At 49.8% G+C, this 115,343-nt stretch carries 96 protein-coding genes, 2 tRNA genes, 2 rRNA genes and 9 pseudogenes (1 of these 109 cut by a window edge); 69 read left to right on the forward strand and 40 right to left on the reverse strand.

Going from position 1 to position 115,343, the window contains the following annotated elements; genetic code table 11:
- Positions 1 to 26: 26 nt before the first annotated feature.
- The 4 genes from BLS62_RS05690 to BLS62_RS05705 all read left to right on the forward strand — a co-directional run bounded on the left by BLS62_RS05690 (position 27) and on the right by BLS62_RS05705 (position 3,867).
- Positions 27 to 102, forward strand: a tRNA-Ala gene (locus BLS62_RS05690).
- 495 nt (positions 103 to 597) lie between these two features.
- Positions 598 to 3,327: ribosomal RNA gene (locus tag BLS62_RS05695) — 23S ribosomal RNA — on the forward strand.
- Positions 3,328 to 3,601: 274 nt separating this feature from the next.
- Positions 3,602 to 3,716 (forward strand): 5S ribosomal RNA (rrf, locus tag BLS62_RS05700).
- A 74-nt stretch (positions 3,717 to 3,790) separates the two neighbouring features.
- Positions 3,791 to 3,867 (forward strand) — tRNA-Met (locus tag BLS62_RS05705).
- Positions 3,868 to 4,325: 458 nt separating this feature from the next.
- Here BLS62_RS05705 and istB read toward each other — a convergent pair.
- Together istB and istA are read right to left on the reverse strand one after the other, a co-directional pair.
- A complete protein-coding gene (gene istB / locus BLS62_RS05710) occupies positions 4,326 to 5,153 on the reverse strand; it encodes an IS21-like element helper ATPase IstB (RefSeq protein ID WP_093175407.1) in 828 nt (275 codons plus the stop codon).
- Entirely contained in the window at positions 5,150 to 6,403 is a 1,254-nt protein-coding gene (gene istA / locus BLS62_RS05715) for an IS21 family transposase (protein WP_093176930.1), read from the reverse strand. Before istA ends, istB begins: the two co-directional genes overlap by 4 nt.
- Positions 6,404 to 6,929: 526 nt before the next feature.
- Here istA and BLS62_RS05725 point away from each other — a divergent pair.
- From BLS62_RS05725 to BLS62_RS05735, 3 genes are read left to right on the forward strand one after another with little or no spacing between them, the layout of a single operon-like run.
- Complete coding sequence (locus tag BLS62_RS05725) at positions 6,930 to 8,771, forward strand: ATP-dependent nuclease (protein WP_093178049.1); 1,842 nt, start codon at positions 6,930 to 6,932, stop codon at positions 8,769 to 8,771.
- On the forward strand, positions 8,761 to 10,089 hold the full coding sequence (locus tag BLS62_RS05730; protein ID WP_093178052.1) for an ATP-binding domain-containing protein: 1,329 nt from the start codon (positions 8,761 to 8,763) through the stop codon (positions 10,087 to 10,089). Before BLS62_RS05725 ends, BLS62_RS05730 begins: the two co-directional genes overlap by 11 nt.
- A gap of 10 nt (positions 10,090 to 10,099) precedes the next feature.
- A complete protein-coding gene (locus BLS62_RS05735) occupies positions 10,100 to 10,684 on the forward strand; it encodes a super-infection exclusion protein B (protein WP_093178055.1) in 585 nt (194 codons plus the stop codon).
- A gap of 428 nt (positions 10,685 to 11,112) precedes the next feature.
- On the opposite strand, the gene BLS62_RS05740 is transcribed toward BLS62_RS05735, so the two are convergent.
- Both BLS62_RS05740 and BLS62_RS05745 read right to left on the reverse strand, forming a co-directional pair.
- A complete protein-coding gene (locus BLS62_RS05740) occupies positions 11,113 to 11,619 on the reverse strand; it encodes a hypothetical protein (RefSeq protein WP_093178057.1) in 507 nt (168 codons plus the stop codon).
- A gap of 2 nt (positions 11,620 to 11,621) precedes the next feature.
- Entirely contained in the window at positions 11,622 to 12,056 is a 435-nt protein-coding gene (locus BLS62_RS05745) for a peptidoglycan recognition protein family protein (RefSeq protein WP_093178060.1), read from the reverse strand.
- Positions 12,057 to 12,247: 191 nt separating this feature from the next.
- Here BLS62_RS05745 and BLS62_RS05750 point away from each other — a divergent pair, with 191 nt between their 5' ends.
- On the forward strand, positions 12,248 to 13,507 hold the full coding sequence (locus tag BLS62_RS05750) for an IS256 family transposase (protein WP_093175281.1): 1,260 nt from the start codon (positions 12,248 to 12,250) through the stop codon (positions 13,505 to 13,507).
- Positions 13,508 to 13,513: 6 nt separating this feature from the next.
- Here the strand turns inward: BLS62_RS05750 and BLS62_RS30470 are convergent.
- Together BLS62_RS30470 and BLS62_RS05760 are read right to left on the reverse strand one after the other, a co-directional pair.
- Positions 13,514 to 13,792, reverse strand: a pseudogene (locus tag BLS62_RS30470) (integrase core domain-containing protein); the annotation flags it as partial.
- A 783-nt stretch (positions 13,793 to 14,575) separates the two neighbouring features.
- Positions 14,576 to 15,571 (reverse strand): alpha/beta hydrolase, encoded by a 996-nt coding sequence (locus BLS62_RS05760; protein ID WP_093178066.1) that lies wholly within the window; start codon positions 15,569 to 15,571, stop codon positions 14,576 to 14,578.
- Between the two features lie 307 nt (positions 15,572 to 15,878).
- On the opposite strand from BLS62_RS05760, the gene BLS62_RS05765 reads away from it, so the two are divergent.
- A complete protein-coding gene (locus BLS62_RS05765; protein WP_093178068.1) occupies positions 15,879 to 16,538 on the forward strand; it encodes an IS5 family transposase in 660 nt (219 codons plus the stop codon).
- A gap of 324 nt (positions 16,539 to 16,862) precedes the next feature.
- On the opposite strand, the gene BLS62_RS05770 is transcribed toward BLS62_RS05765, so the two are convergent.
- The 3 genes from BLS62_RS05770 to BLS62_RS05780 form a co-directional block, all read right to left on the reverse strand.
- The gene (locus BLS62_RS05770; protein ID WP_093178071.1) at positions 16,863 to 18,038 is read right to left on the reverse strand and encodes a YgeY family selenium metabolism-linked hydrolase; all 1,176 of its coding nucleotides are present in this window, start codon (positions 18,036 to 18,038) and stop codon (positions 16,863 to 16,865) included.
- Positions 18,039 to 18,056: 18 nt separating this feature from the next.
- Positions 18,057 to 19,277: a diaminopropionate ammonia-lyase gene (locus BLS62_RS05775; protein WP_093178073.1), complete on the reverse strand. Its 1,221-nt coding sequence runs from the start codon at positions 19,275 to 19,277 to the stop codon at positions 18,057 to 18,059.
- An 85-nt stretch (positions 19,278 to 19,362) separates the two neighbouring features.
- Positions 19,363 to 20,781, reverse strand: a complete 1,419-nt coding sequence (locus BLS62_RS05780) for a YfcC family protein (protein ID WP_200798477.1) — start codon at positions 20,779 to 20,781, stop codon at positions 19,363 to 19,365.
- Between the two features lie 493 nt (positions 20,782 to 21,274).
- Between BLS62_RS05780 and BLS62_RS32800 the strand changes: the two are divergent.
- From BLS62_RS32800 to BLS62_RS05805, 6 genes and pseudogenes are all read left to right on the forward strand, one after another.
- Positions 21,275 to 21,352 (forward strand): annotated as a pseudogene (locus BLS62_RS32800) (winged helix-turn-helix transcriptional regulator); the annotation flags it as partial.
- A 24-nt stretch (positions 21,353 to 21,376) separates the two neighbouring features.
- Positions 21,377 to 21,673 carry an Lrp/AsnC family transcriptional regulator gene (locus BLS62_RS32805; RefSeq protein ID WP_348271872.1) on the forward strand — a complete coding sequence of 99 codons (297 nt, stop codon included), beginning with the start codon at positions 21,377 to 21,379 and terminating at the stop codon, positions 21,671 to 21,673.
- 89 nt (positions 21,674 to 21,762) lie between these two features.
- Complete coding sequence (locus tag BLS62_RS05790; protein WP_093178078.1) at positions 21,763 to 22,410, forward strand: IS5 family transposase; 648 nt, start codon at positions 21,763 to 21,765, stop codon at positions 22,408 to 22,410.
- 54 nt (positions 22,411 to 22,464) lie between these two features.
- Positions 22,465 to 23,816 (forward strand): IS3 family transposase gene (locus BLS62_RS05795; RefSeq protein ID WP_093178081.1). Its coding sequence is split into 2 segments (ribosomal slippage): positions 22,465 to 22,801 and positions 22,801 to 23,816, totalling 1,353 coding nucleotides; the frame shifts between segments, so codons are not numbered across the junction.
- A 61-nt stretch (positions 23,817 to 23,877) separates the two neighbouring features.
- Positions 23,878 to 24,378, forward strand: a complete 501-nt coding sequence (locus tag BLS62_RS05800; protein ID WP_244283532.1) for an aldehyde dehydrogenase family protein — start codon at positions 23,878 to 23,880, stop codon at positions 24,376 to 24,378.
- Positions 24,378 to 26,077: pseudogene (locus BLS62_RS05805) on the forward strand (dihydroxy-acid dehydratase). The gene BLS62_RS05800 and the pseudogene BLS62_RS05805 overlap by 1 nt, the downstream one beginning before the upstream one ends.
- Positions 26,078 to 26,125: 48 nt before the next feature.
- Here the strand turns inward: BLS62_RS05805 and BLS62_RS05810 are convergent.
- Together BLS62_RS05810 and BLS62_RS05815 are read right to left on the reverse strand one after the other, a co-directional pair.
- The gene (locus BLS62_RS05810) at positions 26,126 to 28,057 is read right to left on the reverse strand and encodes a DUF5054 domain-containing protein (RefSeq protein ID WP_093178084.1); all 1,932 of its coding nucleotides are present in this window, start codon (positions 28,055 to 28,057) and stop codon (positions 26,126 to 26,128) included.
- Between the two features lie 14 nt (positions 28,058 to 28,071).
- Complete coding sequence (locus BLS62_RS05815; RefSeq protein ID WP_093178087.1) at positions 28,072 to 29,130, reverse strand: LacI family DNA-binding transcriptional regulator; 1,059 nt, start codon at positions 29,128 to 29,130, stop codon at positions 28,072 to 28,074.
- Positions 29,131 to 29,403: 273 nt separating this feature from the next.
- Here BLS62_RS05815 and BLS62_RS05820 point away from each other — a divergent pair, with 273 nt between their 5' ends.
- From BLS62_RS05820 to BLS62_RS30720, 8 genes are all read left to right on the forward strand, one after another.
- On the forward strand, positions 29,404 to 30,759 hold the full coding sequence (locus tag BLS62_RS05820; protein ID WP_093178089.1) for an extracellular solute-binding protein: 1,356 nt from the start codon (positions 29,404 to 29,406) through the stop codon (positions 30,757 to 30,759).
- A 100-nt stretch (positions 30,760 to 30,859) separates the two neighbouring features.
- The gene (locus BLS62_RS05825; RefSeq protein WP_093178091.1) at positions 30,860 to 31,771 is read left to right on the forward strand and encodes a carbohydrate ABC transporter permease; all 912 of its coding nucleotides are present in this window, start codon (positions 30,860 to 30,862) and stop codon (positions 31,769 to 31,771) included.
- A complete protein-coding gene (locus BLS62_RS05830) occupies positions 31,768 to 32,598 on the forward strand; it encodes a carbohydrate ABC transporter permease (RefSeq protein ID WP_093178093.1) in 831 nt (276 codons plus the stop codon). The genes BLS62_RS05825 and BLS62_RS05830 overlap by 4 nt, the downstream gene beginning before the upstream one ends.
- 14 nt (positions 32,599 to 32,612) lie before the next feature.
- A complete protein-coding gene (locus BLS62_RS05835) occupies positions 32,613 to 33,713 on the forward strand; it encodes an ABC transporter ATP-binding protein (RefSeq protein ID WP_093178096.1) in 1,101 nt (366 codons plus the stop codon).
- Positions 33,706 to 35,130 (forward strand): CehA/McbA family metallohydrolase, encoded by a 1,425-nt coding sequence (locus tag BLS62_RS05840; protein WP_093178099.1) that lies wholly within the window; start codon positions 33,706 to 33,708, stop codon positions 35,128 to 35,130. Before BLS62_RS05835 ends, BLS62_RS05840 begins: the two co-directional genes overlap by 8 nt.
- A gap of 11 nt (positions 35,131 to 35,141) precedes the next feature.
- Entirely contained in the window at positions 35,142 to 35,999 is an 858-nt protein-coding gene (locus BLS62_RS05845; protein ID WP_093178101.1) for a sugar phosphate isomerase/epimerase family protein, read from the forward strand.
- Positions 36,000 to 36,008: 9 nt separating this feature from the next.
- Positions 36,009 to 37,064 carry a Gfo/Idh/MocA family protein gene (locus tag BLS62_RS05850; protein WP_093178103.1) on the forward strand — a complete coding sequence of 352 codons (1,056 nt, stop codon included), beginning with the start codon at positions 36,009 to 36,011 and terminating at the stop codon, positions 37,062 to 37,064.
- A 662-nt stretch (positions 37,065 to 37,726) separates the two neighbouring features.
- The gene (locus tag BLS62_RS30720; RefSeq protein WP_143521525.1) at positions 37,727 to 37,969 is read left to right on the forward strand and encodes a hypothetical protein; all 243 of its coding nucleotides are present in this window, start codon (positions 37,727 to 37,729) and stop codon (positions 37,967 to 37,969) included.
- Positions 37,970 to 38,520: 551 nt separating this feature from the next.
- On the opposite strand, the gene BLS62_RS05855 is transcribed toward BLS62_RS30720, so the two are convergent.
- Positions 38,521 to 38,784 (reverse strand): hypothetical protein, encoded by a 264-nt coding sequence (locus BLS62_RS05855; RefSeq protein ID WP_093178106.1) that lies wholly within the window; start codon positions 38,782 to 38,784, stop codon positions 38,521 to 38,523.
- A gap of 547 nt (positions 38,785 to 39,331) precedes the next feature.
- Between BLS62_RS05855 and BLS62_RS05860 the strand changes: the two genes are divergently transcribed.
- Positions 39,332 to 42,928 carry an AAA domain-containing protein gene (locus BLS62_RS05860; protein ID WP_143521526.1) on the forward strand — a complete coding sequence of 1,199 codons (3,597 nt, stop codon included), beginning with the start codon at positions 39,332 to 39,334 and terminating at the stop codon, positions 42,926 to 42,928.
- Here the strand turns inward: BLS62_RS05860 and BLS62_RS05865 are convergent.
- The 4 genes from BLS62_RS05865 to BLS62_RS05880 all read right to left on the reverse strand — a co-directional run bounded on the left by BLS62_RS05865 (position 42,925) and on the right by BLS62_RS05880 (position 44,616).
- Positions 42,925 to 43,332, reverse strand: coding sequence for a DUF6362 family protein (locus BLS62_RS05865; protein WP_093178110.1), 408 nt, complete (start codon positions 43,330 to 43,332; stop codon positions 42,925 to 42,927). The genes BLS62_RS05860 and BLS62_RS05865 overlap by 4 nt on opposite strands.
- Positions 43,322 to 43,837, reverse strand: coding sequence for a hypothetical protein (locus BLS62_RS05870; RefSeq protein WP_093178112.1), 516 nt, complete (start codon positions 43,835 to 43,837; stop codon positions 43,322 to 43,324). The genes BLS62_RS05865 and BLS62_RS05870 overlap by 11 nt, the downstream gene beginning before the upstream one ends.
- A gap of 105 nt (positions 43,838 to 43,942) precedes the next feature.
- A complete protein-coding gene (locus tag BLS62_RS05875) occupies positions 43,943 to 44,371 on the reverse strand; it encodes a helix-turn-helix domain-containing protein (protein WP_093178115.1) in 429 nt (142 codons plus the stop codon).
- Positions 44,368 to 44,616 (reverse strand): helix-turn-helix domain-containing protein, encoded by a 249-nt coding sequence (locus tag BLS62_RS05880; protein ID WP_093178117.1) that lies wholly within the window; start codon positions 44,614 to 44,616, stop codon positions 44,368 to 44,370. Before BLS62_RS05880 ends, BLS62_RS05875 begins: the two co-directional genes overlap by 4 nt.
- 557 nt (positions 44,617 to 45,173) lie before the next feature.
- Between BLS62_RS05880 and BLS62_RS05885 the strand changes: the two genes are divergently transcribed.
- Positions 45,174 to 45,779 (forward strand): hypothetical protein, encoded by a 606-nt coding sequence (locus tag BLS62_RS05885; RefSeq protein ID WP_093178119.1) that lies wholly within the window; start codon positions 45,174 to 45,176, stop codon positions 45,777 to 45,779.
- Positions 45,780 to 46,237: 458 nt separating this feature from the next.
- On the opposite strand, the gene BLS62_RS05895 is transcribed toward BLS62_RS05885, so the two are convergent.
- From BLS62_RS05895 to BLS62_RS05920, 6 genes are all read right to left on the reverse strand, one after another.
- Positions 46,238 to 47,857, reverse strand: a complete 1,620-nt coding sequence (locus tag BLS62_RS05895; RefSeq protein ID WP_093178121.1) for an IS66 family transposase — start codon at positions 47,855 to 47,857, stop codon at positions 46,238 to 46,240.
- A 63-nt stretch (positions 47,858 to 47,920) separates the two neighbouring features.
- Positions 47,921 to 48,079 (reverse strand): IS66 family insertion sequence element accessory protein TnpB, encoded by a 159-nt coding sequence (gene tnpB / locus BLS62_RS05900; protein WP_143521606.1) that lies wholly within the window; start codon positions 48,077 to 48,079, stop codon positions 47,921 to 47,923.
- Between the two features lie 67 nt (positions 48,080 to 48,146).
- On the reverse strand, positions 48,147 to 49,664 hold the full coding sequence (ltrA, locus tag BLS62_RS05905) for a group II intron reverse transcriptase/maturase (protein WP_348271852.1): 1,518 nt from the start codon (positions 49,662 to 49,664) through the stop codon (positions 48,147 to 48,149).
- Between the two features lie 614 nt (positions 49,665 to 50,278).
- The gene (tnpB, locus tag BLS62_RS05910) at positions 50,279 to 50,542 is read right to left on the reverse strand and encodes an IS66 family insertion sequence element accessory protein TnpB (RefSeq protein ID WP_093175362.1); all 264 of its coding nucleotides are present in this window, start codon (positions 50,540 to 50,542) and stop codon (positions 50,279 to 50,281) included.
- Positions 50,539 to 50,877, reverse strand: a complete 339-nt coding sequence (locus tag BLS62_RS05915; protein ID WP_093178124.1) for a transposase — start codon at positions 50,875 to 50,877, stop codon at positions 50,539 to 50,541. The genes tnpB (BLS62_RS05910) and BLS62_RS05915 overlap by 4 nt, the downstream gene beginning before the upstream one ends.
- Before the next feature lie 42 nt (positions 50,878 to 50,919).
- Positions 50,920 to 51,780 (reverse strand): tyrosine-type recombinase/integrase, encoded by an 861-nt coding sequence (locus BLS62_RS05920; protein ID WP_159436505.1) that lies wholly within the window; start codon positions 51,778 to 51,780, stop codon positions 50,920 to 50,922.
- A 469-nt stretch (positions 51,781 to 52,249) separates the two neighbouring features.
- Between BLS62_RS05920 and BLS62_RS05925 the strand changes: the two genes are divergently transcribed.
- From BLS62_RS05925 to BLS62_RS05945, 4 genes and pseudogenes are all read left to right on the forward strand, one after another.
- Positions 52,250 to 53,392, forward strand: a complete 1,143-nt coding sequence (locus tag BLS62_RS05925) for an ABC transporter substrate-binding protein (protein WP_093178129.1) — start codon at positions 52,250 to 52,252, stop codon at positions 53,390 to 53,392.
- 51 nt (positions 53,393 to 53,443) lie between these two features.
- Positions 53,444 to 54,505 carry a FecCD family ABC transporter permease gene (locus BLS62_RS05930; RefSeq protein WP_093178132.1) on the forward strand — a complete coding sequence of 354 codons (1,062 nt, stop codon included), beginning with the start codon at positions 53,444 to 53,446 and terminating at the stop codon, positions 54,503 to 54,505.
- Positions 54,502 to 55,275 carry an ABC transporter ATP-binding protein gene (locus BLS62_RS05935; RefSeq protein WP_093178135.1) on the forward strand — a complete coding sequence of 258 codons (774 nt, stop codon included), beginning with the start codon at positions 54,502 to 54,504 and terminating at the stop codon, positions 55,273 to 55,275. The genes BLS62_RS05930 and BLS62_RS05935 overlap by 4 nt, the downstream gene beginning before the upstream one ends.
- A gap of 1,023 nt (positions 55,276 to 56,298) precedes the next feature.
- A pseudogene (locus BLS62_RS05945) lies at positions 56,299 to 57,323 on the forward strand (IS3 family transposase); the annotation flags it as partial.
- Here the strand turns inward: BLS62_RS05945 and BLS62_RS05950 are convergent.
- From BLS62_RS05950 to BLS62_RS05970, 5 genes are all read right to left on the reverse strand, one after another.
- Entirely contained in the window at positions 57,266 to 57,883 is a 618-nt protein-coding gene (locus tag BLS62_RS05950) for an Arm DNA-binding domain-containing protein (RefSeq protein WP_244283623.1), read from the reverse strand. The pseudogene BLS62_RS05945 and the gene BLS62_RS05950 overlap by 58 nt on opposite strands.
- Before the next feature lie 435 nt (positions 57,884 to 58,318).
- Positions 58,319 to 59,458 carry a mandelate racemase/muconate lactonizing enzyme family protein gene (locus tag BLS62_RS05955; protein ID WP_093178143.1) on the reverse strand — a complete coding sequence of 380 codons (1,140 nt, stop codon included), beginning with the start codon at positions 59,456 to 59,458 and terminating at the stop codon, positions 58,319 to 58,321.
- A 68-nt stretch (positions 59,459 to 59,526) separates the two neighbouring features.
- Positions 59,527 to 60,561, reverse strand: coding sequence for a DctP family TRAP transporter solute-binding subunit (locus BLS62_RS05960; protein ID WP_093178145.1), 1,035 nt, complete (start codon positions 60,559 to 60,561; stop codon positions 59,527 to 59,529).
- Between the two features lie 121 nt (positions 60,562 to 60,682).
- A complete protein-coding gene (locus BLS62_RS05965) occupies positions 60,683 to 61,882 on the reverse strand; it encodes a TRAP transporter large permease (protein WP_208990699.1) in 1,200 nt (399 codons plus the stop codon).
- On the reverse strand, positions 61,879 to 62,412 hold the full coding sequence (locus BLS62_RS05970; RefSeq protein WP_093178148.1) for a TRAP transporter small permease: 534 nt from the start codon (positions 62,410 to 62,412) through the stop codon (positions 61,879 to 61,881). The genes BLS62_RS05965 and BLS62_RS05970 overlap by 4 nt, the downstream gene beginning before the upstream one ends.
- A gap of 302 nt (positions 62,413 to 62,714) precedes the next feature.
- Here BLS62_RS05970 and BLS62_RS05975 point away from each other — a divergent pair, with 302 nt between their 5' ends.
- The 5 genes and pseudogenes from BLS62_RS05975 to BLS62_RS32125 all read left to right on the forward strand — a co-directional run.
- Entirely contained in the window at positions 62,715 to 63,395 is a 681-nt protein-coding gene (locus BLS62_RS05975) for a FadR/GntR family transcriptional regulator (protein WP_159436506.1), read from the forward strand.
- A 16-nt stretch (positions 63,396 to 63,411) separates the two neighbouring features.
- On the forward strand, positions 63,412 to 63,801 hold the full coding sequence (locus BLS62_RS05980) for a RidA family protein (RefSeq protein WP_093178153.1): 390 nt from the start codon (positions 63,412 to 63,414) through the stop codon (positions 63,799 to 63,801).
- Between the two features lie 45 nt (positions 63,802 to 63,846).
- A complete protein-coding gene (locus BLS62_RS05985; protein WP_093178155.1) occupies positions 63,847 to 64,614 on the forward strand; it encodes a creatininase family protein in 768 nt (255 codons plus the stop codon).
- 239 nt (positions 64,615 to 64,853) lie between these two features.
- Positions 64,854 to 66,058 (forward strand): annotated as a pseudogene (locus BLS62_RS05990) (IS3 family transposase).
- Positions 66,059 to 66,095: 37 nt separating this feature from the next.
- A pseudogene (locus BLS62_RS32125) lies at positions 66,096 to 66,489 on the forward strand (integrase core domain-containing protein); the annotation flags it as partial.
- Between the two features lie 221 nt (positions 66,490 to 66,710).
- Here BLS62_RS32125 and BLS62_RS06005 read toward each other — a convergent pair.
- Genes BLS62_RS06005 through BLS62_RS06020 form a run of 4 tightly spaced genes read right to left on the reverse strand, consistent with a single transcriptional unit; the run spans position 66,711 to position 70,623 of the window.
- On the reverse strand, positions 66,711 to 67,667 hold the full coding sequence (locus BLS62_RS06005) for a 3-hydroxyacyl-CoA dehydrogenase family protein (RefSeq protein WP_208990700.1): 957 nt from the start codon (positions 67,665 to 67,667) through the stop codon (positions 66,711 to 66,713).
- A complete protein-coding gene (locus tag BLS62_RS06010; protein ID WP_208990701.1) occupies positions 67,660 to 68,613 on the reverse strand; it encodes an MBL fold metallo-hydrolase in 954 nt (317 codons plus the stop codon). The genes BLS62_RS06005 and BLS62_RS06010 overlap by 8 nt, the downstream gene beginning before the upstream one ends.
- A 25-nt stretch (positions 68,614 to 68,638) precedes the next feature.
- Entirely contained in the window at positions 68,639 to 69,430 is a 792-nt protein-coding gene (locus BLS62_RS06015; RefSeq protein WP_093178160.1) for an enoyl-CoA hydratase/isomerase family protein, read from the reverse strand.
- Positions 69,431 to 69,432: 2 nt separating this feature from the next.
- Positions 69,433 to 70,623, reverse strand: a complete 1,191-nt coding sequence (locus BLS62_RS06020; RefSeq protein WP_093178163.1) for a CaiB/BaiF CoA transferase family protein — start codon at positions 70,621 to 70,623, stop codon at positions 69,433 to 69,435.
- A gap of 351 nt (positions 70,624 to 70,974) precedes the next feature.
- Here BLS62_RS06020 and BLS62_RS06025 point away from each other — a divergent pair, with 351 nt between their 5' ends.
- The 8 genes from BLS62_RS06025 to BLS62_RS06055 all read left to right on the forward strand — a co-directional run bounded on the left by BLS62_RS06025 (position 70,975) and on the right by BLS62_RS06055 (position 78,264).
- Complete coding sequence (locus tag BLS62_RS06025) at positions 70,975 to 71,979, forward strand: LacI family DNA-binding transcriptional regulator (protein WP_093178166.1); 1,005 nt, start codon at positions 70,975 to 70,977, stop codon at positions 71,977 to 71,979.
- Between the two features lie 53 nt (positions 71,980 to 72,032).
- On the forward strand, positions 72,033 to 72,839 hold the full coding sequence (locus BLS62_RS06030) for a C4-dicarboxylate TRAP transporter substrate-binding protein (RefSeq protein ID WP_208990702.1): 807 nt from the start codon (positions 72,033 to 72,035) through the stop codon (positions 72,837 to 72,839).
- 75 nt (positions 72,840 to 72,914) lie between these two features.
- The gene (locus BLS62_RS31630; RefSeq protein ID WP_208990703.1) at positions 72,915 to 73,124 is read left to right on the forward strand and encodes a hypothetical protein; all 210 of its coding nucleotides are present in this window, start codon (positions 72,915 to 72,917) and stop codon (positions 73,122 to 73,124) included.
- A 192-nt stretch (positions 73,125 to 73,316) separates the two neighbouring features.
- A complete protein-coding gene (locus BLS62_RS06035; RefSeq protein WP_208990704.1) occupies positions 73,317 to 73,700 on the forward strand; it encodes a TRAP transporter small permease in 384 nt (127 codons plus the stop codon).
- Between the two features lie 70 nt (positions 73,701 to 73,770).
- The gene (locus tag BLS62_RS06040; protein WP_093178169.1) at positions 73,771 to 75,093 is read left to right on the forward strand and encodes a TRAP transporter large permease; all 1,323 of its coding nucleotides are present in this window, start codon (positions 73,771 to 73,773) and stop codon (positions 75,091 to 75,093) included.
- Positions 75,094 to 75,275: 182 nt separating this feature from the next.
- Positions 75,276 to 76,409: an extracellular solute-binding protein gene (locus BLS62_RS06045; RefSeq protein ID WP_093178171.1), complete on the forward strand. Its 1,134-nt coding sequence runs from the start codon at positions 75,276 to 75,278 to the stop codon at positions 76,407 to 76,409.
- Between the two features lie 25 nt (positions 76,410 to 76,434).
- On the forward strand, positions 76,435 to 77,193 hold the full coding sequence (locus BLS62_RS06050) for an SDR family NAD(P)-dependent oxidoreductase (protein ID WP_093178173.1): 759 nt from the start codon (positions 76,435 to 76,437) through the stop codon (positions 77,191 to 77,193).
- A gap of 21 nt (positions 77,194 to 77,214) precedes the next feature.
- On the forward strand, positions 77,215 to 78,264 hold the full coding sequence (locus tag BLS62_RS06055) for an L-idonate 5-dehydrogenase (protein WP_093178176.1): 1,050 nt from the start codon (positions 77,215 to 77,217) through the stop codon (positions 78,262 to 78,264).
- A gap of 253 nt (positions 78,265 to 78,517) precedes the next feature.
- Here BLS62_RS06055 and BLS62_RS32130 read toward each other — a convergent pair.
- The 3 genes and pseudogenes from BLS62_RS32130 to BLS62_RS06070 form a co-directional block, all read right to left on the reverse strand.
- Positions 78,518 to 78,755 (reverse strand): annotated as a pseudogene (locus BLS62_RS32130) (integrase core domain-containing protein); the annotation flags it as partial.
- 59 nt (positions 78,756 to 78,814) lie between these two features.
- A pseudogene (locus BLS62_RS06065) lies at positions 78,815 to 79,444 on the reverse strand (integrase core domain-containing protein).
- 24 nt (positions 79,445 to 79,468) lie between these two features.
- Positions 79,469 to 80,377: a LysR family transcriptional regulator gene (locus BLS62_RS06070; protein ID WP_093178181.1), complete on the reverse strand. Its 909-nt coding sequence runs from the start codon at positions 80,375 to 80,377 to the stop codon at positions 79,469 to 79,471.
- A gap of 86 nt (positions 80,378 to 80,463) precedes the next feature.
- Between BLS62_RS06070 and BLS62_RS06075 the strand changes: the two genes are divergently transcribed.
- The 13 genes from BLS62_RS06075 (at position 80,464) to BLS62_RS06140 (ending at position 93,797) form a co-directional block, all read left to right on the forward strand.
- Positions 80,464 to 81,981, forward strand: coding sequence for a sulfatase (locus BLS62_RS06075; RefSeq protein WP_093178184.1), 1,518 nt, complete (start codon positions 80,464 to 80,466; stop codon positions 81,979 to 81,981).
- A 21-nt stretch (positions 81,982 to 82,002) separates the two neighbouring features.
- Positions 82,003 to 82,998 carry a Bug family tripartite tricarboxylate transporter substrate binding protein gene (locus tag BLS62_RS06080; RefSeq protein ID WP_093178187.1) on the forward strand — a complete coding sequence of 332 codons (996 nt, stop codon included), beginning with the start codon at positions 82,003 to 82,005 and terminating at the stop codon, positions 82,996 to 82,998.
- Positions 82,999 to 83,017: 19 nt separating this feature from the next.
- Positions 83,018 to 83,512: a tripartite tricarboxylate transporter TctB family protein gene (locus BLS62_RS06085; RefSeq protein WP_093178189.1), complete on the forward strand. Its 495-nt coding sequence runs from the start codon at positions 83,018 to 83,020 to the stop codon at positions 83,510 to 83,512.
- Positions 83,513 to 83,519: 7 nt separating this feature from the next.
- Positions 83,520 to 84,242, forward strand: coding sequence for a tripartite tricarboxylate transporter permease (locus BLS62_RS32135; RefSeq protein ID WP_244283534.1), 723 nt, complete (start codon positions 83,520 to 83,522; stop codon positions 84,240 to 84,242).
- Positions 84,194 to 85,009 (forward strand): tripartite tricarboxylate transporter permease, encoded by an 816-nt coding sequence (locus BLS62_RS32140; protein WP_244283536.1) that lies wholly within the window; start codon positions 84,194 to 84,196, stop codon positions 85,007 to 85,009. Before BLS62_RS32135 ends, BLS62_RS32140 begins: the two co-directional genes overlap by 49 nt.
- Before the next feature lie 239 nt (positions 85,010 to 85,248).
- Positions 85,249 to 86,532: a SulP family inorganic anion transporter gene (locus BLS62_RS06095; protein WP_093178192.1), complete on the forward strand. Its 1,284-nt coding sequence runs from the start codon at positions 85,249 to 85,251 to the stop codon at positions 86,530 to 86,532.
- A 10-nt stretch (positions 86,533 to 86,542) separates the two neighbouring features.
- Positions 86,543 to 87,511 (forward strand): IS30 family transposase, encoded by a 969-nt coding sequence (locus tag BLS62_RS06100; RefSeq protein WP_093178195.1) that lies wholly within the window; start codon positions 86,543 to 86,545, stop codon positions 87,509 to 87,511.
- Between the two features lie 15 nt (positions 87,512 to 87,526).
- Positions 87,527 to 88,126 (forward strand): STAS domain-containing protein, encoded by a 600-nt coding sequence (locus tag BLS62_RS06105; protein WP_093178198.1) that lies wholly within the window; start codon positions 87,527 to 87,529, stop codon positions 88,124 to 88,126.
- 180 nt (positions 88,127 to 88,306) lie between these two features.
- Positions 88,307 to 89,665, forward strand: coding sequence for an anaerobic sulfatase maturase (locus tag BLS62_RS06110; RefSeq protein ID WP_208991111.1), 1,359 nt, complete (start codon positions 88,307 to 88,309; stop codon positions 89,663 to 89,665).
- 79 nt (positions 89,666 to 89,744) lie between these two features.
- Positions 89,745 to 89,969 (forward strand): hypothetical protein, encoded by a 225-nt coding sequence (locus tag BLS62_RS06115; protein WP_093178201.1) that lies wholly within the window; start codon positions 89,745 to 89,747, stop codon positions 89,967 to 89,969.
- Between the two features lie 501 nt (positions 89,970 to 90,470).
- Positions 90,471 to 90,872, forward strand: a complete 402-nt coding sequence (locus BLS62_RS06125; RefSeq protein WP_093178207.1) for a hypothetical protein — start codon at positions 90,471 to 90,473, stop codon at positions 90,870 to 90,872.
- 601 nt (positions 90,873 to 91,473) lie between these two features.
- Entirely contained in the window at positions 91,474 to 92,646 is a 1,173-nt protein-coding gene (locus BLS62_RS06135; protein WP_093178212.1) for an NAD/NADP octopine/nopaline dehydrogenase family protein, read from the forward strand.
- A gap of 218 nt (positions 92,647 to 92,864) precedes the next feature.
- Complete coding sequence (locus tag BLS62_RS06140; RefSeq protein ID WP_159436507.1) at positions 92,865 to 93,797, forward strand: DMT family transporter; 933 nt, start codon at positions 92,865 to 92,867, stop codon at positions 93,795 to 93,797.
- Between the two features lie 105 nt (positions 93,798 to 93,902).
- Here BLS62_RS06140 and BLS62_RS06145 read toward each other — a convergent pair.
- The 4 genes and pseudogenes from BLS62_RS06145 to BLS62_RS06160 form a co-directional block, all read right to left on the reverse strand.
- A pseudogene (locus BLS62_RS06145) lies at positions 93,903 to 94,216 on the reverse strand (DDE-type integrase/transposase/recombinase); the annotation flags it as partial.
- A gap of 128 nt (positions 94,217 to 94,344) precedes the next feature.
- Positions 94,345 to 95,043, reverse strand: a complete 699-nt coding sequence (locus BLS62_RS06150) for a GntR family transcriptional regulator (protein ID WP_244283538.1) — start codon at positions 95,041 to 95,043, stop codon at positions 94,345 to 94,347.
- Between the two features lie 221 nt (positions 95,044 to 95,264).
- Positions 95,265 to 96,422: an acetylornithine deacetylase gene (argE, locus tag BLS62_RS06155; protein ID WP_093178221.1), complete on the reverse strand. Its 1,158-nt coding sequence runs from the start codon at positions 96,420 to 96,422 to the stop codon at positions 95,265 to 95,267.
- Positions 96,423 to 96,425: 3 nt separating this feature from the next.
- A complete protein-coding gene (locus tag BLS62_RS06160; protein WP_093178224.1) occupies positions 96,426 to 97,610 on the reverse strand; it encodes a M24 family metallopeptidase in 1,185 nt (394 codons plus the stop codon).
- A 507-nt stretch (positions 97,611 to 98,117) separates the two neighbouring features.
- Here BLS62_RS06160 and dctP point away from each other — a divergent pair.
- The 12 genes from dctP (at position 98,118) to BLS62_RS06220 (ending at position 110,584) form a co-directional block, all read left to right on the forward strand.
- The gene (gene dctP, locus BLS62_RS06165) at positions 98,118 to 99,137 is read left to right on the forward strand and encodes a TRAP transporter substrate-binding protein (protein ID WP_093178227.1); all 1,020 of its coding nucleotides are present in this window, start codon (positions 98,118 to 98,120) and stop codon (positions 99,135 to 99,137) included.
- A 79-nt stretch (positions 99,138 to 99,216) separates the two neighbouring features.
- Entirely contained in the window at positions 99,217 to 99,780 is a 564-nt protein-coding gene (locus tag BLS62_RS06170) for a TRAP transporter small permease (protein ID WP_093178230.1), read from the forward strand.
- 14 nt (positions 99,781 to 99,794) lie between these two features.
- Positions 99,795 to 101,081 (forward strand): TRAP transporter large permease, encoded by a 1,287-nt coding sequence (locus BLS62_RS06175; RefSeq protein ID WP_093188498.1) that lies wholly within the window; start codon positions 99,795 to 99,797, stop codon positions 101,079 to 101,081.
- A gap of 13 nt (positions 101,082 to 101,094) precedes the next feature.
- Entirely contained in the window at positions 101,095 to 101,535 is a 441-nt protein-coding gene (locus BLS62_RS06180; RefSeq protein ID WP_093178233.1) for a universal stress protein, read from the forward strand.
- An 8-nt stretch (positions 101,536 to 101,543) separates the two neighbouring features.
- The gene (gene eutA / locus BLS62_RS06185; RefSeq protein ID WP_093178236.1) at positions 101,544 to 102,335 is read left to right on the forward strand and encodes an ectoine utilization protein EutA; all 792 of its coding nucleotides are present in this window, start codon (positions 101,544 to 101,546) and stop codon (positions 102,333 to 102,335) included.
- Positions 102,332 to 103,330, forward strand: coding sequence for a hydroxyectoine utilization dehydratase EutB (gene eutB / locus BLS62_RS06190; protein WP_093178238.1), 999 nt, complete (start codon positions 102,332 to 102,334; stop codon positions 103,328 to 103,330). Before eutA ends, eutB begins: the two co-directional genes overlap by 4 nt.
- Positions 103,331 to 103,337: 7 nt before the next feature.
- Entirely contained in the window at positions 103,338 to 104,327 is a 990-nt protein-coding gene (locus BLS62_RS06195; protein ID WP_093178241.1) for a cyclodeaminase, read from the forward strand.
- 24 nt (positions 104,328 to 104,351) lie between these two features.
- Positions 104,352 to 105,344 (forward strand): N(2)-acetyl-L-2,4-diaminobutanoate deacetylase DoeB, encoded by a 993-nt coding sequence (gene doeB / locus BLS62_RS06200; protein WP_093178244.1) that lies wholly within the window; start codon positions 104,352 to 104,354, stop codon positions 105,342 to 105,344.
- Between the two features lie 14 nt (positions 105,345 to 105,358).
- Positions 105,359 to 105,844 carry an Lrp/AsnC family transcriptional regulator gene (locus tag BLS62_RS06205; protein WP_244283539.1) on the forward strand — a complete coding sequence of 162 codons (486 nt, stop codon included), beginning with the start codon at positions 105,359 to 105,361 and terminating at the stop codon, positions 105,842 to 105,844.
- A gap of 88 nt (positions 105,845 to 105,932) precedes the next feature.
- On the forward strand, positions 105,933 to 107,408 hold the full coding sequence (locus tag BLS62_RS06210) for an NAD-dependent succinate-semialdehyde dehydrogenase (protein ID WP_093178247.1): 1,476 nt from the start codon (positions 105,933 to 105,935) through the stop codon (positions 107,406 to 107,408).
- Between the two features lie 13 nt (positions 107,409 to 107,421).
- Positions 107,422 to 108,795 (forward strand): aspartate aminotransferase family protein, encoded by a 1,374-nt coding sequence (locus tag BLS62_RS06215; RefSeq protein WP_093178250.1) that lies wholly within the window; start codon positions 107,422 to 107,424, stop codon positions 108,793 to 108,795.
- A 517-nt stretch (positions 108,796 to 109,312) separates the two neighbouring features.
- Positions 109,313 to 110,584: a DsbA family protein gene (locus BLS62_RS06220; RefSeq protein ID WP_208990707.1), complete on the forward strand. Its 1,272-nt coding sequence runs from the start codon at positions 109,313 to 109,315 to the stop codon at positions 110,582 to 110,584.
- Positions 110,585 to 110,635: 51 nt separating this feature from the next.
- On the opposite strand, the gene BLS62_RS06225 is transcribed toward BLS62_RS06220, so the two are convergent.
- Positions 110,636 to 113,197, reverse strand: a complete 2,562-nt coding sequence (locus tag BLS62_RS06225; protein ID WP_093178253.1) for a GcvT family protein — start codon at positions 113,195 to 113,197, stop codon at positions 110,636 to 110,638.
- A 78-nt stretch (positions 113,198 to 113,275) separates the two neighbouring features.
- Positions 113,276 to 114,133: a formyltetrahydrofolate deformylase gene (purU, locus tag BLS62_RS06230; protein WP_093178256.1), complete on the reverse strand. Its 858-nt coding sequence runs from the start codon at positions 114,131 to 114,133 to the stop codon at positions 113,276 to 113,278.
- A 416-nt stretch (positions 114,134 to 114,549) separates the two neighbouring features.
- On the opposite strand from purU, the gene BLS62_RS31010 reads away from it, so the two are divergent.
- Both BLS62_RS31010 and BLS62_RS06240 read left to right on the forward strand, forming a co-directional pair.
- Complete coding sequence (locus BLS62_RS31010; RefSeq protein WP_093178259.1) at positions 114,550 to 114,816, forward strand: hypothetical protein; 267 nt, start codon at positions 114,550 to 114,552, stop codon at positions 114,814 to 114,816.
- Positions 114,813 to 115,343: the 5' portion of a GlxA family transcriptional regulator gene (locus BLS62_RS06240; RefSeq protein ID WP_093178262.1), read on the forward strand. Its footprint extends 504 nt past the window's final position; 531 of the gene's 1,035 nt are visible here — the first part of the coding sequence; it begins with the start codon at positions 114,813 to 114,815; the stop codon falls past the right edge of the window. The genes BLS62_RS31010 and BLS62_RS06240 overlap by 4 nt, the downstream gene beginning before the upstream one ends.

Raw genomic sequence — 115,343 nt, forward strand, 5'->3', positions numbered from 1 at the left:
CATATGCAAGGTTCTTCCAACAAAAAGGGGCCATAGCTCAGTTGGGAGAGCGCGTGCTTTGCAAGCATGAGGTCGTCGGTTCGATCCCGTCTGGCTCCACCAATGACACTTCGAAGAAGAGTCAGACCTTCGTGAGAAGCGTCATTCCTTAATCTACTTAGAAAGACTGATCGTTTTGTGATCATCATTTATGGTGATTGCGTGTTCTGTGACATTTTGAAGAGAAGACATTACTGGCCGCGTTGAGCGTCAGATCTAAGTGCGCAAGCATTTTGATTTGTTCGACGTGTCACTAGCCAGTTACCAATACCCGCCAGGGTATTGTACGGGGGCGTTTAACCGCTGCCCCGCCAGTTATGTCTCATGAACTGGTCTTGATACACATTGTGTATCAGCCGCATGATTATTTGATTGCTTAGCGATTGGGTCTTTATGCAGCAACAAGATTACATCCAACGAAGATAGGCCTGATCAGCATTGCTGGTTCAGATAAGTCTATCGAATAAAATGTTGGATGTTCCAAGTGACAATCAAGCTTATATTTTGTTAGATTTACGAGCGGTCTTCGGACTGTTTGTGATTATAGCTAATGAGAGTGATCAAGTGTAATAAGAGCATTTGGTGGATGCCTTGGCGACTAGAGGCGATGAAAGACGTGATACGCTGCGATAAGCGTCGGTTAGCTGCGAATAAGCTTTGATCCGACGATTTCTGAATGGGGCAACCCACACCGTAAGGTGTACCCGCAAGGGGGCAAACCTGGGGAACTGAAACATCTAAGTACCCAGAGGAAAGGACATCAACCGAGACTCCGTTAGTAGTGGCGAGCGAACGCGGACCAGGCCAGTGGCTACAAATTAAGAACCGGAACAAGTTGGGAAGCTTGACGTTATTGGGTGATAGTCCCGTACGGGTAGAAAGATTTGTAGTCCTCGAGTAGGGCGGAACACGTGAAATTCTGTCTGAACATGGGGGGACCACCCTCCAAGCCTAAGTACTCCTAGTCGACCGATAGTGCACCAGTACCGTGAGGGAAAGGTGAAAAGTACCCCGACGAGGGGAGTGAAATAGTACCTGAAACCGAATGCTTACAAACAGTTGGAGCTCAAGATTTGTTCTGGGTGACAACGTACCTTTTGTATAATGGGTCAGCGACTTAATTTAATGAGCAAGCTTAAGCCGGTAGGTGTAGGCGCAGCGAAAGCGAGTCTTAATAGGGCGCTTTAGTTCTTTGAATTAGACCCGAAACCGAGTGATCTAGCCATGAGCAGGTTGAAGGTGCAGTAACATGCACTGGAGGACCGAACCCACGAATGTTGAAAAATTCGGGGATGACTTGTGGTTAGGGGTGAAAGGCCAATCAAACTCGGAAATAGCTGGTTCTCCGCGAAATCTATTTAGGTAGAGCGTCGAGTGAATACTCCTGGGGGTAGAGCACTGGATGGGCTATGGGGGCTCACCGCCTTACTGATCCTAACCAAACTCCGAATACCAGGAAGTACTACTCGGCAGACACACAGTGGGTGCTAACGTCCATTGTGGAGAGGGAAACAACCCTGACCGCCAGTTAAGGTCCCTAAGTTATGGCTAAGTGGGAAAGGATGTAGAGATCCCAAAACAACCAGGATGTTGGCTTAGAAGCAGCCATCATTTAAAGAATGCGTAACAGCTCACTGGTCTAAATAAGGGTCTCCGCGCCGAAAATGTACCGGGGCTCAAGCCATACACCGAAACTGCGGGCTTAGTTTATCTAAGCGGTAGCGGAGCGTTCTGTAGGCCGATGAAGGTGGACCCGTGAGGGCTGCTGGAGGTATCAGAAGTGCGAATGCTGACATGAGTAACGATAAAGAGGGTGAGAGACCCTCTCGCCGAAAGTCCAAGGGTTCCTGCGCAACGCTAATCGGCGCAGGGTTAGCCGGCCCCTAAGGCGAGGCCGAAAGGCGTAGTCGATGGGAACGGGGTTAATATTCCCCGGCCTGTGGGTAGTGACGGATGCCGTGTATCGTATCTCCTTATTGGATTGGAGATGCGGTGAAGGTGTTCCAGGAAATAGCTCCCACGATAAGACCGTACCCTAAACCGACACAGGTGGACAGGTAGAGTATACCAAGGCGCTTGAGAGAACTGTGCTGAAGGAACTCGGCAAATTGCTCCCGTAAGTTCGCGAGAAGGGAGCCCAATGCGAAGGCAACTTTGTATTGGGGGCACAGAATTGGGGGTTGCGACTGTTTATCAAAAACACAGGGCTCTGCGAAGCCGCAAGGCGACGTATAGGGTCTGACGCCTGCCCGGTGCTGGAAGGTTAAGAGGAGTTGTGCAAGCAGCGAATTGAAGCCCCAGTAAACGGCGGCCGTAACTATAACGGTCCTAAGGTAGCGAAATTCCTTGTCGGGTAAGTTCCGACCTGCACGAATGGCGTAACGACTTCCCCGCTGTCTCCAGCACAGACTCAGTGAAATTGAATTCCCCGTGAAGATGCGGGGTTCCTGCGGTTAGACGGAAAGACCCCGTGCACCTTTACTACAGCTTCACACTGATATTCGTGATGACATGTGTAGGATAGGTGGTAGACGTTGAAACCAAGGCGCCAGCTTTGGTGGAGTCATCCTTGAAATACCACCCTTGTCCTCATGGATATCTAACCGCGGTACTACAATACCCGGGACCGTGTGTGGCGGGTAGTTTGACTGGGGCGGTCGCCTCCCAAATGGTAACGGAGGCGCGCGAAGGTAGGCTCAGAGCGGTCGGAAATCGCTCGTTGAGTGCAATGGCATAAGCCTGCCTGACTGCGAGACTGACAAGTCGAGCAGAGACGAAAGTCGGTCATAGTGATCCGGTGGTCCCTCGTGGAAGGGCCATCGCTCAACGGATAAAAGGTACGCCGGGGATAACAGGCTGATGATGCCCAAGAGTCCATATCGACGGCATTGTTTGGCACCTCGATGTCGGCTCATCACATCCTGGGGCTGGAGCAGGTCCCAAGGGTTTGGCTGTTCGCCAATTAAAGTGGTACGTGAGCTGGGTTCAGAACGTCGCGAGACAGTTCGGTCCCTATCTGCCGTGGGTGTAGGAATATTGAGAGGATCTGTCCCTAGTACGAGAGGACCGGGATGGACGTACCTCTGGTGGACCTGTTGTGGCGCCAGCCGCATTGCAGGGTAGCTATGTACGGAAGGGATAACCGCTGAAGGCATCTAAGCGGGAAACCCACCTTGAAACTAGTATTCCCTTGAGAGCCGTGGAAGACCACCACGTTGATAGGAGGCATGTGGAAGCATAGTAATATGCGAAGCTGAGCCTTACTAATAGCTCGATTGGCTTGATCACTCCCATTAAGCTATAATCACAAATGACAAACTTCTAAGTTTGTCACATAGGCCTGCTCAAAAAAGCAGATAAGCCTATGGATGAAAATGACAAATACTAAGCCAGTCACTTGGCTAACAAAATAGACCAGTTCAATATACAAGATCAGATAGATGACGCTAATCATCAATCTGAAAGATGCTTGAAACCTCAAGCCGTGGATCGTAAACCAAGATCCGCCTGAGGTGCAAAGCACTCTCAGACAAGCTGATCGCAATTATGTATGTTTATCCTGCCCGGTGGCTATGGCGGGGCGCCCCCACCCGATCCCATCCCGAACTCGGAAGTGAAACGCCCCTGCGCCAATGGTACTTCGTCTCAAGACGCGGGAGAGTAGGGCGCTGCCGGGCAGGATAAACATACAAAATATCTTCAAAATAACCAGAATACATAAGGGCAACATAGTGCCCAATACTAAGTTTACCGCGGGGTGGAGCAGCCCGGTAGCTCGTCAGGCTCATAACCTGAAGGTCGCAAGTTCAAATCTTGCCCCCGCAACCAAATAAAGATCGAAAGATCAACAACATAACAAAAGCCCTGAACCTCTGGTTCAGGGCTTTTTGCGTTCGCGTCAACACCACGTCAACATTGGAAGCAGTCGTGAGACGGGTAAGTGCCGGGTGTCGGTCGGAAATGACGTTGGATTCTCCTAATGATCTGTGACAACAGGCATATTTTAATTTGGTTGTTATATGCATAAATTGCACGCACGGTGCTGATGCTCAATTGGACTTTCATTAGTAAGCGTAGCCCACAAGCTAGGCGCTTGCCTGAGTGTCAGTGGTCTCCGCAATGCGAGACAAAGGCGACCTTCGCTGCAGCGCAGAAATCTAGGTCAACATCAAGCCATTGCTGACGTGGTGGGCCAACTGCGTGTCAATGCTGAGTCAAATTTCCCCACATGTGCTGGACGGAAAGTCCTCAGTTTGAGTATTTGGTGACCAGCCTTGTCTGTGGGTCTAACTCTCCTTTTTGGGTGGCCTGCCGCGTCGTTTTGGTGGTGGAGGTGGAGCTATTGAAGCGTTAGCCCGTACGTGCTCTGGCATGAGGTCCGCATGGCTGCGCAACCGATAACTAGCACCTTCGATCTGGATGACGACGGCATGATGCAAAAGCCGATCGAGAAGGGCTGTGGCAATAACGCGATCACCAAAGATCTCCCCCCATTCCGCAAAGCCACGGTTTGAGGTGAGGATCATGGATCCCTTTTCATATTTGGCATTGACGAGCTGGAAGAACAAGTTTGCTCCCCCATTGGTAATTGGCAGATAACCGATTTCATCGACGATTAGCAGTGAAGTTCGTGCAAAGAAGCGTAGTTTCTCAGTCAACCGCCCTTCTTTTTCAGCTTTTGCCAAGGCTTCGATGAGGTGAGCTAAAGCAATGCGATACACCCGTTTACCCGCTTTAACGGCTGCAACCCCAAGAGCAGTTGCCAGATGGCTCTTTCCTGTACCAGGTGGACCGAGAAAGTGTACCACTTCATTGCGAGTGATGAACTCCAGTTCGGCTAGAGCCATGATGCGATCCCTGTCCAGCGAGGGCTGGAAGGTAAAGTCGAAGCTTTCCAGTGTTTTTATCGGAGTAAGCCGCGCTGTCGTCAGGGCGACGCCGATACGGCGGCCCTCGCGTGTTGAATATTCTTCATTGAGCAGAGAATCCAGGGCCTCCAGTGCCGTGAGTTCCCCTTGTTCCAATTGGCTCAGCGTGTGGTCGAGCACCTCTAAAGCCCGCGGCATTTTTAAGCCTACCAGTGAAGACTGAATGCGTTTACTGAGCGAACTCATGGCTTACCTCCAGTACTGGCAAGTCGTTGGCCTACCGCTTCATAGAACTCCAGTGGGCGTTGGTTTACACCGCTGTGTTTGGTTGGCTCCGCAGCCAGACGACGGCGCTGTGTTGCCCGTGGAGGAGCCTTGCGATGGCATGGATCAACCCGGCGCTGGTTCTTTCCCTCCATGACCGGATGGGTGGCGATGAGCTGACCGTTTTCATAGATGCGCACCTCTTGCGGGTGATGCTGGACTTCGACCATCCGTTTCTTAACGGTGTCCGGCACTGAATAAAGATTACCTCCAACGGAGACCATGCCATCACGCGTGACCCGCCGCTCCACCAGTAAAACAGCATCATAAGGGTGCGCTGGCAAAGGGATCAGAGCGGGCTGTTCCTCTCCAAAGACCTCGCCCACCACACGGTTGGTGGTGGCATGAACACGGGCATTGGCAATTTCCTTGCACCAGCGTGTGAACTGGGCATTAAGATCGTCCAGATCGCGGAACGTACGACCAAGGAAGAAATCCTGCCGGATGTAACGAAATGGCCGCTCCACCTTGCCCTTGGTTTTGGCCCGGTAGGGCTGGCAGGCATCCGGCTGAGCGCCATAATGGTCCAGAAGAGCGACAAGAGCAGGATTAAAAAGAACAGTGCCATCTGGCTCCTCTCCCAGAACGGCTGTCTTCATGCGATCATACAGGACTTCCAGTGTCGCTCCGCCGAAGACCTCAAAGGCCGCGATATGACAACGCAGGACTGTCTCTAGTTTTTGATTGGCACAATAGCGCCCCCACAAAAACCGTGAATTACTCAGCACCATTGAAAACAAAAAGACTTTTCGCACCACATCTGGTTCACTGGTGAACTCCACCTGAAACTCAGCAAAATCTACCTGTGCCTGCTGGCCTGGTGCTGTCTCAAAGCGCCGTTCAAATGCATGCGGAGGAGCTGGACGGATCAGGCGAAGATATTCCGTTACAGTGGAGTAACCGCCCTTAAACCCCAGTGTCTTCAGCTCACGAAGCAAGCGCCGGGCAGATAGACCGGGAAACCGCTCCAGTCGCTCAAGTAAATAGCCTTTGTATTCCTCCAGTACACGCCCGTCACGCTGGCGGGGGCCGTAGACAGGAGCTTCAAGGCCTTGGTGTAAGTATTTGCTGACCGTCTTTCTATCCAGCCCGGCTTTGCGCGCTATGGCACTTACAGACAGTCCCTGCTGCTTCAAATTATGGATCATTACGATCTTCCCTAGATTGACCACTCCTCCACACCCCTTCTTTCCAACAGGAACGTAGAGGAGAGTTTGGCCAACTTTTGTTTGAAGGGGCATGCCCCTTCAAACAAAAGTCAAAGCTGAAAAAGTGGGGAATTTTCAACCAGCGCTTTTGGGGAGAATACATCCAGCACTGACACTGCGGTCCTTCGGGCGTTTCCATCATGGGTTGAGACACGCTCACCCGGAGGCTTCTACAGTAGCTCTTATGGGCGATCTGGAATTACTCTACTGACCACTTGCGGACGCTCACCTACGCTTACGACCGTCCTAACTACAGCAAGGCTTCAACTCAAGATCGACCCCACTCACATTGTCTCTATGGGCGGATTGCAGACCTTCGCTGCGGGCGCAAGATGAAGTCAAGCGGCGATGCAAAGCAGACACGAATAAGCTGATATTTTGAGCATGGTGGCCTTACCTGTTTAAAAGGCATTTTAAATTGAAGTGTACCGCAATATACTCAACTTAAACGTGTCACGTGGGTTTGATAGTGGCCGAAACAGGAAATCAAATGCATATTCATCGTCTCAAGATTTCAGGCCTGCGTGGGGTGCAAGATGCAGACATTACTTTTGGCAAACACTCAGTTCTTGTTGGACCGAACAACAATGGCAAGACAACGATTGTTGAGGCTCTTGCTCTGCTGCTGGGGAGGGACCGATTGGTTCGACGCTTGACCGAACATGACTTTCACCAAAGCAGACCAATCGAAATATCTCGAATCATAATTGTCGCCACCATCGCAGGCTTTCCCGAGAATGATCCGCAACATAGTCCGTCTTGGTTTGCGATAGGTCGCGGAGGTGTTGAGAAGTGGCTCAACCCAAGCACAGGCTGCCTTGCCGCCTCTGCAGACGAACATCACACTGAGCTTAGTGTTCAGATCGCATTTGCGGCCCGTTTTGATCTCCAAGAACTCGAAGCCGAAACTGTCAGGTTCTTTGTAGATGATGAAGCAAGCCTTGGTGATCCGTTCCATGAAGATACAAGCCACACTCCGGTTTCGTCGAAGACGCTTCAAGAGCTTGGCTTCTTCATGGTCCCAGCTTCCCGAACATGGGACAAATGGATTTCTTTTACGTCAGAGCTTTTTCGACGTCTCGTTGCAACATTGGGTGGCCTTCCCGCTACTGCTATACGCGATGCAAGGGAACGTCTTTGGGAACCGGAAGCAGGTCAGCGCTTAGAAGAACAGGACGGCCTTAAAGCAATTGTTGAGCAGGCCAATGATGAACTTGGCAAGCTCATGCCATCTTCACCAAGGCTTCAGCTTCGAATAACAGGGACAGACAGCAACTCAGTCCTTGAAAGCGTCGTGCCTCATTTTGCGCACGGTGACGGTCCAACCCTCCCTTCCGCCCGGCAGGGAACTGGATTGACTTCCTTACAGAGTCTTCTGTTGCTGATGCAATTCGGAAAGGCCAGAGCTGATGCGAATAAGTCATTTGTCCTTGCTGTTGAGGAGCCTGAACTGCACATTCAACCTTCTCAACAAAAGCGGCTCGTCAACCGGTTTAATGCGCTCTGCGATCAGACTATTGTCACTACACACTCGCCACTTGTTGCGGCGATGTTCCCTGTCGAAGCTACTTACTTTGTCGAAAACGACGATGGACAAATGTCTATTTCACCATTGTCAAAGATAGCACCCGCTGGTCCGACCAATCACAAGCAACATCTCTTTTTTGCTTGGCGACAAAAGCTGATTGCCGCGCTGATGCATCAGCGTGTTTTGATCCCAGAGGGTATCAGCGATGTCGCTTGGCTAGAGGCGCTCCAAACTGCTTTGGAGCTCAGGCAAAGTTGGGATTCGCCTGAAGACGAACAATCGAAGTTTTCGACGTTTGTTGGGGTCGTGCCCACAGACGATGCAAAGATCGCTGAGACGCACGATGTGGTCAGAGGGGTCCATCGTCATTGCGCGATCCTAGTCGATGGAGATCAAGCCGGAAGGGGTTACCTTGCGGAATTAAATGCGGCTGATCCATCGCCCAGTGCGGCAATCATATGGCCAACTGATTGGAAAATTGAAAACGTGGTCACTTGGATTGCGGAAGCAAACCTTGAACAAGTTTTGCCCCAGATAGCTGAAGCCAATGGCACGACAATCGGTGGCGCAGAAGAGCTTACTGCTTTCCTAGAAGAAAGAAAGTCCTATGCCCCCACACAAGAAACTACCTCGGCAATCCTGATGCACGACGCCGGGTGCCGTAAACGCGCAGCGCAGCTACTTAATGCACTGTGTGACACTCTAATTGACCCATCAGTCCAGAGCTCCCCACTTTTCGTTCGAGAGACCGACGATGGTGCGACAATGCCCACTTTCCGTTTCGAGCCGTCCAATGACCTTTGACTTCTTCGAAGGACCTGCTGGATCCGGAAAGACCTTCAGCATGGTGGCTCACGCCCGTCAATTGATCGAGAACGATGCGTTGGGTGAAGGTCAACGTATGCTTGCTCTGACCTTTATGAACGGTGCGCGACGACGGCTGACAGAAAGCTTGAACGATGAAGCTTCATTCAGACGGAAGTTCGACTGCCTAACTTTTGACTCTTTTGCTCAGACACTAGCCACACGAAGAAGCGCGAAAGTGACCGACGAGATGCGGCAACATGCAGAGAAACTGGGCCAGTTTCACGGGCCGTGTTTCTTAGCAGGTGAGCTCCTGAAAGATGCAGAGGTTCGCCGTTGGGTGGCAAGAACCTACCCCTTGGTGCTGGTCGATGAGGCCCAAGACCTTGATGTCCATCGGCAAGGAATAATTCTTGGTTTGAAGGAGTGTTGCGCGACTGTTGTTGCCGCAGACAGTTTCCAGTGTTTGAGAGACGGCCAAGAAATAGCAAACTTCATCGATCAATTGTTAAACGCCGGAACCTCTCACTCCCTTACTCAAAGTCACCGAACGGACAAGAGTGGTTTGCTTGCCTCCGCTTTGGCCGTGAGGAGAAGTGAAGGCATTCGGGACGTATTGAAAGAGGAAACTATCGGGAAGACTGACAGGGTTCATTGGGTCGGTGAAGGTATTGAACTTTTGGAAGTTCCAGCTAAGGCCAAGAACTCAGGATTGCTCGCATGGAATTTGGCGTTTCAACTGAGACGTGGCTCTGACGACGTTGCAATCCTCACGCCAGATTCGAAGAACACAATCATACGGCGAGCAATTAGTACGGTCACAGAAAAACAAGGGCAATGGCCACACAACGCATTTCCAGTCAGTTGGGAAGGCGGTGATAACAGCATTGCGGACAAACTGATGGAAGCGATTGGTTTTCCTGCCTCAGCTTCTTACGACGAGGTGTGTGCATTACTAAAAATTCACCTAGCGCAGCCAATGATCAAGTCAGTGGACCGGCGCATTCGCAGACTACATAGGGTGACAGGCCAAAGCGAGTTTGAGAAGCCTCAACTGGAGTCCTTTATCTCGGGTGCAGTCCGAACCAACACACGGCTTGGTTTCAAGAAGAATGCGAAAATTAAGGCCATGTCAATCCATGGCGCGAAGAACAGAGAGTTTGACAGGGTTATCGTCCTGTGGCCGCATTCAGTAACCGGAAGTGATGAGCATAAGCGGCGTTTGCTATACAACGCCATGACCCGCGCGAAGAGCCATTGCACAATCATTGTACTTGGACAGGAGCGACTGGATTCAGCTCCCTTCGCGCCGTCCTAAAGGGGTTTTTATGGAGTTCATCACTCATTTCTTTCAGGCTTTGAAGTCGCCCAAAACGGCCCTCGTGCTGTTTTTGTTTAGCGGTGCACTTTTGTTTTTTCCCATCGACCAGTTGGGGCTAGAAAAGCCGGAGTTCACCGACGCTTACCAGACACAAATCTTATTGGTATTCTTTCTAGCGTCGGCAATCCTTATTTTGGAGATCATAACATGGATGGTTTCCACGGCCCGCGCTCCCTTCCGAAAGCGGGCTCGCGAGAAAGCTTACCAAGAAAGCATTGAAAAGGTATTTTTCTCTCTGAACCTTTCAGAACTTTGCGTGCTTTGGGTAATGACCCAAAGTGGTACCAAAACGATCAAAGCTAGCTATGATAACCATGTGATGGTGTCGCTCAGACAGAAAAATGCCTTAGGTTTGCTTCCAGGCCCCCAAAGCTTATTCGAGGCGCACCATTATATGCCCGACGCACTATATGATCTTGTGGCAGAGCGTGGTTACCAGCGCATGCCTGAAGACTTTAAGAATTCAGCGCAGTTTGAGGATGAAGTGCGAGAGATCGTGCACCGATCTACAAGTTGGAACTCTTGGGGTTGAGTTGCCTCGCGCTCTATAACCCCTAGAGAACTAAAATTTTCGCGCGCGCAGCGAATGTCTGCAACGCTGCCTCCAATGACAACATTGCGATGCTGTGCTGTGGGGCAGCTTAGGGGCCGTTCGAGTAGTTATAGATCGTTTGCGAGGGCTAGTGACGCCACCTCCTGGTGGTACTGCTTCAACCCTTGCTAGAAACGTCCCAACGGCGGCTTTTGGCCCTCAGCTTCAAGCTGATTAAGGTCAATCCTAAGTTGAGTCTCGCTCTGGATGGGGTTGTTCCGTAACCAGGCGAACGGCAGCAATGGTCACCAAGCGACATGCTGTCCCTGCGAGTACCAGTAACCTATTTAATGACCGCAATAGGTTGCAAGGTAACAATCTACCTGCAACGCAGCGCAACATAACTTTTCACACTCTGGGGTTATTGTTCAGGCCAATGGGTCCATTGTTCCAATTGCTTTTAGCTTCCCATTTGTACACTCCCTGCCTCGCTTTTCGGCTCCTAATGCATCTATGAGTTGTCCTTCATTTTGAGGGGCGGCCCGCGGCAAGGGCGCAGGAGATCTGCGGGAATGGTTGGCGGGGCTATTATCTGAGGTGGAGGCTTTTCTCTTGCCGTACAAGCGCTCAGCAGCAGTGTGCAAAAAATCAGATAGAGTCGCATCGCGGCCCTCCATGGATTGAAGTTCATTGGCGAGTTCTTCCCAGCGTTCGGCTTTCGCTTCTGCCTGTTGCAGATATGCCCGGTGGACGCGTGCGACCTCTTCAGCGCATACAAGGGCGGCTTGGGCTTGGGTGAGTTGTAGTCTGGAGTTCTTCAGCTCGGCTTGAAGGCGTTCCTGATCTCGAACATAGTCAGCGAAGAGCCAGAGTGCCGAGGCTAGTGCTGCAGCTATGATCGCGTATGGTGCCTGGCGGAGTAGGATGCTCATCATGCTTAAAGCCTTGCCTCTGCGATGAGGGAGCGTAGCTTGTTACCTACGTCAATTGGATCTCCGGGCTTAGTCATATCCGGCAGCCAGGTGATGTCCCATTTACTGCGCTGTTTGACACTTAGTGTTGGCTCAACCTCAGCATGGGTAAGGACCGAATATGGGTTGACAGGGATTTGATAGGTATCGCAGAGATCAGCAACAGTCTCGACTAGCGTGTGGATTTGCTCGTGCGTGATTGGGTACTTTTCTGCATCAAAGGGAGATTGTCTTGCGCCTGCCATGGCGTCGAGGGCGATACCAATAGATCCTGAGTTAAGTGCTCTGGCGTGTGCAACATAGCGCCTATCGCGGCAATTGGTATTGGCCTCCGGTTTAAACGCACCTGCATGTGTTCGGACCGCTCTGTCAACAATAAGATGATTGTGCTGTCGCTCCAGTGTGCGTCTGCAGAGTTTTTGGGTCCAGGAACTGTGAAAACTAAGCGAGAGTTTGGCTCATCTGGTTGGTTTGATTATGCAGCGTGTTGTCTGTGATGAGCTAACGGTGAATCTTGGTGACGGAGTGAATTGCGGCGTATCATAGCAAGTGTTCGAAGCTTGCTTTTGACTCCAGAGGAGCTGATACGCCTATGACAGATGATAGTGTTATCCCGCTTGTGCAGCCAGGGGAATTTCAAGATGCGCTCACGGAAGTTTTGCGTTCGGGTGCACAGCAACTTTTGCGAGCGGCCATTGAGAGTGAAGTCATGAGCGTGCTTTCGCTTTACTCGGACTTAAAATTACCAGATGGCCGTCAGCGGGTGGTCCGGCATGGGCATTTGCCAGAGCGCCAGGTCCAAACTGGGGTTGGGCCTGTCACGGTCAGCAAACCTCGGATCCGGGATCGAGATGAGAATGCAGAAGAGAAAATTCATTACCATTCCAATCTGTTACCTAATTATCTGCGCCGTTCAACCAGTCTTGATGAATTGATCCCAGCGCTCTATTTGCGTGGGGTTTCCACCAATGATGTTCAGCAAGCTTTAAGTGCTTTGTTGGGTGTTGATGCTCCCAACCTTTCGCCGGATGTCATCCGCGGCCTTGTCAAAAGCTGGCGATCTTTATGGGAAGAGTGGAAAACTCGAGACCTGTCAGCGCGCAACTACGTTTATATGTGGGCAGATGGCATCTATCTGAAAGCCCGGGGAGAACGGGAAAGTCGCTGTATTCTGGTGTTGATCGGGGCAACACCGGAAGGCAAGAAAGAGCTGATTGGCTTTGATGATGGCTACCGGGAAGATACTCAGAGCTGGCGGGAACTATTGCTTGCTCTCAAAGCTCGTGGCCTGCAGATCGAACCGAAATTAGCAGTGGGAGATGGTGCTCTGGGTTTCTGGGCGGCATTGCGGGAAGTCTTTGGCACAACAAAAGCTCAACGCTGCTGGGTCCACAAGACAATGAACGTCCTAAGCAAAATGCCTAAATCCTTGCAGGCCAAAGCGAAAAAGGATCTACAGGATATCTGGATGGCGGAAAATCGTGCAGATGCAGAGACGGCTTTTGATCTTTTCATAGAGAAATTTGAGGTTAAATACCCCAAAGCCACGCAATGCCTTGCCAAGGATAGGATCGAACTGTTGGCTTTTTATGACTTTCCTGCTGAGCATTGGGGGCATATCAGAACCACCAATCCAATTGAATCAACCTTTGCAACTGTGCGCCATAGAACAAGGCAAACCAAGAATTGCCTCTCCCGGGATACTGCAATGCCAATGGTCTTCATGCTGATCAAGGCAGCGGAGAAGCGCTGGCAGAAATTGAGAGGCAAAAATCAATTGCCTAAGATAATACAGGGTGTCATCTTCACGAATGGCATCGAGAGTGATGCAAACCAAAATCACGCCGCGTGAAACCCATCACCAACTTTTGCGGTTAGCTCGTCTGTGATGCAAGCGTCGTGCTTTGAGCGTTTTTCGTTTGATCCTCTCCCTTTGTTGCAGAATAGCTTTGTCGTGCCCGAAGTAGACGTCGGCGGGAGTGAGGTTGCTTAGACTCTCATGGTAACGCTCATGGTTGTAGTGAGTGATGAAGGCTTCGATCTGATCTTCAAGATCACCGGGTAGGAAATAGTTTTCCAGCAGGATGCGGTTCTTCATGGTCTGGTGCCAACGCACGATCTTACCTTGGGTTGGGGGCCAGGTCATACGGCGTCGATCTGAAGGACGGATGCCACCAGTGGGAGAAATGAAGGAAAACACCGAGGAGGACTGCCGGTCAAACACCCGGCCAATCGTACTCATCGATTCTCCCTGCTGCCACTGATCCCAGATCTCGGCTCGTTGCTTTGCGGAATAGTAGATACGATGGCGGTACTTTATGTCAAACACTCCATCTTTCCTAAAAGATTAAAGTGTTGCACTCACCTGTTGAGCCCACCATATGCTGAGCAGCTGTTGTTGGATACTCGGAGTATGAACTGGTAAGACGCGAACGAAGTGGACCTTCGCTGCAAGTGCGAAGAGCAGAGCGCGCAAAAGCTTACTCTTTGGACGAACGAGCCATGACCGGACCTTCGGGCGTTTCCATCAGTGGTTGAGACATCTCGCCCTAGAGGCTTTTGCTGCCAATCTTATAAGCGCTCTGCACTCATCTGACCGGACGGAGTCTTTGCAACTCAGCAAAAACAACTTGGCAATACCGTTGGAAGAGTTGTTTTACCCGATTTGCACTGTCGTTTGTTTAACCGGGAACGAGAACACTAAAACCCGGATTTTTTCATTCGATTAAAGCTCAGATATTCGTCTTGGGGGTTCTATTATCGGTAATGGCTTTCCTAGCATACGACCAGTCTCAATTAGTTTGGATATAAATCAAAACTTCGCGGGACTTCTAGGAAAAAAGATCCAATGCGACATTTGGAATTTCAAAGGTCGTGATTGCAAGAGTATGGTCTGCTCTTGCTTGGGCGTTAAATCCCGTTATTTTAGGAAGTTCTCGATCTCGGTCAGCGCACGGGCATCCGAAATCACGCCAAGATGATCGACCCCTTCGATTAGTCGGTACTGACCCTTTGGATTGGCTGCTGAGAGGGTGGTTTCAAAGGCCTTAGCGTGGAATGCCTCGTCCTCAACCCCAGCGATTAGTAGAAATTCAGGCAACTGTTTTAAATCCGCAAGATAATCGCTGCGCGGCGCAAAGGACGTATTGAGCCGGTAGCTATAGCTTTGTGTCGCGGTATGTCCCTGCGCGCTGTTAATCACCGCAGAAGAGTGGTTGAACTGGATCATGTGCAATCCATTAAAGACTGTGATGCCGACGGCGTTCAGCATCGATTGCCCGATCACACGTCGTATCAACACATGGGACCATCCACCCACATCAACGCGCATTGTGGGTGCATCATGTTTGAGGAACGGCGCCAACAAAACCGCCTTTTCGATCAAACCACCATATGCGCCACCAGCAAAGCGGATGGTTAGCCCCCCGCCACTCGAATGCCCCAGCATGTATACAGGGCGGTCCGTGGTGTTGTAGGTGGTAATCAAATCGGCCAGATCGTCTTCAAACTGGCCGATATAATCCAGATCTCCACGCCGCACCGGGTCAGGGCCATGACCCCGCAAGTCTGGTATTAGGACTTCGAACCCTAGCGTTTTTGATAAATCTGCCCCAATCGGCGTATAAGCTCCGCCATGCCACCCGGACCCGTGGATTACCACAACCAGCGGCACCTCTGGCGAGGCTCCAGAATAATGCCGCACGTCAAGCTGCGTACCATCGCGTGCCGTGTAGGATGTTAAGCCGGGATCTTCGTTCTTGTCAGCCTCACGAACGCTTTCAAATGATAAAGTATTGCCAGCCTCCAGCGGCTCGACCTGCTGCGAAAAGACAAGCCCGACGGCAAGCGCCAGATAAATGGCGACAGCCCCAAAAACAGCCAACAGCACGACTCTCAGACCTCTGTTTAAGGACATATGGCACCCTTCGTTTTATAAGACTGAGAAGTAAGTGATCGGGATGTGTGAAATCCCGGACCTCCATCGTCCTGAAGAGGTTACCACCAATAAACCACGTATTTAAGCTAATATTCGTTGAATGCCGATACGTCCACAACTGTGAAAACCCTCCGCCAACCCAATGCCTGAAAGCGCGAAGCAAGCAAAACGGCTCTATGGAATGAGCGTGGCAGATTTCAGCCCATCAGCAAACATAAGCCGTCTTGGTTTGTGAGGTCTGTGTTTCATTTGATGGAGTTGGTTTACCGGTTCCTGACTTTTCAACCTGTCGCACCGCGCAGATGGCTTGAAACTTTCAAATCCCAAACCGCGAACGAACTCTGAGCCAGTAGCGCTGGTAGTAGATAGTAAAGGCGTTAAGATCATTGGTGCCGGAGAATGGCAGGAAACTAAGAATGGAACCAGGATAAAGCGCAGAACTTGGCGTAAACTTCACCTTGGCCTTGATCTGAATACCGGCGAAATCGTATGTTCTGAACTGACTGAGGATACGGTTGCCGATCCAACCGCTGTGCCGGATCTGTTGGATCAGATCGAAGATACAGTTGCCACATTTCTCGGTGACGGCGCTTATGATGGGACGCCCACGAGACAAGAATTAGCAAGCCGTTTTGATGGTATCGAGGTCATCATTCCACCTCCCAAAACAGCTATCTCCGGCCCCCAGGCTGCGACCGCTCCCACTGCTCGCGACCGGGATATTCTTGCCATTCAAAAGAACGGCAGGATGTCTTGGAAAAAGCAACCCGGATATGGCAGAAGGTCTCGAGGCGAAACCTTGATGGGCCGCTTGAAGCAGGTGATCGGGACCACCCTCAGGTCACGAAAGTTGAACAATCAGAGGACAGAGGCAAAACTTAGCGTCGCCGTTCTCAACACAATGACGGCCCTCGGACACGCCACGTTCGAGAAGGTTTCTGCATGACCAGATGTATGGGATTGGGCAAGCTGTAAGCTAATTTCGAATTGTGCAACAGCGTCACTACGATGCGCCTTCCTTGCAGCAAGGCCACAAAAAAAGTACATCGGGGCTTCTAATATACCATGGGGAGAGCTGGCGATTAGAAAGTCGGGGTTCGCTTAAGAGCTGTCGCGTCCACCTTCTACCAATGCATCCATTGGCAATCTTATATTCCCGCATGTCATCAAGTTAGTATCGCGCCTCACTCAAGCCAACACCGACGTCGATTATAGGGAGGATCGCCGTCGATGCTGGCTTTGAGTGCATGATGGGTTTGCGGATTAACGACTAAATGAGTGCTGCAATATTTGTGTAGATCTTCGCAGCAGACATGATGTCTTCCACCTTGCAGTTTTCATCCTTCATGTGCGCATACTTTATTTCGCCCGGTCCAACACCAATAGTCGGCACCGAGAAAGGGCCATTTGTTGCGAAGCCGTTTGTAGCAAACTCCCATTTGAAAATGCTATTGGTTTCACCTGTAGTTCGCTCGATTGCCTGCTCTCCTGCTTGAACCAGAGGATGATCCGTCTTGGTTTCCCATGCAGGCAGGAACACATGCATATCAATCAATTTGCCTGTGAAGCTTTCACCGGTCGCACGATAAATTTCCCATTTTGCATCAGTGCCTTCAACGATCGCATCCATCTCCGCTCCGACAATCTCCTCGGTTTCCCCAAGAGCCAGACGGCGGTCAAGATAGATCGTACATTGGTCTGGAATGGCATTTAGCGATGCAGTACGCGCGTCAATATTGGAAACAACGACAGACCCTTTTTCTCCTGTCAGCAAATCGAATTTGCCTTGCTGTGCTTCAACGCGTTTGAGAACCTCTGCCATTTTATAAATAGCATTCACGCCGTTGTGGGGCGCAGACCCATGGGCAGACTTGCCAGTTGTGCGAATGGTGTACATAGACCGTCCACGGTGGCCAACAGCAAGCTTTAGATCGCTCGGCTCACCAATAATGGCAAAATCTGCTTCAATTCCATGTTCACGAATTGCATTTTCTAAGAAAAACCCGTCGTAATCTTCTTCACCGACGGAAGCGGAGATATAAACTGTTTTGCCTTCCAGCAAGCCAAGCTCCTTCATCGCCTGACCTGCATAAACCATTGCACAGACGGAGGATTTGGTATCCACGGTCCCGCGCCCATGCATGCATCCATCTTCGATCGTTGCACTGAAGGGAGCGTGTTTCCAATCTGCGCCATCCAACGCTTCAACAACATCAATATGCGCATCGTACAGCAGCACTGTTTTGCCGTTGCCGACACGACCCATTACGCTGCCAAAGCTGTCGACTTTAACGTCGTCATAGCCGAGAGCTTGCATCTCCTTAACAACACGGGTACTGGCTTCTTTTTCCTTAGTTGTGTAACTTTCGATCTGAATAAGATCGCTGGTAAACGCAATTAAGTCGTCTCTTTTGCTATCAAGGTATGCAGTAATTACTTCTGACATATTTCTATTCCTTTTTGCTTAGACTTCGCCATGGTGGTCGTGGTCATAGACAATGCTGTTGTGAAGCGCAGGGTCGGTATCACCTTCGGTGTTGAAGAGGAGGACGCGCGACGTGTGGTCCAGCTCAAGCGCTTTACGCAAGTCTTCACTGTGGTCACAACGCATCAAGTGATTGAGAACGCCAACGCCGATAGAACCTGACTCACCAGAAACAACTTGTGCATCATCACCTGACGGAGCAGCCAGCAAGCGAGTGCCGTATTTGGACATAGCATCTGAGCAGGAGAGGTAGCCGCTCAGTATGTGCGGTAGGATGCGATAGGCTTCTGTGTTCATTTCGCCAACAGAAAGACCTGCCATAATAGTTTCAAGATCTCCCAGAATGCGGACGGGTTCACCCTTCTTCATGGACTTGAAATAACAGTTCGCATTTTTGGCTTCCATGAGAATGATTTTCGGGCAATTCTCGGCAAGAGCATTCGCAAAGAAAGCGGCAATACCCAGTGCCATTGAACCTGCACCAGCCTGCAAAAAGATGTGAGTAGGGGCCTGTTCTCCGCCAAAGTAAAGTTGCGTCAGCGCTTCGTGGGCAATGGTCATATAGCCCTGAGAAATCCAGTTCGGAATTTCCTCGTATCCCGCCCATGCCTGATCTTGAACATGCAACAGTTTGCTATCTTTCGCCGCTGTATCAATGACAACACGCAGCGTGTCATCATAGTTCAAATCGGTGATATGGACCTCTGCACCGAGCTCACGAAGCGCGTTAACCCGTGCCAAAGCCGACCCTTTAGGCATATGAATTACAACTTTGCAGCCCAACTCTTTACCGGCCCAAGCCAACCCGCGGCCATGGTTGCCATCGGTCACAGAGACAATCGTCATCGCATCAAGCTTATCTTTGTACCGAGCTGATTTAAGATCATCAAAACTCAGGTTGTCGAAGCCTAAATCAAGATACTTGGCAATAACGTTGGCAAGACCGAAAATACCACCAACTACTTTGAATGCATTGAGTCCAAATCTCTTGGATTCATCTTTGACAAATATCGATCCAACACCGGCTTCGCAAGCCATTCTCTTAAGATTTACAAGAGGAGTTGCTTCATAGTTGGACATGGAAGCGTGAAAATGAAAAACTCTAGTCGCTACATCCTGATTAAACATTGGGTCTTGCATGACGGAGGTTTGCGGCGTGACAACAGCCTCGATGTGCTCATCAAGTGTGATTTCCAACATAGTAAACTCGTATTTGGGAGAAGAAATTTTGGAAGTGATGTAGCCACGTACTCTTGCGGCTACATCACCGGTTCTGTTGGCCTTTTTAGAACGGGCCCCAGTTGATTAGGTAGGCAACGATCAAGAAACCAGCACCAACAAGCGTCCAGGCTATAAACAATGGGAAGAAGAACTTAACCCACTTTGTCCATGGAACCTTTGCAATCGCCAGTGTTGCCATGAAGTAACCTGAGGTCGGCCATAGGATATTGGAGAAACCGTCACCAATTTGAAGTGCAAGAATGGATGTTTGACGGGTAATACCAACGATATCGGACAGTGGAGCCATGATCGGCATTGTGATCAAAGTCTTGCCGCTACCAGAGGGCATTAGGAAATTGAACAAGGTCTGGAAGACTTCCATTCCCAACGGTGCCGCTATGGTTGGCATCGAGTTCAACATTGTTCCAAGGCCGTTCACGATGGTGTCGATAACCTGAGCTTCCACCATGATCACGTTAATGGAGCGAGCCACACCAATGATCAGTGCACCCAGGAGGACATCCCGGCACCCTTCAACGAAAGAGTCACAGATCTCATCCCCAGTGAGGCCAGAAGCAACACCGGAAACAGCACCCATCAAGATGAACATAGCTGCCATCTGGGGAAGGTCCCAGCCCAGCATGAACACACCGCCGAGCAATGTGAAGAAGACAGCAACACCGGAGAATGCAGCAAGCTTTTGACGACCTGTCATATCAGTTTTGAAGTCACGAGTGGAGGTATGGGTACCTCTGCTCTTCTGATCGGCTTTATACATTGAGCTGGAGCTCGGATCCGCTTTCACGCGTTTTGCATAGCGCGCAACGAAGAAGGACCCGACGGCAACAAGTACAGCAAAGAAGATGACGCGCAACAAAGAACCGGAGTACAAAGGCAATTCAGCAATTTTCTGCGCAATAGCAACTGTGAAGGGGTTTGTAATTGCGGCTGTAAACCCGGCAGCAGAACCACAAAGTGCAACCGCACACGCCGTTATGGAGTCATATCCCAACGCCAGCATCAAAGGAAGAATAATCGGGACGTAGACCATGCACAGTTCAGGCATGCCGATAAATGTATCGATGGATGCAAACAGCAGCATAAGAACTGGAATGATGACAATGCCGCGATCAGCAAAGGCGTGAGCAATTTTATTCACGCCAACTTCAATGACACCAGTCTTGCGTAAAACAGCAAAGCCGCCGCCTACACAGAAAGTCATTACGATGATCCAACCAGATTCAACAAATCCCTTGGGAATTGCAATAAGGAAGTTCATGAAGGTGGTTGGTGTGCTTGGAATAATTGAATAGGAAGATGGATCGACCATCATCCGGCCGCCTGGCCCTGCTACGCGAACAAACTCGCCAGCGGGGAAAAAGTAGGTCGAAATACTAACTAATGCCCCAACAATTAGTAGCAATATAAATGTGTGTGGGATCTTTATAGATCTTCGTTCTTCTGTTGCGTTTTCCGCACTCACAGTAGCCTCCAGTGGCATTGTAATTTTCTGCGCGTGGCCTCTTAAAAAGCACCTGATAAGGGCGGAGCGAGTTAATTCGCCATCGCCTACATCAGATCAAATCACTTCGAAACTAGCCCGGAGTTTTCACCGAAACTGCATCAGCTATTTTCTAAGTAATTACAGATTAATGTTTTTCCCGTCTTCATTGACCACCTGCATATGAAGATACTACCCATTTCCATTGATATGGGTGCTCGCTTTTGGGGTCATTTGTGAGCGAAAAACTCATAGAAAGGGGCATCGAAGAGAAATATCATCGGTGATTATTTTGGGATCGAAACCGGATTAGTGCGAGATATCCGTAGATCCCCCACTCTATTGTGAGCCCACTTCCAGCTACCTTGGTGAGGCAGCAGAAAACAAAGGGCGCAAAATGAAGAAGAATAGTAAACTTGAGCTCGATAGTTTCGATCTTGCCATTTTGCGTATCCTGTAAAAGGACAATTCCGTTCCTCATCGCCTAATTGCAGAGATGGTGAACATATCTGCACCGTCCGTGCAGCGCCGAATTAAGAAGCTCAATGAAGCCGGCGTTATTCAGTCAAATGTTGCAGTGGTCTCTTCTCAAAGCGTCGGATATCCGTTGACCATCATCGCAACGGTTGAACTCATCACAGATGGTGTTGAAGAAATCGACGACGCGCGTAGAGCATTCCTCGAAGCACCACAAGTGCAGCAATGCTATTACGTAACTGGTCAACTTGATTTCGTGGTGGTCATGCTTGTGGCTGATATGTCCGAATACGAAGAACTGACACGTCGTCTGTTTTTCAAATATTCCAATTTACGTAAGTTCAACACCTATGTTTGTATGGACAAAGTCAAAACTGGAATGCAAGTTCCCATCTGAGTGATCCCATCTCTCTACCTGGCGCTTTTGCATAAATTCGCTTCAGGTGTATATTTCGGCTGATATTTCCTTCAGTGAAGGTTCACTTTATGCCGTTTAAAGCCAATGCTGATCGCCGACACAAGTTTACCAAAGCCAAATACAAAGTGACGAACTGGCCGGAGTATAATGAAAGCTTGCGTCGTCGCGGCGATGTCACGGATTGGATTGAAGAGCGCGTTGCCAAGACTTGGTTTGCACCTGAGAACCAATGGCGTGGACGGCCCGCCGAGTTTTCAGAGCTTGCCATTGAAACCTGTTTGGAGGTTCGGGTCGTATTCGGTCTTGCTTTGAGGCAGACTCAAGGGTTTGTGAGGTCTGTGTTCTATTTGATGGAGTTGGTTTTACCGGTTCCTGACTTTACAACCCTGTCGCGCCGCGCAGATGGCTTGAAACTTTTAAATCCCAAACCGCGAACGAACTCTGAGCCAGTAACGCTGGTAATCGATAGTGCAGGCGTTAAGATCTTTGGTGCCGGAGAATGGCAGGAAACCAAGCATGGAACCAGGATAAAGCGCAGAACTTGGCGCAAACTTCACCTTAGCCTTGATCTGAATACCGGCGAAATCGTATGTTCTGAACTGACTGAGGATACGGTTGCCGATCCAACCGCTGTGCCGGATCTGTTGGATCAGATCCAAAATACAGTTGCCACATTTCTCGGTGTGTCTGACGTCAGCATCTATGGGTCCAGATAGCCGTATTTGATAAGAGAGTGTTTTTGGCTCATCGTAACCACTGAGGAGTGGGACATGAGACAGACAACTGGAACACGCAATAGTCCTGGTGAGAAGATCATCAAGGATATTAAACGCGCCACCCGCAAACACTATTCATCCGAAGAGAAGATCAGGATCGTTCTGGATGGGCTACGTGGTGAAGACAGCATTGCTGAGCTGTGCCGTCATGAGGGTCTCTCCCAAGGTATCTATTACAAATGGTCGAAGGACTTCATGGAAGCAGGTAAACGCCGGTTGGCCGGGGACACAGCGCGTGCTGCCAGACCCAATGAGGTCAAGGATCGGCGCCGCCAAACCCGTGATCTGAAGGAGGTCGTTGCTGAGCAAACGCTTGAACTCCGGTTGCTCAAAAAAAGCATGATCGGGGATGGGGACGACCCAGAATGAGGTATGCCGCATCAGAAAAGCTTGAAATTATCCAGCTAGTTGAGAGTTCCCATTTGTCAGCGCGGCAAACACTGGCCAAGCTGGGCATTCCCCGAACCACATTTTACCGCTGGTATGACCGGTATCTGCAACGTGGTGAAGCTGGGCTGGAGGATCAATCCCCCAAGCCAAAACATGTCTGGAACCGCATCCCTGACGAAGTGAGGCGCAAGGTCGTCAAACTGGCTTTGAAGGAGACGGAGCTATCGCCTCGGGAATTGGCGGTTACGTTCACTGATCGGGAAAGGTATTTTGTATCAGAGGCTTCTGTCTACCGTGTATTGAAGGCACACGACCTGATCACCAGCCCAGCTTTCATCGTCATCAAGGCAGCGAGTGAGTTCAAAGACAAAACGACAGCCATCAATCAGCTCTGGCAGACGGACTTCACCTATCTCAAGGTTCTCGGCTGGGGTTGGTTCTATCTCAGCACGATCCTGGGGGATTACAGTCGCTATATCATTGCGTGGAAGCTCTGCACCAGCATGAGGGCTGAAGACGTCACAGATACGTTGGATCTGGCGTTGCAGGCATCAGGTTGCGATCAGGTTCACGTCGGTCACAAGCCACGTTTACTGAGCGACAACGGCTCCAGTTACGTTTCAGGCGATCTGGCTGAATGGCTGCAAGACAAGGGCATTCAGCACTCGCGTGGGGCCCCGTATCACCCCCAAACCCAAGGTAAAATCGAGCGTTGGCACCAGATCATGAAGAACCGCATCCTGCTGGGAAACTATTTCCTACCCGGTGACCTTGAAGACCAGATCGAAGCCTTCATCACTCACTACAACCACAAGCGTTACCATGAGAGTCTAAGCAAGTTCACACCCGCCGACGTCTACTTTGGGCGTGACAAAGCTATTCTGCAACAAAGGGAGAGGATCAAACGAAAAACGTTCGAGGCACGACGCTTGCATCACAGACAACACGCTGCATAATCAAACCAACCAGATAAGCCAAACTCTCGCTTAGTTTTCGCAGCTCCTGGACCCAAAAACTTTGCCGACGCACACTGGCCCGCTCATTCACCAACGCGCTGTTGACCATGCGCTTCGCCTGATTGAAGACGTCCTCGCAAAAGGTGCTGAGCTTCTTGCGGGTGGTAAGCAGCCGGAAGCCCTTTCGGATGGTAGCTTCCTAGAGCCAACCGTTTTGATGAATGTGCCGGACGATGCGGCTATCATGATTGAAGAGCCGTTTGCACCTGTAGCGCCAATCTCCACCTTTGATGATGTTGAAGACGTGATTGAACGGGCCAACAACACGCCGTTCGGCCTGGCTGCCTATGTGTTTTCTTATGACAGTGCTTTGGCGATCAAGACTGCTGAGCGATTGGAAGCAGGCATGGTTGGCATCAACGAGACCCTACTGGCAACCGTAGAAGCACCGTTTGGCGGCAACAAGGAAAGTGGCTTTGGTCGTGAAGGTGGATCGCTTGGCATCATGGATTACCTTGTTCCGAAATACACCCGCCACCTGCTAATCTCACGAGATATCTGATGAGCAAGAAAGTACATGGGCTGGAAAACGGCCTGACAAACTACGGTGACATAGGCTTCGCCTGTTATCTACGCCGGTCCTTCGCTAAGTCCATGGGTTATACAGATGCGAGCTTGGATAAGCCCATCGTTGGCATCTGCTACACGGAAAGTGACTTCAACAACTGCCACAGGCATTTTCCTGAGATATTGGAAGTCATCAAACGCGGTGTTCTGGCATCTGGTGCGTTGCCTGTAGCGTATCCGATTATGTCTTTGGGCGAGTTGTTCCTAAGTCCGACCTCCATGGGTTATCGTAATTTGATGGCCATGGCCATTGCCGTGGAAGAGATGATTGCTGCACAGCCGATGGATTCTGTTGTGTTGTTAGGTGGATGTGACAAGACAGTGCCTGCGCTTCTTCTGGGCGCTGCATCTGCCGGCAAGCCTGCTACAATGGTTGTTGCTGGTCCAATGATGACAGGTCGCCACAAAGGTGAGTGCCTAGACGCGTGTACGGATTGCCGCCGCTTCTGGGCAAAATATCGCGCGGGCACAGTGGAAGAGCAAGAAATTAATCAGATCGAAGGGCGTTTTGCGACCACAGCAGGGACCTGTGCCGTAATGGGGACGGCAAGTTCCATAGCGGTGATCGCAGAAACGCTGGGTACGATCTTGCCGGGTTCCGCTGGCATTCCAGCTGTTCATGCAGATCGGTTGCGTAATTCAGAAGAGACCGGCGTCGTTGCCGCAAAAATGGCTCTTTCTGAAGATGCACTGACACCAGACAAAATCATGACCCGTGAAGCGGTTGAGAATTCATCGCACGTTCTGCTAGCAGTCTTCGGTTCTACAAATGCGATTATTCACCTGACGGCTGTTGCTGGTCGGTTGGGCATTGACATTTCGCTGGATCGTATGAATGAGCTGTCTGATGAAACTCCTGTGGTTGTGGATCTGAAACCAGTCGGTCAGGGCTATATGGAGGATTTCCATAGCGCTGGTGGGCTAGATGGTGTTCTTGACGCGATCAAAGAGAAAGTTCACCGCAGTCCGATCAACATTGAAGGCATAAGCCTTGGTGGCCGACTCGATGCGCCTAAAGCAGATCCGTTTGATCACAAAGTCATACGCACCGCTGATAATCCGATTGACTCGTAAGGAGGCCTGATTGCGCTCTCAGGTTCTCTGGCGCCTGAAGGAGCTATCCTGAAACGCGCTGCTGCAACGCCGGACCTGCTGGAGCATGAAGGCAGAGCTGTGGTGTTTACTTCCTTGGAAGATCTGGACATCAGTGCAGATGAGGTGATGGTGCTGCAAAATGCAGGACCGCGCAGTCCATCTGGCATGCCTGAAGCTGGCTATCTGCCAATCCCGAAAAAGCTTGCGCGTGAAGGCGTAAAGGACATGGTGCGCATTTCGGATGCCCGCATGAGCGGCACAGCATTTGGCACTATCATTTTGCAATTGACGCGGAAGCCGATCTGGGAGGGCCTCTGGCTCTCGTCCAAAATGGTGACCGTATTCGTTTGTCAGCAGAAGCAAAAAGCATCGACCTACTGATTCCAGAGGAAGAGCTCGAACGCCGCCGGACGGTCTTCGTCTCTCCAAACCCGGAACCAGATCGGGGCTATAAGCAGCTTTACCACAATACGGTTTTGCCAGCGACGAAAGGCTGTGATTTTGACTTCCTTCAGAAGACTGTTGTTATCTCTGAATAAGAATGGCGTTATGATTCCTAGCGAAAGAACGCCTCCTCCAATATCCAGCTACACTGCGATTTCCAACTCAAAGCGAGCCTGAAAGTCGCCGTCCCACCACATGGGGAAGTTGGTGCCCCATTTGTTGTTGTAGATGTTGAAACGCAGACCCTTGGAATAGCTAGAAGCTTTATGCTGGAAAGGCATAAACGGTAGGTCGGCAGGTGCAACCAAAGGCGTGTCCAGTGGGGTGATGCAGATCTCATGATCAATCTTTGCTCTTGCGGCAAAGATTGCCTGCAGCTGGCCACCGCTCATGTCCGGTAGATTATCAGCATCAATCCAGAGACCTGTTTTGAGCAACTCCCAGCTCTCCGCACCCACTGGTGCAAAGCGTAGGAAACCAGCCTCAGGCATGCGATTGGCTGCTTTGCCGTAGATACGCAAAGCAAACTGTAACTTTGCTTTGGTGGCTTCTAGAACCAGTTGAAGGGTGGAGGCTTCACCCGGCACATCATCCGGCATGGAGTAAGACAGGGTCGCTTGATCCCCGCACATGCAGGAGCCTTCAAACACAGGCGCATGCACGGCAGAGACAGCTGTTTTCGCTTTGGCCAAACCGGGTTTGATGTGATCCAGAATAGCCCATTCTTCATGATGGGTCAGATACGCATCCATGTGCGTTTTTACATCTGCAGCATCATAGGTCTCGTGAGAGAAGGAGAGGAGATTGCCATCAAGGCCAGAGATTAGCTTGCCATCGGGTGACGTGAGGTCTGTAACGGCACCGGTAGCGTCATCAATCTGAATATGCCAGCCACCTACAGTAAGGTTGCTGGTCTTTTCAAATGGTCCGGTATGGCGCGCCGGGCAAGCAATGTCTTCCATCGCGGCTTTTGCAATGGTTTGATCTGCCGCGCACAATTCAGCAACAGCAGTATCACAATAAGCGCGCTGTTCGTTCCATGAAGCTTCGGCATATTGGAAACGAGGGTCAGTTGCTCGGGCAACCTCAAAATCAGTGCGATCCCATGCTTGTTCATCTCGCAAATAAGTTTTGATATCTACGCCGCAGGTATGTTCTGCCACCATGGAAAGTTGGCGTCCAAACGCAAGCCGTTCAGGGGTGAGCTCCTCTTTATAAAAATGATCATAAACACGCTGTAAGCTTCGGAAACGTGATGATTTTATCGGGTCCGTCGCACTGCCGTGAATCCAGCTGTCACCAATTTCCTGCGTGATGATTGGGAATTTCCCCCGGTGTGGCCAAAGGATTTCCGCAAATTCATCCAGTGTAGCGGCACGGATCTTGTGCTCAGGGTACTCTCGTTCCATGGCCCGGTAGACATTCACTGTCTGGCCAATATTTTGCGGGCCAATGTTGTCTTCTGTATGTGCAAAACTCAAGCCATCTGGGATGCCGGGAATGAACTGAGTTGCACCATAGGAGTTTTGGTAGAGAACCAGAATTTCCTCACCAGTTGGTGCACGCCATCGGAAGATTTCAGGCAAGTCAGGCCTAGGAGATGCAGTGTTGACGCCCAGATGTAGGAACTTTAATCCGGCCTTCGCCATCAATGGTACAATGCCAAGAGTGTGGCCTGGGACATCCGTCATTTTGGCCGCAATGGATTTAACGCCAAAACGCTCATCCAGCTCTCGGGAGTAAGATAAACCGGCCTCAAACAGAGCAGGAGACATCAACTCGGAATGGGTTGTAAACGGAAGGCCATGCCATCGGATAAGCCCACGCTCAATCCCTGTTTCCAAACGCTGTACATCTTTTGGAGAGGCGTCCTTGAGATAATCCCAAATCAGCCACGCACCAGTCGTCCATCGGAATTTTGGCTCCTCCGGGTTCTCGAAGTAAAAATGCTCCGCGCTGTCGAGAGCTTGTGGCAAAAAGTACTTGTGATAGCGTTTCCGAACTTTCTCAGCATGGTCGGTAAAGCCGATATCTAGATGCGTTTTGAAAACCAGATGAATAGTAGGAGAGGACATATTGTTTTGCTTTATTATGAGCCAACTGTGCCACGCACAATGAGCCGCGTTTCTAGCGTTTCTACCATTGCGGGGGCAGTTGGGTTTTTCAGGCGGCGCAAAATGAGCCGCACCAATGCACGAACGCGGTCGTCCAGGTCAATTTTTACGGTGGTCAGGTTGTAGCTAAGCCATCCAGCCTGTGCGATATCATCAAAGCCGACAACTTTGACATCTTCAGGGATACGCAGGCCCAATTTGAAGCGCAAGGCATCAATCACACCAAAAGCGCCTACGTCATTGGCGGAGAAAATACCGTCTACGCCTTCTCCCATTTTGAAGAGGTCCAGCGTCGAGGTAAGGGCAGTCTCATAGGTAAAGTCGCCCGCAATAATGACAGGGTCAGGTAGGCCGCGATCTTTAAGAATTTGGCGAAGAGCTCGTTCACGCTCTATATTCGCCAAGGATGTTTTCGCTCCGCCAAGGTAAGCGAATTTGGTGCACCCGTAAGCTTGCATCAGAGCGACTGCTTGTCCAATCCCTGTCTGTTGGTTCACATCCAGACGGTCAAAAACCGCTGTTGACCCTGACGCAATAGGGGAAACCCCATTTTGCGGGTAAGTCACATAAATTGGAACTGCCCGGTCCAGAGCATTCGCGAGCGTTTCAGGCCCGATGTTTTCCGCAAAGGCAATGATACTGTCGAGATTAAACCCCTTCATATAGGTGAGTAATCGTTCGTCCATGCTTTGGTCTGTACGGGTTTTGAAAAGGAGGGTTGCAAATCCTTCAGTTTGCAGCGCCGTGGTCAAGGCGTCAATTTCCTGCGATTCCCATGGGCTGCATACATCCGGCACGATCACTCCAACGAGATGAGAGCGACGGGTTACAAGAGCCCGTGCGGCCATGTCCGGTGTATAACCAACATCTTTCGAAATTTTGAGAATTAGGTCACGCTTTTCTTTCTTCAAAGAGGCGTGCGGATTAAAGGCTCGGGAGACCGCAACACGAGAAACGCCTGCCATCTTTGCAACCGTATCCGCCGTCGCGCGTTCCGGACGTTTTATCTCTTTCATGTTCAATCCGTCAGACACTCAAATTACTCATATTTTGAAAACGTGTTCACTATTTAATGCCGTATATAGCCCTAGTTTGTCAATCGCACAAACAGCTCAAATGACGATTATATTGCAGAATACAGCCGTTACCATAATATATCTTTCAAGGCAGAATGTAGATTTCCACTTGATTTTATCGTTCAGTTTGACGAATAATGAAAACGTGTTCACTTTTATAAAGCTGATCGGCGTTTCTCTTGATTGGCGATATGGCACACCAACACAGGATGCCCTGGGGGGATAATTTTGATGAATAAATTGCGTAGTTATGCATTAGGCCTTGTAGCCGCCACAGCACTTGCTGGGCCTGCGATGGCAACAGAAATCACCATCACCTGCCGCTGTGTGGAAGGCGGCGTCAACAGCACGGCTGCTGTCTGGTTGAAGACCAGTGTGATTCCTGAATTTGAAAACAGAATGAAGGCAACAGGCAAGGATGTTACTGTTAACTTCAAGGAATTCGCAGGTAAGGATGAGCAGCTGACACAGCAGCTCGCATTGGATTTTTCAACTGGCGCTGGCGCAGACATATCGTCTTTCGACGGCTTCCTCATCCCAAACTTCGTAGATGCAGGTCTGCTGAAGCCATTGGATGAAGTTGCCGGCGAAGAAGTGAATCAGTGGGAAGGCTGGTCTCACATTTCTGAAGGCTCCAAACAGCTGATGTCCTACGGCGGCAAGGCCTATGGTGTTGCTCTTGGTACAGACAGCCGCATGATCTTTGTGCGCAAAGACATCTTCGCAAAGGCTGGTATCGATGCTGATGCTTGGCAGCCAACATCCTGGAAAGACGTTCTGGATGCTGCGCGCGCCATCAAAAAAGTAATGCCAAAGTCTGCTCCAATACAGCTGAATGCTGGTGTTTCCATGGGCGAAGCAACCACCATGCAGGGCTACTGGATGGCAATTTTGGGCACCGGCGAAGGTATGCTGGACGAAAATGGCAAGTGGATCGTGTCCTCACAAGGGATTCTTGATACGCTGAACCTTTACAAAACCATCTATGTTGATGAGAAGCTCGGCGACAAACGTGCGCAGCTGCTCGGCGATGGCCGGAACCGTACCTTCGCAAACTTCCGCGATGGTAAAACAGCTATGCTGGTGGAAGGGGATTGGTTCTACCGCTCTGTGACCAAGCCTGGCGCCGAGTTCGAAGTTAAAGACCGTGACGTAAACATGACCTGGAAAAAGATGCCAGCGCAGGCACCAGGCAAAGGCTTCCGCGGTCAGGATTTTGTGACCATGTCTGGCGGGACTGGTTTCGTGATCAATCCAAACTCCAAAGCACCAAAAGAATCATGGGCACTGTTGTCCTACATGAACTCCAAGGAGCAGCTGGATGCGTTCCAGGCAATCAACCCACGCGTTCGTATTCGTGATGATGTCTGGATCCCGAACTCTGACTTCCTGACAGAAACATCCCAGACGCTTCTGCCACTGACCACAGCACGTCCAAACAACGCATATTACAACAAAGTGTCCGTTGCTGTTCAGCGCATGACTGAAGCCGTTGTTTCCGGCGAACAGACAGCTGATGAAGCTATGGCTCAATACAAAGCCGATGTCACCGCGATCGTTGGTGAAGAAAATACCGTAAGCAAATAAGCGCTTATTCAAACTCCGGGGCGGGGCGCGCAACCTTTCGCGCCCTCATCCTCTCCCTGATCTTTTGATCCAATAATCTCCCTTCGCGGGAAGGTGTAATTTGAAGAACTTCTCATTGTTGTCTGCGCGTGCGGGAGCGCTGTTTTTCTCCCCTGCGGCAGCTCTTGTCGGCGCATTTGTGATCGTCCCATTCTTCTGGGTGATCTTCGTCTCCTTCACCAACAGAACCTTGCTTGGAAAAACAGCTCTCAACCCTGAGTTTGTCGGGTTTGATAACTACGTCTCCTTGTTCAACATGAGCACGTTCTTCACACGGGGCCAGTTTGGTTTCTCGCTCATTCTCACCATCCAATTCGTGTTGCTCTCCGCATTGGTGGGGCAGGCACTGCTGGGTATGATCCTGGCATGGCTGTTACAATCAACGCCGAAATACGTGAAAATCTTCTCAGAATCTGCCGTGATTGTTGCGTGGATCCTGCCGGAAGTTGTCATCGGCTTTGCATGGTTTGCGTTCCTTGATTACGACAATGGCACACTCAATATGCTGCTGACGTCGATTGGGTTGGAGCCGGGAGACTGGCTGCTGGACAATCCATTCTGGGTCATCGTGTTCTTCAACACATGGCGCGGCGCCGCATTCTCCATGATGCTGTTCAACTCAGCGTTCTCATCGATCCCGCCAAGCTATTTTCAAGCGGCTGATGTTGCTGGCGCGACATCCTTCCAAAAGTTCAGGGATATCGCTCTGCCGCTCATCAAAGGGCACGTGGTCACAGACTTGATCCTCATCACCATGTGGACCTTCAACGTCTTCACGCCATTCCTGCTGACAAACGGCGGACCGTCCTACCGCACGGAATTGCTCTCCATCTACACCTACCGCGTCGCGTTTAAAGACTTCGAATTCGGTAAGGGCGCAGCCGTGGGCGTCGTGATCATGCTCATCAATCTGGCATTTGCTCTGATTTATCTGCGCATCGCAAAACAGAAAAACCAAGAGGTAGCCGAATGACCCTCTCTTTCCAACAAATTCTGTCCCGCATTAGTTTTTCCGTTCTCGCAGCGCTGATCGGCATTTCATTTGCTCTGCCGCTCATCTGGTTCCTGTTTGCTCCGTTCAACGCGCGTGCTGAACTCGGACTGGAGATCCCAAGCCCCTTTACGCTGAAGAACTTCTACACCGTGTTCGATAACGCCTTTGCCATGCGCGGATTGCTAAACTCGTTCATTCAAAGCATTGGTGGTGTGATCCTTGTCGGCTTTGCCGCAACTCTTGCAGCCTACGCCCTTTCACGCTCCGATATTCCGGGCAAGAAGAGCATCACCTATCTCTTGCTGCTGTTCTCTTCTGTTGTGTCCGGCAGTGCCGCGATGGTTCCGATCTTCCTGATCGTCTCCAAACTTGGCCTCATCGACACACATGTTGCGGTGATTCTCGTGTTTGCTGGTGGCCTTCTGCCCACGGCGATGTTCATCCTGCGTGACTTTATCGACGGTATTCCCAAATCCTATGAGGAAAGCGCCATGGTCGCCGGAGCATCCTCCATGCAGGCGTTCCGTGATGTGGCCTTGCCTGTCATCCGTCCAGGTATCGTCGTTGTGGTGGTTTGGGCCTTCGTGAACATCTGGGGCAGCTTCCTGATCCCGTTTATTCTGCTGCGCTCCGACGAGTTGATGCCTGTATCCGTCGCTATTTACTCGTTCTACTCTGAGGCAGGAACACCGATTGTTACACTGCTTGCAGCTTACGCGCTAATCTACTCGTTCCCTGTCATCTCTCTCTATCTGTTCGTAAACTGGAAGTTTGGTTTCCGGTTCTTCGGCGGCATTAAAGCATAATCGGAAGAATAAAAATGGCTTCTATCGCATTCCAAAACGTCACCAAATCTTTCGGCAAATTTAATGCAGTCTCCAATGCCAGCTTTGAAATTGGCGACGGTGAGTTCATCTGTCTTCTCGGCCCATCCGGGTGTGGTAAAACCACCAGCCTGCGTATGATTGCTGGCTTGGAGACACCAACCGCTGGTCGCATCTACATTGGTGATAGGGACGTTACAGCCCTGCATCCGCGTGACCGTAAGATCTCCATGGTGTTTCAAGATTATGCGCTCTACCCGCATATGAACATCAGCCAGAACATCGCCTATCCGCTGAAAGTCCGCGGTGAAAATGAGGCAACACGCGGGGAGCGTGCGCAAGAAGTTGCCGACGTTTTGAAGATCGGTCATCTGTTGGAACGTCTACCGGCCCAGATTTCCGGCGGTCAGCAGCAGCGGACCTCTCTGGCCCGTGCATTGGTAAACCCAAGTCAGGTCTATCTGTTTGATGAACCGCTTTCCAACCTCGACGCCAAGCTGCGTTTAGAAGCACGCGGTTTCCTGCATCACCTGCAAAACAGCATGGGTATGACCTCCGTTTATGTTACGCACGATCAGGCTGAAGCCATGGCGCTGGCCACCCGTGTTGCGGTCATGGATCAGGGGCAAATCGTTCAGTTTGCAACCCCAATGGAAATCTACCGCAAACCAGCAACCACCTTTGTGGCAAATTTCGTTGGCAACCCACCTATGAACCTGCTGCCTATCGAAGCAATGGTGGAAGATGGCACACTGAAGATGAAAGCCGAAGGGTTGGATGTGGTTGCTCTGCCAATGCAGGCATCGTTTGCAGAGGCTGTCTCAATCAACAAATCCATTACCCTTGGTGTTCGTCCCGAGCATTTGCTTGCCACTCAGGCCGGCGAGAACACCGTTCGCGGTAAGCTGTTTGCCAACGAGAACATGGGCGCAGAAAAGCTTGTGACCATTGAGCGCCCGGACGCAGCCCGGTTCACCGCTCGTATCTTCACCGATGACGATATTATCCTTTCTGAAGACGTGGCCCTTGGCTTCTCCAGCAAACACATCACTTTGTTTGGTGCAGATGGGAACCGATTGGCGCTGGACAATGAGTGAAACACTTGCCCACCGGCACTTCAAACAACATATTTCGAAGGCGGATCAGGTCTCTGATCCGTACTTCTATCTGGATTTTGAGGTGCCTGAAGGCACAACACGTTTCGACGTGTCGCTAGACTATATCCCTGCCAAAGATTGCATCATCGATCTTGGATGCCTTGACCCTGAGATTACGGAGTTTCCGGCAATCTCAGGGTTTCGCGGCTGGAGCGGGGGCGCCCGCAACAGCTTCTTTATCGCCCTGGATGATGCCACCCCGGGATACGTCCATGGTGATATTCCGGCCGGTACCTGGAAGATCATCCTCGGGCTCTACAAAATCCCGATGACTGGCGCGGATGTGAAACTTTCAATCACGTTCGATCAATCGCCAAGGAACGTTGCTCCGCAGCCCGTGACGCCAACCCCCGTGAGAGCGGGAGAAGGCTGGTACAAAGGTGATCTGCACTGCCACACCTTCCATTCTGATGCACGCGGCGCACCTGAGTTGCTCCATGCAGCGGCGAAACAGGCAGGTCTGGATTTTCTGGCAATTTCAGACCACAACACCACCACGCAGCGCCGGTATTTCCATCCTCATTCCTGCGAGGAACTCGTGTTTGTGCGAGGAATGGAAGTTACAACCGCGGTTGGTCATGCAAATGTATTCGGCATTGATGATTGGCTGGATTTTCGCATGACGAAGCCAGACCATTCCCATGTGGTCGCACAAGCTGCCCATGATCGCGGCGGCCTGTTCTCAATCAACCACGATAAACCGCCCATCGACTGGACTTATGAGCTGCCTGAGACCGATTGCATGGAAGTCTGGCAATCTGCATGGCTCATGTACAATTGGGTCTCGCTGGCACGTTACCAAAAACACTTGTGTGATGGACATCAGATCTCGGTGATTGGCGGAAGTGATTATCACCAACCAGACCAATTGATGCCGGAAGGTCCTCTGGTTTTGGCCCGTCCAACAACCGTGCTCTGGCTGAACGAATTGAGCGAAAAAGCGATTCTAGCTGCAATGAAATCAGGCCGCGGATATGTAACCGAAGGCCCGAATGGTCCGCACTTCTCACTCACCAGCGGACTGGCCACTATGGGGGAGAGTGTTCAAGCTGATACCTGTCGTTTCTCGGTGCATGTGAAATGCGCAAAGGGCGACTTGTTACGCTGGATTGATGCGAGGGGACTGCGCAAACAGGTCCTAATTCCCTACGATGAGATGCAGCTGATCTTCGAAGAAACAGCACATATATTCCTGAGGGTAGAGATCGTTGCCCGCAAAACCCACGCAGCCCTGCTTGCTGAGTTTTTGGCCGAGTTTAAAAACAGAAAACTTCCGCTTGGCCTAATGGAAGAAGAGATATTGGAACAGCCCATCATCAGGGCTCTTTCCAATCCAATTTATATAAAAACGGAATAGGACAGCACGGCATGTTAATTGGGAATGCACCGTGTTCATGGGGTGTTTGTTACCCCACTGGAAACATTTACTCACCGGAACAATATCTGGATCAGCTCGCATCTGCCGGGTACAAGGGCACCGAGCTTGGCCCGCTCGGGTATATGCCAACAGATGTTGACCGCCTCAAGAACATGCTCGTGCCTCATAACCTCACGCTTATCGGGGCAACGCACGTTCACACCTTCTCGCAGGCAGAGACAAACGTCCAGTTTCACAAAGACATGCGCGCACAAGGAGAGGTATTATCCGCTCTTGGTGCCAGGCATCTGGTGGTTATGGACGAAAGCAATGTTTATCCAGCTGACCAGTTGGGCGTCCTATCTCACGATGCAGTGCAGCAGATGTACAAAGACCTTTCAAAAGCTCACACAATGCTGGCAAATGAGTTTGGTATAGCATTGAGCTTCCACCCGCATATTGGCACCTGCATAGAGCTTGAAGCGCAGATTGACGCGCTCTTGTCTGAGACCCCTTTGAACCTGTGCCTCGATACCGGTCATTATGCATTTTGGGGGCAAGATCCACTCACCTATATGAGGCGCAACTGGGATCGCATCGATTACATGCATCTCAAAAATGTCGATGCATCCGTCCGAACGCGTGTTCTCAGAGGAGACCTCTCAGTGCAAGACGCCTTGGGAGCAGGGGTCATGTGCCCGCTTCAAGAGGGTGTTGTCGACATTGCGCAAATTATGGAGTTTCTCCGGGCTAATGAATTTCAGGGGCCTGTTGTTGTTGAACAGGATATTGCCGAAAATGCAATTGAAACACCGTTGGAACTGGCCTGTCGAAACTTCTCTTACATCGCTGGAATGGCAGAAGCCTAAGGAAAAACAATGACACTGTCTGTCGGAATTATCGGGCTGGGCGAAGTTGCTCAATTGATGCACTTGCCTCTGCTCTTTGATGATCAACGCTTCAAGGTCGAGGCGATCAGCGATGTTTCTAAGGAGCTGATGGACTACATCGGCACGCGTTACGGAGTTGAAAAGCGATACGCCTCTGCGTCAGAGTTGACTATGGACCCGAGCTTGGATGCAGTGTTCATTCTCACGCCCGACCACCTTCATGCAGATCTGCTTTCTGTGGCCATGGCAGCAGACAAACACGTTTTCATCGAGAAGCCCGTGTGCTTGAACAAGCACCAGATTCCGGCCCTTCTGGAACAGCAAAAACAATGTTCCATTGTGGTTTTCGTTGGGTATATGCGGCGCTATTCCCGCAGCTTCCTCGCTCTGAAGGAGCGCATGCCAGACCTCGATAGAATCCGGCATGTCCGTATCCGCGATATCATTTGCGAAGCGCCCTACTTCACGCGCCAGACCCGCCCAGTCCATCGCGGCAATGATGTTCCAGCTGATATCATCAAAGAGGGACAGGCTCGCACAACCGCCATGCTCCGCGAGATCATGGGTGATGCAGACCAGGATCAACTCCGAGCTTATCAGGTGCTCACAGGCCTTTCCTCTCACAGCTTCTCTGCCATGCGCGAACTGCTCGGCATGCCAAAGAAGGTAAGTTACGCAGAGCAGCATGGCGGCGAGATTGTTCTGGTGCTGTTCGACTACGGTCACTTCACGGCGCTGTATGAAGCAGTCATCTCGGATAATGCTGAATTTGATGCAGGCATCGAGGTGCTGACGCAAAATGAACGCTATAAAATCACCTACGACACGCCGTATATTCGCAACCTGCCAACACAGTTGAGCATCACTCGTTCGACCGATGAACAGACCACCACAGAGATCATCGGCCCCTCTTATGAAGACCCATTCCGCATCGAGCTGGACGCCTTCTACAAAGCTATAGTGAATGGAGATTTTCACAAAACAACGCTCACCGACGCAGCAAATGACTTAAACCTCTTTGCAGAAGTTGGGGAGATGTTTTGAGTAATAGATAGTGGAATGCTCCAGAAATATTGAATTCTAACGTCTAGTATTAGAAGGTAGTCTATGGGAATAATATTGAGGTTCCGAAATCGTTTTGTATCATCACAAAATCATCTGCTCTAACAACACCCTAATCTGGCATGTTGCGGTGCAGCGCCACCTTTCGTTCCCGCTAGGTGCGAACCGCGAACCCAAAGTGCGAACCCAAAATTTCTGCCTGTAACTGGTGATCTGGTGCGCAAAGCCCCACCGCATACGATTAGCGCCCGGAAGGACCCAAAAACGGGGGTAGGGGATGCATGGTATGGGATTGTGCGGGTGGTTTGGCGCGGATTGACTTGGACTGGATGTAGCCGTCGCAGCTCCACTGAGCATAGCGGCAATGTGCCTGAAACCGCCCGATTTTGTCGCGCCAATAGTTCGGGGTGATTTGTAGGGGGAGGCGGCACAAAGCAGCTGAACCCAGCCCAAAGTGGATGTGAGACGACGCTAGCCAGAAACAGACGGCACCAGCAGATAAGGCACCTCTTGTTATTAAGGGTGCGCCGCCCACACTCAAGGTGCGCCTTGCCCCTGTAAATCCTAGGGTATGATAGCCCAAAGCCCTAGATTGAGCGGGTCGCTATGGCATTCCACGGTACTCAAATAAGCATGACTAGCTCATGTGTAGGAGGCACAAGATACCAGGAGGAGCAAGCGCCATACACGTCAATTACATCTACACAGAACACCCCCAATGGGGCTCAGAAATTCTGCAATACACCAACGAAGAAATGCGCGAGATTTTTGGCGACGAGCATGCTGAGGAACTCTGGGCCGGCAAGATCATCCTGCATAAGGGCGGTGCCTACCTGGACATGCTCAGCGCCGCCAGAGACAAGCTGGCAGCAGAAATCGAAGCCTAAACCACACAAAACTGCGAAGAAGACGAGCCCCGCCACTTGCGCGGGGTAGAGGTCGTGAAAGACGGGCAAGGTGCCTGTCCCTAACGGAGGAAGGGCTTGTGAGGACCAGCACCATCAGAATTGCAGCACACCAGCTAACCAAGAGCGGGGTTTGACGAAAACAGGCCCTATAAGGCCTGCGATCCAATCGCAAGAGAACTCGAAGACAAGGCTGCGATCAAGGCTCGCGTGAACGCAGACAGCATGACGCTAACAATAGAAGTGAATACCGACCAGCTCCTCGACGCAGCAACGACATTGCGAGAGCTTGGGCTGATTTGAACCAACTGGATGTCAGGATATGGACTGTAACCCCGCCCCAGGCGGGGTTTGCTGTTTGGCAAGATTGGTTCAGTCAGAAGATTCGTTAGTGGTAAAGGAGGCCAGTGCACCCCTTCCGGGTCTCTAGTGATGCACCTTCCCGGTCTATGGGTGAGCTTTCAAAACTCAGGTCAAAACCAAAAAGGCCTGAGAGGCACTGTGCCTCCCAAGCTAGAACATTCCAATGCTTTTTAGTCTTTTGAGACTTCCAGTGCGCAAGGTTCAAGCAGCTCGGATATCTTCTCGCTACATCCCTGCACATCTTCTATGTGATTGCGCACAGCATCAAACAGCGTCAGCAACGCTTCATATTCCTGGGTATGCTCCATGCGTTCGCTCATCACCACGCTCATGGAATAGACTAGATTTTTGAGGTGGTTGGTTGATAATCGAAGCTGATCCACTTCATTGCGAAGGGACGTATGGGCACATTTCTCTTTACCAGTTTCTGTCATTTCAAGCCCTCTACTTTGGGTGTTGAACAACCACTCAGCAGAAGGCTTCTGACGGCCCACTGGCGAGCGGGAGGTTCAGAACCTGCAAGTAGACAGGCGGGTTTATTCCCCCGCGAAGGGTATTGTATTCACCGCCCTCCCGCCCATAAGCGAGAGTTTGCGTAAGGAGGGCTAACTCCAACGCAAAATGACCGCCGAATAACGGCAACGGTGACCGCTACTTGTGAAAGGTTCTGACGCCTCAAGATGAACATGCGATGAATGTGGCAAGGTGTCAATGCAAGGAAACGGAATTCCTCCACAAACCCATGGCATTAGCCGGTAGTGAAGAGCTTTAGTTGTACATTCTGGAATTAGATAGCTCTAAGCATATGCCTCTTTGCAAGCCATTGGGAAACACCTAAAAGCTGATGATTGTTCAGCAGAACCGGAACGCCTAAGGTGCTATGAAACTTGTAAGTGTAACCCACAGCGGTACCGTCGGTTAAAGCTAGCTTCAGAGCAGTTAACTGTAGTTTGTGCAGGCTAGAAATTTAAAGATAGTCCTTTGTCAGAACTCATCGATTACTGGATTTTATCTCTTCGCGATATGGAATACTGCGCGCCCGATATTAAGAAGGGCGTTAATGTACCCATCAATTGGGATAGAGCAAAAGGAGGCGTCCTTCCTCTCGCTCTCTGTCAGGAGTTGTTTGCGGAGGCAGATCGCAATGCGCAAAAGAGGCAGCCAAGTGAGCCAATGGTCGAAGAGCTTGCGGTCATGATTGCGCCTTTCTCGTTTCGCCGCGCAGTTCTGGGGCAGAGGCCTAAAGACTACGCACCAATCTGGATAACTGCTTCTGTTGACCGGGAAGGGCGACTAGCTACTGATACGGAGACACCGCCGTTTCTTGTGAGGGATATGCTGTCGCCAAACGCGAATGCAGATGTTTTGATTGGTGAGGCAGCAGCTCAAGAGGCTTTTCACAAAAGCCACAAATTCATGCTCACTCAAGGTGGTTGGAGTGAGCAGGTGCGCTACATGAATGAGCTCTGGGAGAAGGTAAACGGAAGACCGCTTGAAGCCATTCTCAAAGATAACAAAAATACAGGTATCTTGAGCTTAAGAGCAGCAGAGGTGAAGGGCATTGCTCGCAACCTTGCTGAGAACCTGAAAGGATTTAAGCAAGTTGCAAGTGAGCAACGCGGCAAAACTTCGCTTCAGGCATTTATTGATTTGAAGAGCTCGAGTGCTCAAGCACTGGATGGTTACTCAAAGGACGCCCTTGCGCGCCATTGTGGGCACATCGCAAAAGAATTTGGACTTTCTCCTTCTCAACGAGAAGCTCAAGCGCAGGTTTCAGCGCTTAATACTGGACAAGTGCTTGCCATTGAAGGTCCTCCCGGGACCGGAAAAACGACGTTAATGCAGTCTGTATTGGCAAACGGTATTGTTGAGGCCGCATTACGAGGAAAAGACCCGTTTGTTGTTCTCGCATGCTCGGCGAATAACCAAGCCGTACTGAACTTAAATCAGAGCTTGGCAGAGGCAGCGAATAGTAGCGATGAAAGCACTTTGAGTAAAAGGTGGCTGCCGTCTCCTCGTGAGGTTCTTTCCACTGATGTCGCAGTCGACACCCTCGGCGCTTATCTCGCATCTGAAGGCCAGGTAGAAAACGTTGACGTGAACCAAGTTTTGACGATGACGCTTGAGATCGATGGGAACAAACGCCGATGGTGCGGAGGGCATACCCTCTTTGAACGTCGAGAGTACTTCCAAGCTGCAAAATCCCATTTTATTGAAGCTGCGGAAACCGCATTCTCAAAAAGCTTTGAAAGCGTCATTGATGTTAAACTAGCTCTACATCAGCGCTTGAAAAGACTAGACACTCAGCTGAAAGCTTTCTCTGCCGAATGTTTCGTGATCGCTACAGTGGCAAAAAAGTACGGTTCTGACTGCGCAAGTGTGGTGGAAGAAATCGAAGAGCGCTTGAGGCATTGTCAGTGGAATGGAGCTGCACCCGTCGTTGAAGGTCTTGAAGAAGCAAAATCTGCCAAAGAACGGCACATAAGTCATGAGCTTTATGTAGGGCGTGAGCTGCTAAACACTGCTGGTTTTCTTGATTGGCTCTTCCCTCGTCGAAGGGTCCGCAGATCAGCCAAGTTTTTCCGTGAACATGAAGCGTTCGATGTTGCAAACGCGCTTTTGGATTGTCGGAAGCCTATTAAGGCGGAAGAGTTTCTGGATCAGCAGATCGCAGCTCAAAAAACTGAGTGTCATAAGCTGGAATCTCAGATTAGAGATTTAGATGTTTATCGGTTTGAGTTTGAAGGCCTGCAGACAGACAAGAAGCAATTTCAAGCCAGCATGGAGCGTTTGAATAGCTTGCTCTTAAAGCTTGGTATCGAAGGGCGAAAGTTCATCGAAATGCCTGAATGGTCCCAGCCAAACAAGACGCAGGAACTTCTAGACAGAGTTTTGCGCCGTGACATGTTCATGTTGGCATGCCGTTATTGGGAAGCTCGCTGGCTGGAGGAGATGGCTCAGTATCTCCCTAAGGTCGAAGCGGAAAGTTCCAAAAAAGGCGATATCAACGCAAATAGCGGGGAGAAGACAGTAAAAGAGCGCTTGCATCGCTACGCGATGCTGACGCCATGTTTTGTTGCAACATTTTTCCAGGCCGCAAAGTTCTTCAATCTCAGGCGCGGTAAAAGCGGAGGCTTCAAGTTAGAGCCTCTTTGGGGCTTTTGCGATTTGATTATCGTTGATGAAGCTGGTCAGAGCGCTCCACATATTGGTGCTGCTCCATTTGCCTTAGCAAAGGCAGCCGTCTGTATTGGGGACGTTAAGCAAATCAAACCGGTGTCTAAGCTACCGGATTTTGTCGATCTGGGAAACATTGAAGCCTCTGGCCTGACTGAAGCATTTGCAGATTTAGCAGGTGGTGGGCAGGACGGACAAGCAGAAGACTGTGGCTTTAGGGCCGGAACCGGGAGCCTTATGGCAGCTGCAATGGCTGTCAGTTGCTACAACCGTGAAGGTGGAGATGGTATGTTCCTTCGCGAACATAGGCGCTGCTACGATGATATCATCTCATACTGCAATGATGCATTTTATAGCGGTCAGATGCAGCCTTTGAAGGGGCTAGCGCCACGTGAAAAAGGCATGCTGCCTCCGCTGGGTTACGCGCACATACAAGGTCGCGCTAATAAGCAGGGTGGAAGCTGGGCGAATCCCTCGGAAGCCTCTGCTATTGCCCAGTGGATCTCTGAAAATAGAGAGGTACTGCTGAAACAGGCAAATCTGCCAGAAGGTAAATTGAGTGAAGCAGTAGCGGTGATTTCACCATTTAAATCTCAGGCACAAGCGATTAAGTCAGCGCTGACTAAGCAAGGGATTAAGGATGATATCACCGTAGGGACGGTGCATGCTCTCCAAGGTGCAGAGCGACCTATTGTGATCTTTTCGACCACATACTCAGCGAATTCATTAAAGAAGGTACATTCCCTGTTCTTTGATAGTGACGCTTCGATCCTCAATGTTGCTGTGAGTCGTGCAAAACTTAGCTTCTTAGTTTTTGGTGACATGAACATCATGAACCCATCAGGGCGGAACGCCTCTAGTATTTTGGCGCGCCGATTATTTGATGACCCCCAAAACGAAATCAAGAATGTTGATGGGGCTCCGAAGCTGACCACGCTTCCTGGGATCATGCCTGAGCGATTAGAAACTCTGCAGCAGTTTCAAGCGATTTTGCGACAGGCATTTGAACAAGCCCAAAACCGTCTGCTCGTTGTTTCCCCGTTTTTATCGCGAGCAGCAATCGAGGAAGATAACGTCATCGAATTGTACCATGCAGCTGTGAAACGGGGCGTTGATGTTCGCATCGTCTATGACGTGCTCAAAGAAGCTAATAATCAGTGGTTTGTCGATGGGCGCAAACTGCTGGAGGATAGTGGTGTAAAGCTGACAGCAGCACGCAACGTGCACAATAAGACGCTCTGCGTTGATCACGATTTTATCGTGGAGGGGAGTTTCAACTGGCTCAGTGCTAACCGTCAAACCTTCTCGCAACAAGAGAGAGCATTTCTCTTGAGAGGAGCTGAAGTCAATCAGATGATTGATGAGGTATGGGCGGAGTACAACGAGAGCACATTTGCCTAACGACGTTCCAAATTGCGCATGCTGGGGCAACTGAGTAATTTTTGGATGGTCAGTACAGCTGCCACAGCACGGCGATGAGCCGTGGAACGCGTGAGCCCCACCTGAATGCAGATGGGTCGCCAGCGGAAGCCTTCTGCGCGCATCCAGAGTATTTTCCTGTCGTCGGGCTCTGGCACGTACCGCAGCCAATCGATGGCTTCTTCCATGAGCCCTATATCTTTAGCGCTGGGTACCGCCCGGATTTGAGGTTTGTTGTAACCATAGGCTTCATGAACATCATGGATCACCTGCGGCCAGGTGTTGCCATCGCGCCGTGGAGATGACCTCGGTGGGTTGGGAAGGCGCCGCAAGGTGCCAGCAGCAAGCTCCAGGCGATCAACGATGTCTGTTGTGCTAAGTGCCATGAGAAATCTCCGAGCTGCATGTGTGAAGCGTCTCTTGCGCTTCCAAAACGCTGTGCAGCACGCGGATGTGGAAGTTGCGAGCTGCCATGATGTGCTCTGCCAAGGTGATGAGCTGGCCGGGTGTGGGAGCGACAGTCTTGCTGCTGCGCCGCCAAGCCTGACAAGCGGCAAAGATTACGTCCGTTGGATAGCAGCCCAGATCCTGGATCCAATCCTCGATGAGCTGAGTGATGGCCTCTGGTGAGAGCCGCTTCTGCGGATAGTGGTTGAGAAGCTGTCCGACAGCCAGGCCAACTGGTTTTGACCCTCCAGGTGTGTTGGCCTGCGTGAGTGTGCTGAGGAGTTGCTCCAATTCCTCAATCTCCTGAGCTGTTCGTTGCGCCTGACGTCGTTCTGATCGCGTTGCTACCAGCTGCTGCAAGAGCCTCATCCCAGGCTCTCTGCCAAACATGGGAAATGGATTTTTTGCGCTTGGAGGGTTCATGGGATCGAACAGATTGCTCATGGGATTTCTCCTTGGTTGGCACTTTGGGTTTTGCCCGAAGTTGTTCACAGACCGTGTTTTGGGGGATAGGGGGAAAAGGTTCTTTTGATGGTTCTAAATGACGGTTCAAGGGGGGCACCACGTGCCGGTTGGTAGCGGCACCACATGCCGGTTGCTGGAGGGGCCTTCCGGCACGTGGTGCCGGTTGGTTGTTCCTGGTTTGATCGCCTCCAGATTTTCAAGGGCAGGATGGTCATTTTTATCGGTGATAGGCTTGCGTTCGGCAAAGCCTGAAAGGGCGAAAATATCGGACCTGCGTGAGCCATTGGCGCGACGACGCTGATAGCGTGTGATGAGGCCCAGCGCTTCCAGATGGGTTAGACAGTTGCGGAGTTTGCGCTCCGAGCAGCAGCACGCCTCCTGCAACGTGGCTTGCGATGGCCAGCACAGGCCGTACTCATCTGCAAAGTTGGCGATGGTGATGAGCACAAACTTCTCGATTGGATCGGTGATGTCGCTCCGCCCATAGGCCCAGGTGATGGCTTGAACGCTCATAGGTTTGAGATCCGGTTCTCGCGAATTTCCTTTTGCCTGAGCCAGTCGAGTACACCTTCCCGGCGATAGAACACCCGCCGTCCTGTGCGCACGCACGGCGGTCCAATGCGCATGGTCTGCCAGCGGCTCAGAGTGTCAACGCAAACGCCTAGCTCTTTGGCAAGCTCAGCCCGTGTCATCCAACCATCGAGAACGGCCTTAGGTTCTGTTTGTTCAGGTTCTGGGGTAGGGACGTTGTCTTCCATGTGCTCCTCCAATAGTGACCGCTCGGGTTCAAACGGTTTGCGGAAAAGTTAAGCATGGAAGGTCAATAGGCACGTAGGCGTTGATGGGCGTTCATAGGCGTTCAAACGCTTAGGCACTGCCTATCGGGATGAAGCTGGACCATGAATAACGCAGTCCAATATATGCAATGAAGCACAAAACTCATCTCGTTTAGATTATGAGGATTCGGAATGTCCTATAGATATCAATAGGTAATTTTAGAATTTCAGTCGCTGCAAAATCTTTTAGTATTTCAAAAGGCTGACGTATTGGTCAAATCAACTTTGTTGGGATAGCACAATTGAGAGATTGGCCTGTTGTTAGCCGGTAAAGGTCTTAAGTTTTACTGGAAATAACCTGACCTAAACGGCAGGCTGAATGTGAAATACATGCGGCGGCGTGTTTTTTGATGAGGCCCAATAGAAGCTGGATGCCACAAGGCAGGAGTCAAACAGCAGATATTAGACGCAGGTGGTTTGCCTCGCGCCTCAACTTTTCTTCTTCATGATGTTTGGGTTGCGTGAGGGGAGGGAAACCAATGACGCTGCCATCAAAAGAGTATTTCACCTTAATTGAAGCTGGTGCACGTTGGGGAGCGCCGCTCGGCACTATTGCTGGCTGGGCAGAAGTTGGTCGCTTCCGCATTGTCACCAGTACGCCGCATATCGCCTGTGGTGATCGGCGCGTATTTGGCATGGTGGAACTGTTCGGATCAGATCTGTTCAAGATGCTGAGTACAACCGGAAAGCGCTCCCGCTGTTGTTTGGTCCGGCGTGTTATCCCGTTTCATCAAGACTGTACTGAGTTGCTCTATGTGACCAAGCCAGAACAAGGCTTGAGGGTCCAGCCAGATGAGCTCTGGATCCCGGCCATCGATCTTTATCGCTTTGAAGAGAAGTATGGCCTTGCCCAGCGCGCTGGCAAAGGTGGGCGTGAGCCGAAATATGATTGGGAGGGAATGTGGGCACCGCTCTGCGTGCATATCTTTGCTGAAGGCGTGCCAGCTGCCATGCAAGAACTGGCGAACGAAGTGCAAGCCTGGTTTATTGAGGCGTCTCCAACCGGAGAGGCGCCTGATATGAGTACCATCCGCCGACGTATTCGCCCCATTTGGGAGGCACTGAAGAAGGAGCGGGAGGATTAGAGGGAGGTGCAGGCGTGTTGGGGGGAGGCGATGCAGCAACCTGCTGTGTTTGTTGTGATGGTTTTTGTTTCACATACTCCGCCACCGCATTGACGCTATCACGCAATGGAGATTCCATTAGATGGGCATAGCGTTGTGTAGTGCTCATCTGAGTATGACCTAGTAGACGACCTATGACTTCAAGAGATGCACCACCTGATACGAGCAGAGATGCAAAGGTGTGACGCAAGTCATGAATGCGCACATCAGATATTTCCGCCTCCTTCAAGATGCCCTGCCAATACCGGCGCATTTTATGAACGGGCTTGCCAGTCCCGTCCCCTGGAAACAGCCAGGGGCAGTCCTCTGATACAAGATCCGACCGCCGTCTCACTAGATCAGCCACTTCTGCGGAAATAGGCAGGCGGTGGGTGCGCTTCTGCTTAGTGGTTGTGGCCGGCTTAAACGTAACCGTCCGCTCAAGGCGCCATGATTTGGGCTTGACGCTGTGATTTTGCGTCCGGCTTCCAGTTCCATGGCAGGAGCTCGTGGAGGCGGTTGATCATGTGATCGTTGATGCGGGCAAGGACATCTGTGAGATAGTCCTGCGGGTTGAGACCATTGAGTTTGGCGGTTTCAATCAACGTCATGGCGTCCGCCAGAGTTTCTCCGCCGGCCATTGATCCGGCAAATAAGAAGTTTTTACGGCCCAATGCAATAGGTCTGACTGCGCGCTCAGCCGCATTGTTGTCGATCGCGACGCGACCCTCGTCGAGGAACAAGGTGAAGGCGTGCCAACGGGAGAGGCCATAACGGATGGCTTTGGCCAGCGGTGATTTGCCTGAGATGCGGGTAAGCTGAGCCTCGCACCAGGCCTTGAAGGCCTGAGCGATGGGTTTACTGTGCTTCTGCCTCACTTCATGCCGCAGGTCTGGTGGTTTTCCGCTGATCTGACGTTCAATGTCATAAAGCTTACCGATCTGCTCCAGTGCGTATCTGGCCAGTTCTGATTTGGTGGCGGTGAAGATATCATGGAAGTCGCGGCGCCAATGCGCCCAGCAGGCGGCTTCTTTAATGTCCCCGCTGTCATAAAGTTGCTTGTAGCCGGCATAGGCATCGGCCTGCAGAATGCCGGAAAACTCTTTGAGGTGGCATCGCGGGTTGTCAGCCTTGCGATTTGCGGAGAACCAATAGGCAGCAATAGGCGGGGCCTCTCCTGCGAAGGGGCGATCATCGCGCACATAGGTCCAGATCCGGCCCTGCCTCGAAGCTTTGCCGGAACCGCTCGCCGCCTTGAACTGGCGACCCAGGACATCAATGGGTGTGTCATCGGTATGCAAGCGATCTGAGAGCATCACCTCAGCTTTAAGCAGTTCGCTCAGCGGAGCCAGCGTTTTCATGGCAAGCCCGCACCAGTCCGACAGAGTAGAGCGGGGAATATCAATGCCATGCCGGGCAAGGATTTCGTTCTGACGGTATAGCGGCAAATGATCATCGAACTTGGAGACCAGAATATGCGCCAGTAAGCTGGCTCCGGCACTGGATTTTTCAATGGGCCGGGTTGGTGCTGGAGCTTGCACGATTTTCTCGCACACCCGGCAGGACGTCTTGGGCCGCGCTGTTTCAATCACCTTTAGCTTTGCGGTGATGAACTCCACCAGCTCAGACACATCCTCCCCGATGAGCCGCAGCTCGCCGCCACACTCGGGGCACGCTTTGGGTGACTGCAGAGTGACCCGCTCGCGTTCCACATCGCTACGCACCCGAGGTTTGCCGCGGGTCGGTTTGGGGGGCTCTTCAAGTGTGGAGGTGGCCAGTTCCGGCACGGGCAACTGCTCATCTTCCGGCTCCTGGCATGGGTGGGCAGTCTCCAGGTTTTCCAGCGCCAGTTCAAGCTGGGCAATCTCGCGGTCGATCTTTTCTGAAGATGCGCCAAAGCGTTGCCTGCGCAACTTGGCCAAAGCTTGTTTGAACCATGTGATCAGAACCAGATGGGCCTGCTCATTGGCTTGTAAACTCTCAACCTTTCCCTGCAACGCCAGCACCATGGCCTTGAGTAAAACTGGATCATCAGGAAGGGAGTTAAGAGACTGGTTCATATGGGTATTTTACCTCATATATCTCCAATATCAAAGTAATACCTCATTCAAAACCCAAGATATTCACCCCATTCGAACGGGCGGAGCTCCCCAACTGGGGCGTCTCCAGTCCATCCCTTCCCACAGCATGGCCAGCTGTGCTGAGGTAAGTCGGGCTGAGCCATCGACTGGTGAAGGCCACGGGAACCGACCCTTTTGTAGGGTAAGAGACGTCAGCCACAGCTGACGTTTCTCCCCTCCGAACCGTACGTGCGGCTTTCACCGCATACGGCTCTCCATTCAAGCTTGGCTAGAAAGCCAGCACGAGACCACGATAGTGCGTTTCGTAGAAAGGAGCCTCGTTCTTTTCCCGAAGATAAGGATTTGAACGTGGTGTCTTCCAGCGGAATTGCCCGCGCTGATGATTGGTTAGCCGGTACAAGATGCTTGAAACGCGTACTCCTTCTTTCGTCATCGAGTGCACCATCCATGTCTTGGCTTTTAAGCCATACGGCCGCGCGAACCACTTTCGCATCAGACGAGAGATGCGCGAGCGATACTTGCGCCCCAGCCAATGTGCCATTTTCCAGAACACGACGGTATCGACGTGCTGGAAGACCTTGGATGTGTAATCGGTGAACTGATAGAAGTTTGCCCAACCCATGAGTTGGCGGTTTAGCCGCTTAATCATGTCGGTATGGGGCGTATTGTGGTCGCCGCTAAGAGCCTTAACCAGTCGATGTTTGAAACCGCTGGTTTTCTCTCGGGGAATGGTCGTTACTGGCCGCATCACGCCACGGGGACCGCGTTTGCGAATGATCCGGTGACCGAGAAAGACAAACCCATCATTAACATGAGTGACATGGGTTTTCTCCATGTTTAACGTCAATGCCAGATCGCCTTCCAGGAATGCTCGGCATTCCTCGCGTACCGCGAGCGCCTGTGCCTTCGTGCCTTTGACGATGACAACAAAGTCATCGGCATAACGGCAATAGGACACTGCCGGTCTGCGACAGCGGTTCTCACGAACCGCCACAGGGCTGGCTTTTCTGACGCTCTCATTCCAACCACGACGTTTGTTGCGCGCTGCTTTTCCAAGGAATTTCTCATCCATCCAACGATCAAACTCATTGAGCATAATGTTGGACAGAAGCGGAGAAAGAACCCCGCCTTGAGGAACGCCCTTGCTGGCGGCGCAGAAGAGGCCTTTATCGATGTGACCTGCCTTCAAAAGCCTCCAGAGCAGTGCGATAAACCGTTTGTCCCGGATGCGCTTGCGCACACACGAGAGCAGCTTGCGGTGATGGACAGTATCAAAGTAGCTTGCTAGATCACCTTCGATCACCCAGCGACCCTTTGTGTTCCTGCCATCCGTTGTCTGCATCAAAACGGCCCGGATCGCGTGGTGCACGCTACGCTGTGGCCTGAAACCATATGAGTAAGGACTGAAGTCGCTTTCCCAAATCGGCTCCATCACCATCAGCATGGCGCGCTGTACTATGCGATCCGTCAGTGTCGGTATTCCCAACGGTCTCAGCTTTCCGTTCCCTTTCGGGATGTAGACGCGTCGTGTTGGAGCGGGCGCATAGGTCCCATCCAGCAGAGATCGCCCCAACGTCGCAAGGAGTTCCTCCTCATTTTGTCGGAAACGATCTCGGTCCACGCCATCTACGCCCGGGGTCTTTGCGCCGCTCGACGCCAAGGCAACCCGGGCAGCCTCAGTCAGCCAAGTCCGATCGGCAATTAAGCGTAAGAGGCGATCAAATCTTCTGGTTCGCTCGTCCTGCGCCCATTTCGCAAGCTTGTGTTGCATGTCGCTGATTATCAAAGGTCTTCACCTCGTTGTGGTCAGTTAATGTGCAGCCCTAAGCAGCTTGAACTGTTCCCCTTCGCCATGTGACAGGCTTTCCCTATCTCGGACTACTACGGGAACTCCGCCAGCGTGGCCGTCATCGGGGTGAACTCCCTTGCGAGTATTAAATATACCAACCTCATTCGGCACACGCCTTCCCTCGTTCCTATGTTGGACTTAAAGCGTATTGGTTAGGCTGCCGGCCGTAGTCTTTTCCCTTGCGTCCCGCAAGTCGGCATCGGCCATCGCCAACAAACTGCATAAGTTGACGACACCCTCGAAAGCGTTTCTGGAGTACGCTGTCGGTTTGCGCGCTTCCGGTCATGAAATCCATGGCGCGACCGATGTTCCGCCTGTTAAGCCATGTAGGCGGAGGCTACAATTCAGCCCCTCAGATACGGTTTAGCCGGTTCGTGTTCCTCAACCTTCCAATACTCAGCCTGAAGATGGGTCTTGACTTAATGGCTTCGTCGCACATCTCTTTATCCCACGGGCTACGTCACCTTGCCAGTTCACGACAAATCACCGCCGCTTCGGCTCTCGCCCTTTCGCAGTAAAGGACGGTCTGTTAAAGGAAACCCCTCCTTTCACTAGAATTCCAAACATAAGCGCCCCGGTCGAAACCAGGTTCGAGGCGCACCCAGCACCTTGTAGTAAAGGCAAAATCCCTGACCATCCCAGTAAAGCAACTTGATCCGATCGCCGCGCCGACCGCGAAACGCAAACACGGCGCCATTTGCAGGGCGCTGGCGTAATTCCGTCTCCGCCAAAGCGGCCAGACCCGCAATGCCCTTGCGCATATCCGTCACACCGCACGCAAGATAAACCCGCACACCTGTTCCCGGCCCGATCATGTCGCTTCCACCAGCCCAATAAACCGGCGAACCTGCGCATCACTTAAGTCACTGGAAACCCTCAGGCTGCGACCGTTCCCGAGCCCAACCTCAATAACGGTGGGTCCTGAAGGCTCAGGATCAGTAACAACAACAGGCACAAAAATGGGAGCCTTCGTGTTTTCACTTGTGTTGCTGTCGCAGTACTGAGCCATCCATCGCTTCAGCAAGTACCGGCCGACACCATGGCTCTGCGCAACATCAAACAGCGTTGCTCCATCAACCCCAACTTGCGCAGTGATTGCCGCCTTTTCTACCCGTGTCCACGACCGCCGTGGCCTCGATTCATCCAACAATGACTTGCCTCCTCAACTAAAACTGAAGAAGAAAATACTCAATCAAACGCAACCAAGTAAGGCGGTCCTGAGCGGACGGTTACGCTTAAACCACGTGAGCAGTTCCAGATTAAAGTGCTCAAAGCGAGCATGGCGTACTTCTCCAAGGCGAGCACCGGTGAGCAGGCACAGGCGGATTACATCGGCCCCGCGTGTGTCCTCGCTGTTCTCCAGTGCTGTAGAGAGACGGTTGATCTCGTCAAAGGACAGAAATCGCTCACGCGCATTCTCAGGACGCTTGTGAAACCCTTGAGCTGGGTTATCTGAGCGCATCTTCCATTGCACAGACAGATTGAACATCTTGCGCAAGATCTCACCAAGCCGGTTGGCACGGATCGGTGTTGGGCAGGGGACAGATCGGCGCAGTAGTTTCTTGGCGGGACGGTGCCGCCCAGCAGCCATTTCACGTAAGAGCTTGTTGACATCGGCTGGAGAAATCTCGCGCACCAACCGATTGCGCCACTGTGGCAATATCAGCTTCGTCAGCATGGAAATCTGGTCAGCGCGGTTGCGGGCGGCGAGTTTAGGTAGGTGCTCGTCGATATAGCGGTCGATCAAATCGCTTATGCGTGACACAACACGTTCTGCTTCCCGGTTGCCCAGTGGATCGTACTCCATTTCAATCTCACGGCGGATGGCTTTAGCGCGTTCTCGTGCAGCTACCACGCTCCATGCGGGCCACATGCCAATGGTATAACGGCGTTGGCGGCCATTGACACGGTAGGAAAGATTAAACGCCTTGGAACCGGATTTATAGATCACCAAGGCGAAGCCCAAGACCTCAGTGTCAAACAATTGATATTGGCGCACGGTGGGCTTTGCTGCACGCGCTATCTTTTCTGTAAGGCGTTGACGACTAGGCACAATACACTCCTCCTCACATAGCATCCAAGTAATGCGTAGTGTGCCAGCTCTTGCAAGATCAAAGTCTTAGGGTATGGCACGTAAACGAGGAGATCCTAGAGATAGTCACCTCTAGGCGTATAGGCATTCATGGGCGTTCATGGGTGTCGGAAGGACAAAGAAGGCTATCAAGGGGGGAAGGGATCAATAAAGAATGCCAAATGAGAATGGGTAATTCTCGAAAATTTCAGAGTTAAACTAAGTGGATATTGTTGCCAAAATGGCTGTGCGCCATGAAAAGGAGAAGGGCGTGAGCACATGTGTTGCGCAATCTCAGTCCAATTTCAAAGCAAGAAACCCACAATTGTAAATTATGAGCTTTATATTCATATATTATAACTTGACTAAATAACTCATATTTAAGTACCAAGTGAATGACCGCACTACACAAACTGGTAACCTGTGCGTTATTCTCTAAAGGACATTTTTTATGAAGCTCACGAAAACACTTCGCGGTATTGGAGCAGTTTTTGCTGTGATCGCGGGTCTTGGAATAAACTCAGCCTTTGCCGAGAAAATCACTATTACGGACATTGCTGGTCGTACGGTAGAAGTTGAGAAAAACCCGTCTCGCATCGTGCTTGGCGAAGGCCGGATGCTGTATTCCCTTGCATTGCTTGACCGCAAAAACCCGTTCAAGCGCGTCGTAGGCTGGAAAGATGACCTGATCAAATACGATCCGGATGCTTACAGAAAGTATCTTGCTGTGTTTCCTGAAGCAGCAAAAATCGCCAATCTCGGAAGCCCTTACTCCGGCGAATATAGTGTTGAGACCCTCATCACCTCAAACACGCAGGTCGTTTTCCTTAATCTGGGGAACTTGCTGAAAGCGCAGGAAAGCGGCATTCTTACAAAGCTTGAAAAAGCCGGTATCGCAGTCGTCTTTGTTGATTTCCGCCAACGCCCAACTTTGAATACGGTTCCAAGCTTGCAGGTCATGGGTCGTGTTCTGGATCAACGCGATAATGCTGATGAGTTTATCGACTTCTACGTCAAAAACATGTCTTCCATCTACGGCACAGTGGAAAAAATCAAGGATGCGGACAAGCCTGTCGTCTTCATTGAGCGAGCTGCCGGGTATAATCCGGGTAAATGTTGCAGCACGTTTGGAAGCGCGAACCTTGGTCGTTTAGTCGATCTTTCCGGCGGCATTAACTGGGGCACTCGTCTGTTCCCCGGCTTTAGTGGCAAGGTGAACCCTGAGGCGCTCTTCGTTGACAATCCTGATGTCATTATCGGAACCGGCGCAAACTGGGCAGAGGCTAATCCATCCACCAATGCAGTATTGCTGGGCTATGAAGCTAAACCAGAGCAGGTTCAGGAACGCCTGGCTGTTTTGGCAGGTCGCCGTGGTTGGGATGAACTCTCAGCCGTGAAGAATGGTCGTTTCCATACCGTTTACCATCAGTTTTACAACAGCCCATATCACTTCGTTGCAATGCAAGCCTTTGCTAAATGGTCAAACCCTGAGCAGTTCAAGGATCTAGATCCGGAAGCAACGTTCAAAGAGTTACACGAGCGTTTCTTGCCAATCGATTTCAGCGGCGTCTTCTGGGCGACACTTAAGCAGTAATCAGCTTTAGCCCTGTGGGCATCCCCCACAGGGTTTCTTAGGATTTGCAGTATGACCAGTATTACAGCGTCAGAGCCAGCGGTGACACAGTACTCTTCACTCGTTGGAAAGCGCATTTTCATCCTTTGCATTGCAGCAGTGTTGCTCCTTGCAAGCTTTGTCTATGATATCGCCAACGGCCCCGGCGATTTCCCGCTCTCTACTGTTTTAGAGATATTGTGGGACAAAACTTCTCATGGCGTGCGAATGGAAGTGATCGTTTGGGATTATCGCCTTCCTATCGCCATTACAGCTGTGTTGGTCGGTGTCATGCTATCCATTGCTGGTGCACAAATGCAGACCATTTTGAATAACCCTCTCGCGGAACCTTTTACGCTTGGTGTTTCATCTGCAGCCAGCTTTGGTGCATCCTTAGCAATCGTATTGGGATGGAGCGTTCTCCCAAATCTCGGTCATCTGATCGTGACCATGAATGCCTTTCTGTTTGCATTGGGAACTTGCGCTTTCATTTTATTGGCGGCCCGCCTGAAGGGCGTTGGCAGCGAGACAATTATCCTCTTCGGCATAGCCATCTTCTTCGTTTTCAACGCAGCTCTTGCGATGATGCAATATATGGCTTCAGAAGATCAACTTTCCCGCATCGTGTTTTGGATGATGGGATCCCTCACACGCGCCAGTTGGGAAAAAATAGGTTTGGGAGCTGCTTTGCTCGCTGTTGTTATTCCGATTTGTATGTTGCGCAGTTGGAAGCTGACTGCATTGCGCATGGGGGAAGAAACAGCTTTAAGCATGGGTGTTGATGTGCAACGCCTCAGAATCGAAATGCTTATTATTATTTCAATTCTGGCTGCAACCGCGGTTGCTTTTGTAGGAACTATTGGTTTTGTCGGGCTGGTGGGGCCGCATATTGCACGCATGATTGTTGGTGAAGATCAGCGTTATTTCCTGCCACTGTCAGCACTCACTGGTGGCCTCATGATGTCGTTGACTTCAATCCTATCTAAGATGATCACACCCGGCATACTTTATCCGATCGGAATTATTACAGCTCTCATCGGTGTACCGGTCTTCATTTCAGTCATTCTATCAACGCGGAAAAACAGATTGTCATGACACTATTTATTGAAGACCTCACAGCAGGGTATGGCCGGACGCCAATCTTAAAAAACATCAGCTTTCCGGAGATAGAACCAGGGCAGCTGGTTGGCCTGATCGGCCCAAATGCAGCAGGTAAATCGACCCTTTTTAAAGCGATAACAGGCCTGATAAAGCCAACCGCTGGCACTTTGCTGCTGCAGGGGCAGAACCTCGCGAAAATGAGAATGCAATCACGGTCGCGACTGGTTGCATATATGCCTCAGACATTTCATTGCAATGCATATCTCTCAGTTTTTGAAAGCATCCTTCTTGCTCTCAAACAAACCTCTGGCTGGCGTGTCAGCAATGACAATATCCAGAAGGTCGAGCAGATCCTTGGGGACTTAGGCCTGCTTCATTTGGCGAACCGGGGACTATCTGAACTATCAGGTGGGCAATCGCAAATGGTTGCCGTTGCCAGAACGTTGGTTCGGGAGCCAAAGCTGATCCTGTTAGATGAGCCAACCAGTGCGCTTGATATGCATCATCAACTTTCAATAATGACCGCTATCCGGCAATCTCTCGCTTCAAATGAAATATCCGCGATGATTGCTCTTCACGATCTGAACCTTGCTGCAGAGTTCTGCGATCGTCTTATTCTGGTGCGTGAAGGTGAGATACTTGCGGACGGCCTTCCAGCAGATGTTCTGGCTTTACCAGAGGTTGATCAAACTTATAAGGTTTCCACTCAGCTGGAACGAACTAAGCGCGGCTCGCTTTATGTTGATGCACAACTCATTGCCTGATCTCCAACCCCAAAAGGTCAACTGGTAAAGACTTCAAAATATGAGCATCAATTCAGGGCCGCTCGGATGGTGTCTGGTTCAATTGTGTTGATGGTGGTTTTGCGTGCTTCGTATCTGCGCTATTACAACTATGGCAGTCGGCACTGTTGTTGTGATGAGGTTACATAATGTTCCACGTCAACAGCCGTATTCATTTTGAACTGTACATGACGCCGTCTTGTGTCGTATCATATCTTTGAGTTTTGTTATGGTTGTGAAGCTGTTTCAGAGGTTTGTGATCTAACTTGTTGAAAATGAATAATTAAAGAATTTGCTAACTAAGCGGCTCATAACCTGAAGGTCGCAAGTTCAAATCTTGCCCCCGCAACCAAAATTCAAACCGCTAGGCCAATGGCTTAGCGGTTTTTTTGTGTCTGGATTTTGCGGGGGTGACTTGCGCAGGAAGTTGTATGGAAGCAAGTGATTTGATGCAACTCTTCAGAAATTTAGCACACAGTTCTGATGGAATCCAAAAAGTTGGTGGTACTGGAAAGTTATAGTGCCTGCATGCCAATAGAATGAGTGGGTAGATTCCGTGCTTCATTGTCGAAAGTTCATTTGTTTTGTCATGATCGGAAACTACTACAGTTAAGATTTCTAATAACTCCTTACCGTCATGGGTAATAGGTAAATCAGGAATAGTAATACCGTGAAGTTGCCCGCCAGAGAAAAGATCATGTTCGGATTGCTCATCAGGAGCCCAAAGCTGCATTGTGCAATGTTGTAGTTTTTTGAACAGAGATCTGCTAAACGCCCAGTCGACCCATAATCTTCTAATAGTGCAAATAATGCAGAGAGAGTGGGAATGAGGGTGCTACCTGCTGTAGCCTCTTTAAAATAGGCATTGTCGCCTGATTGTCTGACGTCAGCCCCTATGGGTCCAAATAGCAGTATTTGATAAGAGAGTGTTTTTGGCTCATCGTAACCACTGAGGAGTGGGACATGAACTAGACAACAGGAACAGGCAATAGCCCTGGCGAGAAGATCGTCAAAGATATCAAACGCGCCACCCGCAAACCCTATTCATCAGAAGAAAAGATCAGGATCGTGCTGGATGGGCTGCGCGGTGAAGACAGTATTGCTGAGCTATGCCGCCGGGAAGGCTTATCACAAGGTATCTACTACAAGTGGTCGAAAGACTTCATGGAAGCAGGCAAGCGGCGTCTGTCTGGTGACACGGCGTGTGCGGCAAATACTGAAGAGGTTAAAGACCTCCGCCGGGAAGCTCGCGATTTGAAGGAAGTGGTGGCTGAACAAACGCTTGAACTCCGCTTGCTCAAAAAAAACATGTTCGACGGTGGGGGCGACCCAGAATGAGGTATGTCGCATCTGAGAAGCTGGAGATCATCAGGTTGGTTGACGAAGGCCACCTATCAGCTCGCCAAACACTGGCCAAGCTCGCTATTCCCCGCACCACGTTCTATCGTTGGTATGACCGTTATCTACAGCGCGGAGAGGCTGGACTGAATGATCAATCTCCCAAACCCAAGCACGTCTGGGACCGCATCCCTGACGAGGTAAGGCGCAAGGTCGTCAAGCTGGCTTTGAAGGAGACTGAGCTATCACTTCGGGAATTGGCGGTTACGTTCACTGATCGTGAAAGGTATTTTGTATCAGAGGCTTCTGTCTACCGCGTATTGAAGGCACACGACCTGATCACCAGCCCCGCCTTCATCGTCATCAAGGCAGCGAGTGAGTTCAAAGACAAAACGACAGCTATCAATCAGCTCTGGCAGACGGACTTCACCTATCTTAAGGTTCTCAGTTGGGGGTGGTTCTATCTCAGCACGATCCTGGACGATTACAGCCGCTATATCATTGCATGGAAGCTCTGCACCAACATGAGGGCTGAAGATGTGACCGACACATTGGATCTCGCGTTGCAGGCATCAGTTTGCGACCAGGTTCACGTTGCCCACAAACCCCGGTTACTAAGCGATAATGGCTCCAGCTACGTCTCTGGTGATCTGGCAGAATGGTTACAGGGTAAAGGCATGAAGCACTCGCGGGCATTCTCTGGGCGCTTGTGAAACCCTTGGGCAGGGTTATCTGAACGCAACTTCCATTGTACTGCGAGGTTGAACATCTTGCGCAAGATTTCACCGAGGCGATTGGCGCGGATCGGTGTCGGGCAAGGCGCACTTCGGCGCAAAAGTTTCTTGGCGGGGCGGTAGCATCCAGCGGCCATCTCACGTACCAGTCGGTTACGCCATTGCGGTAATACCAGCTTGGTCAACATGGAACTCTGGTCAGAGCGGTTGCGGGCGGCGAGTTTAGGTAGGTGCTCGTCAATATAGCGGTCAATCAAATCGCTTATGCGTGGCACAACACGTTCTGCTTCGCAGTTGCCCAGCGGATCGTACTCCATCTCAATTTCGCGGCGGATGGCTTTGGCGCGTTCTCGAGCGGCCACCACGCTCCAGGCGGGCAACTGGCCAATGGTGTAACGGCGCTGGCGATCATTGAAGCGGTAGGACACATTGAACGCCTTGGTGCCGGATTTGTAGATCACCAGCGCAAAGCCGGGAACCACATTGTCAAACAACTGATATTGCCGCACTGTTGACATAGCATCGCGGGTAATTTTTTCTGCAAGGCGTTGACGACTATGCACAATACACTCCCCTCACATAACATCCAAGTAATGCGTAGTGTGTCAGCATTTGCAAGATCAAAGTCTTTGGGTGCAACGCCCGAGCACATCGAGAAAGTGTAGGGTAGGAGCCTCTAGGCGGATAGGCGTTCATAGGCGCTGGACCGTAAATGAGGAGCATCAAATGAGAAACAGAATGCTCAAAGAGTAAGTGCTTATTGATAATACAAATAGCAATTGAAAGTTCGTCTACATTAGGTGAAACGGTGCTTAAATCAGAGGCCGAAGGGCTTCAACCTTGCCGTCAGTCGCGGGCCGATAGTTTTTACCCAAAACGATGTTATGGTTTTTAGAAAATGCGACGCCGATACGAAATTTTCCGGCGCCGCTGTTTTGCATTCTCTGGATGAATTACTCCACGATAAACTCAGTTTTCTTGAACTGGCTAATCGCATCTTCATCAAGTTCAATTCCCAAGCCTGGTCCTTGCGGAATATGAACAAAAGGAGGTTCAATCTTCAGTGGCGTTTTAAGGAGGTCGTGAGAGCGTATGTAGCGGCCGAATATATCACTTGGCCAAATGCAGTTTTGTGTTGCGGCTGCCTGATGTACGTACATGGCCTCCAGAATTCCCAGATCCACTTCAGAACCATGCCAAAAGTAGACGTTTGCGCAGTGCGCAACCTGTGCCAGGCGATGGAAGGCAGCGAGACCTCCATTAAAGTTAAAGCCATCAACAGCTTGGTGAACCAAGGCATTAATAATGTCGTGTTGACGTTGTCCCTGCCATATGTAGGGCAATGAGATATGCCTGATAATGCGGATGTCTGTGAATTCGCGAAGAGCTTTGTAGTCCTGAAGCATCCAAATCGGCATTGGATCTTCCAAAATCATAACGTTTCCGACCTTCTCAAGGCCTCGTACGATCTTCTTTGTCTCTCCTAGGTTTTCAAAACGCTGGTTCGGATCGAAAATCACTTTCATGTTCGGCGCGTATTCAGCAATTTTTTCACACATGCCAACGACATCATCTTCTAGGTCTGCTTTGAATTTGATCGTTTCAAATCCCAGATCCTGATATTGACGCACCCATGGGCCCACTTCATCCAAAGTTCTGTGGCTGGACCAAGCCGTAACCTTTACTTTTTCTTGAAGCGCTCCACCAAGCAGCTTGTGAAGAGGGAGGCCTTGTAGCTTCGCAGCAGCATCCCAAATTGCGCATTCAAACCCGTCGTATTCTCGAGAGAGCAGAATTGGCAGTTGCTGGAGACTCAAATCTTCGATGGCGATGCCCAGAAGACTGTCTGCGATGTCCTTTACCAACGTGGTGTTATGATCCCTCATAAACTCACCAAAGCCAACAGTTCCGTCAGATAGTGTCATGCGTACAATGAGTTTTGGTAATTCATCAAACTGAGTTGACCATGTTCCTTTTGCGCCCACAGGAAGCATATGCAACGGCTTATTCAGTGTGGCGGAATTGATAACGCCGGGATTTGCACGAACGATGACTTCAGTGAATTCGAATTTCTTGATTGTGTGCTTTGTCATGGGGCTACCGATAGTGACAGGAGAAAATGGTCGGAGTTGAATCTCCGACCAAGAATGCTATTTGGTGTCTACTTCAGATAAACGGAGGCATTTGCTTTATTGATCGCAGATTTAAACTCTGTCAGCAGAGTTTTCCCGCTGTCAGTCAGAGTTTCATCAAAGTACTTGTCCATCTCGCGTACTGCAACTTCGCGCATTCTTGCAAGCTCATCCTTGGATGGAGTGTTGACTTCCATTTTCTCTTTGAGATCAATGGTGTCTTCGGCTTCAGAAATACGACCCAGTCCTCGTGTTGCAACAACCGCTTCCATGCTGGAAACTCGCAGGATGTCCTGTTGTTCAGGGGACAGACCTTCAAAAAACTGCCTATTCACGAGGAAGAACATCGGGTTATAGAGGTGCTTGATCAGGCTTGTCGCTGTCTGCACTTCGTAGAGTTTTGTGCGGTATACGGTAGGAACTGGATTCATCTGACCGTCGATTACACCTGTCTGAAGACCGGTGTAAACTTCACTCCAAGCAAGAGGATAAGCCTCTGCACCCAAAGCTTGAATGAGGCGTTGGTGGGCAGGCACGGTCATCGTCCGAATGCGCAAGCCTTTAAAATCTTCAAGCGTTTTAACTGGCTTCTTTGAATTGGTGAGTGCAAAGAAACCGCCTGGATCGGCGATACCCAAGACAACAACATCGCTAAGCTTTGCTTCAATGGCCTTTGCCAGCTTTGTACCAAACTCACCTTCATACACCTTGTAAACTGATGCCATATTGTCGAACGCAAAAGGCAAATTCAAAATATCCAAATCTGGATAAACTGGTGTTAATGAGCCAAGAGATGCGATCGTGCCTTGAATGATTCCGGCTCGAACCTGTTGTAGACGCTCTTCACTGCTGCCTAATTGGTTGTTTGGATAAATTTCTACATCAATATCACCATTGGTTGCAGCTTCAACAGCCGCACCCAATACTGCTGAATAGGCATGTGTCACATTTCCCTTTGCTTCCGGTGGTGCATCATGGCCGATACGCATCAGTTCAGCGTGTGCAGCTCCTCCCAAAAGAGCCGTCATGCAAACGGTTGCAAGCAATGTTTTTAGAGATCCCATGGTATTAACTCCCAATTATGTCCAGAGATTTTTAAAAGCCGAGCAGTCTCGGAATGAAGAGGGCTACATCCGGTAAGAACGCAAAACCCAGTAGTATGGCAACTTCCAGCAGAAGGAAGGGCTAGAGATCTTTCATGATCCCGCCAATCCTTTCGCCGGTCACAGACGAAAGTACGAAGAGGCATGCACCAATTGGTGGGGTCATAAGAGAGATATTCAGAGCAAGGACGATGATAATGCCGCCATGAATGGGGTTCAGGCCAATCTGAGCCATTATTGGCAGTAGGACAGGACCCATGATGATGAGCACGGCGGCGATATCCATGACCATCCCGAAGACAAGCAGGATGCCAATCAACATCAACAAAATGAGGTCTTTGTTCTCGCTTAGGGCAAGTAAGCCTTTGGAGAGATCTTGTGGAATACGCTCAAACCCAAGCCACCAGCCAAGCGCTGATGCAATCGCTACGATAAGAAACACGACGCCGTTGATGCGAGCAGTTCTCGCCAAAATCTCCGGTAGATCTGAAAGCTTTAGATTTTTGTAAACGAACATGCCGATAAAAAGAGCATACCCAACAGCGATAGCGGCGGCTTCTGTGGGTGTAACAATACCGCCCAATATTCCACCAAGAATGATACCGGGCATCAGGAGCGCCAGAAACGCTTTTTTGAAAGCAGCCCAAACAATGCGCCGGCTAAGGAGGACATCTTCGCGGGGAAGGTTTTTGGCTTTGCCTGTGAGAGTTATCATTGCCATGCACAGCAGCGTAATAACAATACCAGGTAGGATCCCTGAGGCAAACAAACCCGCAATAGAAACCCCCATAATGGAACCGTAGAGCACCATTAAACTAGAGGGAGGTACAGTTGGCCCTACGATTGAGCCAGCTGCAGTAACTGCACAGGCATAGGACCGAGTATAACCATTGCGTACCATCGCAGGAACAAGGGTTCTGCCAAATGCAGCAGCATCCGCTGTCGCTGATCCCGAGACACCAGCAAACAACAATGAGGCGAGCATGTTTGTATGTGCCAAACCTCCACGCCAATGCCCAACAAGCGCCTTGGCAAACAGAAGAATCCGATCAGTAATACCGGTTTTATTCATGATTTCGCCGGCCAAAATAAAGAACGGCATGGCCAAAAAAGCAAAACTGTTTAGGGCCGAGAAAATTTTACTTGGGATCATGACGAGGAAGTTATTATCAACGATCCCACCACCGAGAGCGATATAACCGGCAAAGGTAGCAACGCCAATTGCGACCCCAATTGGCAACCCAATCAGCAAGCTAACAACAAATAATAACGCAACAATCACTGGTCTATCTCCTGATTTGCACCGTCGGAAACATCCACTTCAAACAGTTGAACGGGAAGTTTGCCGAAATCACGGATAAACACGAGAGAAAGCTGAACTGCGGTGAAGAAGAAGGATACGCCGACCGCAGCATGAGGGACAGTCAGAGGCATTCCATATATTGAGGTACGTGTACCGAGGGCCTTAACAGCAAAACTGATAGACAGAAGAGCAATACTAAAAAAGACGGCGATGCTCACAAGGTCAATGAATGCAGCAAGTACCAAGCGCTGCTTTTCTGGTACTTTTTCGTAGATAAACGAGATGAAGACGTGTTGTCTCCGGTACATAGCCGTCGCAATTGCTAATAGCATGGTCCACACCATTAGGTAGCGCGCTGCTTCTTCCACCCAGATGACCTGCCACTTGAAGATGTAACGATCTAGGACTGCGAACCACACATCCAAGAGTAAAACGGCGAACATCGCGATTACAATCTTGTTCAGTACAGTGTCGATAATCCGAGAGGCTTGCCCACAAAAGCTGCGCATAAAAATCTCCCACCAATGAAACGCGCATAACGTCTCTGTTGGACCAATCACGAGCTAGATTCGCGTCATAATTGGACCTTATTGGATCTATATTGGACTGAAATATCTATAAGTCAACGAAAATGATTTACGTACTATAACGTCTGTACGCTGCAAATTTGTGGTGATATATCGGATATTGGATTGAATTGGTTCTATTTTGGTTGATTATTCATTCCATTGCGATCAAAATGATGTACCAAAGAGAGTCGGGTATATTCGGACCTCATAAAGCTTTGTTCATTTGGGGAAATACGAGAGTTATGAAACAGGACGCACACTCGACAGATCTTCATACTCACTTGCTGAATGCGTTGAGAAACGGCGACCTTAATCCAGGGCAACGCCTGCCAACAGAGCGTGCATTTGCGGATCAGTTTGGTGTCAGTCGAGGCGCGGTACAACGTGTGCTGCAGAACCTTGAAGAAAAAGGTTTGATTTTTCGAAAGATCGGAAGCGGCACTTTCGTTTCTGATCGCCTTGATAGTGCTGTCGAAACGTTTGATCACGGAGTAGATATTACTAGGGGTAACTTGGCAGAACACGTTGAAGCCAGAGCTGCATTTGAACCCTGGGTTATTGCCACTGCTGCACGTTATGCCACCTCGGAACATAAGCAGGAGCTGCGTAAACGATTAGAGCGTGTTTCTAATCCTGAAGATTGGCTCGACTACAAAGAAGGCGTCTATCAATTCTTTCGTCTTCTTTATGAGATCACTGAAAATGGCTTTCTCCTACATATTTTCGATTTGATCATTAAGGCACGTGAGGACGTCCGCTTTGGCGGTGATCGGCCCAAAACTCGCGTAAGTCTGGTCATCAGGAACAACATGGTCCGTTCTTTAGAGACCATTGCTGAGCCTGTAGAACAAAATGATCCTGAGAAAGCTGAGGCAGCAAGCCGTGAGTTTCTCGACAAAATGATATTGAGCGTCAACACATAAGTGGAGGTAAATTCACATGGAAATCGGAAAACATCTTCCCCCGCAAGCCAGCCAACATGCGACAGCTGGTCCATACTCACCAGTCTTAATCGTCAAGGCAGATAAAATTGCTCTGATTTCAGGTCAAGCGCCTCTTGATGATGAAGGCAACGTTGTAGGTGAAACAATTGAAGAGCAAACACGCGTCACACTCGACAATTGCCTGAAACAACTTCAAACAGTCGACTGTGATCTTGGCGATGTCTTCAAAGTCAACGTATTCTTGACAAACTTGGACGAGTGGGAACGATTTAACGTTGTTTATCAAGAGTATATGCCGGAACCTCGGCCTGTGAGAACCGCTGTACAAGCGGGATTACTCTCTACATTCAAAGTCGAAATTGAGATGTGGGCGGTGCATCACTAGACCTTCGCGGTTTGTATGCTGACTTGATTTAATTGGGAGAATGCCATGATTTGGGAAGATCTGACTACCGAAGATCTAGGCAAGATTGATCGCGAAACGCCGGTTGTTTTGAATGTTGCAGCAATTGAACAACATGGCCCCCATTTGCCGCTATCAGTGGATGCGGATATTGGTGAATTCTTTTTAGGTGAACTCAATAAATGTCTGGGCGATGAAGTCCTAACTCTGCCGTCTGTCAAAGTTGGGTGCTCCGAGCATCATATGGATTTTGCCGGGTCTCTTACTGTTACTCACGAAGCTTTCATGAATTACGTACTCGGTATTCTCGAATCCGTTCTTCACCATGGTTTCAGAAACATTCTTATTCTCAACTCCCATGGTGGAAATAACGCTATTGGGAAAGTAATTGCAGAAAAATTGGGTGCGCAACACGGCAGGAATGCCCGTATTATGTTTACAGCTTGGTGGCGCGCTGCCTCTGAGCAATTGGCTTCCATTTCGGACACAGGGAAACTAGGAACAGGGCATGCATGCGAATTTGAAACCTCTGTAATGCTCTTGGCGCAACCTAACAAAGTGAAACTTGAGCGTATGCCGCATGGGTTACAGTTTGTTGAGGTTGGTGAACGTTATGACGCAGGCTTGGTAGGCGGAAATTCGGTCGACTATATACGGTCAATGAAGCGGATCTCAGGTGGAAGCGGTGTTGTGGGAAATCCAACAACAGCAAGTGCAGAAAAAGGCCAGTTAATCACTGATGCTGTCATGGCAAACCTTTCTGAAATTGTGAAGGACATGAAGGAATTATCCTGAGGTATGAATAACGTAGCTTAAATGTATGAATTTGGTGCTGTCGAATACTATTGGAGAGCGACTACTCTCTTTTTAAGATGATAGTCGTACTTTAAATTCGACGTAACTTGGTATTGTACATCAACTGCTGCCTTCATTTTGAACTGTATCTGACGCAGAGCTGGCTCAAGTTTTTTGGACAGGTTGTAAAAGTGGATTTAACTCCTGAAACTGGCATAAGCCAAGAACAGGAGACCGGCATGAGCAGACGTCCCCACTGGTCTTATAGCCTGGATTTTAAAGCGAAAGTGGCGCTTGCTGCTATTCGCGGAGAGAAGACCTTGAGTGAATTAGCTCAGGACTTTGATGTGCACGCTAACCAGATCAAGCAATGGAAAGAGCAGGCCCTTGCGGCGATGCCAGATGTGTTTGGGACTGATAAACAAGCTAGGTAGGAGCCTGAAGTCGACATCGAACGGCTGCATGCCAAAATTGGTGAGTTGGCATTGGAGAACGATTTTTTCGGACTTCGAAGGGACTTTGGCCCCAGTGGGGCCGCGTAAGCTCGTAAGAAGGTGCTCACCAAAACGGGACTACTGAGCGCCAGAAGATGATTGTCTGCAAACATGACCTTCCACTATCCCGTCAGGCTAAAGTCCTGAGCTTATCTAGAAGCAGTGTATGCTACCGGCCCCGTCCGGCCTCACTGGAAACGCTTGCCATCATGCGCCTGCTGGATGAACTTCATCTGGAGTATCCGTTTGCGGGTAACGGTATGCTGCAACAGCTATTGAAGGCAGAGGGCTTTCCTATCGGTCGGTGCGCCATGAGATCCTTGATGAAGAGGATGGGTATTGAGGCAATCTATCGCCGACCAAACACTTTCAAACCCGCACGGGGTCACAAGATTTACCCATATCTGCTGCGTGATGTAGAGGTTTTAAGACCCAATCAGGTCTGGGCCATCGATATTTCCTATATTCCCATGGCGAAGGGCTTTACCTATCTGGTTGCCATCATTGACTGGTACTCGCGTAAAGTTCTGAGCTGGCGATTGTCGATTACCATGGAGGCAACTTTCTGCATCGAAGCTCTGGAAGAGGGGCTCTCAAAACACGGCAAGCCAGAGATTTTCAACTCCGATCAGGGCTCCCTGTGGACCAGCATAGACTTCACCGATGTGCTCAAGCGCGAAGAGATCAAGATTTCCATGGACGGCAAAGGAGCCTAGCGTGACAATGTTTTTATCGAAACGTTCTGGCGCACCATCAAATATGAGGAGGTCTACCTAAAGGCCTACGTCAGTGTGCCAGAGGCCAGAAAATCCATTCGCCAGTATATCACCTTTTGTAACCAGAAGCGCCCACATTCATCGCTTGACTGGAATACCCCGGATCAGGCCTACTGCAACCACCCGCTGCACATAACTCAAGCTGCTGCGCAATCGGAGCGGATCCACTTATAAACGACGCTCAACTGTCCAACCAAACGGGACCACCTCTGACTTCAACCGGGAGGGGTTGGCTATTGAAGTGGTTTTTCACTCCCGGCACTGCGGTCGTGTGCACTTTGAAACAGGTGATAGAATGGCGCGAGATGTCAGAGACGTTCCGTGTTGATAATGGCCCTGAAAACATCAGCGAAACCTTGCTGTCCTGGGCTTGAAACCTCGGCATTAAGATCTTGCATATTTAACCAGGCAAACCAACTCAGAACGCATATATCGAGCGCTATAACAGGACTGTTCGGCAAGAATGGCTGGATCAGAATTGCTTTGAAACGATTGATCAAGTCCAGTTACAAGCAACCAATTGGCTCTGGACTCACAACTTTGAGCGACCCAACATGGCCATGGATGACATTACACTCGCAACTGAACTGAATCTGGCAGCATAATTCTACGTCAAAACTCCTCCAATAATGGGGGGTTACCTTATGACCGTTGAGAAAATCACTAATTTCAAGTCAGGTGTGATTTTTGAAATAGTGAAGGCTACTTGATGCTACATTATTTTTTGAGATGACGGTACAATTGCCTAGAGTTTTCAAAGGCCAGGTATAAGTGAACCGATGAAGCATAGGTTGCACCACCGGTTCTTCCGTTGCTATTTTTTGTTCTAGAACTCCACTTTCGCGCCGGCCATGATTTTTACACGACGTACGATTTCCGCATCACGGTCGCGTTTGAATTGATCTGGGTTCCGTTCTTTCCAATTGTAGAAACCTTGCCCGGATCGCATGCCGGTATGACCTTCTGCAAACAACTTACCGACGGAGGTCTCGGCAGGGTCGTTCACATTATAAAGATCAGCCCAAACCGCTTTGGCAGCATCGCCGTTCATTAGGTCGAGACCTGCAAGATCGGCGTGTTCAAAAGCACCCATAGCGGGCAGCCGGCATGCATATCCCTGCTTCAAGATCGTGTCGCATGCTTCTGGAGAAACTAGGCCACGATCAACAAGGCTTACAAATTCCCGCAAAACAGCGTGTTGAATGCGCGCCCATAGGAAGCCAGGAATATCCGGGCAAAGAACTGGTGTCTTGTCAGTATCGTTGAGCAGTTTGGTAACAGCTGCAGTAACTGCTTCATCGGTCTGCTCACCAGGAACAACTTCAACCAGTTTCACGAGGTAAGCAGGCTGTGCATAGTGGGCAATGCAGAAGCGACCTGGCTTTTTGAGCGCAGCCTGTATAGCGGTTGAGCTCAATGCTGATGTAGTGGAGGATAATATGGCCTCGTCAGAGCAATATTCTTCAGCTTGTTTTAAGATTGCCTGTTTGATGCCTAGGTCTTCGAGGACAGCTTCGATGATGAAACCTGCAGGTGCTGCTGCTTCCTTCATGTCATGGGTGTATGACATGCGACCCAAAACGGTGTTTTTATCTTCAGCTTTCGCAAGACCTTGCTCAACAACAAAGTCAAATGCCTGCTCAGCACGTTTTGCAGAATCTTCAAGATCAGCTTCCGGGCGATCCCAAACGCAAACTTCTGCACCACCGAGAGCCAATGAGAACGCGATGTGCGTTCCCATTGTGCCAGCGCCAATGATGGCGCATTTTGGCAAATTATTCACCACAGTAAACCCAACCGTTGTTTTCTTTTTTGACGACACCCTTCAACTCGAAGGCATTTAGGCTGGCGTTTACTGATACAAGAGCGCGCCATTCACGTACCATGCTCTGATCATTACAGGTCCGATCACGGATCTCAGTGAAGGTTGCCCCTGGTTTTTGCTTGATCGTATCAAGAATGGATTTTTCAACTTTATCCACGCGACGACGGCAGTCGTTCAACAGCTCAACTGTGTCTTCAACACCCATTGGCTCTTCGTGAGCGAAGAGGACAGTTTCAACATTACGTTCTTTGAGAAAGCGCTCTAGCTTATCAAATGTTGCCCGCATAGTTTTTGGGCACTCGTAAAGGTAAAGAACAGGGTTGATCTTTGGCAGCAGTACGTCTGCAATCATCAGTGTCTTTGTGGAATGTTCAAAGAAGCCGATTTCCGCCATGGAGTGACCAAAGAACTCGACTGTTTCGATGACAACACCACCGCCAAGATCGATCATGTCGCCTTCGGTGATAATCATGTCCAGACCAGCAGCTGTCGGGCCCATCCAGTCAAGGTATTCAGGATCGAGATCGAAGCATTCACCTTCAGGGAATGCATGCACAATGGTTTTTGCATTGAGCATATTGTCGGCGATGCGATCCTGACGGCCAGGGTGGCTAAGGATTTTGCAGCCAGTTTCTTCCTTCAGCCAACCGTTGTTGCCCACATGGTCCATATGTTCATGGGTGATGAGCAGGTAATCCAGAGCAGATTTTTCGTAACCCAGTTCGGTGAATGCTTTTTTCAAAGCTGGCAAACCGCCATGCAGGCCGCTGTCGATCAGGGCCAGTTTGTCTGCCCCTTTAACAAAGAAAACGCGTGTGGCTGTTTTGCCTTCGTGGTCGCCCGGAAGGCCCATGCTGACGGTTGCAAAAGGACCAGATTTGTAGCTGATTACGCTATCTGACATTTTTTCTTCCTTAGTTATAAAACGATTAGCAGCCCTTGAAAACAGGGTCTCGCTTTTCAATAAATGCTGCGATTCCCTCTTTGCCGTCCGCTGTTGCGAAGAGCCCACCCAGAACGCGCTGTTCGAATGTGAGGCCAGCGGAAAGCGCGGTGTCCAAACCATCGTCATTGATGCGCTTACCTTCGCGAAGGGCTACCGGAGCCTGCGCGGCAAGCGTCTCGGCAAGTTCCAACGCTTTCGGCATCAACTCGTCGGGTGCACAGGCTTCCAGAGCTGCACCATATTCAACGGCTTGTTTTGCAGTGATCATGCGACCTGTAAGGAGTATTTCCTTTGCGCGCATTGGACCAACAAGGCGAGGTAAGCGTTGTGTGCCACCACCACCGGGGAGAAGGCCGAGTTTAATCTCTGGCAAGCCAAGTTTGGTTTTTTCGTTTACCAGAATGAAGTCACAGCACATGGCAATCTCGAAACCACCGCCAAGTGCATAACCATTCACGGCACATATTGTGATCTGTGGCAGGTTAGCAATCGCATCGAAGGTTTCGCGAGAACGTCTCTGGAAATTGTCAAAAACTGTCTGCCCAACCTCGTGATAACCAGTAATGTCTGCACCAGCAACGAAGCCACGTCCCGTTCCGGTTATGATGAGAACGCGAACCTCTTCCTTGCGGGCATAGAGCTCATTAATGTAATTGCCAATTGCTTCCTGAATTTCGAAGTTCAGAGCGCCCAATGCTTCTTCACGGTCAATGCGAAGAATTTCGATAGGACCTTTTTGTTCCAGAACCAGTTTGGGATGTAGGCGCGTTTCCATAATCAGAGTGCTCCTGCATTACGAAGTTTTTCGTAGCCAGATTTGCCGAGCATTTCTGTGAGAACTTCTTCGGTATGTTGACCAACGGTGGGTGCAGCAGATTTTGTGGTTACCGGTGTGCCGCTCAACGTGATTGGGTTTGCAACAGCCTTTACTTCACCTGCAATCGTATGTTGCATTGTCACGAGGCGGCTGGAATCTAGATCTATCAGTTCTTGCATAGCTTCTGCTGAGTTACGGATGGGTGCTGCCCAAACATCATTTTCCCGGAACAGTACCATCCATTCCTCGGTCGTCTTATTAGGCGTCAGTGTCTCAATGAGCCGTTTAGCTTCATTGCGATCTACCCAGGAATCGAGTTTTCCGAGTTCATCGCTGCCCAAGATTCCGCCAAGTTTGTCCAGTGGGCACATTGCAATGCAAACCCAACCGTCTTTGGAAGGGTAGCTGCCATATGGAGCATCATTCCATGCAGAGGCGATACCTGATTCGGAACGCTCTAGAGCGATGTCTTGGTTTAATACTGCAAAATTTTCCTGACCCATCATAGCCAGCGTTGCTGAATACAGATTGGTCTCCAGCTTCTGTCCAATTCCGTGGGTGTTGCGAGCAATGATTGCACCTAGAATGCCAATCGCGAGCGCCTGAGAAGCTGCAAAATCGGCAACAGCGGTACCACATGCTGTAGGAGCATCGCTCTTCTTGCCGGTGTTGAACATGATGCCGGACATAGCCTGAATTAGTAGATCCTGTCCCGGCCAGTTGTCTTTAGCCAAGTAGCTGTATGTGCCCCAACCATTGCCGGAAGCGTAGATTATCTTCGGGTTTGCCTTTTTGAAATCTTCGTAGCCAAGGCCAAGACGATCCATAACGCCAGAACGATAGTTTTCAACAACCACATCACATTCTTTAACCATCTCCAAAAGGGCCAAGCGGCCTTCTTCTGACTTGAGGTTTACTGTAATGGAACGCTTGTTTCTATTGAAGGCATGAAATGCGGCGCCGTCGCCACCAACCAGCTCACCAAGGATCGGCATTGAGCGGATCCATTCACCTTTACCCGGACGCTCAACTTTGATCACATCTGCGCCAAGATCAGCCAGATTTTGGGTGCAAAGTGGACCAAGCATCATCTGTGTAAAGTCCAGAATACGAATTCCCGATAAGGCCTCAGGCGGGTTTTTAGCGCTCATTTTCTTCTCCGGAAATGATTGAGAATATTTCAATAATATAGTTATGCCATCACCAACACTCCAACCTGTGGAAGCAAAGTTTCCATGGATTGGAACAACTGGCTTGACTGTCGAGATCAGTTAATCCGTGATGGGTGGTACTGTTCTTGTGGCCTATAAGTTTGCTGATTTTTCGCGTTTGTAAAGTCAAAAATATCAACATGAGTGGTTCTACATACTATTTTGGTACATCGTTTTACCAACAGCAAAAAAATGAAAAGAATCACTTGAACAAACGTTTTACCAATGATATTTCAAGTTCAATTCAAAATTACAGCACTTCGATTGTCGAGGTGTATGGGAGTTCCAGATATGGTTACGATCACGGATATTTCTCGCCGCGCTGGCGTCTCTCCAAGTGTTGTATCGCGTATTGTGAATGGCGACGAAAAACTGCGTGTAAGTGCAGATACTCGTGCGAGAGTTGAAGCGATTATTGAGGAAACTGGGTATAAGCCAAATGTAGCGGCTCGATCCCTGCGGTCCTCAAAGTCTGGTTTACTTGCTCTGGTTGTGCATGATGTCGCTAACCCAGTATATGCAGAAATAATTGCCGGCGCGCAGTCTGCCGCGAGCGAGTACGGTAAAGTATTACTTGTCGGTGAGGCTGCTAGCATTGGCTCTAGTGTCACACAACTGGAAAGTTTGATCGCCGGTGGCGGGGTGGACGGACTTGTGCTTCAAGGAGCCGGAACCGAACTTGACCGCTCTATTGAACACGCTGTTTCCAGGAAAATTCCTCTGGTCTTCCTTCAATCCGGGGACATAAACTTGGCCCCAGTTCTAAGCATGGATGACAAGGTTGCCGGCTATATGGCAACGGAACATTTGCTGAATCGAGGCCACAAGAAAGTTGGGTGCATCACCACCAAACGAGGCCTTCAGTTTAGTGAAGCCCGCCTTGAAGGTTGGAAAATGGCTCTGCTAGAGCAGGGTATTCAACCTGATGAGACCTGCGTAATTCCAGCTGATCCAAACCACGCCAGTGGGTATCTAGCTGTCAAACAACTGTTCGAAGCATCTCCGGAAACGACTGCGGTTGTTGTTTCGAACGTTCTATCTGCTGTTGGTGTGTTGGCTTATCTGGCTGACAGTGGAAAATCAGTGCCAGATGACGTTTCAGTTATCGCCATCAATGACACGGATGTTGCTGAGTACATTCGTCCAGCACTGACTTCGATAAAAATGCCCTTGCACACAATGGGGGCAGAAGCTGTCAGGCTTGTTTGCGCTGGCAAGCCTCTTGATCACTCAGAAATCAAGATTTCGGACCCTTCACCAATATTAATCGAGCGGTCTAGCGTCTCCAGATTGTAACGCAGTCTGGAAACTAACAAAAATACTGATGTTGACATAATGGGAGAACATCAATGTCATCAGAAAAAAATCTATCGCGTGTTACCAAACTAGCCCTCATCGCTAGCCTTGCTGTGGGGGGAGCCTTTATTGGTTCCGCAGCAAATGCAGAAACCTTCTCACTACGTGTGGGTTCAGGCCATCCAGTTAAGGGCTTGTCCCATATGGAAGCTTTGGAAAATCAATTTCTTCCTGAGATTGCAAAGCGCGTTGAAGAGCGTACTGAGCACAAAATCAAATGGACGAAAGCTTATGCTGGCTCGCTCGTAAAGCTGCCAGAAACATTGAGTGCAACTCAAAAGGGCTTGCTCGATATCGGGGTTATTAACTTCCCGCATATCACTGAATTGTTCGTTCAAAACTTCCCGTTCTACTTCCCTTTCCAAACCGGTGATGCGGTTATGGCAACAAAAGCTGTTCGCGCAACTTTTGATCAAGTGCCATGGCTGAAAGAGTCCTTTGAAAAGAATTACAACCAAAAGCTCTTGGCTATTGGTGCAAACGGTAACTACGGTATCGGAACAACCTTCCCGTTTGAAAAATTCGAAGATCTTAAAGGCAAAAAAGTTGGTGCTGGCGGGCCGAACCTTCTGTGGTTTGAAGGTACTGGCGTTGCTCCGGTTACAACAAACCTTGGCGAAGCATACAATGCTCTGAAGTCTGGCATTTATGACGGCCTGGTCATTTTCCCTGGACCTTACTACGGCTTTAAACTTCAGGAAGTTGGCAAAAACTTTACAGTTGCAAACTTCGGGTCTCCTTCTGCTCTCTCCATCAACGTGAACCTGGATAAATGGAACACGTTGCCGAAAGACGTATAGGACATCTTTGTTGAAGTTTCTGCTGAGTATGAAGTTTACTCTTCAGAACTTGCTAACGAAGCTGATGCAAAAGGCTTGGAAGCACTTAAAGCAGCTGGTTCCAACATCATTTACTTGCCAGTTGATGAGCAGGCAAAATGGGCAGAAGGCCTTGCAGACTATCCAAACCGTCAGGCAGAAGAAGCTACGGCTCTGGGTGCTCCTGGTACTGAGATCTTCCGCACTTACATCAAAAACTTGAAAGAGCTCGGCTACAAATGGCCATATGAGTACCAAATCAAGTAATCCCGACTGGGGCTAATAACTTCTGGATGGGAATTTCCTTTCCAGAAGTATAGCAAGAGTAATTTGTAAGTAAGAAATTGCTCTGACCATGTTGTTTTTTAAATACTATCCCATGATGAGATGATCTAGGGTGGTTCGGGGGTCTCTATGTCTATAAGAAGCACAGCAAGTGCCGTTAATAAGGGAGTGTATATGTTAAGTGCTCTTCTTATATTGTTTGTGACCTGTATAATTATTGTAGATGTCCTTGGGCGCGGATTGTTTAACTCGCCACTTACTGGAACCGTAGAAATCGTAAGCAACGTTATTGTTGTTATTGCATTTTTGCAGATCTCCTACGCTATTCAGACCAACGGCATGTTTCATACCGATATGTTCGTCAACTTAATGCCGAGTTCCATCAAAAAGGCGCTTCAACTGCTTGCCGAACTTGCAGGTGCAGCTCTGATTGCAATGATGATCTATGCCTCCTGGGGCGACATGATGTTGGTGAATACTACGGTGGTGGTCAGTTTCGCTTCCCGGTTTACCCAGTTCGCACAATCATCGTTTCGTGCAGCATTTTTGCATTTTTGAATTACATCCTGCGGGCTGTTGATGTCCTCCTCGATACGTCCCCTCAAGAACAAGAACAGGAAATCTAATCATGTCTGAGATGGCATTGGTTGGCTGCATGTTTGGTGGGCTCCTGCTGTTAATTTTTGCAGGTTTCCATATTTATGTGGCACTTGGTTTAGTCACGGTTGGCGGCGTGTGGGCATTCTCCGGAAGCTTTGATCTCGCAATGACTTTGCTTTCAACCACATTAGTTGAAGCCCTTCGCGAATACGTTTTCGCAGTAATTCCGCTGTTTGTCCTGATGGGAGAATTTCTCGCCAGAAGCGGCGCAGCAAAAGACCTCTATCAGGTCATGAATAAGGCTTTTCGCAAGTTACCTGGTCGGTTAGCGGTTGCTACCGTTGCTGGCAATACAGTATTTGCGGCGGCTGTTGGCGTTAGTATTGCCTCTGCGGCGACGTTCACCCGCATAGCTTATCCTGAGATGAAGCAGCAAGGGTACAACGATTCCGTTTCGCTTGGCTGTATTGCTGGTAGCGCGTGTCTGGGTATGCTCATCCCGCCAAGCACACTCCTCATCATCTATGGAATGCTGACAGAGATGTCGATCGGCAAACTGTTTGCAGCAGCGCTCATTCCAGGATTGGCCCTAGCAACCTTATTTGCCATTTATGTGATGGGTCTTGCTGTTTTTAAACCGGAGCTCTTGGGCGAGGGCAAACGCGGTGAAACCAACAATAAGGAAGATAAACAACTCACCCACGTTGAGTACATTGGTGGTCTTGGAACGATCAGTGTTATTTTCCTCGTTCTTGGTGGCATCTGGTTTGGGTGGTTTACGCCAACTGAAGCAGCCGGATTTGGCGCTCTGCTTGGCTTCCTTTTAGCTATGGTCAAGGGCTTGAAGAAGAATGAAATTGTGGAAGCAATTTTGCACACTGGCCGGATCTCTGCTCCTCTTCTCATTCTGCTGATCTTTGGTTCTTTTTACGGTCGGTTACTCGCCTTTGGTGGCGTCATTGATTTGGTGGACAGCGTAATCAGCGGCTGGGGTCTAACTCCTGCAATGCTGCTCGTCGTGATGGTTTGTGTCTGGTTCATCATGGGAATGTTCATTGACTCCAACTCCATAATTCTGCTGTCTATTCCGATTTTCGCGCCGATTGCAATTGCCGCCGGTTACGAACCTCTTCAGTTCGCCATCATCGCAATTCTTGCAATTGAGGCCGGTATTTTGACGCCGCCGCTCGGGCTGTGTGTCTATACGGTGAAAGCAGCTCTCGACGACCCCAAAGTCACTCTTGGACAGATATTCTTGGGGGCGGCACCCTATTGGATCATGTTGTTGATCCTGATCATTCTATTGGTTCAGGTGCCTGCTGTTACCGGGTATCTACCGAGTATTATGTAGGTCGTACAAAAATGGGAATGTCATCGGTCCTCTCTGCCCCCCGATAGGTTTGGTGACATTCCATAAAACGCCAAGGCCCGCTCTTACCACAACAAAAATGACAGCACGACCTGGGACAACTTCCCCGGAACAGGGAAGTTGCACCCAAATTGAGCTCAACTCCCGTGCAAAGAGATGAAAAAATGATCGAATTCAAAGGTATGACATGGGATCACCCGCGAGGGATCGACCCCCTAATAGCAGCGTCCCAGGAATACAGTCGCCGTAACTCGGCTATTTCATTTAACTGGGAAAAACGCTCTTTACAGGCTTTTGGCGATCAGCCGCTGGACACAATGGCGGCAACCTATGACTTTATGGTCATTGATCACCCACACGTTGGGGAGGCAAGTGAGCAAGGGATTCTGACCGCACTTGATCTGCCGGAATACACAACAGAACTTGCTGACTTAGCCCTCCACACAGTTGGCGCCTCACATCTGAGCTATCAGTGGAAAGGCAAACAGTGGGCGCTGGCGATTGATGCTGCGGCTCAAGTCGCGGCGAGGCGTCGGGATTTGCATGAAAAGCCTGTCACCACGTGGGATGATGTGATCCATCTTGCCGAGACAGGCAAGGTTCTTTTCCCACTTAAACCAGTTGATGCGATCGACGCTTTTATGAGCCTGTGCGCCAATGTTGGTGACCCGTGTGCTGAAACTGATGATTTCTTGGTGAGCCGTGCCACAGGACTGCTTGCACTTGAGAACATGCGCGCAGTATCGCGAAATGTCGACAACCGATGTTTCGAAATGAACCCCATTGGTGCTCTGGACATCATGTCTACCTGTGATGATTTTGTGTATGCGCCCATGCTGTTCGGTTACGTGAATTATGCGCAAGCTGGCTTCCGCAAGAAGATTGTTCATCAGGAAAACATGCCAAGCCTCGGGACACAGGGCCCAGAAGGCTCGATCATCGGCGGAACCGGCATTTCGGTCTCCTCCAAGTGTGAGCATCAGGCAGAGGCTATTAAGTTCGCATATTGGCTCGCCAGTAAAGAATGCCAGACTGGTGTGTATGTTCAAAACAACGGGCAACCGGCTCATTCAGCAGCTTGGGATGATGCAAAAGCGAACTCATCCAGCAACAACTGGTTCAGAAATACCCGTGAGACATTAGACCGTTGCTGGCTTCGCCCGCGCTACGCAGGGTTCCTCCCCTTTATTGATGAAGCCGGTGACTTCCTGACTGCTTTTGTGCGCGGTGATGGAACAGCAACATACACTTTGGATGCCATTGATTTGGCGTTCCGAACTTCCTTGGAAACACGATAAGTTCCTACAAATATAGAGAATTACAATGTCCGTAACCTATGATTTTAATCAGAAGCTTATCGTTGTCACCGGTGGTGCCCGTGGGCTTGGTTTTGCAATGGCAGAGCGCCTTATCGCCTCCAATGCACGCGTTCTGATCACCGATCTGAATGAAGACAACTTGAAACAGGCCTGCACCGAGCTTGGCGAAAATGCATTTTACCGGGTACAGAATGTAACCGAATTTGACAAGGTCCCGGCACTGGTCGATGAGATTGAAGCAAATGTTGGCCCAGTCTTCGGTCTGGTCAACAACGCAGGCGTTCACCTGAAAAAGGCGATTTGGGATGTTACAGATGCTGAATGGTTGAATGTCGTCAACATTAACCAGAACGGCGTGTTCATAATGACTCGCGAAGTGCTGCGTCACATGCGGACCCGCAAGGAAGGCGCGGTTGTCATGATCTCGTCCATGGGCGGGCTCCTGGCCCTCCCATCTGCTCCTGCCTATGTAACCACGAAGACCGCTGTTATTGGCTTGACCCGCAATCTAGCTGTCGATCTTGGTCCAGACAATATCCGTGTGAATGCGATCTGCCCAGGCTTCATTGATACTGAAATGACCCGTGCGATCCTCGATGGCGACCCTGTACGTGGAGCAAAAATCAGGGGTCGGATTCCGATGCCACGGCTTGCTCAACCTGAGGAAATTGCGGCGATGGTTGCGTTCCTATGCTCAGACGATTCCGCTTATGTCTCCGGTCAATCCATCGCGGTTGATGGTGGCTTCTCTGTTGGATTTTAAGCCTATTAAAGGACAAAGATTATGACCTTAAAAAACCTTGGCCTTGTTCTGCATGGGGCAAAAGACATTCGTTTAGAAGAGCGCGCCTTTGCAGATTTGGAAGCGCTGGACGTGCGGGTTGAATTCAAAGTTGGTGGCATCTGTGGCACTGACATGCATTATTACAATGACGGACAGAATGCTGGCTTTGAAATGCAAAGCCCAGTGTGCCTTGGTCACGAAATGGTTGGAGTGGTCGCGGAAATTGGCACTAAAGTGACCCGTGTAGCTGTTGGCGATCATGTTGCAGTAAACCCAATTATGCCTTGTGGGTCCTGCCCAGCCTGCAAAGAGGGCCGGCCGAATATCTGCCACAACAAGCGCTTCCCGGGCAGCGCAACTGTCATTCCGCATGTGGATGGGTTCTTCCAACAATTCCCTGTTGTCTCCGAAGAAAACTGCTGGAAGCTTCCTAAGGATCTGCCATTGGAACTCGCGGCATTTGCAGAGCCGTTGTCCTGCGCTCTGCATGCTGTCGTCCGGGCTGGTAGTGTTGTTGGGAAAAATGTTCTGATCACAGGAGCAGGCCCAATCGGGCTTCTGGTTGCAGCGTGTGCTGTTGTTGCCGGTGCTGCAAATGTGATTGTTACAGATCTTGCTGATGGCACTTTGGAAGTGGCGAAAAAGCTTGGTGTAACTGAAACGATCAATGTGCTCAAAAATCCAGAACGCCTTGAGGAGTTGAAGGCTAACACAGGGTTCTTTGATGTGGCTTTTGAAGCGTCGGGTGCGTTCCCAGCTCTTGAGACTTGTTACACTCTGACACGACGTGGTGGCACGGTAATGTTAGTATCCGTGCTTCCCAATAAGCCGAATGAGCTAAAGCTGAATCAGTTCATGCTGAAAGAGCAAAGCTTGCTCGGCTCAAGCCAGTTTACAGACGAATTTGAGAAATCAATAGCTCTTCTGGCCGGAAATAAGATTGATGTGCGTCCTATGCTGACTCACCAGTTTAGTTTCGCTGAGGCTGACAAAGCGTTCAATATCGCCAAGGATCGCAACCAATCTGTCAAAGTACAGTTTGTAGCCTAATACGGCTTTGAACCTGAGTAGGTGAAGTATCATCTGGCTGAAAAGAACGATGCGACTGCACCGCTCTTTTCAGCTTTCTTGCAGTGATAACTGGCCTATCCGGCGTATTGTTCAATTTGGCTTGCCGGCGACAATATCTTCGCCGCGCAACCCGGCCTGAACTATGTGGACCTTGTCTTCAGTGGAATAGCGCTTGTAACCTAATTTATGGAACTAGGATCCACTTAATGACTGGAGGAAGTTGGGTTCCAAGTCAGTTGTGGTAGGCATGATCAGGCGTGTGCCAGTCAAGTGATGAATGCGGGCGTATCTTGCTGTAAAATACAATGAACTCAGCGATGGATTGCCTCTCATACACTGGTGTAGGCCTTGAGATAAACTTCCTCGTATTTAACAGTACGCCAGAACCGTTCGATAACAAACATTGTCGCGCCAGCTTCCTTGCTATCCAAGGAGATCTTGATCTTTTTACGCTTAAGCACATCCGTAAATCTATGCTGGTAAACTGGGAGGGTAATCCCTCCATTTATGGAGGAGTTTCGGCGTAGAGTTATGCTGCCAGTTTCAGTTTTGTGGCGGGCGTGATGCCACCGATGACCATGTTGGGCCGTTCATTTTTGTATGCCAAGAGCCAATTGGTTGCTTGCGTCTAGACTTGATCAATCGTTTCAAAGCAATTCTGATCCAGCCATTCTTGCCGAACAGTCCTGTTATAGTGCTCGATATATGCGTTCTGAGCTGGTTTGCCTGGTTGAATATGCAGGATCTTGAGGCCGAGGTTTGAAGCCCAGGACAGTAAAGTTTCGCTGATGTTTTCAGGGTCATTATCGACACGGAACGTCTCAGGCATCCCGCGCCATTCTATCACCTGTTTCAAAGTACGTACGACCCGCAGTGCCGGGAGTCAAAAATCTACTTCAATAGCCAGTTCCTTACGGCGAGACAGCCTTAGTTCTTTTTCTAAGAGTTTCTTCTAAAAATTTGTTTTGTAAGCTGAGCTCTGCGTACATCTTCCTGAAGCGGCGCAGCCCATCCTCCGCCTGCTTTTTCGACTGGATCATAGGTGCTTCAAGGCTACCATACTTCGAGCGTCACCTATAAATGAAGTCGCGCTCATGCCATGTTCACGGTACAGTTGAGCAACTGGAATGTCGCTTTCGCCCTACTTCAATATTGCCATAACCCAAGGAATAGCATCTCAGCATCAAATCACTTCATGGATTTTATCGATGAACATTTTGATAGGACCTAGTTGGGCTGCTACGTGGCGGAGGTGAATTTTTACTGGGATCTCCCAAAGAGGTTCCGTCAGCGGCAAAATCACGAGACCGGCTTCTAAGCTTCTGGGAACGATCGGGGAGGATACAAGTGTTATCGTTTCTGTGCTTTTTACAAATTCGGTAAGTGCTGCAATTGCGTTTGTGCGCATGGAGATTGTTGGAGGATTTAGACCATGCAGAGCGAAGAATTGAGTAGCGTGATAAACGAAGGTGTCATCCTCATAAAAGCCGGCCCACTCTGCTGCTTGCAATTGCTTTAGTGATACAGTTTTATGGCTAGCAAGAGAGTGGGATGGGTCTGCCATCGCGACCATCGGGATATTTGTTAGAAAATAACTGAGGAATTCTGGGGAGGCCAATGGCTCAATTGGACCCGCCGCCAAGAGCAAGTCTAGCTTTCCTGTCTCAAATTTCTCGGCCAGCTGGTCTGCGACCCCTGCAACCAGATCTATTGTCAAGTTGGGGAATTTTTTTTTGATGTGAACCAGAACCGGGGGAATGAAAGTACTGGCCCAAGCAAGACCTGCTCCAATGCGCAAAGTTCCACTGTGACCACGCACCTGTTCTTCGATTTCTTGAGCGGCGTAGATCGCGCTCTGTCTTAGGTTGCATGCATATCTGTAGTAGATTTTTCCGGCGCTCGTTGGCACAACGCCTTTCACCGATCGGTTAAAAAGTGGCGTCCCAAGTTCGTCCTCCAGTTGCTGCAATCCCATGGAAACAGCGGGCTGCGTCAAACCTATCGTTACTGCGGCGTCGCGAATATTTCCCGTCTCATAGATTGCAAGAAATTGACTAGTTCGCCGATTTAAAAACGATTTCTCTGCTTTCATTGATAAATTTTCTTTATAAAAAGACCAAAAAAACTAATTTTACTTTATCTATGCAGTGCATCATGGTCAAACGCATAGGAGGAGCTATGCGAACAGTTTTTGTACTTTTTGACAGTTTGAACCGGACCGCCATGGGATGTTATGGCTCTGAGGCCGTAAAGACTCCGAATTTCGATCGCTTTGCGGCCCGCGCTCAGACTTTTGATAATCACTACGTTGGTTCTCTGCCTTGTATGCCCGCACGAAGAGACCTTCATACTGGTCGGCTGAATTTTACTCACCGCAGTTGGGGTCCTCTTGAGCCTTACGACAAATCCTTTGCCCAAATTCTTAAGCAAAACGGTACTTACACGCATCTAATCAGTGATCACTTCCATTATTTTGAAGACGGTGGCAGCGGGTTCCATACGCGTTTCAGCAGCTTCGACTTTATCCGTGGACAAGAATACGACCCGTGGGTGGCGATGGTTCAACCACCAATTGACCGGTTCAAAGAGATTTATTCCGAAAAACATTATAAAATGACGCCGGAAGATAAGCACTTCCAAGCACTGGTGAACCGCGAAGAATTGCAAGAAGAAGAGCAATTCCCGACAGCGAAGTGTTTTGCATCAGCCTTTGATTTTCTTGACAAAAACAAGGTCGCTGATGATTGGATGCTTATGCTTGAATGTTTCGATCCGCATGAGCCATTCCATGTTCCTCCCCGCTTTCGTGAGGCCTATGAGTCCGGGTATAATGGCAAAATCCTGGACTGGCCACACTATGAACGCGTGAGTGAGAGCGAAAGCGAGATGCGCGAAATTCGTGCCAATTACGCCGCTCTTGTAGCCATGTGTGATGAGTATTTCGGCAAACTGCTAGATTATTTCGACGAACACGATATGTGGAAAGACACAGCACTTATTCTCACTACCGATCATGGATTCTTATTGAGTGAGCATGAATGGTGGGGCAAATGCCGGATGCCCTATTATGAGGAAATCTCCCACATTCCTTTGATAATTCACGATCCGCGCTTCCCAGAGGCGGGTGGCAGACGCACGAACGCTCTGACGCAGAGCATTGATGTCATGCCAACGATTATGGGTTTGCATGGTATTGAACCGCCAGCAGAAGTGCTTGCATCAGATTTGGCGGCGGTGATGAAAGACCCGAACTATCAGCTGCGAGAAGTAGCTGTTTTTGGAATTTTTGGAGGCCCTATTGGTATCGCCGATGGTACCTACGCCACCTATTATTATCCGCCTGACATCTTCGCAGAAGGCCTCCGAGAATACACATTGGCGCCAGCTCATATGACCGATTTCTTTACACCTAAAGAGTTGAGAACGGCGGAACTGTCACCGGGCTTTAATTTCACCCAAGGGATACCGCTCTTAAGCATTGCTGCGCAATCTGACGCAAAACGGGTGCCTATGAATGACGGTATTGGCTTCGATGACATCGGCACACGCTTATATAACGTTGTGTCTGATCCAAAACAGAAGGCGCCGTTTGTAGATGAGAAAATTTCACAGTTCCTTATGGATGGTGCGCTGAAGATTTTGCAGCAGCATGATACGCCAGCGGAGGTTTATGGCTGGTACGGGCTACTAAAATAATTGTCAAGTTGGGAGATGACTATGAAACTAAGTATGAAATTACTTGCAGTTGCAGCACTGGGAGCTGCTGCATTTTCAAGCCCTGCAAATGCAGAATTTCCAGAGCGGAATATAGAGAGCATTTATCCATGGGGCCCAGGGGCAACGATGGCTGTGAGCCAGATGATAGCTGATGCTATGGGAGAGCAATTAGGGACCAATATTTCGGTCGTTTCAACACCTGGTGCTGCAGGGACTAAAGCTTTTAAGACTGCGATGCAGAAACCAGCTGACGGTTACACCATCTTTGATGGCTATGTTGCTCCGCTTGTTCTGCAACCTCTTTTGGGGAACGCTGACTGGACCTATGCTGACTTCACTCCGCTTTGGTCTGCAACCTCAAACGCATTTGCAATTGTTGTGCGCAAGGACGAAGATCGGTTTAATACTTTCCCTGAGTTTGTTGCATATATGAAAAAGAATCCGGGCAAACTACGGTACACCACTGGGCCAACCAAAACTTTGCCGCACATGGTCCTCGCCAAGGTCATGCAGATGTCGAATGTAGTTGGGAAGCCTATTCCTTACCGCGAAATGCAAGATGGCGTGAAGGATTTGCGCGGTGGGGTGCTCGATTTCCTGACCGCAAACCCTGGTTTCTACCGTACCAATAAAGATCACCTGAAAGTTCTTGCTGTCTTGTCAGAGCTTGATGATGCTTCCAGCGTTTATGACGGGGCGCCGCGCGTTACCGACTACGGTATTGATATGGGTATCAGCGGTTTATCACCAATGGGGTGGAACTGGTGGTTGGTCCGTAAAGACACACCTGCACCGATTGTGAAAAAGCTTCGCGATGCAATGGGCGCGGCTCTTGCAACCCCGGAACTGCGTGAGAAAAGCCTCAATGTCGGCTTCGTTCCGCTTGGTTATTCACCAGAACAATATAGCGAAATTGTTGGCCCAGTAGCAGCTCAACTGCAAAGCGGTATCGACGCTATTGCTTGGGAAGAAGAGCAATTAAAAGCGCTGAGATAGAATAGGGAGGGCTAGTAAAATGGATAATGAATTCAAAAAAAGTAAGCGACTCGACGTGATACTAGCCCTTTCATTTCTGCTACCGGTTGCACTGGTTTACTACCAGATCGCAACGTCCCTTACCGAACAAGGGGCAGCGTTCGGGGATGCGATGACTAACGCTGCTATGTTTCCAAAACTTATCGCCACTGTGCTTGGTTTTCTTGCCGTGATCCAGCTGGTTATAAGCATACGCCAACCATCCACCGAACCGGCGTTTATCTTGAACAGAGCACTTTGGAATAGCTTGGTTGTTGTTGTTTTTCTGACAGCATACCTCACAGCCTTGCCGTTGCTTGGCTATCATATCATGACACCTATTTTGTGCCTGTCGATGCTTGTTCTCCTTGGCGTGTCTGTCATACCCGCGATATTTATCGGTCTGGGATTATCTTTGCTGGTTGCTTTGTTTTTCGAAGTCGCTTTGAACGTTGTCTTGCCAACCGGCCTCTTCGGGCTGGCCTTGCCGTTTTGAGGTCATCATGGAACTAATTTTAGCGGGCTCAGGCCTATTCTTCACACCCACGGCAATTGCTCTGACTGCATTTGGTTGCTTCCTGGGAATTATCGTTGGTGTCCTGCCCGGGTTGGGGCCTCTTATGGGGATAGTCCTGTTGCTCCCCGTGGCATTTCATCTGCCGCAAGCAGCTGCAATGGGTCTCTTAATCGCTATTTATGTCGGTGGGTCGTGCGGAGGATCAATCTCTGCGATTATACTGCGAATTCCCGGAACGCCACTAGCTGCTGCAACACTGCTCGATGGCTACCCAATGGCTCAAAATGGGCGAGCGCAAGACGCAATCGGAATTGCGGTAACAGCGTCTTCACTTGGGGGGCTTATCGGCGGTATGGTTCTAATCTTTTTCTCGCCCATTCTTGCCGAGTTTGCCTTGAATTTTAGCCCACCTGAAATCTTTGGTATGACTTTGCTTGGGCTCATCTCAATCATTGTTGTTGCTCAAGAAAGCCCCATTAAGGGCTTGATGGCAGGTGCCTTTGGCCTCTTGATTTCAACAATAGGCACCGATGAATTCACGAATGCATATCGCTTCACATTTGACTCCTATAATCTTTACAATGGCTTCCACATTGTTGCGATGGTCGTTGGTCTTTTTGCTATCTCTGAAGTTTTTTCCAAGTTCAGAGCGGAAATTACTTGGCCAAGCCAACGATCGACAAGATCAAAGCGCCGTTTTCGTCAGTGAAGTTGATCACAAAACACCTTCCAAATCTGTTCCGATCTGCAATCTTAGGAACTTTTTTTGGTGCTCTTCCGGGTGCAGGTGGGGTTATTAGCTCCTTTACCTCCTATGCTGTTGCAAAAGCGCGAGCAAAACCCACTGAGAATTATGGTGAAGGTGAAGAAGGCGGCGTTGTTGCAACAGAGGCTGCTAATAATGCTTGTTGCGGCGGTGCGCTGATCCCAACACTTTCATTGGGTATCCCCGGTGATGGTGCAACGGCTGTGCTGATGGGGGCTTTGTTCTTGCTCGGGTTCTATCCGGGGCCAGAGCTTTTTGAATTTCACAAGGATGTTGCTGGCGGGATTTTTATTGCTTTCATTGCTGCAAACGTTTTCCTCTTGATTTTCGGCATAGTTCTTACGCCGCTCTTTGTCTCCGTTTTAAAGTTTGCTAAAGCCTATCTGATACCGGCAGTTCTCCTGCTTTCGATTATTGGAACCTTTGCGATACAATCTTCACTTTTCGATCTTTGGGTAATGTTCCTCTTTGGAATCCTTGGCTATTTCCTGCGCCGCGGTGGATATCCGCTAGCACCGATCATCATTGGGGCTATCCTTGGACCAATCTGCGAATCTAACTTCCGTCGATCCCTGCTGATTTCAGATAGTGGTTATGAGATCTTTATTTCACGGCCCATCAGTGCTGTGATCCTTGGAATAGTAGCCGTAATGCTGATGTACCTTATCTTCGCTTCAATAAAGCGACACCGCCGACCAAGTGCAACATAACGCTTTGCTTGCAACAGGTTGAAGGCGATCAGTCATACTTGCAATTTCAACTGGAAAAGCTATCCGCTAAGCCGCTTTCTGTGACTAGGAATCCAAAATTTATTTCACGATTTCTGGTCGCAAGCTGCCCTCAATCCATACCAAAATTGCGAGATTCCTCTGCCCCATTCTTAAGGCATATCCCCAAGTCGTGCACAGCGATCGTGATCCTAATCAATTGATTCCAAGGGACAATAATAATGAGTGCGTCATCCCTTCGGGGAATTAGAGAGCGTGTTGAAGGCCTCCCACAGGTTTTGTTTCCGTTTCTGGTGTGGTGGCCTCAAGTTAATCGGGAGACGCTGCGTAGTGATGTTATTGCCGCAATTACTGGGGCAACGATTGTTTTGCCGCAGGGGATAGCGTTCGCCGCCATTGCCGGTCTGCCGGCGCAATACGGCCTTTACACCGCAATGATCACGCCGATAGCTGCAGCATTATTTGGCTCGTCGATGTATCTGGTCTCAGGACCAACAACAGCCATCTCTGCGCTGTTATTGGCAGCGCTTGCAGGGAAATACACGCCCGGTAGTGAAGCCTATGTCTCCGCAGCTCTTGCACTGACTTTGATGGTTGGCCTGATCCAGTTCGGCTTTGGCCTTGCCCGGCTTGGCCGCCTAGTCAGCTTTGTTTCGCATTCGGTCATGATTGGTTTTACCGCCGGTGCAGCCATCTTAATTGGCCTAAGTCAGGTACGGCATGCTTTGGGGATCTCTTTACCCAGACCCGAGCACCTTTTTGAGTTTGTACTGGGGGTCGTTGACGCCATCCCGCAGATACACGGACTATCGCTTATAATAGCTGCGGTTACCCTAATCACTGCGGTTATCGTGCGCATCTACCGACCGAAATGGCCCAACTACGTTCTGGCGCTCGTAGTTGGCGGTGGTCTGTCCTTCCTGCTGGACGGTGCTGGTAATGGAGTGAAGGGCGTTGGAATTATACCCTCCGTTTTTCCAGAGATCTCGCTTCCCACTAACCCCGGCGCAACCTTTAAAGATCTTTCTCAGTCGGCGCTGGCGATTGCCATCATCGGACTTTTGGAAGCTGTTTCCATCGCCAAGGCATTATCACTTAAGGGCAATACACCGCTTGATAGCAACCAAGAGATTGTTGGTCAGGGGCTCTCCAACATTTTCGGCAGTTTCTTTTCCGCCTATGTTGGTTCTGGCTCTTTTACCCGCTCCGGTTTGAACTATGAAGCAGGGGCCAAAACACCGTTAGCTGCGATTATGTCTTCGATCATCTTGCTGATGATCTTGTTCCTGGTGGCGCCGCTGTTTGCCTACTTGCCGATCCCTGCCATGGCCGGTGCTATTATTTTGGTTGCGTACAAACTAATTGATTTCAAAACGTTTCGGCATCTGATTATCAGCAGTAAGTCTGAGACCATGATTGCGCGGATTCAACTCGCCAGTGCAACTTTACCTACGGTATGTGATGTGAGGCAGCGATGCCCATGTGTCTCTCACCGTCTAATGTAAAGGAACACGAATGCGATCCTATCACCGCCTCACTGAGGGTCAGCGTAACCAAGTTTACGCCTTGAAGAAAGCCGGTTTGACCCAACGAACCATTGCGGACCAGATCGGTGTTGATAAATCGACGATTTGCCGGGAGCTTCAGCGCAACAAAGGTCTTCGCGGATATCGTCCAAAGCAGGCCCATCGCCTGGCTTGTTTACGGCAGTCACAAATTCCGCGCACCCGTATTTTGGATAGGATGTGGACTGGGATTGAAAAGATGATCCGCGAAGACTGGAGCCCTGAGCAGATCAGTGGTCACCTGAAAGATAATGATGAGCCAAGCGTCAGCCCCGAGTGGATTTACCAGCGTATCTATGCTGATAAGCGCAGAGGTGGCGATCTTCACAGCCGCCTGAGGTGTCAAAAGAAACGGCGCAAGCGCTACGGCAGCATCGAGCGGCGTGGCCAGATCAAGAATAGGGTGTCCATTGAGAAACGCCCTGAAATTGTCGATCTGCGCAGCCGTATCGGAGATTGGGAAGCCGATACCGTGATCGGCAAACAGGGGCACTCAGTCCTTGTTACGCTTGTTGAGCGAAAGACACGCTTTAGCGTTGCCATCAAGGCCGCAAATAAAACAGCACGGGCTGTCACGGATGTGATTTGTGCTAACCTGAAACCCTACCAGGACCGGGTTCTCACCTTGACTTACGACAATGGCAGAGAATTTGCCTACCATGAAGAGATCGCTCGCGAACTGACAGCCGAGGGGTTCTTCGCTCACCCCTATCACTCCTGGGAGCGGGGCCTCAACGAAAACACCAATGGTCTGATCCGGCAATATATCCCAAAAGGAAAAGACATCGATGATCTGAACGATGCAGAGGTTGCCCAGATTATGGAGAAGATAAATAGTAGGCCCAGAAAATGCCTTGGCTTTAAAACGCCAAATCAGCTATTCCTTGGCCTTCACCATGCTGTTGCACTGGCGAGTTGAATCCGCGTTGTCTTTGTGACTTTTTTTGCCACGTTACTTATCGGGCTAGAGTTTGCTGTCTACACTGGTGTTCTAGTTAGTCTTGCGGTGTTCCTCAATGGCACAATGCAGACAGATCTACCGCTGAATGCTCCGAACCCTAAAATTCCCAATCATGGCTTTACCAATGTGAGCGAGGGCGTACCGGAGTGCCCGCAGCTCGTGTTCGGCCGTATTGATGGGCCGGTTTATTTTGGCTCGGTTGATACATTGCGTAAGGAACTAATTAAGATTTTGGCGGAGCGGTCGACGCAAAAGGCCTTTGTTTTGAAAATCTCTGGAGTCGGTCGTGTAGATTATGCGGGTGCTGAGCTGCTTATTGAAGAAGCGGAACGGCGCTTAAATCACGGTGGGAGGCTCTATTTGGTGGGTCGGTACAAGCCTTTGTATAAGGTGTTGAAACAATATCAGGTGGTTGATCAAATCGGTGAGGAAAACTTTTTCTCTTACCGGTCTGAGGCGATCAGTAACATTGTACCCAAGCTAGATCAGACCGTCTGCCGTACATGTTCAAAGCGGATCTTCCGTGAGTGTATGCAAGGTCCAAACGAAGGTCTCACGAGCACACCAAGTTGAGCGAATATCGGATGTGTGAAGCCGTCGTTGAAAGTAAAATTACGCTGCATTAGATGTTAACGCGGATAGTAAATGGAACATATTTCCTCCTGGGGATGATTTGTTTTCTTGCAGTCCACAGAGGCGAAGAAGTGTGGAACCACCACTGTTAGGTTCGGCAGATTATACAGAAAGAAAACAATGGACCCTGCAGAAATAAACAACGCGCCTGTTCGCAAGATGCCCTTCCATGTAATGGCTAAACCCAATGGTTCACTTTGTAACTTAGATTGTAAATATTGTTATTACCTCGAAAAAGAAAACCTTTTTCCGGACACAAAACAATTTAGGATGCCTGAAGATGTTCTTAGGCGGTTCGTAGAAAACTACATCGCTTCGCAGGATGCTCTGGGGGTGAAGGACATTATGTTTGCTTGGCAAGGAGGCGAGCCAACAATTGCCGGGTTGGACTACTTCAAGAGTATTGTTGAACTTCAGGACGAGTTTTGTCCTCAGGGTAAGAAAATCAGTAACGCCTTCCAGACGAATGGCATTTTGATTAATGAAGAATGGGCGAAATTTTTCAAGGAAAATGACTTCCTCGTTGGCCTAAGTATCGATGGGCCTGCGGATCTGCATGATATCTTCCGGGTCGATAAAGCAGGGCATCCTTCGTTCGAAAAAGTGATGAAAGCAGTACGGATTTTGAACGCGCATGCAGTGATGGTCACCGCGCTTTGTACTGTAAGCCGACATAATTCCCGCAGGCCATTGGATGTCTATCGATTTTTAAAAGAAGCTGGTTTTGAATATATCCAATTTATACCTATCGTCGAGCGCACCATTGACGGAGAGAATCTAGCGGGAGCTCCTCAGCAAGATGAACGTGGCATCGATGCTTATGTGACGCCGTGGAGCGTTCTGCCGCGAGATTATGGTAATTTCCTGAATACGATTTTCGACGAATGGCTGAAAGAGGATGTTGGCAAGGTTAGTGTGCAACTGTTTGATGTTCAGCGCGATATCCTGATGGGATACCCTGCTAGCCTTTGCTGGTATTCAAAGACCTGCGGCTGGGGCTTGGCCATGGAACATAATGGAAATCTCTATTCTTGTGACCACTATGTCTATCCTGAATATTTGCTCGGGAATATTAAAGATAAATCAATAGAGGAACTGGTTTATTCACCTGAGCAGGCCGTATTTGGCAATGATAAACGAGATCTTCTGCCCCCGGATTGTATTTCCTGTGAAATACGCTTCGCATGTCATGGTGGGTGTCCTAAGCATCGGATTCTAAAGCCGAAATCTGGCGAAAACGGTCTGAATTACTATTGCCGTTCGTTTAAGATGTTCCATTCTCATGCAGCGCCCTATCTCAAATATATCGGTAGTTTGCAAAAGCAAGGACAAACCGGCGCACAGCTTAATGAAGTACTTAAGCGAAACTTGGGAGCAGTCAAAATGCGAATTGGAGGAATCCATCGGGTAGGACGTAATACGCCATGTCCCTGTGGTAGCGGTAAGAAATTCAAATATTGTTGCGGCGCCGAAGTGTAAATTATGGCAGGCACTCCCTTTGTGGACTGGCTCGGGGGAAGTTGAGGAACTTCTGGTAATTTGGGATCCTGAGGATTTTATGAGGCGCCCAACTTATGCAGATGAGTTTAAGCGTGAAGCGGTACGGCTTGTCGAGGTGAGCGGGCGCGGTGTTAATGAAATTGCATGTCGTTCGGTCAGCCTGCTCTACGCCTTCATGAACTGGCGATTTGCTCCTCTCCAGATGGTCCCAACCAGGGCAGTCAGTATTGCTCCAATGTTTATCCGCGGCTCTCAACGAGACATGAAATCACCTCTTCCATGAACGCTAAGGGCAACTGCTTTGATAATTCCATGGTGGAAGCCGTGCTCAAAACTATTAAGGCAGAAATGTTGTGGCGAACTGCTTTTAAACGCGGCAAGAAGCAGAAAAGGCAATTGGCCTATACATCGAGGGTTTTACAATGCCACTCGTCGCACTCAGCGTTAGGCTATCAATCGCCAATCACTTTTGAAAAGCAGCGTGAAAAAGCGGAGGCAAGGGCTCTCCACTTTTCCTGAGACAGTCCCAAAATTCCCGGGCCGACTCTAAGATCGGAAATGCATTAGTCCGCATTGATTCCACATTAATTTGAGTTGCAAAGGTCAATTCCATTGATCCGCCGAGCCATTCAATCGATGAACTTGGTCAAATCTCTCACACAAAATCAACCAGATTTAAGAAGTGCTGCCATAGATCTATTCTCAACATAACTGTGAACGGCCAGAGGCGGTTTTGCGCGCTGGCGCACTTAACCAAGTTTTCAATTTTGGGGGTCTACTTCTGATGATTGGAGCAATTCTTGATAAGATTGAACTCTCAGAAGCCGAGTGTAAAACTTTAAAACAGCTTGTTGAGACTATTAGATCCGAAACACCAGGCCAAATCCAAAGTCGCTATATTTCACGCATCAACCTTCATCGCGGGAATATGTTGAGCGAAATCAAAGAGGTATTTTGGAAAAATAAAAGGCCAATAGTAGTGCAGAAGCTACCAGAATTCTCGGATATTGAAGATACAAAAATACTCCTCTTGCTACTGGGTGAGAGCATTGGCAAGTGCGCTGCGTACTCCGAATACAACCAGAGTTATATTACTGACATACGCCCAACCAAGCATTCTGTAGAGTTAAGCAGTAATACAGAATTGCTGGCAATGCATAACGATCTGGCTTTTGCAATCAGATGATTGCCGTCCTGCAGCGTTGGTGCTTGTTCCTCACATCGCTGACAACACTGTACCCAAAACGCTAATAGCGACTACAGAAGCCATAGTTTCTTCTCTTTCGCAAAAAATCATTGATATATTGGAACAGAGGGTTTTTGAGATCAGATCCGGGGCAAAGTTACTTTGGCCATGTGAGCAGATCCGGCGTATGAGTGTAATTGACTATGATGTTCATGGAGTACAACGGGTTCGCCTCAATTTTAATAACATCAGTCCAATCCCACAACTTAACCCAGAGGAAGTTGACCGTGCACGTCATGCATTAGATCAAATTGCCCAGGAAGCCCTTCGGATCGGACGGATGGAAGGGCATCAGATCTTGAAAGGCGAGGCACTTCTAATACCCAATGATTACTGCCTTCATGGAAGAGATACTTACTCTGGAGATTGTATTGATCGACTTTTATTGAGATCATATATTATTGCTGAGGAGATGGTTAGGTTAAATCACGGGAATACGATGATTTCTCTCCGAATTTAGCTTAAGAGCACCTATTTGTTGTCACACCTACTGCGAATACTTCCTTATATCGGATGATATTCAGTATGGAGCACAACAAGTATGGATAATATATTGATAATTGGAGGAGGTCATGTCGGCGTAACTTTGGCAGTAGATTTGGAGCTGCGCAAGCAGGAGACTGGTTGTTCGCCTCACCTCATTCTAGTCAGAGATGAAGAACACCTATTGAATGGCATTTCCGAAAAGGTGGGTATTGACTTTGAAGACGTCATATCCGGCCAAATACAACACTGTAGCTTTCCCAAAGAACATATTCATAAGCTAGACAGCGATTTAGGCAAGCTACTCCCAAACACGAGGGCCGTAATAGTAACGGTGCCTGACATTCCTAGTCTTAGATTTCGCATGATTGAGTGGGTAAAAACTCATTCGTTACCTGCTGAGGCTTACGTTGTGTTTGTGAGAGGAGGGCAAGGAGGACTGATTGCGACGATCAATGCTTGGCGCGAAGATCCTGATTTTCAAAAACTTAGCTTAGCTCTAGTTGAAGATAGCTTTTACGGTACACGCTTTATAGGTAAGAAAGTTTCCTTCAAACGAAAACAATTGACAAATGTAAGTGTAATCGGGACAAAACCAGATGAAACACTAAATAATCTGGAGCAGCTTTTTCGTGGGCCAGCAATTACAGATGGATTACACAATTTTTACCTAGTTCGGCCTTTAGATTTACAGTTCGACCCTCTTGGATACATCATTCACCTGGCCGTAGTACTAGATGAGATGAACCTCCAACTAACAGACCAGGGTATTCAATACAGTCATTATTGTGAGGGAGTACATGAAGGTAACGCTGATACTATAGAAAATCTTGATCTCGAAAGAGTTCAAATGGCAAAGTGTTATAATGCATCAACACGGTCATTCTCCAATATTTTAACTGAACAATATAACTTACCTAGCCAAACAACCTTCTTGAAGATGATGAGAAGTACAAAGGGTATCTATCGTTCTTTATCACCAAAGTCGATTGAAGGTCTCAAGACCTGCCGTCTTATTCATGAGGACGTTCCAGCCATGTTGGTGATGGAGTGGTTAGGCCGCATAAGCGGTGGACAGTTCACATGCATTAAAAAGCATGTTGTTAATGTTCAAAAACAACTCCAAAGCCTTGGTATGAATATCCAATCGCATCAACACTACGTGGAGGACTTAGAAAGGCGGAAAATGGGGCGGAGCGAAGTCATCAATCTGCTTACCAACCCTGCATAACTTTACATAATGCGGAAGCACTCTCACCCGAACTCACAGGATATACTTGCAAGTCTACAAGACGATATGAACAGCTCCCCATCACAGCATGTCATGAAAAATAGTTGTGGTAGAGAATGCTCTTTTACTTTCTCGCTAGGCGACAAATTCCAGGAGGTTTGGCACTTCTCCAATGCATAAGCCTGGATACAATTTTTCTTCTGACTTCGGGTGGCAAGATGAAAGTCGGAAGATTTAGCGTTGGCGTTTTTCTGGTTTTGGCCTGCAATCTTCTTTTTGCGGCAAAAGAGATTTTTGCCAAGGCTGCCTATCGCGAAGGAAGCACCCCCGAATATTTCATCATCATCTTTGTTTTGATACTGATCCCCTTTGCTGCCATTATTGTAATCGGCCACTATATAAAACGAGGTCGCCGTCATTACAGGCTAAAGCCAGTGCTGTTGAGCGTACTTGCCGGGTTCTTGTGTTATGACTTAGCAATGACACTGGATTTTTTCGGTCTAACCGTAGTCCCGGTCTCAATAGAGCGCTCGTTATTTAGTATTTATCCCATTTTCATTTATCTCGGTGGACTACTAATTCATCGGCAATCGCAAATTCCCCTCCTTGTGTTTTGGGGTGTCTTCTCGTCAATTTACGCCGGAGTACTACTGATATTTTTCGATGGGTACAGCTCAATAATTGACGATCAAGCCTTTCACTCATATCTGTTTGGTTCATCCGAAATACTCTTAAGTGCAGCAACATGCGCCGCCTTCTTTTTAATCAGTGAAAAAGTGATTATGCTCACTGACCCTTGGTTTGTTGCTGGCATCGCAATGCTCAGTGGGAGTAGCTTAGCGGCCACTCATATTGTTATTGCTCAGCCAGATATTATTTTCTCTTCTCATTCTCCAGAGCTATTTGCTTTGGCCGCGGGAGCAGCTTTTTGTACATTACTTTCAGGATATTGGATTTGCATAGGTATTCGAAATATTGGAGCTGTCTATAGTGGGCTTATTTCAGCCGCCAGCCCGGTATTCTTGGTTTTGATAGCTTCCCCGTTTCTAGATGAAGATATGTCACTGACGCAAAAAAGCGGCGTAGTTCTTATTGGGGCAGGCATAGGATTATTGGTTTGGTTCAAAAGGAACACCAACAAGGTAAAGTGAAATCTGCCGGCAACCAAATAGCGCACCCCAAAATTAGCATTGAGAAGAGAGGTGGTTCGGTTTGTTTGGACCGCTGAACGTCGTTTGTAAGTCGCTTCGCTGCGGTCATGCCGTCGCTTGAGTTATGTGTGGCGTTTGGGTGTAATAAACATGATCCGGTGTCTGCCAATCAAATGATGAATGCAGGCGTATCTTGTGTTCCGAAATGCGATAAACTTGCCAATGGATTGCCTTGCCTCTCGCACACTGGAGTACGCCTTGAGGTAGACCTCTTCATATCTGATGGTAAACGAAAGCCGCCAACTTAGAATTTTGCGCGAGTACCAATCGATGATTGCAACCAGGTAGATGAACCCCTTCGCCATCAGAATATACGAGATGTCGACAGCCCAGATCTGATTGGGCTTTGGGACCATCACGTTATGAAGGTCAGTGCCTAAATGACCAAAGAAATCGGAGCGCATGCGTGACAATACCACTAGCCGAATGGCTCGTGTCTTTCAGTTCCGATAATGTGTTCATAAAAATGCCCATAAATTGCAGCGATTTACTCGTTTCCAGTGCTCTGGTATGAAACCTTCATGCGTGTGAAACTCATGGAAATATGAACTCTTTGGATCAGGGCGACGGCTTGTAGATCGCCAAGTTTCAAAGCAGCTAGAATATCATCCAGTTCCCGATCAAAAACCGCGACCTCATCAGCCAAATCAATGACGGAAGCGAAAACGGATTTCAACCAAATCCGGGCTGTATGAATATATAGTCTTTCTGAAACCTCTCGCAGAGGGTCGTTCTCGGTGAGTTGGAGTAGGGTGAGAAAAAAATCCATGGTCAAACACGCAAATTCGCGCGCATTTGGGCTTTTCACTAACTGCTTTGATCGCGTTGAAAGGACATGGAATTCGGCCATCAATGCGTCGTTTGGATGTACTGGTGAAAGCTTCCCGCTCAGTTCGGCCAGTTCCATTCGCAGCAGATAGGTCTGCTCCAACTCTTTGATATCAACATCTGTCACAAATGTTCCAACGCCGTGAACGGACAACAGTAGGCCATCGCTCTCTAGCCGAACTAGAACCCTGCGTAACGGAGTGCGGCTGATGCCGAATTCTTCCGCCAGTTCAGTTTCTGATAGGCGCGTCCCAGGTATGTATTCCAGCAGGCAAATACGGTTCCGAATTTCTTGGTACATCCGGTCAAACCGGTCCCGGGCGCTGTAATCGACATTGGCCAGATCTAAGAGTTTCACCGATTATCCTTTAGTTAAGTTTGATTTGTATACATCAATTATGCTGAGGGCAAAGCCGCAGTTCAGCAGGTTGCACTCATTTCCTAAAAGAAGATCCCAATGAGTATGAGAGCAATAAGAAGACCTTGTCGAAGTGGCTTGAGATGCGCGATGTCTACACTTTTGATAAGAAGAATTTCTGCTATTCCGACCAAGAAAAGGGGGCCGACGTCTGGCCCACCTCAGGTCAACCTAACGGAGAGACGATCCAGCATTTCAAGGCATTGAGACATCTGATCAAGTGAAACATATTCATCTGGCTTATGTGCTTGTTCAATTGAGCCCGGTCCGCATACAACTGCCGTCATACCAAGTGCCTGATAGATACCGGCTTCGGTTCCAAATGGCACTACATCAGCGCCATTCGCGCCGTTCAGTTCACTGACAATTTTGCGAGCTTCGTTGTCTGGGACTGGTTCCAGTCCATCCACCTCGGCAATGACCTCGGTGATGATATTTGCATCTGGGCAGACTGCCTGCATCGCCGGTATTAATGCATGGGCGCAAAATTGCTGCAGGTTGTCTTTGACATAATCTGCATCAGAGCGTTGAACAGGACGCATCTCCCAATCAACACGGGCTTTGCCGGGGATTACATTATGAGCGACCCCGCCGATTAGAGTGCCAGTGTTTATCGTTGTCCACGGTGGTTCAAATCTGCTTCCCACGGGGGTGCGGCTGCGTAGCTCATTTTTCAGTTCAAGCAGGCGGCTCACATAACGGGCCGCATATTCCACTGCATTGACACCCCGATCAGGGCTGGAACCGTGACCTTCAAGCCCAGTAAAATGCGTAGTATATTCATAACACCCCTTATGACCTTCGATGATGCGCATGGACGTGGGCTCACCAATAATGGCAACGGCGGGTTTCAAGCTGTGTTGACGCAGCGACTCAGCAAGTGCCTGAGCCCCAAAACATCCAGTCTCTTCGTCGTAGGTAAAGGCAAAGTGGATCGGGCGTTTGAGATCGAGTTGGGCGTATTGCGGTGCCATTGCCACAGTTGCGGCAATGAACCCTTTCATGTCGCAGGTTCCACGACCGAACAATTTCTCGTCTCGCTCAATCATTTCAAACGGATCACTTGTCCAGTCTTGATCTGCAACCGGAACAACATCCGAATGGCCCGACAGCACAATACCACCATCAATCTTGGGTCCGATCGTAGCAAAAAGGTTCGCCTTAGAACCTGTTTCGTCATGCCAGATTTCAACCTCAGCTCCGGCATTGGAAAGGTGTTGCGCCAGATGTTGGATCATATCCAAATTGCTGTTGGATGAAATTGTTGGGAAAGCGATCAGCTCTCTTAGCAGGTCTTTGGTGGTGTCCAAAACGCTCACGGATTAGTCCTTCACGAACAGTTTTCGTTCAACGTTGCACAATGGTTCTGCGGCCCCAGATTCGGTAATCAGGATGGTTTCAGTGGTTTCAAGACCCCAATCATCCAGCCAAAGGCCCGGCATAAAGTGGAATGTCATTCCCGGCAGCAGGACAGTTTCATCGGTTGGCCGGATTGATACAGTGCGCTCACCCCAATCCGGGGGGTAGCTCAAACCGATTGGGTAACCACAGCGACCACCTCGTTCAATGCCGACCTTCGCCAGTGCACCATTTAAGGCATTGGCAATGTCGCAGGCACGATTTCCCGCCCTTGCGGCCTCCAGACCAGCTTCTAACCCCTCGGTTAGTGCTACTGATGCGTCAATCATCGTTTGAGGTGGTTTGCCCAAGAAGACCGAGCGGCACAGTGGTGCGTGATAACGGCGATAGCAGCCTGAAAGTTCAAAAAAGGTGATTTCGCCAGTTTTCATCTGATTGCCATTCCAAGTCAGATGCGGCGCTGTGGCGTCAATGCCAGATGGGGTCAGCGGTACAATGGCGGGATAGTCGCCCCAGTCATCACCAACGCCCATAATGCCGGCGTGGCAAATGTCAGCAACCAGCTCATTTTTGCGCAAGCCAGGTTCAGCTCTTTCTAGTGCGATGCCAATGATGTTTTCTGTTATCAAGGCAGCTTTGCGAATGAAGGCCAGCTCCTCGTTGGATTTAACACCGCGTTGCCAGTTAACTAGAGCTGTTGCATCGACCATTTGCGCATTGGGCATTTGGGAGACCAGAACCGCGTGTGCCTTAGCTGTATAATAATAGTTTTCCATTTCGACGCCGATCCGCGAACTGGAATAACCCATCGTGTGCAGGTGTCCTGCCAGATCTTCCATCGGGTGGCAGGTTGTCGATTGAATGTAGTGATCGGCATATCCGAGCACCTTATCTTCTGCCATCCAGACCGTCCGATGCGCACCGCTGGTATCAGAAAGGCGTCCCCACCATAATGGGTCGCCGTCCATGGGAAGGATAACGCCTTGGTGGACATAGAAAGACCAACCATCATAGCCCGTCAACCACGCTAAGTTCGATGGATCAGTGACAAAAAGAACATCAATACCAGCCGTAACCATAGCCTTGCGGGCCTTTGCGATACGGCGATCATATTCTGTTTTACTGAATGGGGAATTCTCTAGTCCCATCGTCTTCCTCAATATCTGATTTGAAAATTTGTACACAACAGCACGTATGCACCTAATAACAATCAAAATTTCGTAAGTTTCAAGCCTTATTATTGCGCCAGAACTCAAGTTTGAGTAATTTTATAATTGACTGATTTGAAAAATCGATCATGTTGTGTACATCAAGTAATTACACGTAGACGGCAGCTGCGCTTCTTTTTGATGACTGCTGAGTGCTCTCGACTTGCAGAAGGTGGCTGATATGACATGTATTCCTGCATCCTGTTGGGGTGTTCGATTTTCGGGGGCAATTGGCTCTGCCGAGACAGCTGGGAACCTTCATATGCTTAGCGCCGCAACATCATTCTGTGGCAGGGGGAAAGCATGAGAACGATGCAAGTTCAAGCTGGTGCTTATGGTAGCTGACATCGCGAACCATCAATTGGAAAAGCGCATATTTTGACAACAAACGACGCACAAGACGTCGTGGCAATTAAGGACCAATTACTTTTAATTTCGGGAGCAGTTATGACAAATATCTTTAGACAGGCACTTAAGTCCTGCGCAGCGATGAGCTTAGTTATCGTTGCAACCGGAGCAGCACAGGCTGATACATGGCGTTATGCTTTTGAAGAGGCCATGACCGATGTTCAGGGTGTCTATGCACAAAAGTTTAAAGCAGAAATCGAAGCAAACTCAGATCATGAAATTCAGCTATTTCCGTATGGTACACTCGGGGAAGCCACTGACATCATGGAGCAGACGCAAGACGGTATTCTGCAGTTTGTGGACCAATCTCCAGGCTTCACCGGCGCACTGATTCCAGAAGCACAGGTGTTTTTTGTACCGTACCTGCTGCCGACAGACCAAGAGCATCTCGCTCGCTTTTTCCGTGAAAGTAAAGCCATCAACGAGATGTTCAAACCTCTTTACGCGGACAAAGGTCTTGAGCTGCTCAATATGTTCCCTGAGGGCGAAGTTGCTATGACCACTAAAACGCCGGTCAAAACATGTTCTGATCTCAACGAAGTCAAATTCCGCGTTATGGCGAACCCGCTTTTGGTCGAAAGCTACCGCGTCTTTGGCGCAACTCCAACACCACTGCCTTGGGGCGAAGTGTATGGTGGTTTGCAAACCAACCTCATTCAGGGCCAGGAAAACCCAACATTCTTCTTGTACTCAACCAAAATCTATGAGGTCACCGATTACATTACATATGCGGGTCACAACAACTTCACGTCCGCTGTGATGGCAAATAAAGATTTCTATGACGGACTTAGCTCAATAGATCAGGGCGTGATTCAGAAAGCAGCAGCAGCAGCTTACGATCACACAGTTGTCTACCAGAAGCAGGCTGGCGAAACTGAGCTGGCTAAAATCCTGGAAGCTAAGCCGGAGATGAATGTCACTGTTCTGACCGAAGAAGAGCGGAGCTGCTTCAAAGCGGCGGCAGCGGAAGTTGAAACCACATTCATCGAAATGACTGGCGACAGCGGTGCGAAAATCATAGCACAGATGAAAGCCGATCTGGCCGCCACAGCAGACTAACACGCAGTTGGTATCAGATTCGTTTTTGCTGAGCGGGATCATTCCGCTCAGCTTTCCTCATTAAATGCGGGGCGGTGGAATGAGCGATCAACACCAATCAAATTTGCCAGGCTTTCTGGGAGTAATCGACCGAAGCATAAGCCGCGTTGAATCCGTGCTTTTGGCTTCAGGCGTCCTGTTGATGGCAGCAAACACGATTGCAAATGTGGTGGGGCGATTTCTGCTCGGGAATTCCATATTTTTTTCTGAAGAGCTGAACCGTATTTTGATCATTCTCATTACGTTTGCAGGCATCAGCTATGCTGCACGGCATGGGCGTCACATCCGGATGAGTGCGATTTATGACGGATTGCCTCCTCGCTACCGGAAAATTTTGATGGTCTTCATCTCATTTATTACTGCGGGATGTCTATTTTTGCTCTGCTATTACTCAGTCAAATACATAGGATCACAGGCATCGCGGGGACGGGTGTTACCCGCTCTGCAAATCCCTGTTTGGACCATTCTGGTTTGGGTGCCTGTTGGATTTTTCATGACAGGAACCCAATACCTGCTGACTGCTATCAAAAACATGAAGTCACCCGACATCTACCTCTCGACCCACATGCTTGAAGGGTACGATGAGGGCGAGATCGAGATCTAACAAGGGACAAGATGATGGCAGCAACAATCTTCCTTTCGATGATCGTGCTTCTCCTTCTGGGGTTCCCCATGATGATCCCCCTGATCGCCGGAACTTTCATTGGGTTTTTGATGATGTTTGGTGATTTTGGACATATGGAAACGATGATCCAGCAAATGGTGGCAGGCATCCGGCCAGCTTCGCTTATTGCCGTACCAATGTTCATCTTTGCGGCAGATATCATGACACGAGGACAATCAGCAGGGCGTTTGATTGATTTGGTCATGGCGTTTGTTGGTCACATGCGCGGCGGCCTTGCGATTTCAACTGCAATGGCTTGTACTCTGTTTGGCGCGGTGTCCGGTTCTACTCAGGCAACCGTGGTTGCGATTGGGTCGCCCTTGCGCCCACGTATGCTCAAGGCTGGCTACAAAGATAGCTTTGTTCTGGCCCTTATTATCAATGCCAGCGACATTGCGTTTTTGATTCCCCCTTCAATTGGGATGATCATTTATGGCGTTGTCTCAAATACATCCATTGCTGAATTGTTCATCTCCGGGATTGGTCCGGGACTGCTCATTCTTCTTCTGTTTTCGATCTACAGCTACATTTATGCTGTGCGGAATAAAATCCAGACTGAACTTAAAACGAGCTGGTTTGAGCGGTTTACTGCATTGCGTAAAGCGTTGTGGCCAATGGGGTTTCCGCTGATCATTATCGGTGGGATTTACGGAGGGGTTTTTAGCCCAACCGAAGCCGCTGCCGCATGTGTACTTTATGCTCTGGTACTGGAAGTCTTCGTTTTCCGGTCCATGTCTCTGAGTGACGTTTATTCGACAGCTCAGTCTACCGGGTTGATCACCGCTGTTGTCTTCATTTTAGTGGGGGCAGGGGCCGCATTCTCCTGGGTCATTTCCTTTGCACAAGTTCCTCAGGAAATTTTAAGCGCTATCGGAATCACCGATATGGGGCCATTGAGCATCCTGTTTGTTATCTCCGGGGCATTCTTTGTTGGTTGCATGTTTGTAGACCCGATCGTGGTCATTTTGGTACTCGTTCCCATCTTCGCACCCGTCGTTAAAGCGGTTGGGCTGGACCCAGTTCTTGTCGGCACAATTATCACATTGCAAGTCGCCATCGGGTCTGCAACACCGCCATTCGGGTGTGATATTTTCACTGCCGTCGCAGTCTTCAAACGGCCTTATGCTGAAGTTGTGCGTGGTACGCCCCCCTTCATCTTCATGTTGATTGGGGTTGCTGTTGCTTTGATTTTCTTCCCGCAGATCGCCCTGTTCCTGCGCGACCTAGCCTTCTCAAAATAGCAAGGACTACTCGATGTTCAAATCCATCCTTGTCCCTTTTGATGGTTCTAAAGGTGCCGAACAAGCGCTGCACAAGGCGGCTGAATTGGCGATCACTTGCGGCAACGCACCGCTAACGCTTTTGACAGTCTATCGGCATCATTCGATGCTGGAAGCTTCATTTGCAGTTGTGCGGCCTGAAGAGACAGAAAGTCTTGATGATGTCATGCGCAACCACGCAAGGGAGGTTGTGGAGCATGCCAAGCAACTTGCCGTTGATGCCGGGTGCTCAAACATTCGCGGCTTTATTAAATCCGGCCCCACAGCGCGAACCATCGTGGCATTTGCGAAAGAACATAAAAATGATTTGGTTGTCCTTGGTAGCCGCGGCCTTGGATCTGTTGAGGGGTTCTTGTTGGGAAGCGTCTCCCATAAGGTAACTGGCTTGGCAAGTTGTCCGGTTCTCGTCGTCTAGGAAATCTAATGGTTTATGAGAGTCTCTCAACCAGTTGGACGGGCACAAATGTGTTGGACACCCGTCCTGTAAAAAAAAGGATAGGGCTGGTTGTTCTGGCAACGGATCACACCAGTGAATGTGATTTTACACGCCTGTGCGATCCTGCTGAGATCGGCGTTTATGTCAACCGTATTGACTATCAGAACCCGGGCACACGCGAGAATCTGGTTGCGACGGGTCCAAGGTTGACAGAGGCCGCAGCTCAAATTTTACCGGGCGAGGAGCTGGATGTTATCGCATACAGCTGTACCGCCGCTTCTATTGTTTTAGGCAACACGGCAGTGGGCAAATATCTGAATGCGGGCAAACCCAACACACCTTTTGTTAGTCCAAGCTCCGCCGCTTTTGATGCCTTCAAAGCTTTAAATGTACAGCGGATCAGTGTTTTGACCCCGTATTCCACCAGTATTTCCAATGAGTTACTCCGGTATTTCTCAGCAAATGGCCCCGAGATTGCCAGCGCAAATTGTCTTGGCATTGACGATGATCGCGAAATTGCGCGCCTATCTGAGGAAACAATCATCGAGGCAGCCTGCGCAACAATGGATCCATCAGCAGAGGCCTTGTTTGTGTCTTGTACTGGGTTAAGGGCTGCGGTGTGTATCGAGAGGATTGAGGCGCGGATAGGAAAACCGGTTGTAACGTCTAATCAGGCGATGATCTGGCGCTGCTTTCAACATCTAAATTCTTCAAAAACCGCGACAGGTTTTGGCCGCCTGTTCCAACACAGAACTCCTAACTGGATGATGGCACAATGATCGAGAAAATTACCCTTCATGACAGCTTTGCTGCTCGCCAAAGGATAGCAGGTCGCATCAGAACCACGCCTTTGGTCAGCTCTCCCTCGTTGAGTGCGCTTGTCTCAGCGGATGTTTCGCTGAAACTGGAACAGACGCAAATTACGGGTAGTTTTAAACTCCGAGGGGCAACAAACGCGATTTTATCGCTTTCGCCAGAGCAAAAGGAGGCTGGTGTGGTTGGCGTTTCCACGGGCAACCATGGCCGCGGTCTTGCCTATGCTGCTGCTAACGCAGGTGTTCCTTGCATTATCTGTATGTCCGAGCTTGTCCCGCAGAATAAGATTGATGGCATCCGGTCACATGGGGCTGAGGTGCGGATCGTGGGCCGATCGCAAGATGATGCCCAAGCGGAAGTTGACAGACTGGTGGCAGATGGCAGGGTGATGCTTCCCCCGTTTGATCACCGCGATATCATTGCCGGGCAAAGTACGGTTGCACATGAGATACTGGAGCAGGCGTTGGATCTGGACACAGTGCTGGTGCCGGTCTCCGGTGGGGGCTTGATTTCAGGCGTGGCTATGGTGATGAAGGTCGTTAAACCCTCAATCCGAGTTATTGGAATCTCCATGGAACGAGGGGCCGCTATGCATGACTGTCAGCGTGCCGGAAAACCAATTTTTGTCGAGGAATTACCAACACTTGCAGATTCACTGGGCGGTGGAATTGGCCTGAATAACACATACACTTTTGGCATGGTGCGCGATCTGGTGGATGACTTGATTTTGGTCACTGAAGAGGAAATTGCAGAGGCCATCCGGCATGCCTATTGGCAGGAACGTCAGGTGATTGAGGGGTCCGGCAGTGTTGGCATTGCCGCGTTACTCGCTGGCAAGATTAAAAACTCGGGGCATTGTGTGTCTCTTATCACAGGTCAGAATATTGATATGGCCCTGCATAAGCGATTGATTGACGGCGAAAACGTCGATGCTGCTGCCAATACATCTAGGGACTGAAGCGCTTATGCCTGAAATCAAAATCCTTACTGAAACTGACCTGCGCAGTGCGATCTCTTTGGACGCTGATGCGGTTGCTTGCATTGAAAATGCATTTCAATTGTTAGCCACAGCAGACGTGGTCATGCCTCCAATTCTGAGCTTCCATGTGCCTGACCACAATGGTGAAGTGGATGTAAAAACCGCCTATGTTCCCGGCATTGACAGTTTTGCAATCAAGATGAGCCCGGGGTTTTTCGATAATCCCACACTGGGTCTACCCAGTTTGAATGGGTTGATGGTTCTGTTTGATGCACAGACTGGCATTGTCAAAGCCGTCTTACTGGATAATGGATATTTGACTGATGTTCGCACAGCTGCCGCTGGCGCCGTCTCCGCTAAATACTTGTCTCGTGAAAACAGCAAAACCGCTGGTATTCTCGGCAGTGGCGTTCAAGCTCGTCTTCAACTTGAAGCTCTGACTTTGGTTCGCGGCATAAAACGGGCCGTCATCTGGGGGCGCGATGCCGATAAAACCGCCGAGTGCGCCCGTGATTGTGCGAGGCGTTTGGGGATCGAAGTCACGACCGGCAGCATAACAGACGTGATGGCTCAAGCTGATATTGTCGTAACAACCACGCCCTCCGGAAAGCCGTTGATTACAGCGGATATGATGCGACCCGGACAGCATATTACGGCCATGGGATCAGATGCAGACTACAAAGCTGAACTTGCCCCTTGTGTCATTCCCGCAGCCTCTCTTTTTGTATGTGATCGGCTGTCCCAATCAATCAAACAGGGCGAACTGCGCGCAGCGATAGCCGCTGGCACGGTTGCAAACCCTGATAGGTATGCCGAGCTGGGCCAAATTATTGCAGGCCAGAAACCGGGGCGCAAATCGGCGAGTGACATCACAGTATGTGATCTGACTGGCACCGGCGTGCAGGACACAGCGATTGCCACTCTCGCCGGAGTCCGCGCTGAAGCTGCAAGAGCAGGTACAGCCATCCATAGCTGACAAGCAGGTGTTAGGATAACGAGTATGCAACCAAATCCAATCATGCCTACAATCCCATTGGATCAGGACGGCATCCATCATGGGTTCTTGCGCCTGCCATACAGCCGTAACGACAGTGCGTGGGGAGCCATCATGCTTCCGCTTACGGTTATCAAGAATGGTGTTGGACCGACAGCGCTTTTGACTGGGGCAAATCATGGGGATGAGTACGAAGGTCCAGTAGCACTGCAAGAGCTAACTGTCACAGTGAAACCTGAGGATGTAACTGGGCGTATTATCATTGTTCCAGCTTTCAACTACCCCGCTTTCAAAGCGGGAACACGCACATCTCCGATTGACCAAGGGAATATGAACCGCTCTTTCCCGGGGCGTCCTGATGGGACACCGACAGAAAAGATTGCTGACTATTTTCAACGATACCTGCTGCCCCTTGCAGATGTGGCTGTAGATTTCCACTCTGGTGGCAAGACGCTTGATTTTGTCCCGTTTGCTGCCGCTCATATTTTGGAAGACAAAATCAACGAAAAAGCCTGTTTTGAAGCGATGGCCGCTTTTAATGCGCCTTACTCAGTTCAACTTCTCGAAATTGATAATGTGGGTATGTACGATACAGCGGTTGAGAATATGGGCAAAGTTCTTGTTTCCACTGAACTGGGTGGTGGGGGAACAGTGACAACAAAATCCATTGCAATCGCCAAGAAAGGTCTTCGGAATGTGTTGATCCATTTTGGAATTTTGCAGGGAACACTACAATTGGATCAAACGATCCGGATCGATATGCCGGACAGTGATTGCTTTACTTTTTGTGATCAGGACGGATTGTGCGAACCTATGATTGATCTGGGAGAGCAAGTTGAAAAAGGTGATGTGGTCGCCCGTGTCTGGCCTTTGGATAAAACCGGCGTCGAACCAACCACATACTATGCGAACCGAAGTGGTATTCTGATCAGTCGCCATTTTCCCGGCCTTATAAAGTCTGGTGATAGCGCGGCAGTGGTCGGTGTTATCAATGCGTGAGGGGCGCAAAAGGAATGACAATGCAGCTTGATCAACGTGATCTGGACATACTAAGAATTCTTTCTGTTGAGGGACGAATTACCAAAGCAGCACTTGCAGATCGCATCGGGCTATCTCCGACACCTTGTTGGGACCGTCTAAAGAAATTGGAGAAATCCGGCCTTATTGAGAGTTACGGAGCACGGATCAATCTCAAAAAACTAGGTCCGCATGTCACTGTTTTTGTTGCCGCAGAACTTGCTGATCACACCGCCGCCAGTTTTCATGCCTTTGAAACGGCCATGCAGCAATACGATGAGGTTGTATCCTGTTGGGCACTAGGTGGTGGCTTCGATTATCTGATGCAGATTGTGACGCGGGACATTGACGCTTATCAACGTTTGATTGATGCGATGCTGGACGCGCGTATCGGTTTGTCCCGCTACTTTACCTATATCGTAACGAAGCCGGTCAAGGGCAACGTAGCTCCCCCGTTGAATATTCTTTTCAATGCGCAATAGCAGATGATTCCTCTGTAACAGACCTCGCATTCGGTCACATCCTCCGTCAAAAACAGGCACATTCCTCTGTGAATACGGAGGAAATGTCATGTCAGAAACGGCCCTATCTGCGCGGACGGACATCACAGGTAAAGCCTTAGTGCGTTCCTTTTCCTACATAAATGGGAAGTGGTGTGCGTCAAAAACAGGCGAAACATTTTCAATTACCGATCCGTCAAACGGTAATTACCTCGGGGATGTTGCAAGCCTCTCTGCAGAGGAATCAACTGCGGCAGTAACTGCGGCAGCGGCAGCTTTTCCCAAATGGTCGGGTTTGTTGCCACAAGAGCGTGCCGTTATTTTGCGTCGGTGGTTTGACCTTCTGCTGGCTCACAAAGAAGACCTCGCTCGCATCATGGTCCTTGAGCAAGGCAAGCCTTTGTCTGAGGCACGCGGCGAGATCGATTACGGTGCAGCTTTTGTCGAGTTCTATGCCGAGGAAGCAAAACGTCCCAATATTGAAGGTGTCACCAGCCATCTAGCAGATGCAGAGGTGGAGCTCTGGCGCGAACCGGTTGGTGTCGCTGCCTTGATCACCCCTTGGAATTTCCCTTCTGCAATGCTGACACGGAAAGCTGCTGCCGCCCTGGCCGCTGGTTGCACCATAGTCGCGCATCCATCCGCCGAAACGCCCTACAGCGCGCTTGCTTTGGCAGAATTGGCAGAGCGTGCAGGATTTCCGGCAGGTGTTTTCAATGTGGTCACAGGGGTCGCGCCTGTGGTTGTTGAGCCTTGGACTAAGGATACCCGCGTGCGGGCATTGTCGTTCACAGGCTCTACACCAGTGGGCAAGCTGCTTTACCGCCAATCGGCAGCCACAGTGAAACGTCTGGTACTCGAACTGGGCGGACATGCACCTGTCATCGTTTTCAAAGATGCTGATTTAAAAAATGCTGTCACTGAAGCGATGAAAGCCAAATTCGCCACATCGGGTCAGGATTGCCTTGGAGCAAACCGCATTTTCATAGAGCGCTCGATCTACGAAGACTTTTGTGAGGCTTTTACTAAATCTGCAAAGGCGTTGTCTGTCGGGTGTGGAATGGACGACCCGGACATTGGTCCACTGATGAATGAAAACGCCGTTCAGAAACAAGAAGAGCATGTTGCCGATGCCCTCGCAAAGGGTGCGCGCATAACATGTGGTGGCGCCCGGCACCCGTTGGGGCCACTCTTTTATCAGCCCACCGTTCTGGTCGATGTTCCAGCGGATGCCCGCATCATGCATGAGGAAACCTTTGGCCCGGTTGCAGCAATTACCCCCTTCGATAGTGAGGAGGAAGTGATCGCGCTCGCCAACGATACAGAATTTGGATTGGTTGCCTATCTGCACAGCCTTGATCCCCGCAAGATTTACCGAGTGAGCCGCGCCCTTCAGTTTGGAATGGTTGCGGTGAATCGCACGAAAGTTACCGGTGCCCCCATTCCGTTTGGGGGCACAAAACAATCCGGTCTGGGCCGTGAAGGCGCACGGGTTGGCATGGAAGAATTCACTGAAATTAAATACCTCTGCCGCGACTGGGCATAAGGAAGGACATGACATGCTAAGAAATGATCAACTCGCACAATGGGACCGCGAAAACTTTTTCCATCCCTCAACCCATTTGGCACAGCACGCGCGCGGAGAGACCCCAACCCGCGTGATTAAAACGGCCTCCGGTTCCTATATTGAGGACCGGGAAGGGCGCAAAATGCTGGATGCATTCGCAGGATTGTACTGTGTGAATGTGGGCTATGGCCGACAGGAAATTGCAGAAGCAATCGCTGCACAAGCCAAAGAACTGGCTTATTACCACTCCTACGTTGGACATGGAACCGAGGCTTCTATCACACTCTCCAAAATGATTTTGGGCCGTGCGCCCAGCAATATGTCCAAGGTTTACTTTGGTTTGAGCGGCTCTGATGCCAATGAAACCAACATCAAACTGATTTGGTATTACAACAATATTTTAGGTCGCCCTGAGAAAAAACGTATTATCTCTCGCTGGCGTGGTTATCACGGATCGGGTCTTGTTACCGGGTCACTCACTGGTCTGGAGTTGTTCCATAAAAAGTTTGATCTGCCAGTTGAACAAGTCATTCATACCGAGGCTCCTTATTATTTCCGCCGTGACAATCTGGATCAAACAGAAGAACAGTTTGTCGCCCATTGCGTTGCTGAGCTGGAAGCTTTGATTGAGCGCGAAGGTGCCGATACAATCGCAGCCTTTATTGGCGAACCTGTGTTGGGCACCGGTGGTATTGTTCCGCCACCAGCAGGATATTGGACTGCTATTCAAGCAGTGCTCAAAAAACACGACATTTTGCTTGTTGCTGATGAAGTGGTCACAGGCTTTGGCCGTCTTGGTTCCATGTTTGGCTCCGACCATTACGGCATTGAAGCGGATATCATCACCATCGCAAAAGGCCTTACATCCGCCTATGCGCCGCTTTCCGGTTCAATCATTTCTGACAAGGTCTGGAAAGTTCTGGAGCAAGGCACGGATGAATATGGCGCAATTGGTCATGGCTGGACATATTCCGCTCATCCAATCGGCGCTGCGGCTGGTGTTGCAAACCTTAAGCTTTTGGATGATCTGGACCTTATCCAAAAAGCAGGTTCTGTCGGTGCTTATCTCAACACGACAATGACAGAAGCATTGGGAGATCATGCCAATGTGGGTGATATTCGTGGTGAAGGAATGCTCTGTGCTGTCGAATTCGTCAAAGACCGGGACAGCCGCACATTCTTTGACGCATCAGACAAAATAGGGCCGAAAATTTCAGCGGCACTGCTTTCTCAAGATTCAGTAATTGCACGGGCAATGCCTCAGGGTGACATTCTCGGCTTTGCCCCACCATTCTGCCTAACCCGCGAAGAAGCAGACACCGTCGTGGCTGCTACGGCTAGCGCAGTAAAGTCTGTGTTGGGCTAAATTTACAATGATGCGAGTTGGAGATATCTTCAGCTTGCATCAAATTAAAGATTCAAGGCAACCACTCGGCGCTCTAAAACAAAATTCCACATAATTATATTGACACTTTTACTAATATTATTTCAAATAATAAACTTGTGACTATTCCGGTCTCTCTATTCGGATTTACAGCAGCCTATGAAGCAATTTAGCGCATGCAGCAAAAATAAGAAGTACCTCACCTGGTCTGACAAAGTAGATTCCCACCCCGCTGCTTTGAATTTCTATTTCCCGCTGCAAAACCTCCCTTCCTTACGAAGGCGTGCAAGCTCTTTGCCAGTATCCTAATGCGGCCCGGCCAATGATTTCTGAACCAGTCTAACTGTGCCAAGTTCCGAAGCCAGCTAGGCGATGCATTCGCCAACTTTGATGCCAACAATGGTTGACGCTTCGTTGTTCATTGTGTCTGCTGAACACGGTGTGATGTTGCACGGTCTTGGTGATCTGCACAATGTCTTGAGGCAGGGGAGCGTTTTTGATGTCTGTTCGCTCAATGTTAAAATCTCGAATTGCGGAATACATTACGAGCGAAAGTAGGGTATTGCGAAAGCGTAGGGCTTTTGAAAAGCAACGAAGGCGCACAGGTGCAGATCATGAAGTGCATTATTTTCATGATGCCGCGGATCCCTACGCGCATTTGACTCTTCAAGTGCTTGGCGAATTTCAAAACCGCTATGCAATCACATTGAAAATCCACCTCATATCCGGTCCTCCTGATTGGGCTGCACCCGAACGTTCAGCGTTGGAGGCATATGCGCTCGTCGATTCCATGCGTCTTGCCGAGCACTATGGACTTGCAGAAACTAGCTCTGAAACTCCAAGTGCAGAACGTGTAGCCAGAGCTGAAACGTTGATGTCGCGCGACCTTGAATCTGATGAGTGTGTTGGCAAGCTTTTAGAGATCAGTTCTCGGTTGTGGTCCGGAGATGAATTACCAAGCAGCGCGGAACTTGATGCAGAGCGGACAAAAGAAAAAGGTGATGCACGGCTAGCCGAGCTGGGTCATTATCTTGGCGCGACCTTTTACTATGGTGGGGAATGGTATTGGGGAGTGGATCGTTTCCAGTATTTGGAAGACCGCCTGCAGAAGCTTGGTCTTAGCAAAGCTCCCAACAAAATTGTTTCAACCGTGCCGAGGCCGTTGCCATCCCTTGCAGCTTCCACTGATGTGAATATTGATTTCTTCCTGTCATTCAGGAGCCCGTATTCTTATCTCGCATTTGATCGAGCTTGCACTCTGAGCGATAGGGTCGGGGGGATGCTGAATATTCGGCCTGTCTTGCCAATGGTAATGCGTGGTTTGCCTGTTCCATCTGCAAAACGAAAATATATCCTTTCCGACGCTGCACGTGAAGCTCGGTTTCATGGCATTCCATTTGGAAGAATATGCGATCCTTTAGGCAAAGCTATCGAACGCGGATACTCACTGCTTGAATACGCTGACTCTAATGATCGGCTAAAAGAGTTTTGCGGAGCGTTCATGACTGGAGTGTGGTCCCAGGGCATTGATGCGAGTTCAGACCGTGGGCTTTCACGGATAGTTTCATGTGCTGGATTGGACTGGAACGAAGCGAAGGATATTGTCGACAATGATGATTGGCGTGTCCAAGTAGAAGCCAATCGACAAGAACTGGTAAAGTTAGGGCTTTGGGGCGTGCCGAGTTTTCGCGTAGGTACGACTGGAATATGGGGGCAGGATCGCTTGTGGGTCATGGAAGACCCAGTGGCGAACTCCTCAGCATTCGTTTAGGTGGGCAGTAACCGGTGCTCGAATGTCTAACATGGTAATTTGGCCCTCTCGTTAACTCCGCGGTTTCACGTTTTCAGGGTCATAAAGTGGTTTGTAGCCAACTCCTGCGATCTCAACGGGATATGTTTCGTCGAAATAGGAAACGTGCAATTTGCGCCCTGGCTGGCAGTAGTCCCGGGGTAGATAGGCTAGGGCGATGTTTTGGCCGATGTTGGGTCCAAACGCGATGGAGGTTGTGTAGGAGCGCCGGCCAAGGGCGTCCACCAGTGTCTCTCCGGTATCCGGGTTCATTACAGGCAAGGTACCCACCGGGTAGCGGGCGACACCCTGATTATCTAGATGGTCCGTCATCACCAGAGTGCAGAGTAGCGCGGGCTGGTGCTCTCGGGCGCGATATTCTATGTGCTTCGCCTTACCTCGAAATTCCGCTGCTTTGACCTTCGGGCGAGCCAGATCAGCCTCAAAAAGGTTGTACTGGGTGTGCAGGTCCGCGTTTTGCAGGCGCAGGGATTTTTCCAGCCGACGTGAGTTTGCATAGGTCTCGATACCCACTGCTGTTATGCCAATTGACCGCAAAGCATCCCAAACGGCAAGACCATCCTCATAGGCCATATGCAGCTCCCAGCCTTGTTCGCCGACATAGGAGATACGGAATGCGGAGATTGTTTTGCCTGCAATTGTAATCGGGCGGATCGCAGCGAAGGGGAAGTTGTCGAGAGAGAGAGCCTCCGGGTCTTCTACAATTTTTTGGAGGTTTTCACGCGCGTTGGGTCCCCAGATGCCAATGGTGGTGAACTTCTCCGATACATCGGTGATGGCGACATCAAAGCCCTTATCCTGAGCCACTCGTTGCATATATGTGCAATCCCGCGGCCCTGCATCTGCGCCGTTCACAAGACGGCAACTGTCTTCCATGCGGAACACTGTGAAATCGGCACGCACATTGCCCTCATCATCAAGCATGTGGGTATAGATCCCTTTGCCGATGTTTTTATCGCCCCCGATTTTGGCAGCGCAAAGCCATTCCATTAATTCGACATGATCAGGCCCTTCAATATCCGTGATGTGGAAATGAGAAAGGTTGATGATGCCGCAATCCTCGCTCATTTCGAGCTGTTCGGCATTGGAAACACGCCAGAAATGGCGGTTGTCCCACTCGTTCTCGCGTACTGGCACACGGTTACCGTGTTTTTCCAACAGGTGCTCATTGGCTGAGTAGCCGTGGGCGCGTTCCCAACCGCCAAGTTCCATGAAATAGCCGCCAAGCTCCACTTCGCGCTCATAGAACGGAGAGCGGCGAATTCCGCGTGCGTTTACAAAGGGCTCACGCGGGTGGATTGGTGGGTTGTAGATCTTCTTTGCCGTTTCCCAGCAACGGTCGTGGATGAATTCCTCATCAAGTTGAAACTCATTGAACCGGGAATAATCAATGGAGTTGTGGTCAATATCGGTGCGGCCATGTGTCATCCAGTCGGCAATGAGTTTGCCCATGCCGGGTCCGTCCTTGATCCAGATACCGACTGCATACCAGAGTCCGCGCAGTTTGCGGCTCTCACCCATGGAGGGGTTGCCATCGGTTGATGTTTGAAGAAGACCGTTGAAGGAATGACCTTCATTGTACCCGAGTTCAGCAAGGATTGGTGTCAGCTCCATCGCTCGCTCCAACGGTTCCATCACGTCCTCAAGTTCAAGATCTCGTTGTGAAGGGGAGAGGCGTGCCTGTTCTTTTTCGAGGATATCGCGCGGATGAACGAGACGCGGGTTTTCCTCAAAGTAGTAGCCCCATTCTATCTGACCACCCTCCGTGCTTTTGGGGTCGCCGGTATCGCGCATATAGGCAGAGTTGCCTTGATCTCGCAGCAATGGCATGCCGATTTCGAGACCTGTTTCCTCATACTTGTTATAGGGACCGAAGAAAGTAAGGGGGTGATCCACTGGCATGACTGGCAGGTCTTCGCCCGCCATCTCAGCAATCAAGCGGCCCCAGAGACCGGCACAAACGACAACATGGTCCGCATAAATTGTACCACGCTCAGTTTTTACGCCCCTAACACGGCCACCTTCGGTGATGAGTTCGAGGGCCGAAGTGTTGGCGAAGATCTTGAGTTTACCCGCCTGTACCCCTTGATCGATAAGCTTACCAGCCACCGTTTGGGAGCGCGGAACAACGAGCCCTGCATCAGGATCCCACAAAGCACCCTGGATCTGGTCCTCTTCCAGCAGAGGGAACTTCTCCTTGGCTTCAGCTGAGCTGATAATCCTCACATTGGTTCCGAAGGCTTTGCCAGAGTCAACGCGCCGCCTGAGTTCAGCCATACGTTCGTCGTCGCCAATACGGGCAACTTCAAGTCCACCGATGCGTGCGTAATGTCCCATCTCCTCGTAAAAATCCATGGAGTACATGGTTGTCCAGCATGTAAGGAGATCGTGGCTGGTTGCAAAGCAAAAATCGGATGCATGGGCTGTCGAGCCAATGTCGGTTGGGATACCTGACTTGTCGATACCAACAATGTCGTCCCAACCGTTTTCAATGAGGTGATGCACCACCGAGGCACCAACAATACCGCCCGCGCCAACAATAACGACTTTAGCTCTGTCGGGAAATGCGGACATGTTTTCAATCCTTTATTTCAACAAAATTGGCGCGTTCTGTGGGCGGGAACATACGGATATTACCGGTGCTGATCGCCTTCAGGGAGTAAAGACCACAGTGCTGTTGTTGTTGAGCATCACACGACCTTCAAGGTGGTATTTGACGGCTCGTGCCAGCACGCGGGGCTCAATATCGCGACCCGATGCCACAAAATCTTCAGCAGACATACCATGGCTTACCCGCTCAGTTTCCTGCTCGATAATCGGGCCTTCGTCCAGATCAGGCGTTACATAATGGGCGGTCGCGCCAATTAGTTTTACGCCGCGATCATGCGCCTGATGGTAAGGCTTGGCACCTTTGAAACTTGGCAGGAAGGAATGGTGAATATTAATGAGCATGCCATACAGTTGACTGGATATTTCATCCGTCAGAACCTGCATGTAACGGGCAAGCACCACCAGTTCGGCATTGGTTCCGTTGATGAGATCAGCCAGTTTGGCTTCCTGCTCCTGCTTGTTCTCTTTGTTTACAGGCCAATGATAGAACGGAATGTTTTCGTGCCCTGCGACCCGTCGTGCATCCTCATGGTTGGACACAATTGCGACGACTTCAGCATCGAGCCAGCCAACCTTGATCTGATAGAGCAAGTGCAACATGGCATGGTCGAACCTCGATACCATGATGATGATCTTGGGACGTCGAGACAAATCCTCGACCTTCAGTCTCATTTTGAACCGGTCAACGGCTGGGGAAAGAGCGAGTTCGATAGCAGCCTTGTCTACATTTTCTGGTGCGCTTACGGCAACCCGTAGAAAAAACTGGTTCGTCTTTCGATCGCAGAATTGATTGGCTTCTACGATGTTTGCAGAACGTGACGCCAGTGCTGATGTGACTGCGGAAACAATGCCCGGCTGATCAACACAGGCAATACGTAAGATAATGGACGTGTGTTTCACTGAATTTGTTCCGTTTTAACTGAGGAGGTGTCGCAGTAGGGTTACCAGCTTCAGACGATCGTTTTCTACCGGGGTGTCTTCAAAATGATTTGAAGAACCTCTTTTCAAAGACTGATCCGCAAGGGTTGCCTATTCAGCCGAGGTCAGGCAATGGCCTAGACGATGGCGTGACCCTCTGATTTGAATTTGAACTCCCGGCTCAGACGCTCCTCCCATAGTCACAAAATCCAGTTTTCAGTTTCTAGAAAATAATTTGGCGACTTTTTGGGGCGAAAAATAGGATGTTTGCGTCAAAGCGGGATTACCGACACGACAAATTTGGCAAGTTACCCTGTATCTTAGAGCCTAAGATCGTCGCTTAAATTTTCGCTGCGGAATGCATAGCCAACTTCGCAGAAGTTAAGTATAAATACGGCATGACTTACACATGTTCGTTTCGCATTGACGTGCTTCGTATTCGAGAGAAAGCAAACCTGAGTATCGCTCAGGTTGCCGGGTGCTCCTGCGAACGGGTGGTCCGTGTAAGACGCCAACTCAAGTCCTTGGGTCTTGGATTGAGCCTCGGCAAGGTAATGCTGCACAGAGGTCGGAATGACTTGGACACAATTTTCAAAGTCGGAAATTGGGCTGCCCACACGCAGCAGTTTGCTGATCTTCTTTTTGAGGAGCAACAAATTGCATGACACAAGCACTATCGCACCAGATAAACGGTTTGCGTACTTTAAAGCCCAAGTCAGAAAAACCACGTCTCTCTGTCGGGTTCATTCTTGCAAAACGATTTACGCTTTGTGCCTTTGCCAATTTTGTTGATGTGTTGAGACTTGCCGCGGACGAAGGTGACCGCAGTCGGCCGATCTTGTGTAACTGGACTATACTGTCAGACACGATGGATCCCATCTCATCAAGCAGTGGTATTACAGTTCAGCCGAAAGAACGCCTCGGGGATCCGCGACGTTTCAATTACATTGTCGTGGTGGGCGGGCTCATGGATGATACGCCAAGCCTCAGTGCGGCCTATAACAGTTTTTTGCAAGACGCAGCCGCGGTGGGTGTTCCGCTCGTTGGGGTCTGTACGGGGGCATTCCTATTGCACAGGGCTGGGCTACTTGACGGGTACCGCAGTTGTGTCAGCTGGTTTAGTCATACTGATTTTAAAGAACAATTCGATGGACTTGATCCGGTTTCGGATCAGATTTTCGTCGTTGATCGG

The sequence above is a fragment of the Pseudovibrio sp. Tun.PSC04-5.I4 genome, assembly GCF_900104145.1.
GTDB lineage: Bacteria > Pseudomonadota > Alphaproteobacteria > Rhizobiales > Stappiaceae > Pseudovibrio.

What these genes read in the sequence shown, in the direction of transcription:
- istB (WP_093175407.1), bottom strand. Translation starts at nt 5,153, where the DNA reads ATGAGTTCGCTCAGTAAACGCATTCAGTCTTCACTGGTAGGCTTAAAA.
- BLS62_RS05725 (WP_093178049.1), top strand. Translation starts at nt 6,930, where the DNA reads ATGCATATTCATCGTCTCAAGATTTCAGGCCTGCGTGGGGTGCAAGAT.
- BLS62_RS05730 (WP_093178052.1), top strand. Translation starts at nt 8,761, where the DNA reads ATGACCTTTGACTTCTTCGAAGGACCTGCTGGATCCGGAAAGACCTTC.
- BLS62_RS05735 (WP_093178055.1), top strand. Translation starts at nt 10,100, where the DNA reads ATGGAGTTCATCACTCATTTCTTTCAGGCTTTGAAGTCGCCCAAAACG.
- BLS62_RS05740 (WP_093178057.1), bottom strand. Translation starts at nt 11,619, where the DNA reads ATGATGAGCATCCTACTCCGCCAGGCACCATACGCGATCATAGCTGCA.
- BLS62_RS05750 (WP_093175281.1), top strand. Translation starts at nt 12,248, where the DNA reads ATGACAGATGATAGTGTTATCCCGCTTGTGCAGCCAGGGGAATTTCAA.
- BLS62_RS05760 (WP_093178066.1), bottom strand. Translation starts at nt 15,571, where the DNA reads ATGTCCTTAAACAGAGGTCTGAGAGTCGTGCTGTTGGCTGTTTTTGGG.
- BLS62_RS05770 (WP_093178071.1), bottom strand. Translation starts at nt 18,038, where the DNA reads ATGTCAGAAGTAATTACTGCATACCTTGATAGCAAAAGAGACGACTTA.
- BLS62_RS05775 (WP_093178073.1), bottom strand. Translation starts at nt 19,277, where the DNA reads ATGTTGGAAATCACACTTGATGAGCACATCGAGGCTGTTGTCACGCCG.
- BLS62_RS05790 (WP_093178078.1), top strand. Translation starts at nt 21,763, where the DNA reads ATGCCGTTTAAAGCCAATGCTGATCGCCGACACAAGTTTACCAAAGCC.
- BLS62_RS05810 (WP_093178084.1), bottom strand. Translation starts at nt 28,057, where the DNA reads ATGTCCTCTCCTACTATTCATCTGGTTTTCAAAACGCATCTAGATATC.
- BLS62_RS05820 (WP_093178089.1), top strand. Translation starts at nt 29,404, where the DNA reads ATGAATAAATTGCGTAGTTATGCATTAGGCCTTGTAGCCGCCACAGCA.
- BLS62_RS05830 (WP_093178093.1), top strand. Translation starts at nt 31,768, where the DNA reads ATGACCCTCTCTTTCCAACAAATTCTGTCCCGCATTAGTTTTTCCGTT.
- BLS62_RS05835 (WP_093178096.1), top strand. Translation starts at nt 32,613, where the DNA reads ATGGCTTCTATCGCATTCCAAAACGTCACCAAATCTTTCGGCAAATTT.
- BLS62_RS05840 (WP_093178099.1), top strand. Translation starts at nt 33,706, where the DNA reads ATGAGTGAAACACTTGCCCACCGGCACTTCAAACAACATATTTCGAAG.
- BLS62_RS05845 (WP_093178101.1), top strand. Translation starts at nt 35,142, where the DNA reads ATGTTAATTGGGAATGCACCGTGTTCATGGGGTGTTTGTTACCCCACT.
- BLS62_RS05850 (WP_093178103.1), top strand. Translation starts at nt 36,009, where the DNA reads ATGACACTGTCTGTCGGAATTATCGGGCTGGGCGAAGTTGCTCAATTG.
- BLS62_RS30720 (WP_143521525.1), top strand. Translation starts at nt 37,727, where the DNA reads ATGTGTAGGAGGCACAAGATACCAGGAGGAGCAAGCGCCATACACGTC.
- BLS62_RS05855 (WP_093178106.1), bottom strand. Translation starts at nt 38,784, where the DNA reads ATGACAGAAACTGGTAAAGAGAAATGTGCCCATACGTCCCTTCGCAAT.
- BLS62_RS05865 (WP_093178110.1), bottom strand. Translation starts at nt 43,332, where the DNA reads ATGGCACTTAGCACAACAGACATCGTTGATCGCCTGGAGCTTGCTGCT.
- BLS62_RS05870 (WP_093178112.1), bottom strand. Translation starts at nt 43,837, where the DNA reads ATGAGCAATCTGTTCGATCCCATGAACCCTCCAAGCGCAAAAAATCCA.
- BLS62_RS05875 (WP_093178115.1), bottom strand. Translation starts at nt 44,371, where the DNA reads ATGAGCGTTCAAGCCATCACCTGGGCCTATGGGCGGAGCGACATCACC.
- BLS62_RS05880 (WP_093178117.1), bottom strand. Translation starts at nt 44,616, where the DNA reads ATGGAAGACAACGTCCCTACCCCAGAACCTGAACAAACAGAACCTAAG.
- BLS62_RS05885 (WP_093178119.1), top strand. Translation starts at nt 45,174, where the DNA reads ATGACGCTGCCATCAAAAGAGTATTTCACCTTAATTGAAGCTGGTGCA.
- BLS62_RS05895 (WP_093178121.1), bottom strand. Translation starts at nt 47,857, where the DNA reads ATGAACCAGTCTCTTAACTCCCTTCCTGATGATCCAGTTTTACTCAAG.
- tnpB (WP_093175362.1), bottom strand. Translation starts at nt 50,542, where the DNA reads ATGATCGGGCCGGGAACAGGTGTGCGGGTTTATCTTGCGTGCGGTGTG.
- BLS62_RS05925 (WP_093178129.1), top strand. Translation starts at nt 52,250, where the DNA reads ATGAAGCTCACGAAAACACTTCGCGGTATTGGAGCAGTTTTTGCTGTG.
- BLS62_RS05930 (WP_093178132.1), top strand. Translation starts at nt 53,444, where the DNA reads ATGACCAGTATTACAGCGTCAGAGCCAGCGGTGACACAGTACTCTTCA.
- BLS62_RS05935 (WP_093178135.1), top strand. Translation starts at nt 54,502, where the DNA reads ATGACACTATTTATTGAAGACCTCACAGCAGGGTATGGCCGGACGCCA.
- BLS62_RS05950 (WP_244283623.1), bottom strand. Translation starts at nt 57,883, where the DNA reads ATGTCAACAGTGCGGCAATATCAGTTGTTTGACAATGTGGTTCCCGGC.
- BLS62_RS05955 (WP_093178143.1), bottom strand. Translation starts at nt 59,458, where the DNA reads ATGACAAAGCACACAATCAAGAAATTCGAATTCACTGAAGTCATCGTT.
- BLS62_RS05960 (WP_093178145.1), bottom strand. Translation starts at nt 60,561, where the DNA reads ATGGGATCTCTAAAAACATTGCTTGCAACCGTTTGCATGACGGCTCTT.
- BLS62_RS05970 (WP_093178148.1), bottom strand. Translation starts at nt 62,412, where the DNA reads ATGCGCAGCTTTTGTGGGCAAGCCTCTCGGATTATCGACACTGTACTG.
- BLS62_RS05975 (WP_159436506.1), top strand. Translation starts at nt 62,715, where the DNA reads ATGAAACAGGACGCACACTCGACAGATCTTCATACTCACTTGCTGAAT.
- BLS62_RS05980 (WP_093178153.1), top strand. Translation starts at nt 63,412, where the DNA reads ATGGAAATCGGAAAACATCTTCCCCCGCAAGCCAGCCAACATGCGACA.
- BLS62_RS05985 (WP_093178155.1), top strand. Translation starts at nt 63,847, where the DNA reads ATGATTTGGGAAGATCTGACTACCGAAGATCTAGGCAAGATTGATCGC.
- BLS62_RS06010 (WP_208990701.1), bottom strand. Translation starts at nt 68,613, where the DNA reads ATGTCAGATAGCGTAATCAGCTACAAATCTGGTCCTTTTGCAACCGTC.
- BLS62_RS06015 (WP_093178160.1), bottom strand. Translation starts at nt 69,430, where the DNA reads ATGGAAACGCGCCTACATCCCAAACTGGTTCTGGAACAAAAAGGTCCT.
- BLS62_RS06020 (WP_093178163.1), bottom strand. Translation starts at nt 70,623, where the DNA reads ATGAGCGCTAAAAACCCGCCTGAGGCCTTATCGGGAATTCGTATTCTG.
- BLS62_RS06025 (WP_093178166.1), top strand. Translation starts at nt 70,975, where the DNA reads ATGGTTACGATCACGGATATTTCTCGCCGCGCTGGCGTCTCTCCAAGT.
- BLS62_RS06030 (WP_208990702.1), top strand. Translation starts at nt 72,033, where the DNA reads ATGTCATCAGAAAAAAATCTATCGCGTGTTACCAAACTAGCCCTCATC.
- BLS62_RS06035 (WP_208990704.1), top strand. Translation starts at nt 73,317, where the DNA reads ATGTTAAGTGCTCTTCTTATATTGTTTGTGACCTGTATAATTATTGTA.
- BLS62_RS06040 (WP_093178169.1), top strand. Translation starts at nt 73,771, where the DNA reads ATGTCTGAGATGGCATTGGTTGGCTGCATGTTTGGTGGGCTCCTGCTG.
- BLS62_RS06045 (WP_093178171.1), top strand. Translation starts at nt 75,276, where the DNA reads ATGATCGAATTCAAAGGTATGACATGGGATCACCCGCGAGGGATCGAC.
- BLS62_RS06050 (WP_093178173.1), top strand. Translation starts at nt 76,435, where the DNA reads ATGTCCGTAACCTATGATTTTAATCAGAAGCTTATCGTTGTCACCGGT.
- BLS62_RS06055 (WP_093178176.1), top strand. Translation starts at nt 77,215, where the DNA reads ATGACCTTAAAAAACCTTGGCCTTGTTCTGCATGGGGCAAAAGACATT.
- BLS62_RS06070 (WP_093178181.1), bottom strand. Translation starts at nt 80,377, where the DNA reads ATGAAAGCAGAGAAATCGTTTTTAAATCGGCGAACTAGTCAATTTCTT.
- BLS62_RS06075 (WP_093178184.1), top strand. Translation starts at nt 80,464, where the DNA reads ATGCGAACAGTTTTTGTACTTTTTGACAGTTTGAACCGGACCGCCATG.
- BLS62_RS06080 (WP_093178187.1), top strand. Translation starts at nt 82,003, where the DNA reads ATGAAACTAAGTATGAAATTACTTGCAGTTGCAGCACTGGGAGCTGCT.
- BLS62_RS06085 (WP_093178189.1), top strand. Translation starts at nt 83,018, where the DNA reads ATGGATAATGAATTCAAAAAAAGTAAGCGACTCGACGTGATACTAGCC.
- BLS62_RS32135 (WP_244283534.1), top strand. Translation starts at nt 83,520, where the DNA reads ATGGAACTAATTTTAGCGGGCTCAGGCCTATTCTTCACACCCACGGCA.
- BLS62_RS06095 (WP_093178192.1), top strand. Translation starts at nt 85,249, where the DNA reads ATGAGTGCGTCATCCCTTCGGGGAATTAGAGAGCGTGTTGAAGGCCTC.
- BLS62_RS06100 (WP_093178195.1), top strand. Translation starts at nt 86,543, where the DNA reads ATGCGATCCTATCACCGCCTCACTGAGGGTCAGCGTAACCAAGTTTAC.
- BLS62_RS06110 (WP_208991111.1), top strand. Translation starts at nt 88,307, where the DNA reads ATGGACCCTGCAGAAATAAACAACGCGCCTGTTCGCAAGATGCCCTTC.
- BLS62_RS06115 (WP_093178201.1), top strand. Translation starts at nt 89,745, where the DNA reads ATGAGGCGCCCAACTTATGCAGATGAGTTTAAGCGTGAAGCGGTACGG.
- BLS62_RS06125 (WP_093178207.1), top strand. Translation starts at nt 90,471, where the DNA reads ATGATTGGAGCAATTCTTGATAAGATTGAACTCTCAGAAGCCGAGTGT.
- BLS62_RS06135 (WP_093178212.1), top strand. Translation starts at nt 91,474, where the DNA reads ATGGATAATATATTGATAATTGGAGGAGGTCATGTCGGCGTAACTTTG.
- BLS62_RS06140 (WP_159436507.1), top strand. Translation starts at nt 92,865, where the DNA reads ATGAAAGTCGGAAGATTTAGCGTTGGCGTTTTTCTGGTTTTGGCCTGC.
- BLS62_RS06160 (WP_093178224.1), bottom strand. Translation starts at nt 97,610, where the DNA reads ATGGGACTAGAGAATTCCCCATTCAGTAAAACAGAATATGATCGCCGT.
- dctP (WP_093178227.1), top strand. Translation starts at nt 98,118, where the DNA reads ATGACAAATATCTTTAGACAGGCACTTAAGTCCTGCGCAGCGATGAGC.
- BLS62_RS06170 (WP_093178230.1), top strand. Translation starts at nt 99,217, where the DNA reads ATGAGCGATCAACACCAATCAAATTTGCCAGGCTTTCTGGGAGTAATC.
- BLS62_RS06175 (WP_093188498.1), top strand. Translation starts at nt 99,795, where the DNA reads ATGGCAGCAACAATCTTCCTTTCGATGATCGTGCTTCTCCTTCTGGGG.
- BLS62_RS06180 (WP_093178233.1), top strand. Translation starts at nt 101,095, where the DNA reads ATGTTCAAATCCATCCTTGTCCCTTTTGATGGTTCTAAAGGTGCCGAA.
- eutA (WP_093178236.1), top strand. Translation starts at nt 101,544, where the DNA reads ATGGTTTATGAGAGTCTCTCAACCAGTTGGACGGGCACAAATGTGTTG.
- eutB (WP_093178238.1), top strand. Translation starts at nt 102,332, where the DNA reads ATGATCGAGAAAATTACCCTTCATGACAGCTTTGCTGCTCGCCAAAGG.
- BLS62_RS06195 (WP_093178241.1), top strand. Translation starts at nt 103,338, where the DNA reads ATGCCTGAAATCAAAATCCTTACTGAAACTGACCTGCGCAGTGCGATC.
- doeB (WP_093178244.1), top strand. Translation starts at nt 104,352, where the DNA reads ATGCAACCAAATCCAATCATGCCTACAATCCCATTGGATCAGGACGGC.
- BLS62_RS06205 (WP_244283539.1), top strand. Translation starts at nt 105,359, where the DNA reads ATGACAATGCAGCTTGATCAACGTGATCTGGACATACTAAGAATTCTT.
- BLS62_RS06210 (WP_093178247.1), top strand. Translation starts at nt 105,933, where the DNA reads ATGTCAGAAACGGCCCTATCTGCGCGGACGGACATCACAGGTAAAGCC.
- BLS62_RS06215 (WP_093178250.1), top strand. Translation starts at nt 107,422, where the DNA reads ATGCTAAGAAATGATCAACTCGCACAATGGGACCGCGAAAACTTTTTC.
- BLS62_RS06220 (WP_208990707.1), top strand. Translation starts at nt 109,313, where the DNA reads ATGTCTGTTCGCTCAATGTTAAAATCTCGAATTGCGGAATACATTACG.
- BLS62_RS06225 (WP_093178253.1), bottom strand. Translation starts at nt 113,197, where the DNA reads ATGTCCGCATTTCCCGACAGAGCTAAAGTCGTTATTGTTGGCGCGGGC.
- BLS62_RS31010 (WP_093178259.1), top strand. Translation starts at nt 114,550, where the DNA reads ATGACTTACACATGTTCGTTTCGCATTGACGTGCTTCGTATTCGAGAG.